This is a genomic window from Janthinobacterium sp. GW456P (assembly GCF_002127655.1).
Lineage (GTDB): Bacteria > Pseudomonadota > Gammaproteobacteria > Burkholderiales > Burkholderiaceae_D > Janthinobacterium.
This window is the reverse complement of the sequence record NZ_NEHB01000027.1, coordinates 1-93,234: the sequence shown is the minus strand read 5'-3', so window position 1 is coordinate 93,234 and position 93,234 is coordinate 1. Positions and strand designations below refer to the sequence as shown.

The following is a 93,234-nucleotide window of genomic DNA, read 5'->3' as shown; positions in this document are numbered from 1 at the left end:
GCCTGGCCTGGCCCGGCGGCGCCGGCGCGGCGGCGCCTTCCCGGCAAGCCGTCATGACACCCGTCGCGGCGCCGCCCATGTCGCTGGGCGCCGATATCGCCCGCCTGGGCGCGCCCGTGCGCATCGCCGTGGGCAAGTCCACCTTGCGCAGCCTGAGCCTGCCGGTGTCGCAGATCGCCGTCAACGATCCGCGCGTGGCCGGCGCCAGGATGCTGGGCTCGTCCAGCCAGCTGTTCGTCTGGGGCCTGGCCCCGGGCAGCACCAACTTGATCCTGTGGGACCGGCAGCAGCGCCCCGTGATCGTCGATATTGAAGTCGAGATCGATGTCCAGGGCTTGCAGGCGCAGCTGGCCTATGTCTTCCCCGGCGAACATGCCGTCAAGGCGGGCGCGGCCGGCGGCAGCATCGTGCTGTCCGGGCAGGTCAGCGACAGCGTCAAGGCCAGCCAGATTCTCGAGATGGCGCAAGCCTATGCCCAGCGCGGCGCGGGCGACGCGGCGGCCCAGGCCGACGGCGCCGCCGGTGCTGCAGCCAATGCCGCCGGCGGCGTCAAGGTCATCAATATGCTGACGGTCGCGGCGCCGCAGCAGGTCATGCTGGAAGTGAAAATCGCCGAAGTGTCGAAGACCCTGGTCGACCAGCTCGGCGCCAGCGTGGGCATCAGCGGCACGCGCGGCAACTGGACCTATGGCCTGCTGTCGAACCTGCTCAGCGGCCACCCCGGCCAGCTGGGTGCCGTCAACGGCAAGAATGGCAACGGTCTGACGCTCGACGCGCAAAAGCGCGACGGCCTGGTCAAGGTGCTGGCCGAACCGAACATCATGGCCATCAGTGGCCAGGAGGCCAGTTTCCTGGCGGGCGGCAAGATTTTCATTCCGGTCGCGCAAGACAGCACCACCAACAAGATCACGCTGGAGGAAAAGGAATTCGGCATTGCCGTCAAGTTCACGCCCACCGTGCTCGAAGGCGGACGCATCAACCTGAAGGTGGCGCCGGAAGTGTCGGAGCTGAACCGCGAAGGCATCGGCATCACCACCGGCGGGGGCGCCGCCGCCAACGCGGTGCTGCCGGCCTTTACCACGCGGCGCACCACCACCACGGTGCAGCTGTTCGACGGCCAGAGTTTTGCCGTTGGCGGTTTGATCAAGAACAATGTGACGACCAATATCAAGGCCTTGCCCTTCCTGGGCGAGATACCCGTGCTGGGCGCGCTGTTCCGCAGCAGCGATTTCCAGACGGACCGCACGGAGCTCGTCTTCATCATCACGCCGCACCTGGTCAAGCCGCTCGATAGTGAAATTGTGTTGCCCACCGACGCCTACGTGGCACCCAGCCGCGGCGAGTTTTTCCTGCAAGGAAAGATGGAAGGCGCTAGCGCGCCACGGCCACGGCAGGACGCGGCCACGCAGACAGCGCCAGCCGGCGCGGACATTCAATAGGAGCCCATCATGCAGCATGCCGTTTTCCTTCCCGTACTGCTGGCCGCCCTGGCCGCCAGCGGCTGCGCCGCCACGCCGAACCTGGACCGCCAGTTCGGCCACAGCGTCGCGCAGCTGCGCCTGCGGCAAGTGCTGTCGCCGCAGGCGGGCGCGAACCGCGACCCGGTGGCCGGCATGGACGGCAAGGCCGCCCAAGCGGCCTACGCGGCGTATCAGAAAAGCTTTGCCGCGCCCGCGCCGCAAGCGGACGCCTTCACCATCGGCGTCGGGGCACGCAAGTGAAGCTGGCACCGTCACCACAGAACCAGCAAGGCCTATCGTGAAAATCGCCATCAATTCCAGGGATGAAAAAACGCTGTCCGCACTGGGCCAGCTGCTGCGCGGCCGCCACCGGCTCGACGAGATCGATGCGGGCGGCGAATCGCTTGAACCGCTGCTGGCGGCGCAGTCGCCGCCCGACGTGCTGATCTTCGACCGCCCGTCGAACGACGGCGCCGACCTGGCCGCCATCGAGCGCCTCAGCAACCTGCATCCGCGCATGGCTTTCATCGTGCTGTGCCATCAGCAGCCGCCCGAATTCCTGCTGCAGGCCATGCGCGCGGGCGTGCGCGACGTGCTGCCGTTTCCCGCCGCGCCGGCCAGTCTGTATGCGGCGCTCGAACGCATCGAGGAAAAGCTGGAGCGGCGCGAGCATGGCAATGGCAAGGTGCTGGCCTTCATCTCGTGCAAGGGCGGCAGCGGCGCCACCTTCATCGCCAGCAATCTCGGTTATGCGCTGGCCGCCGGCGGCCAGCAGCGCGTTGCCCTGATCGACATGAACCTGCATTTTGGCGACGCCTCGCTGTTCGTCTCCGAGAACAAGCCGCTGGCCACCTTGTCCGACGTCACGCGCGACATCCACCGGCTCGATTCCTCGTTCCTGGGATCGAGCATGCTGCACATCCTGCCCAACTACAGCGTGCTGGCCGCGCCCGAAGACCCCGCCCACGCCAGCGAAGTGGCGCCCGAACACATCGACGCCATCATCCGGCAGGCCAGGCGCCAGTACGATTTCATCGTGCTCGACGTGGGCCGCAACCTCGACGCCGTCAGCGTGCGCGCGCTGGACCACGCCGACATGATCTTTCCCGTCCTGCAGGCGACCTTGCCCTACATCCGCGACGGCAAGCGCCTGCTGGGCATGTTCCGTTCGCTCGAATACGCCAATGACAAGGTGCATATCATTGTCAACCGCCACGACAAGGGCGGCGAGATCCGCCTGCGCGACCTGGAAGCGGCGTATGGCACGGCCGTCTACCGCACCGTGCCGAATCACTACGCCTCGGCGGCCGCCTCGGTCAACCAGGGCGTGCCGATTCTGCAGCTCGACAAAGCCAGCCCGATCACGCGCTCGCTGCAGGAATTCGCCGCCAGCCTGGCCGGCGGCACGGCCGGCACGGCGCGTCAGGGCTGGCTGGGCCGCGTCCTGCGGCGCGCCTGACCCACATGCTTGAACGACTGAGAACAGGAGCATTTCATGGCTAGTTCCCCCATCGCCGCCTTGTCCATCCGCGAACGGCTCGGCAGCGCCAAGATCGCCGCGCTCGCGCCGCAACGCATGGCGGCCATCGACAACCGCGGCTACCGCGACCTCAAGCTGCGCATCCATGGGCTGCTGCTCGAACGGGTCGACCTGGAAAGCATGCAGCGCCTGTCGCAGGAGCGCATCCGCGAAGAATTGCGCGGCCTGGTCGAGCGCTTGCTGGATGAAGAGGCGGTGGTCATCAACGAGGCCGAGCGCAGGAGCCTGACGCGCGATATCCAGCACGAGATGCTGGGCTTCGGCCCGCTGGAAACCCTGCTGTCGGACGCCAGCGTGTCGGACATTCTCGTCAACGGCCACCAGCAGATCTATGTGGAGCGCGGCGGCCGCCTTGAGCTGACCGACATCTGCTTCGACGACGACGCCCACCTGATGAAAATCATCGACAAGATCGTCTCGCGCGTGGGCCGGCGCATCGATGAATCGAGCCCCATGGTCGATGCGCGCCTGCCCGATGGTTCGCGCGTGAATGCCATCATCCCGCCGCTGGCCATCGACGGCCCCGTGATGTCGATCCGGCGCTTTTCCGTCGATCCCCTGCGCCTGGCCGACCTGGTCGCCTACCGCAGCATGACGGCGGAAATGGCCGAGGTGCTGCAGGGCCTGGGCAAGGCGAAGATGAATATCCTCATTTCCGGCGGCACGGGCAGCGGCAAGACCACCATGCTCAACGTGATTTCCGGCTTTATCGGCCATACCGAACGCATCGTCACGGTGGAAGACGCGGCCGAACTGCAGTTGCAGCAGCCGCACGTGGTACGGCTGGAAACGCGCCCGCCGAATATCGAAGGCAAGGGCGAAGTGAGCCAGCGCGCGCTGGTGCGCAACGCGCTGCGCATGCGCCCGGACCGCATCATCCTGGGCGAGGTGCGCGGCGCCGAGGCGCTCGACATGCTGGGGGCCATGAACACGGGCCATGAAGGCTCGATGGCGACCATCCACGCCAACACCCCGCGCGACGCCATCACGCGGCTGGAAAACATGATCAGCATGGCGGCGGCCAACCTGCCCAGCAAGGCCATCCGGCAGCAGATCAGCTCGGCCGTGTCGGTGGTGGTGCAAGTGTCGCGCCTGATCGACGGCAAGCGCAAGGTCACGTCGATCCAGGAAATCACGGGCATGGAAGGGGAGGTCATCACGATGCAGGAAATTTTCAGTTTCCGGCAGACGGGCGTGGCCGAGGGCGGCGCGGTGGTCGGGCATTTCTCGGCCAGCGGCATCCGCCCGCGCTTTCTCGAGCGCCTGAACAGCTTCGGCATCGGCGTGCCGGCCTCGCTGTTCGAACCCACCGCGGCGGGGCGCTGACCCGCCATGCTTTCCTACCTTGTGTATCTGTTTATTTTCCTGGCCGTCCTGCTGCTGGTGACTGGCGCCTGGCTGGCGTGGCAGGCGGTGCGGGGGCCGGGCGCGGCGCGCGTGGCGCGGCGCCTGCAAGCGATGTATACGGCCAGCGATGGCGAACAGGCGCTGTCGATCACCAAGCAGCGCCCGCTGAGCGTCTATCCGTTCCTGCAAGGCGTGCTGGAAGGCTTGCCCGGCGCGCGGCGCGTCGAGCAGCTATTGCTGCAGGCGGGCATGCGCTGGCTCGTGGCCGGGTTCCTCGGCTATTGCGCACTCGGCGCGCTGGCCGGCCTGCTGCTGGCCGGCGCGCTGCCCCTGCCATGGTATGTGCGCCTGGGCCTGGGCGCGGGCGGCGCCATGCTGCCGTACCTGCTGGTGCGCCGCGCCAGGAGCCGGCGGCTGGTGCGCATCGAGCAGCAGCTGCCGGATGCGCTCGACCTGATGGGCCGCGCCATGCGCGCCGGCCATGCGTTTCCCACCGCGCTGAAAATGGTGGGCGAGGAGATGACGGGGCCGCTGGCCGAGGAATTTCGCGCGGTGTTCGACGAAGTCAGTTTCGGCGTCGCGATGGCCGATGCGCTGGGCAACCTGGCCGCGCGCGTGCCCAGCACGGACTTGCGCTATTTCGTCATCGCCGTGCTGATCCAGCGCGAGACGGGCGGCAACCTGACTGAATTGCTGAGCAGCATCAGCGCCATCATCCGCGACCGCCTGAAATTGCTGGGACAGGTGCGCGTGCTGTCGGCCGAAGGGCGCATGTCGGCCTGGGTCCTGGGCCTGCTGCCGTTCGGCGCGGCGCTGATGATGCACGTGATGAATCCGCAGTTTATCGCCGTGCTGTACACGGATGGGGGCGGGCGCAAGATGGTCGGCGTGGCGCTGGGCCTGCTGATCGTTGGCGTGCTCTGCATTCGAAAAATTATCCATATCCGCGTGTGAAATGAAGGGAGGAGCACGATGAGCAACATGAATGCGGCGCAGTTGGCTTTGCTGGGTCTGCTGTTCCTGATCGTTTTCGCGCTGGCCGTGCTGGTGCTGCGCATGTTCGGCGGCAGCGCCGTGCAGGAGCGGCTGCAGGCGCTGGGCGATGCCGGCGCCGCTGGCGATAGCGGGCGCCATGCCAGGCGGCGCTGGCTGGCGCATGCCGTCAGCCTGACGCGCCCGCTTGCCAGGCTGTCGCTGCCGGACGAGGGCTGGGAAAGTTCGCCCATCCGCAGCCGCTTCGTGCATGCGGGCTGGCGCAGCCAGGCCGCGCCCGCGCTGTTCTACGCGGCCAAGACGGCCTTGTTCGTGGGCTTGCCGCTGCTGGCGTATTTCCTGCTGCGCCACGGCGGGCACAATATGCTGTTGTGGCTGGTCGCGGCGGCCGCCCTCGGCTATTACCTGCCCAATGTCTGGCTGTCGCATTGCCTGAAACAGCGCCAGCGCGACGTGTTCGAGACCTTTCCCGATGCGCTGGACCTGATGACGGTGTGCGTCGAAGCGGGGCTGGCCATGGATGCGGCGCTGGCGCGCGTGGCGCAGGAAATCGGCTTGAAAAGCAAGGTCCTGGCCGAAGAGCTGCAACTGGTGACGCTGGAACTGCGCGCCGGCAGCGCCAAGGACAAGGCCTTGCGCAACCTGGCCCTGCGCACCGGGGTGGAAGATGTCGATGCGCTGGTGACCTTGCTGATCCAGGCCGAGCGCTTCGGCACGAGCATCGCCGCGTCGCTGCGCGTGCAGTCCGACCAGCTGCGCACCAAGCGGCGCCAGCGCGCCGAGGAAACGGCGGCCAGGATCGCCCTCAAGCTCCTGTTTCCGCTGATCTTTTTTATCTTCCCGTCGCTGATGGTGGTGCTGATGGGGCCGGCGTTCCTGCAGATTTACCGTGTGCTGCTGCCGGCCATGCGGGGCGGCTGAGGGCTGGCCAGGGGCAAAAAAAAGCTGCCGGAGTTTCCTCCGGCAGCTTTTTTTGCATCAGCCTGCGCGTGGCAATCAGGCAAACGGCGCCAGCAGCGGCACCATCTGGCCAAATACCTTCGGGCTGGCGGCGATGACGTCGCCCTTGTACAGGTAGTCCGATTCGCCGGAGAATTCACCGACGATGCCGCCCGATTCCGTGATCATCAGGGCGCCAGCGGCGATATCCCATGGCTTCAAGCCTTTTTGATAGAAGCCGTCCAGGCGGCCGCAAGCGACGTAGGCCAGATCCAGCGCGGCCGAGCCGGCGCTGCGCACGCCCTGGCTGCGTTCGCCCATGATCGCGTACATTTTCAGGTAGTCGTCGAGCGCGCGCGGGCCGGCGCCGTGGCCGGTGCCCAGCACGGCGTTTGCAATGCGGTCGAGCTTGGTGACGCGGATGCGTTTTTCGTTCAGGTAGGCGCCGGCGCCCTTGGTGGCGGTAAACAGGTCATTGCGGACCGGATCGTAGATGACGGCTTGCGTGATCACGCCGCGCTGTGCCAGCGCGATCGAGATGCAGTATTGCGGGAAGCCGTGGATGAAGTTGGTGGTGCCATCGATCGGGTCGATGATCCACTGGTATTCATTCTCGTCGTGCGAGTTGGCGGAAGCTCCCGATTCCTCGCCCAGGAACGCATGGTCCGGGTAGGCTTTGGACAGCACCTCGATGATGGCTTGTTCGGCCGCCTGGTCGACATCGGTGACGAAATCGTTATGTTGTTTTTCCGTGACGACGACGCGGTCGAGGTCAAAAGAGGCGCGATTGATGACAGTGGCGGCGCGGCGGGCGGCTTTGATCGCCGTGTTGAGCATTGGGTGCATGTGAGCTTCCGTTAAAAGCACGCGAGCGCCCAGCGGTACTTTTCAGTGCCGGAGCGCAAGTGTGCAAGAATGAATTAAAGAGCAAAGCGGTGCCGAAGTGGTTAAAATCCCGGCCTGGCGTCAGCGTTTTGTGACGTCGTTTCCCGAAATTTCCTGTATCGATACCGCGCAATAGCGCTATTTTAAATGAATCTGCCCGAAATCAACACGTCTCTTTTCAAACGCCTGCGATTTATTCTTGTCGAAACTAGTCGCTCTGGCAACATTGGCGCCGTCGCGCGCGCCATGAAAACGATGGGTTTTTCCGATCTGGTGCTGGTCAACCCACGTTTCCCCGATGCCTTGACGGACGCGGAAGCGGTGGCCTTCGCCAGCGGCGCGCAGGATATCCTGGCCGGCGCGCGCATCGTCGGCTCGATCGCCGATGCGCTCGAAGGCTGCAATTACGCGGCCGCCGTGTCGGCCCGTTTGCGCGAATTCTCGCCGCCCGTCACGGCCCCGCGCGCCATCGCGGCGCAACTGGCGGCCAGCGAAGACTTGCACGCGGCCGTCATCTTCGGCAACGAGCGTTTCGGCTTGCCCAACGAGATCGTCGAGCAGTGCAACGTGCTGATCAACATCCCCGCCAATCCCGCGTATTCCTCGCTGAACCTGTCGCAGGCGGCGCAGGTCGTGGCCTATGAATGCCGCGTGGCGGCGCTCGATGCGGCAGGCGAGGCTCAGGCGGCCAGCCCCGTCGGCTTCCATGGCGACGCGGCCAGCCTGGCGCAGGTCGACGGCATGTACGCGCACCTGGAACAGGCGCTGGTCGCCATCGACTTCCTCGACGCCGACAATCCGAAAAAACTCATGCCGCGTCTGAAACGCCTGTTTTCGCGCACGGGGCTGGAAACGGAAGAGGTCAATATCCTGCGCGGCATCGCGCGGCATATCCTGGCGGTCGCCAAAAAAGGCCCATGATCGAGACGCGGCTGCTGCGCCAGTTCATCGCCGTCGCCGAGGAACGCAATTTCCGCCGCGCGGCCGAACGGCTGCACATGGCGCAGCCGCCGTTGTCGCAGGCGATATTGCGGCTGGAAGAAACGCTCGGCTATCCCGTATTCGAGCGCACCAACCGCAAGGTCAGCCTGACGCCGGCCGGGGATGCTTTCCTGGCCACCGCGCGCCAGGTGCTGGCCAGCCTGGAAGAGGGCGTGGCCGCCACGCGCCGCGTGGCGCAGGGCATCGAAGGGCATGTGCGCCTGAGCTTTATCCACATCACGCCCTACGCCCACGTATTGAATGCCTTGCGCGCGTTTCGCGCCGCCTCGCCTGCCGTGCAGTTCACCTTGCGCGAAGCATCGACGCAGCAGCAGGTCGAGTGGCTGGAAAAAGGCGAGGTCGATATCGCCCTGCTGCGCGCGCCGGGACGCAGCACGCCGGGCCTGCGCTTCGAGCGCCTGTCCGGCGAAGACATCGTCGTTGCGCTGCCGTTGGGCCACCGCTGCGCGGGCCAGGCGCGCGTGGACCTGCTTGACCTGGCCGGTGATGATTTCGTCGCCTCGCCGCGCGAGCTGGGCCAGGGTTTCCACGACCAGCTGGCCAGCCTGTGCCTGCACGCGGGTTTCGTGCCGCGCGTGGTGCAGCAGGCGCGCCGCCTGCACACGGTGCTGGGCCTGGTGGCGGCCGGTTTTGGCGTGGCCCTGCTGCCGGCCAGCCTGGCGGCGTCCAAGCCTGCCGGCGTCGTCATGCTGCCGCTGGCAAGCAGCGCGCCCGAAGCCTTGCGCCAGCTCGACCTGTACATGGCGTGGGACCCGCAACGCACGTCTCCCGTGCGCGAGCGGCTGCTGGCGCAGCTGCGGCAGTGTGCTGCGCAATGAGACGTTGAACGTCTCGTTTCAAGATAAATAAGATATTTTACAGATGGTGAGCGAGGGGCCAGCATGGCGTTTTGATTGTCAGGAACCGCCATGTCCACCATGTCCTCGCGCACAGTGCTGCCGTCCGCCACGCTGCCACTCTCCATTTACCTGCTCTCCCTGTGCAGCTTTGCCTTCGGCTTGTCTGAATTCATCGCCGCCGGCCTGTTGACCCCCATGGCGCGCGACTTGCACGCCAGCGTGGCGGCGGCCGGCGGCGCCATCGCCGCGTACGCGCTGGGGGCGGCCATCGGCGCGCCCATCCTGACGGCCATGCTGGCGCGCCGGCCCGTGCGCCAGGTGCTGTTGGCCACCATGCTCGTGCTGGCGGCCGGCAGCATGGCCATGGCGGCCGCGCCGGCGCTGGGCGCGCTGCTGGGGGTGCGTTTTGCCGTCGGCCTCGCGCATGGCGTGTTCATGGCGGTGGCCTCGCATGCGGCCACCAGCCTGGTCGACCCGTCCCGCGCGGGACGGGCGCTGTCCATCGTCTGGCTGGGCCTGACCCTGGCGCTGGCCGGCGGCGTGCCGCTGGGGACGTGGCTGGGCGCCGTCTCGTCGTGGCGCTGGGTGTTCGCCGCCATCGGCGTGCTGGCACTGTGCGGCGGCGCCGGCCTGCGCTTTGCCATGCCGGCCGCGCGCGGTCAGTTTGCCGCCGCATCGGCGCTGGCCAGCCTGCGCGCCATCCTGCAGCCGCCCCTGCTGCTGGCGGCCGGCGTGGCGGCGCTCGTCAGCGTGGCCACCTTCAGCTTTTTCACGTATGTCTCGCCTTTCCTGCTGCAGCTGGGCGGGCTCGATGCGGGCTGGCTCAGCGCCGCCATGCTGTGCTTTGGCGCGTGCGCCATCGGCGGCAACCTGCTGGGCGGCTGGTGTGCCGACCGCCCCGACCCCCTGCGCGCCACCGTGCTGGCCCTGGCCGCGCTGGCGCTCAACCTGCTGGGATTTTATGCGCTGCGCACGCATCCGTTTGCCATGCTGGCCCTGTGCGGCACCCTGGGCTTGCTGTTCTTTGCCCTCGTTACCCTGTCGACCATGCGGCTGCTACGCCTGGCGCAACGACATTGTCCAGGCAGCGACGCCGTGGCGGCGGGCCTGAATATCGCCGCCTTCAATGCCGGTACGGCCGCTGGCGGCGCGCTGGGCGGTGTGCTTATCGTCGCGTTTGGCTTGCCCGGCATCGCCATCGGCGGCGCGCTGGCGGCGCTGCTGGCCATGCTGATCCTGTGGTTACAGTCGCGCGAACTAGACGGCTCGCTCTAGTTTTTGCGCGCGGAAGCGCACTGCCTTTGGCGTACACTGGCCTGCAAAAGGCGGTACAAAACAAGGGGAGACATGGGAATGCGACGCAGATCGTTTTTGAAACTGGGCGTGCTTGGCGCCTGCGCGCTGGCGGCCGGCGGCGCCGCCTACCGCCTGGTGCGCGGACCGGCGCCTCCTGGCCGTTTCGTGCTCAACGGCGAAGCGCGCGCGGCGCTGGCGGCCATCGTGCCGGCCATGCTGGGCAGCGCGCTGCCGCAGGAAGCTCCCGCGCGCGCCGCGATGCTCGATGGCGCCATCGCCGGCGTGGACACGGCCATCCATGGCTTGCCGCTGGCGGCGCAGCAGGAAGTGCAGGATCTGTTCGGCTTGCTGGCGCTGGCGCCCGCGCGGCGCTTTGTCGCCGGTGTCACAGGTGGCTGGTCCGAAGCCGATCCGGCCCAGGTGGCCGCCTTTTTGCAGGCGTGGCGCACGCACCGCCTGGCCACCCTGCAGACGGCCTACCTGGCCCTGCACGACCTGATCCTCGGCGCCTGGTATGCCGATGCCGCCCACTGGGCCGCCATCGGTTATCCGGGACCGCTGCCCGAACTGAGCGCATAAGGCCACCATGAGCACATCCCCCATTCCTGATCCCATCGCCGCCGGCATTGCGGCAGGCTGGCACGTCACCGACGCCAGTACCCTGGGCGCCGACCGCAGCTTCGAGGCGGACGTCGTCGTCATCGGCAGCGGCGCCGGCGGCGGCGTGACGGCGGAAATACTCGCGCTGGCCGGCCTGAAGGTGCTGATCGTCGAAGAGGGCGGCTTGAAGTCCTCGCAAGACTTCAAGATGCGCGAAGCGGACGCCTATCCCGCGCTGTACCAGGAATCGGCGGCGCGCAAGACGCGCGACAAGGCCATCAACATTTTGCAGGGGCGCACGGTGGGCGGCTCGACCACCGTCAACTGGACCTCGAGTTTTCGCACGCCGCCCGGCACCCTCGAATACTGGCGCCGGCACTTTGGCTTGTCCGGCTATTCGGTGGACACCATGGCGCCGTGGTTCGCCATGATGGAGCAACGCCTGCACGTGAGCGACTGGGCCGCGCCGCCCAATGAAAACAACGATTTATTGCGCCGTGGCGCCGCGGCGCTGGGCATACCCACGGCCGCCATCCGGCGCAACGTGAACGGCTGCTGGAACCTCGGTTATTGCGGCATGGGCTGCCCGACGAATGCCAAGCAATCGATGCTGGTGACGACGATTCCGTCGGCGCTGGCGCTGGGCGCGGGCCTGCTCGTGCATGCGCGCGCCGAACGTTTCATCTTCAAGGGCGAGCGCGTCGACAGCCTGCAGGTGACGGCGCTGGACGCCGCCGGGCAGGCGCCGACGGGCGTGCGCCTCACCTTGCGCGCCAAACACTTTGTGCTGGCCGGCGGCGCCATCAATTCGCCGGCGCTGCTGCTGCGCTCGCAGGCGCCCGATCCGCACGGCTTGCTGGGCCGGCGCACCTTTTTGCATCCGACCGTGGTGTCGGCTGGCCTGTTCACGCAGCGCGTCGACGCCTATGCGGGTGCGCCGCAGACGATTTATTCCGACCATTTCCTGCACGTGGCACCGATCGACGGCCCCATCGGCTACAAGCTCGAAGCGCCGCCTTTGCACCCGCTGCTGATGGCCACCACCATGGGCGGTTTCGGCGACGAGCATGCGCGCACCATGCGCGAATTTCCCCATGCGCATGCCTTGCTGGCCTTGCTGCGCGACGGCTTTCACCATGATGCGGCGGGCGGCAGCGTGTCCATCGACAGCTTCGGCGCGCCCGTGCTCGACTATCCGCTCACGCCTTTCATCTGGGATGGCGTGCGGCGCGCGCTGCTGTCGATGGCGGAAATCCAGTTCGCCGCCGGCGCCAAGAGCGTGTATCCCGTGCATGAACTGGCCAGCCACTACACGAGCTGGACGCAGGCGAAGCGGGCCATCGGCGATTTGCCGATGAAGGCGCTGCTGACGCGCGTGGTATCGGCCCACGTGATGGGCGGCTGCGCCATGTCCGACGATGCGCGCCTGGGCGTGACGGGCGCCGACGGCCGCTACCACGGCGTGCGCAATCTGTCCGTGCACGACGGCTCGCTGTTCCCCACGTCGATAGGCGCCAACCCGCAATTGACGATCTATGCGCTGGCCGCGCGCCTGGCCAGCGGCCTGGCGCGGGAGTTGACCGGTAAGCTCGCCCCCGTTCCCGCCCCCGTTCCCGTTTCTGCTGCGACGACGGCATGATCGCGCGCATCCTCAAGTGGCTGATGCTGCTGCAAGTACTGGCCGTGCTGGGCCTGGCGTACCTGGCCATGCAGGCGTGGGGCGTCGCTTCGCCCGCCATGGCCCTGCTGCTGGCGGCCGCCATGCTGCTGGCTGTGCGGGCGTTGATCGTGGCGCGCAATTTCTGGGAAAGCCGGCGTGCCGGCAGCCCCGTGCCGACGGAACATCAGTTGGGTGCCGGGGGTGCCGCGCGCCTGTTTTTCGGCGAGCTGCGCGCCACCCTGTGGACCTCGTCATGGGGCATGCTGCGTCCGCGCCTGCATGCGGCCGACAACATTACTGGCCAGGGTCTGCCGGTGCTGCTGATCCACGGCTATGTGTGCAACCGCGGCTACTGGGCACAGCTGAGCCGGCAGCTGGCGCGGGCCGGCATCGCGCACGAGGGCATCGACCTGGAACCGATAGGCGCCGACATCGAGGACTTCGTGCCGCAGGTGGAGCAAGCGATCGGCGCGCTGTGCGCACGCACGGGCAGCGATCGCGTCATCATCGTTGCCCACAGCATGGGCGGCCTGGTGGCGCGCGCCTGGCTGCGCCAGTACGGCGCGGCCCGCGTGGCGCGCATCGTCACCATCGGCACGCCGCATCACGGCACGGCGCTGGCCAACCTGGCGGCGGGGACGAATGCGCGGCAGATGAGCCGCATCGACGATACGCCCAGCGGCTGGCTGGCGCAGCTGGCCGCCAGCGAGGCGCCGGCAACGCGTGCGCTGATCACGTCGATGTATTCGCATCACGACAATATCGTCGCGCCGCAAGCGTCCGCGTGGCTGCCCGGCGCACGCAATATCGCCTTCGGCGGCATCGGCCACGTGGCGCTGGCCAGCGACGCGCGCCTGCTGCGCCGGCTGCTGGCAGAAATCACTATCAAGAACGAAGTCACTCAGCCCCCTTCGGCCCCCCATTTCGCCTGAGTCCTGTTGTGTTTTGTCTGCATGGCAAGACTGTCTCTTTTGACTCTGCTGTTGCCCCTGTTTAACAACGCAAGGGCCAGATAATGCTGTTTTCCACTGGCGTACTGTATTAAGCTAACGTCGGAAGACAGGCGGTGGAAGTTTGTTCTTGAGGCCGCTTGCCCCGTTCCGCAGCCTTACGACGGCCACCTATTTCTCTGGATATATGGCAAGATGTTGTAGGATTGTTATGTGGCCGCGCAAGCGGAAAGTTGAACGCAGGCAGAAAATGAGTCCATGCAGTTTTTATTGGGGGCGCTAATTGTCCGCACGTATACTGATTATCGAAGATAACGCCACCAATATGGAATTGATGGTGTACTTGCTGCGTGCCTTCGGGTACACGCCGCTGGCCGCCTATGATGGTGAAGAGGGCGTGCGCATGGCGCGCAGCGAATTGCCCGACCTGATCATTTGCGACGTGCATTTGCCCAAGCTCGATGGCTATGGCGTGGTGGCGGAACTGAAAAAAGACCCGCTGCTGCGCAAGATTCCTGCCCTGGCCGTGACGGCGCTGGCCATGGTGGGCGACCGCGAACGCCTGCTCGAAGCGGGTTTCAATGGCTACATCGGCAAGCCCATCGAGCCCGACCTGTTCGTCGCGGAGCTGGAGTCTTTTTTACCCGGGGCGCCGTCGACGCCAGTTAAAAACGACATAGCCACCATCCTGATCGTCGATGATCATGTGCTGAACCGCGAGTTCCTCACCGCGCTGCTGGGCTACGGCGGCCACCGCCTGCTGGAGGCGGCCAATGGCGCCGATGCGCTGGAAATACTGCGCACCGAGCGGCCGGACCTGATCGTCTCGGACATCCTCATGCCGAACATGGACGGCTACGAATTCGTCACGCGCGTGCATGCCGATCCTGCGCTGGCCGACGTGCCCATCATCTTTTATACGGCCACCTACCGCGAGCAGGAAGCGATCCTGCTGGCGCAGGCCTGCGGCGTGCGCTGGGTGCTGCCGAAACCATCCGACCCGGAAGTCATCGTACGCACCGTCAACGAGGCGCTGGGACTGATGCCGCCGGCGGCCCAGGTGCCGGCCGCGCCGGGCGCCGGCGGCAGTGCCGCGCCTCCCGCCACGGGCAAGCTGGCCGGCATCGAGCACCAGGTCAGCGGCTACCTCGACGAACTCGAATCGAGCAGCCAGCAGATTTCGCAGCTGGCCAGCCAGCGCGAGGGCCAGGCCGCGCTTCCCGAAGACCTGGGCGTCATGACAGAGCGCTTGTCGCGTTCGCTGTCGAGCCTGCAGGCGGTGAGCCTGCGCCTGACGGCCCTGATCGAACTGGGCATCGAGCTGGGCGCCGAACGCGATCCGCGCGCCCTGATCGAGGCGGGCTGCAAGGTGGCGCAGAATATCTGCGTCTCCAAGTACGCCTGCATCGGCGTGCTGGAAGAGGGCGCCGAAAAGCTCAGCTATTTTTCCTCGTGCGGCGCCGAGAAAAACCTCGAGCGCATCGCCAGCGCGCCGCGCACGGGCATTTTGAACCGCTTGCTGGAACAGCGCCAGCCCTACCGGGTCAATGGCTTGAAGGGCGATCCCGGCGCGCTGGGCTTGCCCGACACGCACCCGCCCGTGCATTCCTTCCTGGGCGTGGCCATCGCTTCGCGCGAACGCAGCCACGGCTGGCTGTATCTGGTCGACAAGCTGGGGGCGAATGAATTTTCCGAAGTCGACGAGCGGGTCGCCGCGACGGTGGCGGCGCAGATCGCCGTCGCCTACGACAACCTGCTGCTGTACGACGAGATCAAGCGCCATCACGAGCAGCTGACCCTGGACATGGCGGCGCGCATCCGCCTCGATGAAGACCTGCGCCGCTTCCGCCTGGCGATGGATGCCACGGCCGACGCGATTTTCCTCGTCGACCGCGCCGGCATGTGCTTCGTCGACGTCAACCAGACCGCTTGCCGCATGCTCGGTTTCGAGCGCGAGGATTTCCTGCGCGTGGGGCCGGGCCGCGCGCACGAGGGAGAATCCCAGCTCGAAGAGCTGTACAACAAGCTGCTGGCTGGCGACCAGGGCGGCCCGATGACGGAGTTGCAGCTGCAGCGCAAGGACGGCTCGCCGCTGTCGGTGGAAGTGCAGCGGCGCACCCTGCGCTCGGGGCAGAGCTGGATCCTGGTGGCCGTGGCGCGCGACATCACCGAGCGCAAGGATGCCGAGCAGCGTCTGATGAAGCTGGCCCATTTCGATACCTTGACGGGCTTGCCGAACCGCAGCCAGTTTTATGCTTCGCTGACCCATTCGCTGTCCCAGGCGGCCGAACACCAGTGGGCCGTTGCCGTGCTGTTCATGGATATCGACCGCTTCAAGAATATCAACGATACCTTGGGTCATACCATCGGCGACGACCTGCTGCGGCAGTTTTCCAGCCGCCTCGTCGATTGCCTGCGCGTGCGCGACACCATCGGCCGCTTCGGCGGCGATGAATTTGCCACTATCCTGCTGCTGCCCGAAGGCGCCCAGCATGCCGTGGGCGTGGTCGACAAGATCCGCGAGGCGATGCGCAAGCCCTTCGATTTGCAGGGCCATGAGGTGACGGTGACGGTCAGCATCGGCATTTCCGTGTTCCCCGAGGATGCGCTCGACGCGGACACCCTGATTCAATACGCCGACACGGCCATGTACCGCGCCAAGGAAGCGGGGCGCGACGCCTTCCGCTTCTTCACGGCGGAAATGAATGCGCAATCGATGGCGCGGCTGGACATGGAAAATGCCTTGCGACGCGCCATCGACAACGAGGAATTCGTGCTGTTCTTCCAGCCCAAAGTGAATATCATCTCGGGGCGCATCAGCGGCGCCGAAGCGCTGATACGCTGGCGCCGTCCGGGCCACGGCATGGTCTCGCCGGCCCTGTTCATCCCCTTGCTGGAAGAAACGGGCCTCATCGTGCGCGTTGGTAACTGGGTGCTCGACGAGGCGTGCAAGAAGATCAGCGAGTGGGGCGCCAGCAGCATCGGCCCCGTGCACCTGTCGGTGAACGTGTCGGGCATCCAGTTCTTCGTCGGCGGCCTGGAAGAGGAGGTGCTCAAGGCCATCCGCAAGCACGATATCGCGCCCGACCTGCTGGAACTGGAGCTGACGGAAAGCTCGCTGATGTCGAATGCCGAGGAAACCATCTCCGTGTTGCGCAACCTGAAGGCGCTGGGCATCCAGATATCGATCGATGACTTCGGCACCGGCTATTCCAGCCTGGCCTACCTGAAGCGCTTCCCCATCGACAAGCTGAAGATCGACATCGCCTTCGTGCGCGAAGTGACGAGCAATCCGGACGACGCGGCCATCGTGCTGGCCATCATCAGCATGGCGCACAGCATGAAGCTGGACGTGATCGCCGAAGGCGTGGAAAACGATGCGCAGCTGGCCTATTTGCGGCGCCACGGCTGCGACGAGATGCAGGGCTATTATTTCAGCCGCCCCGTGCCGCAGGATGAATTCGAACAGATGTTGATGAAAGGCAAGCAGCTGCAGGCGCCCGAGGATGCTGGCAGCGAAGAGCAGCAAACCTTGCTGATCGTCGACGACGATGTCTTCATGCTCGACGTGCTCAGCGACTTCCTGGCGCAGGACGGCTACCGCATCCTGACGGCGCAGACGGCCGCCGAGGGCTTTGACATCCTGGCGCGCCACAAGGTGCAGGTGATCCTGTGCGACCAGTGCATGCCGCTCATGAGCGGCACCGAATTCATGGAGCGGGTCAAGCACCTGTGCCCCGACACCTTCCGCATCATGCTGTCCGCCTTTGCCGACCTGACGCCCATCATGGCGGCCATCAACCGCGGCGCCGTCGACCGCTTCTATACCAAGCCGTGGAAAGGCGCCGTGCTGCGCGAGAATATCCGCGAAGGCTTCCGCCTGCACAAGCTGCTGCATGGCCCGGTGAAAGCGGCGGCCTAGGCGCTTGCCGCGCGCAAGCGACCGGCCGCCGCGTGCGCTGGCGCACCTTGGGGCGCAGCTCGCTATCGAATTAGACTCCCGTCTCTAGTTTTGCTCTCTAGAATAAAAACATCCATGTAGTGGCATGGCCTTTCACATGACGGGAGCTGGCGATGGTAAAGAAATTGAAGGAACTGGCGGAAGACACGGAATTGGCGAGCGCCGTGCGCTCGTCCGCGCAGCAGATCTGGCAAGCGGGCCTGGGCGCCTTCGCCAAGGCACAGGAAGAGGGCGGACGCGTATTTTCCAAGCTGGTCAAGGAAGGCACGGAATTCCAGAAGCGCGCCGAAGACAAGGTGGCCGACGTCAGCGGCAGCGTCAGCAAGCTGGCCGATGGCGTGGGCAAGCAGGCCAGCGGTTCCTGGGACAAGCTGGAACAGGTGTTTGAGGAGCGCGTGGCGCGCGCGCTGGCCACCATCGGCGTGCCCACGCAGCAGGACATTGCCGCGCTGCACGCGCAGATCGATGCCTTGAGTCGGCAAGTGGCGGCGCTGTCGGCCAAGGCCGCGCCGGCGCCCAGGCCGAAGGCGGTGGCCAGGCCCGCCGTGAAGGCGGCGCCGAAAGCCGTACCGAAGACTGCGCCGAAAGCCGCGACGAAAGCCGTACCGAAGACTGCGCCGAAAGCCGCGACGAAAGCGGCCGCCGCCAAGACCCCGGCCAAGCCTGCCGCCAGGTCCGCGGCAAAACCTGCCGTCAAGTCCGCGACCAAGCCCGCCGCGAGACCGGCGGCGAAGAAAAAAGCGCCGGCCGCCTGAGCTGGCGCCGCATTCCTCCGGCCTGCTCGCGCAGGCTTTTTTTTTGCCCGGGCTTAGTCCTCTGCCGTGGGGCGGAGTGTTTCATTACGGCTATCTTAGGTGGTATGCTTGAGGCAGAACACAGAGAGATTGCCCGCCATGCTACAAAAAGCACCACGCCGTACCCGCGAACGCATCCTGGAGTTGTCGCTGCGCCTGTTCAATGAGTTTGGTGAGCCGAATATCACGACGACCGTGATTGCGGAAGAGATGAACATTTCGCCGGGAAACCTGTATTACCACTTCCGTAACAAGGATGACATCGTCAACTCGATCTTCGTCCAGTTCGAGGCGGAAATCGAACGCATCCTGACCGTGCCCGACGGGCGCCGCTCGAATATCGAGGATGTCTGGCTGTACCTGCACCTGATGTTCGAACTGATCTGGCGCTACCGCTTTTTCTATCGCGACCTCAACGATTTGTTGTCGCGCAACCGCAAGCTGGAATTGCACTTCAAACTGATCCTGGCGCACAAGATCAAGGTGGCCACGCAGCTGTGCGAAGATTTACGCAGCGAACAGTCGCTCGAGGCGTCGGACATGGAAGTGGCCGCCATGGCGACGAATATGGTGGTCGTCGCCACCTACTGGCTGTCGTACGAGTACGTGCGCAACCCGCGCAAGTACAGCGAGCAGCAATCGATGTCCGATGCGCTGGCGCGCGGCTGCTATCAGGTGCTGTCCCTGATCGGCCCCTATTTGCGCAACGAAACGCATTTGCTGTTTCGCAAGCTGTCGGAAGAGTATGTGACCAAACTCAAGAACGATTGACGCGGCTGCTGGCGCCGCGTCGTCATTTACAGGAGAGATATATGGCTTGGAAACAATTTCCTTATCGGGACGAAGCATATGTCTACACCCCGCAAACCCTGGAAGCGGCCTGGTCGCGCCTGCATGCGGGCGATGTGGAACCATTTCCCACCCACCCTGCGCTGGTGCAAGCCTGGCTGGCCTTCCATGCGGGCGACTTCGAGCGCGCCGTGAAGCTGGGCCTGGCCGTCGGCGTGCCCGGTTATGCGGTGGCGCACAAGGCCACTTGCATCTATGCCACGCACCTGGAAGTGCACGACAGCCAGAAACTCGACATGTACGAGGAAGTGGCCGAGCGCTGCGAGCGCCAGCAGAGCGAGCAGCCGGACAATCCGGCCGGCTACTACTGGCATGCCTACAGCCTGGGCCGCTACGCGCTCGGCACYTCCGTCGTCAAGGCCCTGGCGCAAGGCATGGGGGCGCGTGTGCGCAACAGTCTGGACCGCACGATGACGATCGCGCCCATGCATGCGGAAGCGCATATCGCGTTTGGGATTTATCATACGGAAATTATCGACAAGGTCGGCGCCATGATAGGGGGGCTGACCTATGGCGCCAACAAGGAGGACGGCTACCAGCACTTCAAGACGGCGCTGGCCTTGACGCCATATTCGGCGCTGGCGCACAGCGAATATGCGCGCGCATTGAATATGCTCGATGGAAAGAAAAAGCTGGCGGAAGCGCTGGCCCTGTATGAAAAGGCGGCCGAGTGCGTGGCACTGGACGCCAAGGAACGCCTCGAAGTCGAGGCGGCGATCGATGAATTGAAAGAATAAGGACTACTGTGATCAAGGCTTTATGTGTGTATTGCGGCGCCAACGCGGGCGTCTCGCCGGACTATGCCGTGGCGGCGCGCGAACTGGCGCGCGTGCTGGTGGCGGAAAATATTTCGCTTGTGTATGGCGGCGGAAAAGTGGGCCTGATGGGCGTGATCGCCGATGAAGTGCTGCGCCTGGGCGGCGAGGTAACGGGCGTGATTCCCACGCAGCTGGTGGAACGCGAAGTGGGCCACATGGGCTTGACGCGCCAGTTCATCGTGAAGGACATGCATGAGCGCAAGGCGATGATGGCCAGCCTGTCCGATGCCTTCATCGCCATGCCCGGCGGCTATGGCACGCTGGAAGAACTGTTCGAGATGCTCACATGGGCCCAGCTGGGTTTGCATGCCAAGCCCATCGGCCTGCTCAATGTCGACCGTTTCTATGATGGCTTAATTGCTTTCGTGCAAAACGGCAAGGAGCAGGGTTTCATCCGCCCGCAGCACGCGGCGTTCCTCAATGCCGACGCCGATCCTGAAGCGCTGGTGCAGCGCCTGAAGGATTGCGCGCCGTAATGCCGTTTTCGCCTGGCGGTGCGTATGCGGCCAGGCAACTATTTTCCCTGTCGCTTGCAAGGGCCATGCAGTACGCACTGCATGGCTTTTTTATTTCCGCATGGGAAAATTGATCGGGCCTGATGACTTAATTAATAAAAATATGGCCATAAAATTGCAGTGGTAGCATGTTTTTTTGAAAATGAAGATGCTTTTTAAGCATGGCTGTGGTCTACTGGCAGGGTTCAAATGTTAGGAATATCGGACACCGACGAGCGTTGTACAGACTCCCCAAAAAAGGTGCCGGTCCATTTCAAGTTGCCACAACCACGCTACTTCATCATCTCGAAAGGATGCCATTTTGAAACCTATGACCCTCTTGCGAGCGACCGCTGTCGCCGCCATTCTGGCCAGCGCTGGCGGCGCCCACGCACAAACCACCACCATCGGCTTCGATCCGCTGGAACAACCGGGCTACTTTGCTTCCGTGTTCAATTCCTACTCCGAAGGCGGCTACAACTTCGACAGCAGCTTCCTCGGGCTGCTGAGCTCGGCACACCAGGATAGCTTTGCCTATGCCGGCTCGGCCGGCCTCGGTGCGACGCCCCTGTCGACGACCACCCTGAGCCGTGCCGATGGCGCCGCCTTCTCGCTGAGCTCGATCAGCCTGGCCGACTTCGTGAGCTTGCCCGGTTCCTTTGATGTGACATTCGTCGGCCACCAGGTGGGCGGCGGCACGGTGAGCCAGACCTTCACCCTCGGTGGCGGCCACACCTTCGCCGATTACACGTTTACGGGTTTCAACAATCTCTTGTCGGCAACGTGGAAGGAAGGCGCCTTGCATACCTTCCAGGTCGACAATATCTCCGCCAGCGTGAGCGCCGTGCCGGAACCGGCCACCTACGGCATGCTGCTGGGTGGTTTAGGCCTGCTGGGCTTCATGCTTCGCCGTAAGAACGCCGCCTGAACCTGAATAGGGTGCCGGCCATGCCGGCGCGCCTGTAAAAAAGCCGCCCATTTTACCGGGCGGCCATGCTGACTAGCCAGCGCACTCGAACAATGCCGCCCAGTGTATGCCGCGCGGCATTTTCACGTGGACTTCATATGCACACCGTCATGACCGGCAGTTCATGACCACAGGCGCTGGCCTGACAGGTCGAGCTGGGTCAGGTACAGGCGCACATCGAATTCGTACTGGTGGTACTGCGGTTCCATATATGTGCACAGCTTGTAGAAGGCCTTGTCGTGCTGCTTTTCCTTGACGTGCGCCAGTTCGTGCACAGCGATCATGCGCAGGAATTCCAGCGGTACTTCCTTGAACATGGTAGCCACGCGGATTTCATGTTTGGCCTTGAGCTTGCCGCCCTGCACGCGCGAGATCGAGGTATGCAAGCCCAGCGCATGCTGGATCACATGGATCTTGCTGTCGAACGCCACTTTGTTGATGGGCTCGGCATTGCGCAGGAATTCATTCTTCAAGTTCTGCACATATTGGTACAGCGATTTGTCGTTGCGCACATCGTGTGCGTTCGGGTAGCGTTTTAATAACACTTCGCCCAACTTGTCTTGCGCGATCAGTTGCTGCACTTGCGCTTGCGTTTGTTCGGAATAGGCGCTCAGGTATTTCAGGGATGGCTGCATGCGGGGAAGGGCGGGACGTGGCGCGGAGATGTCGGTAAGGCGAGAATGTACCATACCGCCGCGCCCGGCGCTGCGCCAGCCCTTGCACGGAGTCGCCAGGGCCGCCCCGTGCCTTCCCGCGCCAAGGCGTGCGTTGCCGGGCTAAGCCGCTCGCTTAGCCCGGCAAGTCCTGCGCCCGGTCAGCCCTTGTCGTCTTCGTCCTTGCCGCCCTGGCGCCCGGTGCCGCCGCTGCGCCCCGCGGTGCTGCTGCGGTTTTCATTGGCGCGCTGGGCCGATTGCCGGCTTTCTCCGCCTTTCCTGCCGATTTCCGCCATGTGTTCGCGGTTGCGGCTGACGGCTTCACCGCCTTTCTGCCCGGCACGGCGTGCTTCTTCCGAGTCGAATTCATGCGCCGTGCCTTTTTGATGGGCTGCCTGGCCGCCCTTGCTGGCAATTTCGCGTTGCTGTTCCTCATTCATGGCGGCGAAACCGCGCTTGCTCGTGCCTTTGGCGCTGCCCGATTCGCTGGCTTTCTGGCTGCTGCCAGTGCCTTTGCCCTGTTCATTACCTTGATTGCTAGCCATGTCGCTCTCCTTGCTGTCGAGTGGGGGTCAAGTGGTCTGTGCAGGCGCTCAATGCGCCTGATCGGATTGCCTGCTGTTATCGTGGCTGCGGCCCGCGCCGTCGCGGTGGCCCGTGGCGTGCATTTTTTCGATCATTTCACGCTGACGCTGCGTGGCTTTTTCCGTTTCTTCGGCCGTCTTGCGCACCACTTCGTCAGCGAAGGCCACGGCCGTGCGGCTCGTTTCGGGCAGGTGGTTCTCTGCCGTGCGGTTCATCTCGACATTGGCGTTGGCGACGAGATTGCCGAGCTGCTGCTGGTATTGGTGCAGCTTGTTGCTGCTCGGCTGCAACTGGCCGGCGGCCAGCGACATGAACTCGCCCGTGTCGCGCGCGCCCAGCAGTTGCTGGCTGGCGTTGCTCCACTCCTGCAGCAAGTCTTGCGCCAGCCGCAGATGCAGCTCGCTCAATTGCTGCGCTGTATCGAACATCTTGCGCGATAGTTCCGTGGCGAAATTGCATTGGGCCTCGAGATGGGATTTCAGAGCCGGGCTGAGACTGGGGAAAATACTGTTTGTGAACATGTTCTACCTCAATGAAAAGCTGATCCAGAAAACATCCGGCGCACCGGATGCGGCGTATGGTGAAACAAGCAAAGAGATAGACGCCGGATGGCGTGCCAGGTTCCACGCCAGTGAGCGGTTTGGCGCGAGAATGGGACCTGGCAGGCGCAAAAACGCGATGCCTTTGTGTTAGATCAAATGAACGCCAGTTAGCTCGCTGCTGCTGGCAGCCATGCTGTTTGTGTGGAAAATGCGGGCTTACCGGCCCGGCCGTGCGACAATAGCCGGCTCGCGGCAGCGCAGCCGATGGCCGGCGCGCGTGGCTGAGCCGAGCATAGCCCACATTTTTTGCCTTATTCCGCGACCATGACGCATCCCGAATACATCCTGACCCTGTCCTGCCTGGACCAGCGCGGCATCGTGCACCGCGTGTCCGGCTTCCTGGCCGATCACGGCTGCAACATCCTCGATTCCGCCCAGTTCGGCGACCAGGAATCCCAGCTGTTCTTCATGCGCGTGCATTTCGCGCTGGAAGACGGCGCCGTCAGCGACGCCCAGTTGCGCAGCGACTTCGCCGACCTGTCGCAAGTCATGCAGCTCAATGGGCCCTTTCATGGCCAATTGCACGATGCGCGCGTCAAGCCGCGCGTCATGCTGATGGTGTCGAAGATCGGCCATTGCCTGAACGATTTGCTGTTCCGCTACAAGAGCGGCTTGCTGAACGTGGAAATTCCCGCCATCGTGTCGAACCACATGGAGTTCTACCAGCTGGCGGCCAGCTACAATATTCCCTTCCACCACTTGCCATTGGCGGCCGGTGTGCCGGAAGCGGCCAAGCTGGCGCAGGAAGCGAAGATCATCGAGCTGATGGAGTCGCACAAGATTGACCTGGTGGTACTGGCGCGCTACATGCAAATCCTGTCGCCCGGCCTGTGCCAGGCGCTCGACGGCCGCGCCATCAATATCCACCACTCCTTCCTGCCCAGCTTCAAGGGCGCCAAGCCGTATGCGCAGGCGCATCACCGCGGCGTCAAGCTGATCGGCGCTACGGCCCATTTCGTCACGGGCGACCTGGACGAAGGCCCGATCATCGAGCAGGACGTCGAGCGCGTCGACCATGCGATGGATGCGGAAACCCTGACGGCCATCGGCCGCGACGTCGAGTGCGTGGTGCTGGCGCGCGCCGTGAAATGGTTCGTGGAGCATCGCATTTTGAAAAATGGCGACAAGACCGTGGTTTTCCGCTGATACCGACTTCACTATTTACTTTACCGAGACAGAAACACGATGGCCCTCAAAGCAACAATTTTCAAAGCCGATCTGCAGATCGCCGACATGGACCGCAATTACTACCAGGATCATGCGCTGACCCTGGCGCGCCACCCGTCCGAAACGGACGAGCGCATGATGGTGCGCCTGCTGGCGTTTGCCATCCACGCGGACGAGGCGCTGACGTTCACCAAGGGCCTGTTCGATACGGAAGAGCCCGACCTGTGGCAGAAGGATCTGACGGGCGCCATCCAGCTGTGGATCGAAGTGGGCCAGCCGGACGAAAAGCGCATCCTGAAGGCCTGCGGCCGTTCGGAACAGGTGATCGTCTACAGCTATGGCGCAACCAGCCATATCTGGTGGAAACAGATCGCCAACAAGCTGGAGCGGGCTAAGAACCTGACCGTGATCAACCTGCCATCCGAGGCGGCGCAAGACATGAGCAAGCTGGCGCAGCGCACGATGCAGCTGCAATGCACGATCCAGGATGGCCAGATCTGGCTGACCGACAGCGTCGACACGGTGCTGATCGACCGCGAACCGGTGAAGCCGGCGCGCTGATTTTGACTGTTTGAAACACAAAAAGCCCGGAGCGCTCCGGGCTTTTTGCGTTGTGAAGGATTAATCCGGCGCGGCGCCCAGGCGCCTGATGCTGCTTGAGCGCTGCATGCTGCGGCTGATGCGCGGATCGCCGTAGTAGCTGACTTCGCCCGAACCGCCGATGCTGATAGTCAAGTCATCCTTGGCCCACACTTGTGCTTCGCCCGAGCCGCCGATGCTCACCTGGACCTCGCGCGCAGCCAGGCGGCCCGCCTGGATATTGCCCGAGCCGCCGATCGACGCCGTCAGCTGCTCCGTCTTGCCGCTGGCCTTGAAGTTGCCGCTGCCGCCGATGGCCACGGACACCTGGCGGCTGTCGAGCTCGCGCGCGTTGATGGAGCCGGAACCGCCCACGTCGAAGCGCAGATTCTCGGCCCGCAAGCCCGTTGCCGTGATGTTGCCCGAGCCGCCCACGCTGACGCGTTCCACCTGGCGCGCCTGGATGACGATGGTCAGGCGGCTCTGGCGGAAATTCGCGTTGCGCTTGGCGGGGCGGATGCGCAGGGTGCCGTTTTCCACGGCTGTCTCGATCAGCGGCAGGATATTGTCGTCGGCTTCGATGGTGACGCTGTCCGTGTTGCCGATACGCAGTTCGACGGTGCCCGGCACGTTCAGCGCCACGCCATGGAAACTGCCGACTTCGCGCGTCTGTTTTTGCAGCTTGCCGCTGCCCTGGATGCTGTTGCCCGAGATCCAGTCCAGCGGCGAGGCCAGCGCCGGCGCGGCCGGCATGGCCAGCGCGCAGGTGGCCAGCAGCAGGGCGGTTGCGGCGCCAGCGTGGCGGCGGTGGAAAAGTGTCGGTGTCATGCTTGCTCCCTGTGTTGAATTGGACTGCGAGCATGGTATGCCAGCCGGCCGCGCCTGCGTACCGCCCTGCGACAGACTGCGCCGGCAGCGGCATGGAATGCAGGAGGATGCGACAGGATGGCATGAGGTATCATGTCGGTGGGACATACGACGACCGGCACGCGCCGCTCACACTACTGGAATTACATGCTGATCATCACCATCAAACAGGGCAAGGAAAAGAGCTTGCTGGGCCAATCGTGGATTTACGCGTCCGCGATTGAAAAAGTCGAAGGCAAGCCGCAGGAAAAAATGAAGCCCGGCTCGACGGCCATCGTGCAGAGTTCTTCGAAACAATTTATCGCCCGCGCCGCCTACAATTCGAAGTCGCAGATCCGCGCGCGCATCTGGAGCTTCAAGGAAGACGAACCGGTCGACCACGCGCTGATCAAGCGCAGGGTCAAGGCCGCCATCGAGAAAAAACTTCCAGCCATCAAGAAGGCCGGCGAAAACCAGCTGCTGACCCTGATCAAGGGCGAAGATGAGGGCTTGCCGGGCCTGGTCGTGCAACTGTTTGGCGGCGTGCAAGGCTATCTGATCTGCGAATTCAACGCCGGCGGCGTCGACGCGTGGAAAGTGGCCATCGTGCAATCGCTGATGGCGTCCACCGGCTGCGTGAACGTGTACGAGCGCTGCGACGACCTGATGCGCAAGGGCGAAGGCCTGCCCCTGATCGACGGCGCCCTGGCCGGCGAGGAACCGCCCGAAGAAGTCATGCTGACGGACAATGGTGTGCGCTATGCGCTGGACCTCAAAACGGGTCACAAGAGCAAGTTTCGCTGAGCATGGCTGTTTGACGTAAAAAAACCGGCGCTTGCCGGTTTTTTACGGGGTTTTTATTTTCAGGCGCGCTACTCCAGCGGCACGCTGCGGTATTTATTGACTTCTAGAGCGCTCACCGCCGGCGCATCATTGCCCCACGAGGCCCGCAGATACGTGACCACGGCCGCCACTTCCGCATCATCCATGACGGGGCCGAACGGCGGCATGCCGTAGGGGCGCGGGTTGCCGTTCGTGCCGGGCGCGAAGCCGCCGTTCAGCACGAGGCGGATGGCGTTCACGGCCGACTGCGTCGTCAGCGCGCGGTTGCCGGCCAGCGGCGGGTAGCCGGGCGGTATGCCCTTGCCGTCAGCCTGGTGGCAGCTTGCGCATTGGGCCTCATACAGTTTCGCCCCCAGCGCCAGTTGCTGCCGGGCTTGCTCCGACGTCTCGCGCGGCGCCCGTTGCGCGGGCTGCGCCGGGCCGGGCAGGCTTTTCAGGTACACGGCCATCGCCTGCACGTCGGCCGTACCCATGTGCTGCAGGCTTTGCCGCACCACTTCGGCCATGGGGCCGAAGACGGTGGCGCGCGGCGAGACGCCCGTCTGCAGCAATTCCACGATATGCGCCGTGTCCCAGTCGCCCAGGCCCGCTTCCGCGTCCGACGTCAGCGACGGCGCGTACCAGCCCAGCACGGGGATCAGGCCGCCCGACAGGCCGTCGTCGCTGCCGCCCAGGGTGGTGCGGCTGCTATGGCAGGCGCTGCAATGGCCCAGGCCCTGCACCAGATAGGCGCCGCGGTTCCATTCCATGCTTTTTTCCGTGAGCGGCTGGTACACGCCCGGCTTGAAGTACAGCGCGCGCCAGGCCGCCAGGGCGATCTGCTGGTTGTAGGGAAAGCGCAGCGCATGCGGCGCGTTCGCCTGCCGGTGCGGCGGCACGCTCTGGAAATACGCGTACAGGGCGTCGCTGTCTTCGCGCTGTACCTTGGTGTAATTGGTGTACGGAAAGGCCGGATACAGCAGGCGGCCGTCCTTCGACTTGCCGTTGTGGATGGCGCGCCAGAAATCGTCGGCCGTCCAGCTGCCGATGCCCGTTTCCCTGTCGGCCGTGATGTTGGGCGAGAGCACCTTGCCGAACGGCGTTTGCAAGGCCCGTCCGCCCGCGTAGGGCACGCCGCCCCGTGTCGTGTGGCACGCCATGCAGTCGCCCGCCTTGGCCAGGTAGGCGCCGCGTGCCACCAGCTGTTGCTGGCTCAGGGTACTGGCGGCCGGGGGCGGGCCGATGTCGTCATCGGGCCACAGCAGGAACTTGGCGCTGCCGCCGGCGATCAGCACGAGGCCGGCTGTGATCATCCATTTTTTCATGGCGCCACCTGTGCGGTTGAGCCCGGCACGCCGCCGCAGTGCAGCGGCAAGGGCGCGGTGATGCCGCTGGCGGGGCGCGCGTCGGCGCCGGCCACCTGCGTGCCCAGCCAGGCCGACACGGCGCCCACGTCCGCGTCCGACAGGCGCTGCGCCACTTGTGCCATGCAGTCGGGCGCGTGGGCGCGGCGGATGCCGTTCTTCCACGCGCCCAGCTGGGCGTTGATGTAGTCGCGCGGCAAGCCCAGCAAGCCGGGGATGGCGGGCGCCACGCCGGCCAGCTGCTGGCCGTGGCAGGCGATGCAGGCGGGAATCTTCTTACTCGCGTCGCCATGCAGCACCAGTTGCTTGCCGCGTTCCAGGGCCATCGTACCGGCGCCGCTGGGCTGGGCCGGCGGCGGGGCAGGGTGCTGTGCCGCAAAATAATCGGCAATTTCGCGCAGGTAAGCGTCCGGCAAGTGCTCGACCATGTAGTTCATCATCGGATACTGGCGCCGTCCCTCGCGAAAGTTCAGCAGCTGGTTGTACAGGTAGCCTGAAGGCTTGCCGGCGATGCGGGGAAAAAAGGCGTCGTGGCGTTCTTTTGGCGCATGGCAGGCCGTGCACGCCTTGATGCGCTGTTCCAGGCTGTCGTGGCCAGTTGGCAGCGCGGCGGGCGCGGCCAGCGCCATGCCGGGCCAGGCGATAGCCAGGGCCAGCACCAGCACGCGGGGAGAATGCAGTAGCATGGGGAGTTGCATGGGGAAGCTGTCTCGTCTGTTGTTATCGTGTACCGGTGTTGCTGCCCGGATGTTGTTACCCTAGCATATACCGGGTGCTGTCACTGTGACAGGATCAGTTGTGCAATAAAACTACGGATCAGTTTGAGGAGCAGGGTTGAAACGATATGAGGAATTGGCGGAAGAAGTCGCCGCCATGATCAGTACGCAGTTGTTGCTGCCGGGCGACAAGTTACCCTCCGTGCGGCAGCAGCATGCGCGGCGCGGCGTGAGTCCGTCCACCGTGTTCCAGGCGTATTACCTGCTCGAAGCGCGCGGCATGATCGTCTCGCGCCCCCGCTCCGGCTATTACGTGGCGCCGCAGCGGGCCGCGCTGGCGCCCGAGCCGGACAGTTCGCGCCCGCTCGACGCCAGCACCACCGTCGACGTCAGCGACCTCGTGTTCGAGGTGCTGGGCGCCGTCGGCGCGCGCGATATCGTGCCCTTCGGCTCGGCCTTTCCCAGCCCGCATCTGTTCCCGATGGAGCGGCTGGCGCGGGCCGTCTCGGCCAGCATGCGCCGCCTCGATCCGTGGAGCACCGTCACCGATTTATCCTTGGGCAATGCCGAGCTGCGACGCCAGATCGCCCTGCGCTACCAGCTCGATGGCGTGCCCGTGTCCAGCGACGACATCGTCATCACGAACGGCGCGCTGGAAGCGCTGAACCTGTGCCTGCAAGCGGTCACGCGGCCCGGCGACACGGTGCTGATCGAGTCGCCCAGCTTCTATGCCTGCCTGCAGGCGCTGCAGCGGCTGGAACTGAAGGCCGTGGAAATCGCCACCAGCCCCCGTGACGGCGTCGACCTGGCCGCGCTTGAGGAATTGCTGCAACGCCACCGGCCCAAGGCGTGCTGGCTGATGACGAGTTTTCAGAATCCGCTGGGCAGCCTGATGCCGCCGGAAAAGAAGCGCGCGCTGGTCGAACTGCTGGCGCGCCATGGCGTGCCGCTGATCGAGGATGACGTGTATGGCGAGCTGTATTTCGGCAAGCAGCGTCCGGGTCTGACGAAAAGCCACGACAGCGCGGGCCTCGTCATGCATTGCAGCTCGTTTTCCAAGACCCTGGCGCCCGGTTTCCGGCTGGGCTGGGCCGTGGCGGGCCGCTATGCGCGCCAGGTCGAGCGCTTGAAACTGACGACGAGCCTGTCGGCGCCCATCCCGCTGCAGATGGCGCTGGCCGATTACCTGGCGCAGGGCGGCTACGACCGCCATTTGCGCCAGTTGCGCTTGACCCTGGCGGCGCAGCAAAACACCATGCTGCAAGCGATCGCCGTGCATTTTCCGCCCGGCACGCGGGTCACGCGGCCGCAGGGCGGCTATTTCGTCTGGGTTGAAATGCCGGCGGGCATCGATGCGCTGGCCCTGCACCGCAGCGCGCTGGCGGCCGGCATCAGCATCGCGCCCGGCCCCATCTTTTCCGCCACGCGCGCGTTTCGCCACTGCATCCGCCTCAATTATGGCCACCCGTGGAATCCGCGGCTGGAAGAGGCCATCGCCACCCTGGGGCGGCTGGCGCAGATGGCGGCAGGCGGCGCATGAAAAAAAGTCCTTGCGCCGGCAAGTGTTTCATTCCAAAAGGAAATATTGCTGTTATATTGAAGTATCTATAACTAATGATGGGAATGATAATGGATAACACGCAGCCGGAGCTGGGTCGTACGCAAGATACGACGCTGGCCATTCTGTCCCACGTTGGCGGCCTGTTCACCAGCTGGGTGGCGCCGCTGATCATTTATTTGATCAAGAAAGACGATGCGGATAAATTCTCGGCCGAGAACGCCCGCGAGGCGCTCAATTTCCAGATCACCCTGATCATCTGGTATTTCGCCTGCTTTATCCTGTCGTTCGTGCTGATCGGCCTGTTCCTGTTCTGGATCGTGGCGCTGGCCAATCTGGTGTGCTCGATCGTCGCTGCCGTCAAGGCCAGCAATGGCGTCACTTACCGCTATCCCCTGACCTTGCGTCTCGTCAAATAAGGCTGCGCCGGCCGCCGGGTGTCAGCCCGGGCGGCCGGGCAGTATCAGGAATGATGCAAAGTCGGGCGCCACCATGCTGGCAGCCCCTGTTTCGTGCGACCACAGCACGACCACAGGCTCGCCCGATGGCCCTGTTTGCGCATAGTCAAAACAATAGTAATCGCCCGTGCCGAACTGGGCGAAGGGCAGCAGGGCATCGCCGCCATCCACATTCTCGAGCCACTCTTGCCAGTCGGTGCGGTAATGGCGTTCTATTGATTCCCACGTCTTGCGCGCATTGGCCGCGTCGTAGACGGGGAACACGCTCAAGGCGCCCAGCGCGCGGCCATTGTTGACCAATAACCATTGCACGTAGGACGCGGGCAGCGCACGCCCCAGCGCTTGTTCGGCGGCGGCGATCGCATCAGGCGTGGTGCCGATGGATGTTTTTTTGCTCATGGTGCGGGAAGGCGCGCCGGCTCAGGCTGCTGCCGGCGGCGTGCTGGCGCGCGGCGCTTTTTGCGGCGCCACCTTGCCGCCGTCGGCGATCCAGCGGCGGTACACGCGCAGGGCCACTTGCGCATCGTCGGCCGCGTACAGGATCTGCTTTTCCGTCAGGCGCGTCGTGGCCCAGTTGGTGGTGGAGATCTTTTTCGATTTCTGCAGGTGCAGGCCGAAGAACTTGGCCACGGCCGTCTTCGCGCCCAGGTCGTTGCGCTGGCCGCCGCGCAGGGCGACGGACAGGTCGAGCACCTGGGCCGGCGCGATGCCGAGCTTGTTGCGCAGGCGCTTGACGTCGTCGGACAGGCCAAAACCCACTTTCAGGGTGGTGGTCGATTCGAGGATGGCTTTCAGTTCGGCCAGGGCCGGCGCCGGCGTGCTGCCCACCTGGAACAGGTAGGCGATATCGTCGGTGGCCAGCTGAATCAAATGCGGTCCGGTGGAGGACTCGCCCTTGACGAACGTCGGCTTCGATTCCGTATCGAAGCCGATGGCGTCCGCTGCCAGCAGGGCGGCCATGGCCGCCCGTGCATCATCGCCGGTACGTACCAGCTTGACGTGGTCGAGGGCGATGCCTTGATACGGGGGGAGTGGCGGTACGGCAGCTGTGTCCATGAAACCGGATCAGCCTTTGCGCGAGAATTTCGCGGTCAGCTGATTCAGTTTTTCCAGGCGCAAGCGGTTCGCTTCTTCGGCGGCGGCCGCGTCGCGCTCGGCTTTCTTGCGCTCGGCTTCCTTCTTGAAGCGCTGCTGCAAGACCTGCGTGGCGTGGTCGCGGTGCGTTTGCGTCACTTCCGCGCCGGCGGTGCCGTCGAGGTCGTAGCGGATTTTGGCTTTTTCCATCACGCGCAGGTAGCGCAACGAACCCGTGTGGATGCCCAGCGCCGTGCGCATCAGCTTGCGGTCCAGGTCCGGCAGGCGCGCCAGGATCTGCTTGTCGATACCGATCGACAAGGGCAGGCAATCGCGGAATGGCGGGAATTGCTCCTGGAACTGTTTCAGCAGGGCGCGCGCGGTCAGGCCGGCCGGCGCCGGCGTGGTCGCTGCGGCCGGTGCCGCCGCTGGGGCTGCATCGACTGGCGTGTCAGGAGTGGTGGCTTGCTGGTCTGGCGTGGAGCTGGTCATCGACATCATTGGTTGGGCTATAAAAGGGGAGCATAGCACGCGCCACAGGCAAGTGCATTGTCTTTTTTGGCAACTTGCGCTGCGACAAGCGGGTCCGCCCTACAGCGGACACAGCGCGAAATACGGGAAATGTGTATAATGTCGGCTTGCGCTGATGACTGGGCCCCGTTTTTGATGGTCTGGCTCAGGTGTGCAGGGGATAGGAGCAGTGCGGTGCAGGGCCATCATTATTGATATTTTTGATATCAGATATTTTGCTTATCAATTATCCGGATAACTGGCCTTCGTGCATAATCTTGCTCTCCGCTGTGTCTTCACTGAACAACAATAGATTCAAGCCCGTTCTGGTACGGGCTTTTTTTCATTCCGCAATGTACATCGCCTATTTATCTGACCCGGCTTCGGCCTCGCCGTACGGTCCGCCGCTCCGCATGCCGGATGCGCGGGCTTTGAACGTCCCGATAGACAGGCGCCGCTGCCGTTAACACGGCAGCCGCAACAATACGCTCCATCGAGTCCGGTTTCGCAGGCTTAGGTGGAATCATTCACTTCGCGCCGACACCATCTGGTCTCGCATTAAGAGATATCTCATGAAGAATACGCCAAAAACTTTAACGTTGTCCGCCAAGGCGCCACGCCCAGCCGCGGCGCCACTTGCCGTACCCAAAACGACTTTATCTTACTTCATCGATAATGCGCAAGCGAATCCGGAAGCGACCGTCACGACGGCGCCCACCGTCGTCACCGTGGTGAAGAAAAGCCGCTCGCGCCTGGCTGCCGTGCCGCCGGCCGATGCGGCTGTCGAAGCGCCAGTGGCGGCTGTCGAAGCCGTTGCCGAGGTGGCCGAGGTGGCCGACGCCGCACCGGCCAAAACGCCAAGCGTGAAGGTCGCCCCTGGCGCCAAGGCCCCGGCCGCGCCGCGCAAGGTCAGCGAAAGCGCCGCCACGAACAAGGTGGTGACGGCAGCCCGCTCGAAAGTCGTGCGCGCCAAGCCTGAGGCAGCGCCCGTGACCATCATCACCGGCGCGCAAGTGGTCAGCAAGACCACGGACGCCGATGCCCTGGCCGCCATCGACACCTCGAATTACTTCCTGCCGACCGTCAAGGTGCCAGGCCGCCGCGGCCGCAAGCCGAGCGAATTCACGCCGGAAAACGATGAAGTGGCGGCACTGAACGCCGTCGAGCGCGCCGAACTGAAGGCCGTGTCGAAAGCGCGCGACCGCAAGGCCAAGGGCGGCCTGGCGGACGCGCTGGGCGATCCGGAAGCCTCGGCAGCGGACCTGGAGCGCCGCCGCAAGCAGATCACGGGCTTGATCAACATGGGCAAGGAACGCGGTTTCCTCACCTATGCCGAGATCAATGACCAATTGCCGGAAAACATCATCGATCCGGAAGCGATCGAAGGCATCATCGCCACTTTCAACGACATGGGCATCGCCGTCTACGAGCGCGCCCCTGACGCGGAAAGCCTGTTGTTGACCGACAACGTCGCCACCGTCACCAGCGACGATGAAGTGGAAGCGGCAGCTGCCACCGCCCTGTCGACGGTCGATTCCGACTTCGGCCGCACCACCGACCCCGTGCGCATGTACATGCGTGAAATGGGCGCCGTGGCGCTGCTGACGCGCGAAGGCGAGATCGAGATCGCCAAACGCATCGAAGGCGGCCTGAAGGACATGATCCAGGCCATTTCCGCCTGCCCGACCACCATCGGCGAAATTGTTGCGCTGTCGCAAAAAATCGCGCGCGACGAAATCAAGGTCGATGAAGTGGTCGACGGCTTTGTCGATTTGAACGAAAGCAATGCCCCGGCACCCGCCGCCGCTCCCGCGCCCGCCGCCGCCAGCGGTGACGACGAGGAAGAGGAAGAAGAAGCCGAGGAAGAAGACGGCGACGCCAATGGCGGTGCTGCCGGTTTCTCCAGCGAGCAACTGGCCCAGCTGAAAAAGAATGCGTTGGAGAAATTCAACGTCATTTCGACGCAGTACGACAAGATGCGCAAGGCGCCCGAGGGTTACAACTCGAAAGCCTACATCAAGGCGCAGGAAGCCATTTCGCAGGAATTGCTGGGCATCCGCTTTACGGCCAAGGTCGTCGAAAAGCTGTGCGACACCCTGCGCGGCCAGATGGAAGAAGTGCGCCACATCGAGCGCGCCGTGCTGGAACTGTGCGTGAACAAATGCGGCATGCCGCGCGCCCACTTCATCAAGGTGTTCCCGGGCAATGAATGCGACCTGGAATGGGTCGACCGCGAAGTCGATTGCAAGTATCCGTACAGCGCCATCCTCAGCCGCAACGTGCCCGCCGTCAAGGAACTGCAAAAGAAGATGATCGACCTGCAGGCGCGCGTGGCGCTGCCGCTGGCTGACTTGCGCAAGATCAACAAGCAGATGGCGGCCGGCGAAAAGCGCGCGCGTCACGCGAAACGCGAAATGACGGTCGCCAACTTGCGCCTGGTGATTTCGATCGCCAAGAAATACATCAACCGCGGTTTGCAATTCCTCGACCTGATCCAGGAAGGCAACATCGGCCTGCTGAAGGCCGTCGACAAGTTCGAATACCGCCGCGGCTACAAGTTCTCGACCTACGCCACCTGGTGGATACGCCAGGCGATCACGCGTTCGATCGCCGACATGGCGCGCACCATCCGCGTGCCGGTGCACATGATCGAAACGATCAACAAGATGAACCGCATCTCGCGCCAGATCATGCAGGAAACGGGCAGCGAGCCGGACCTGGCGACCCTGGCCGTCAAGATGGAAATGCCGGAAAACAAGGTGCGCGAAATCATGAAGATCGCGAAAGAGCCGATTTCCATGGAAACGCCGATGGGCGAAGATGGCGATTCGCAACTGGGCGACTTCATCGAAGACAACACGACGTTGGCGCCGCTGGACGCCGCGCTGCACGCCTCGATGCGCAACGTGATCAAGGAAGTGCTGGACTCGCTGACGCCGCGCGAAGCGAAAGTGCTGCGCATGCGCTACGGCGTGGAAATGTCGAACGACCACACCTTGGAAGAAGTGGGCAAGCAGTTCGACGTGACGCGCGAGCGCATCCGCCAGATCGAGGCGAAAGCCATGAGCAAGCTGCGCCAGCCTTCGCGTTCGGACAAGCTGAAAACCTTCCTGACGCAAAACTAAGCAGTCAGCAGGCAATAAAAAAAGAGGCGCAAGCCTCTTTTTTTTCGTCCCGGCCTGTGCTGATTTACAGCAAATGCCGGCGCTGTCCCAGCAGGCCGGCGCGCATGTGCCGGCGCGCGCGGAACAGGGCCGCGCCGCAGGCGGCGGCGATGACGGTCAGAAAGAACCAGTCCAGCGGGTTGCGGCGCGGCGGCGGCGATGCTTGCGAGGGCACGGCGAAGGCCTGGAATTTATGCCCCGTGTAGACGGCGCCCACCACCAGGCCGGCGTCCGTGATCTTGTTGGTCAGGTACAGGCCGTCGTCGCGGCGGCGCACCGTCATCACGCCTTCCTTGTAGACAAAGGTCATCGGTTCAAAGCCGTTGATGTTGACGCTGCCGACGACGTGTCCGGCCGCATTGACGGCCGTGGCGTAGCTGTCGCCCTGGCCGATCATGGCGCCCAGGTCCAGCATGCGCTTGCCATCCCAGGCAAACGCGTGCCAGCGGCGTTTTTCCGTTTCCGAGGCGCCCACGATCAGGCCCGCGTCATTGATGGCGGTGGCCGAGCTGATACGCCCGCCGGGCAGGGTGCCGATTTCCCGCATGCCCGCGCCGGGGTGGTAGACGAAGGCACGGCGGTAGCCATCGCCGCGCTGGGCCGTGCCCACCACCACGCCATGGCTGTTCAGGCCGCTGGCATAGCTGCTGGCGCCGCCCAGGGTGCCCAGGTCTTGCAGGCTGTGGTCGGCTTTTGTCACAAAGGCGTGGAAATCGCCGCCGCTCGTGTCGGCATAGCCGGCCACCTGGCCGCCTTGTGCGATGGCCGTGGCATAGCTGCTGGTGCCGCCCAGGGTGCCCAGGTCGCGCATGCCGTCCGCCGCGTCGTAGCGGAAGGCGTGCCAGGCGCCGCTGGCCGTTTGCGCCGAACCGACCACCGCGCCATGGATATTGATGGCCTTGGTAAAACCTTCATCGCCGCCCAGGGTGCCCAGCTCGCGGAGGCGGCCATGCTGATACGTCACGGCACGGCGCCGTCCTTCTTCTTCCATGATGATGCCGGCCACCAGGCCTGCCGGGTTCAGGTCGGAAGCGATACTGCCGTTGCCATCCCTTTCACCAAAGCCCCGTTCGGCATAGATGGTGGCGCTGGCGATGGGGGCGGCGGCCAGCAGGAGCAGGCCCAGCACTGGGGCGGGAAGGTGGGAAAAGCGTGGCAGCATGATAGTTTCCTTAAGGAAAAAACTTACTATACTTTTGTTTGCCAAAAAAGCATACCTAATTTGCTACTATTTTTGGTAATTCTCGTGTTCGGACATGGCCGGCATGGCGCGCCTGGCGGCGTGGGGCAGGTAGATGGTCAGCACCGTGCCCCGACCCGCCTGGCTGTCGATGCGCAGTTCGCCGCCCAGCGCGTGGACACGTTCGCGTATGCTTTTCAGGCCGAAGGCGGCCCGCTTGCCGTCGTCGCCCGGCTGCATGCCGATGCCGTTGTCGCTGATGCGCAGGATGATGGAATCCGCATCTTGCTCCAGAGCCACTTCCACTTCGCTGGCCTGGGCGTGGCGCACGATGTTCGACAGTGATTCCTGCAGCACGCGGAAGATGGCCGAGGTCTGGCGTTGGTCCAGGCCCAGGTCCGGCGCCTCGCTGTCGAGCGTGAGCCGGTAGCGGATGGCGCCGCGGCCCTCCATCTGGCGGAGCAGCCATTCGGCCGCCGGACCCAGTCCCAGTTCGAGGGTGCTGGGATGCAGGTCATTGATGATGGTGCGCACCGAGCGGATGGTGGTGTCGATAGTGTCGAGCACGCGCTGCGCATGGCGGTGCAGGCGCGGGTGGGTCTTGGCCGTGCGCGCGTGCAGCAGCGACACATCGATGCGCAGCACCATCAGGTTCTGGCCCAGGTCGTCATGAATGTCGAGCGCGATACGCCGGCGTTCCTCTTCCTTGATCGTTTGCTGGTGGTCGCTCAGTTCGCGCAGCTGGGCCAGGGTGCGCTCCAGGTTTTCCTCGTTGCGCTTGCTGTCGGTGACGTCAATGGCCATGGCGATGATCATCTGCGGCCGCCCTTCGGGATCGAAGATGGGTTTCTTGTGCGTCTGCAGCAGGCGATTTTCCTGCAGCTGTGCGTTCCATACCAGTTCTTCGCGTATCACCACCTTGCGGCTGGCAAACGCTTCCTGGTCCGCCGCGTGGAAGCCCGCGTTCTGGTCGCTGGGGAAATGCTGCAAGTCGCGCCCTTCGGCAATGTCCTGCTGGCGCACGCCCCATTGCTGCTCGCAGGCCTGGTTCATCAGCACGATGCGGGAATCGGCATCCTTGAGGAACAGCGACAGGGGCATCATGGAGATGATGTCCTGCAGCCGTTCTTCGCTGCGCGCCAGGGCCGCTTCCGTTTGCGCGCGCATGGCGATTTCCGCCGACAGCTGGAGATTGACATCGAGCAACTGGGCCGTGCGCAGGGCCACGCGGCTTTCCAGCTCCGCATGGGCGACGCTCAAGGCATGTTCGGCCCGCTTTTGTTCGGTAATGTCGCTGGCCAGCACGAGCGCGCCCGTCAGCTTGCCCTGCTGGTCGTACAGGCGGCGGCCGCTGATCATCGCCCAGCGTTCCGAACCGTCGCTGTGCCGGTATTGCAGTTCTCCCATGCAGCTATCTGCGGCTGTCTGGCGCAGCGGGCACAGGCGCAGCAAGGTGGCCTCGTCGTGAAACTCATCCATGGAATGATTCAGCAGCAGTTCGGCGGGGAGGCCCAGCATGTCGCACAGGCGCTGGTTGATATGCAATATCGTGCCTTGCGCATCCGTTTGCCACATGCCGTCCTGCGCCGTCTCGCTCAGGTGGCGGTAGCGCATGGTGCTGGCATCGAGCTGCGAGCGCGTGCTGGCGAGGTGGGCGCGCAGCTTGTGCATCAGCCACATGGCCGTGCCGGCGGCTGCCGCCAGCAGCAGCAACAGCCAGACATGTTCCCAGTAGTCGAGTTTCTGCCAGGCCGCGCCGGCCAGCCAGCCCAGCATGACCAGGACGAGGGCGGCGCATGCCGTACTCAGCGTTTCAATCGACCATTTGCTCATACGCGTCCCTGGCGTCATCGTTGGCCGCTGCGGTGCACGTGGCGCCGGAGTGGGAAAAGTATTCGACGTTAGTGTAATACCAAATGTTGTTTTATTGAGAATATTTTTCCATTTGGAAAGCAAAAGGGCCGGCCCTTGCGGTGCCGGCCCCTGTGTACCGATGGCGATACGGCGCGATCAGCCCGTGTTACGCAAGCCTGCTGCCACGCCATTGATCGACAGCTGGATGCCGCGGTGCACCCTTTCATCGACTTTACTGGCGCTGGACAGGACGCGGTTGCGCTTGATCAATTCCACCTGCAAATGGTTCAGCGGGTCGAGATAGGCGAAGCGGTTCTGGATCGAGCGGGCCAGCAGCGGATTGCCCGCCAGGCGCTCGGTGTTGCCGGTGATTAGCTCCAGGCAGCGCAAGGTGTTGCCGTGCTCGTCCGTGATGCGCTTGTAGATGCGTTCGCGCAAGTTCTGGTCCGCCACCAGTTCCGCATAGCGCGAGGCAATGGCCAGGTCCGTCTTGGCCAGCACCATGTCCATGTTCGACAGCAGGGTGGCAAAGAACGGCCATTCGGCGTACATGGCGCGCAGGGTGGCGATCCTGTCATCCTTCGACGCCGGCTCGCCATCGTTGATCCACGCTTCGATGGCGCTGCCGAAGCCGAACCAGCCCGGCAGCAGCAAGCGGCATTGGCCCCAGGAAAAGCCCCAGGGAATGGCGCGCAAGTCTTCGATGCGCTGGTTGGCCTTGCGCGAGGCGGGACGCGAGCCGAGGTTCAGTTCGGCGATTTCCGCGATCGGCGTAGCCGAGAAGAAATACTCCGTAAAACCCGGCGTTTCATACACAAGGTGGCGGTAGGCGTGATAGGCGAGGTCCGACAGCTGCGCCATCACGGCTTCGAACTGCGCCAGCTGGCTGGTGCGGGCCGGATGGGCTTCCTGCGGCGCCAGGCTCGCTTCCAGGGTCGCGGCGACCAGCAATTCCAGGTTGCGCCGGCCGATTTCCGCGTTGGAAAACTTCGAGGCGATGATCTCGCCCTGTTCCGTCAGGCGGATCTGGCCGTTGACGGTGCCCGGCGGCTGGGCCAGGATGGCCTCGTAGCTGGGGCCGCCGCCCCGGCCCACCGTGCCGCCGCGGCCATGGAACAGGCGCAGCTTGACGCCTGCCTTCTGGAAATCCGCCACCAATGCCAGTTCCGCCTTGTACAGTTCCCAGTTCGAGGTGAGAAAACCGCCATCCTTGTTCGAATCGGAATAGCCGAGCATGACTTCCTGCAACTGTCCTTGCTTGGCGATCAATTGCTTGACCAGCGGCAAGGCCATGAGCTGGCTCATGATGCCGGCCGCGCGCTGCAGGTCGGGAATCGTTTCGAACAGGGGGATGACCATCAGCTCGCACGTGCTGTCGCCGTCGCCCCCGGCCTGCCAGTCGGTGCGCAGCAAGCCCGTTTCCTTTTGCAGCAGCAATACTTCCAGCAAGTCGGACACGGTTTCCGTGTGCGAAATGATGTAGTTGCGGATGGCCCGCGCGCCGTAGCGCTGGCGGATGTCGCGCGCCGCGCGCAGGATGGCCAGTTCGGAATCCGTTTCCGTGGCGTAGGCGATGTAGGGCGAGTACAGCAGGCGCGGCTGGGCCAGTTCGTTCAGCAGCAGCGCCTGCTTGTCCTCCTCGGACAGGGTCGTGTAGTCGGCGGCCACGCCGCTTTTCGCGAACAGGTCGGCCAGCACGCGCTCGTGCACGTCGGAAGTCTGGCGCATGTCGAGCGACGCGAGGTGGAAACCGAAGATGTCGGCCGCGCGCGCCAGGGTGGCCAGGCGCGGGCGCACGAGGGCCGCGCCGTGGTGCGACTCGAGCGAGGCGACGATGGTGCGCAGGTCGGCGACAAAGGCGGCCGCGTCGGGATAGGCGGCCGCCGCGCCCACTTCCTTGCGCAGGATGTTGGTGGCGCCCAGCGCGCGGGCCGTGGCCGCCAGGCGCGCATAGATGCCGATCAAGGCGCGGCGGTACGGTTCGTCGCTGCGGTGCGGCGAGGCGTCCGGCGACTGGTCGGCCAGTGCCTGCAGGTCGGGGCTCACGCCCACCATCAGGGTCGAGACGGACAGTTCTGCGCCCAGCGCGTGTACTTCGTCGAGGTAAAAGTCGAGGATGGTGGTGGCGTGGCGCGCCAGCGCGTGCTGCATGGTGCCGGCGTTGACGTTGGGGTTGCCGTCGCGGTCGCCGCCGATCCAGCTGCCCATCTGCACGTAGGCGGCATTGATCGGCTCGATCGTGCCGTTGCCGTTCGGGTACTCGCAAGCGATGTCTTCCTCGATGTCGTCGTACAGGCCCGGCAGTTCGCGCAGGAAGGTGATGCGGTAGTAGGACAGGGCGTTTTCGATTTCGTCGGCCACCGTCAGCTTCGAGTAGCGCAGCATGCGCGTCTGCCAGAGGGTGGCCACGCGCGAGCGCAGCAGCTGCATGTTGGCCTGCCGTTCCTTGGGCGTCTGCGGCAGGTCGCGCTCGGCCAGCAGGCGGGCGATGTCGTGCTCGGCGTCGAGGATGCTCTTGCGCTGCACTTCCGTCGGGTGGGCCGTCAGCACGGGGGCGATCAGGGCGTCCTGGAAGAAGGTGTCGACGGTCTTGCGCGGCACGCCGGCGGCGCGCAGTTTTTTCAGCGCGAAGCTGACGCTGCCCTTTTGCGCCGGCGAGCCGGCCAGCAGGTGGGCGCGGCGGCGGCGGATGTGGTGCTGGTCTTCCGCAATGTTGGCCAGGTGCGAAAAGTAGGAAAAGGCGCGCACGACGGAAATCGTCTGTTCGCGGCTCAGTTCCTTCAGCATGGCGTCGAGTTCCAGCGCGGCGTCGGCGTCCGCTTCGCGGCGGAAGCGCACGGACGTCTGGCGTATGGTTTCCACCACATTGAAGACAGCGTCGCCTTCCTGTTCGCGCAGCACGTCGCCCAGCAGGCGGCCCAGCAGGCGGATATCTTCTTTCAGCGGCGCGTCCTTGTCGGAGCCGGCCGCCGGGACTATTTCTGGTGCTACTGCGTCATTGAGCATAATAAAGAACCAAAGTAAGTGTAAAAGCAAGGGAATGTGGATCGCACCGGGCGTTTGGCCGCAGAGGGGAGGGGACGCATGATAAAATTTGTGGTCTTCAACATGGACGCTAGCCTGACTTGGCCTTCTAGGCTAAGGGATAACGATTATAGCGAGGCCGGGCGTCATTCCGATACAAATTGATATCGGACGGGCGAATTGGCAACGACAACGACAGCCACAGCGAAAGAACTTGTTTTGAAAGCATCCGAATTGACCCAAAATATTCCTTCCCGCCTGGTGATCGCCACGCGCGAAAGCCGTCTTGCCATGTGGCAAGCCGAACACGTGCGTGCGCGCCTGGCCGCCCTGTATCCGCAGTGTAGCGTTGAAATTCTCGGCATGACCACACGCGGCGACCAGATTCTGGACCGCGCCCTGTCCAAGGTAGGCGGCAAGGGCCTGTTCGTCAAGGAGCTGGAAGTGGCGATGGAAGAAGGCCGCGCGGACCTGGCCGTGCATTCGCTCAAAGACGTGCCGATGGAGTTGCCGGAAGGCTTTGCCCTGGCCGCCATCCTCGAGCGCGAAGACCCGCGCGACGCGTTCGTGTCCAACGATTACGCCAGCCTGGCCGAGCTGCCGCACGGCGCCGTCGTCGGCACCAGCAGCCTGCGCCGCCAGTCGCTGATCGCCGCGCGCTATCCGCACCTGACGATACTGCCCCTGCGCGGCAATCTCGACACGCGTTTGGGCAAGCTGGACCGTGGCGATTACGCCGCCATCATCCTGGCCGCCGCCGGCTTGAAACGCCTGGGCCTGGCGTCGCGCATCCGCGCCGTGCTGGCGCCGGAAGACAGCCTGCCGGCCGCCGGCCAGGGCGCGATGGCGATCGAGGTGCGCGCCGGGCGCGCCGACGGCGTCGACATGACGGCCCTGCTGGCGCCGCTGAACCACACGGACACGGCGCAAGCCGTCACGGCCGAGCGCAAGGTGTCGAAGATTTTCGGCGGCAGCTGCCAGATTCCGCTGGCAGCCTTCGCCACCGTCGAAGGTGAACAGATGCGTTTGCGCGCCATGGTCGCCACGCCGGACGGCGCGCGCATGGCCAGCGCCGAGCTCGAAGGCCCGGCCGGCGCGCCTGAACTGCTGGGCGAACAGGTGGCCGAACTGCTGCGCGGCCAGGACGCCGCCGGCATCCTCGCCTCGTGCGCCGTCACCCCGGACAACCATGAAGGCCTGGCGCCGCATGCCTGACAGCGTGGTGATCACGCGGCCCGCGGCGCAAGCGGGGCCGCTGGCCGCCCGGATCGCGGCGCTGGGCTGGCCCGTGACCCTGCTGCCGCTGCTGGAAATCCACGCGCTCGACGGCGCAGATGAATGCGCGCAGCTGCAAGCCGTGCTGGCGCGCCTGGCCGATTACGACCTGGTGGCGTTCGTCTCGCCGAACGCCATCGACTGCGTCTTTGCGCACTTGTCCGCCTGGCCGCCAGGCGTGCCGCTGGCCGTCGTGGGCGAGGGCAGCCGCCTGGCCTTGGCCGCGCATGGCGTCACGGACGCCAACGCGGCCATCACCAGCCCGCTCGACACGGCGCGCAGCGATTCCGAACATCTGCTGCTGGCGCTGGACTTGCCGGCCCTGCACGGCAAGCGCGTGCTGATCGTGCGCGGCGATGGTGGACGCGATTACCTGGCCGAGGGCTTGCGCGCCGCCGGCGCCGAAGTCGAGTTCGTCACGGCCTACCGCCGCAAGGTGCCAACGCTGACGGCGGCCTTGCGGGCGACCCTGGAAAACCTGTTGCAGCATAATAATGACTGGATCATCACCAGCTCGGAAGCGCTGCGCGGTTTGCTGGCGCTTCTTGAGGAATTGGATGCTGAAAAGACGGCTGTTGTGAAAATGCAACAGCAACATCTGATCGTGCCGCACGCGCGCATTGCACAAACGGCGGCGGCCCTGGGTTTTGCCCGTGTCACCCTGACAGGATCAGGCGACGCAGGAGTGCTCGCCGCGTTACAATCACGACCATGAACGAAATGCCTACACTCTCCGAACCGAATGCAACGCCTGGCAGCGCCGTGAAGACGGCGCCGCAGGCGGCCGACCAACCTGCCGGCCGCGCGCCGACCCTGCTGGAACAGCTGCAAAAGCCCATGAGCATCGCCGTCATCGTGCTGGCCGTGCTGCTGGCGGCGCAAAGCTGGTCGTCCAGCAAGCAGATCCGCAACCTGCGCGAAGAAGTGGCCAAGCGCCTGCAAAAGGGCGATGTCAGCAACGCCGAAACGGGCGTGCTGGCGCGCACCGTGCAAGAAGGCGCGAAAGAGCTGGAAATCAAGGTGGGTGCGCTGGAAAACCGCCAGAGCGAAACGCAAAGCCAGCAGCTGGCCCTGGAACAACTGTATAACGACTTGTCGAAGAACCGCGACGAGTGGGCGTTGACGGAAATCGAGCAAGTGCTGTCGACGGCCAGCCAGCAGCTGCAATTGGCCGGCAACGTGCCCGGCGCGCTGATCGCCCTGCAAAACGCGGACCGCAGCCTGTCGCGTTCCGACAAGCCGCAATTCATCACCATCCGCCGCGCCATCGGGCGCGACATGGAAAAACTCAAGGCTCTGCCCAGCGTCGATTCGACGGGCGTGGCCCTGCGCCTCGATGCCGTGATCGCCCAGGTCGATTCCTTGCCGATGCTGTCCGACGAAACGCCGGCCTTGCCGGCCGCGCCGGAAAAACCGGGCAAGGCCAAGGCCGTGCGCGATGCTAGCGGCAAGCTGGTGGGACCGCCGGCGCCGGAACCGCTGCTGCAAAAGGTGCGCGACGGCTTCAATACCTGGAGCGGCGACATGTGGGCCGACGTGCGTCAATTGATCCGCATCCGCCGCGTCGATACGCCGGAAGCGCTGATGCTGTCGCCGACGCAATCGTATTTCTTGCGCGAAAACGTCAAGCTGCGCTTGCTGAATGCCCGCATGGCCTTGTTGTCGCGCAATGAGACGGCGTTCCGCAACGACTTGATCGCCGCGCAGGATGCGCTGGCCAAGTATTTCGACACCCGCGCCAAGAGCACGCAGACGGCGCAAGCTCTGCTGCGCCAGGTGCAGGGCAGCAACCTGACCATCGAAATGCCAACCTTGTCCGACAGCCTGACTGCTGTGCGCAACTACAAAGCGAAGTCCTGAGCCCATGCGTCTATTTCTCTGGTTACTCGCCCTGATGGCCGCGGCGATCGGTATCGCCGTGACGGCCCGTTTCAACCCTGGCAACGTGGTGCTGTTCTATCCGCCTTACCGCATCGATTTGTCGCTGAACTTCTTCCTGCTGCTGCAGGTCGTGCTGTTCGTGCTGCTGTACCTGCTGGTGCGCGCCGTGCGCGCCACCGTGCGCATGCCGGCCCAGGTGGCGGCCTACCGCCAGCGCAAGCGTGAGCGCGATGGCAACAAGGGTTTGCGCGAAGCCTTGAAAGCCCTGTTCGAAGGCCGTTTCGGCCATGCCGAGAAGGCCGCCTTGCGCGCCGCCGAACTGGACGAAAACGCCGGCCTGGCCGCGCTGATCGGCGCGCGCGCCGCGCACCGCATGCGCCAGTCCGAACGCCGCGACAGCTGGCTGGCCCGCGTCGAAGGCGACGCCAGCCTGAAGACGGCCCGTCTGATGACGGTGACGGAATTGCTGGTCGACGACCACCAGCCGGAAGCGGCGCTGGCCGCCGTGCGCGAACTCAACGCCAGCGGCACGCGCCATATCCACGCGCTGCAATGGTCGCTGAAAGCCGAGCAGCAGGCGAAGAACTGGCCGGAAGTACTGCGCCTCGTGCGTTCGCTGGACAAGCACCGCGCCCTGCATCCGGCCTTGTCGTCACGCCTGCGCGAACTGGCTTACGACCATTTGCTGTCCGACCCTTCGCATGACGCCGAATCGCTGATGCGCGTGTGGTCGACCGTGCCAAGCGCCGACCGGGTCAAGCCGTATATCGCCTGCCGCGCCGCCACGGCCCTGAATGCGCGCGGCCTGCATGACGAAGCGCGCCTCGTGTGCGAAGAGTCGCTGGCCGCCGACTGGGACGAGCGCGTCGTGCGCGCCTACCGCGAAGCGGCGGCGCCCGCCGGCACGCCGGCCCTGCTGCTGCAGATCGAGCATTGCGAGCAATGGCTGAAACAGCGTCCGCTCGATGCGGAACTGGCGTTGACCCTGGGTACCTTGTGCCTCAAGCAAAAGCTGTGGGGCAAGGCCCACCGCCACCTGGAGCAGGCTTTGTCGGACGCGAACGAGCCGCAGATGGTGCGCGACGCCCACCTGAAGCTGGCGCAGATGCACGACGCCTTGCAGCAGACGGAACAGGCTGCCGCCCATTACCGGCAGTGCGCGCTGGCCACCATCCTGTAATGTGAGTATTCAGACGTAAAAAAGCCGTTCAGTGCAGACTGAACGGCTTTTTTTATGTGCGCTCCCCAAGGTGGAGTGCGTTGCTATTTACTTCTTCGGTACGGCAGTGTCTTCCGGCAAGGCATACGCGACCAGAGTGTCGCTCATCCTGGTGCCCAGCGAGCCGTGGCCGCCGGCCATGACGACGACGAACTGGCGTCCCGACTTGTTCGACACATAGCTCATCGGCGTAGCCTGGCCGCCGGCTGGCAAACGGGCTTTCCAGATGACTTTGCCGTTGCTGACGTCGTAGCCGCGGATATAGTAGTCGAGTGTGCTGCTGAGGAAGGTCACGCCGCCACCGGTGGTGACCATGCCGCCCAGGCTGGGCACGCCCAGTGGCAACGGGATCGGTACGGGACCGCTGTCGCGCGTGGTGCCGTTCTTGTGCATCCACACTTTTTTCATGGTGCGCAGGTCGACGGCGGCCACATAGCCCCACGGCGGCGCCTGGCATGGGAAGCCCAGCGGCGACAAAAAGGCCTTGATTTCCACGGCGAACGGGACGCCCGTCTGCGGCTGCAAGCCCATTTCGCCACCCGTGCCGCCCTTGGCCGTCGTTTCCGCGCGCGGCACGAGTTTTTCCAGGAAGCCCATGTAGTCAGGGTTGACGATCAACAACTGGCGCACGGGGTCGATGGCCGCGCCGCCCCATTCGAAGATGCCGAGCGGACCCGGGGAAATGACGGCACCCTTGCCGGCCGTTTGCGGCGTGAACGGGCCTTCATAGCGGCGTTCCTTGAAGATGATGCGGCAAGCGAGCTGGTCGAACGGCGTCGTGCCCCACATGTCCGCTTCGCTGATATTGCGCTCAGGCAGGAAGGTCAGGGCCGAGAACGGCTGCGTGGGCGACAGGGTGTCGCCGGCGGCAGGGTTGCTCGTCGGTACGGGTTTTTCCGGCGCCGGCACGACCAGGCTGCCGTCGCGGCGGTCGATCACGTAGATGTCGCCGCGTTTCGTCGTGGCGACCACGGACGGCACTTTGCCTTTCGGCGTGTCGATGTCGACCAGGCTAGGCTGGCCGCCGATATCCATGTCCCAGATATCGTGGTGCACGGTCTGGTAGACCCAGCGCACTTTACCGGTCGCCAGGTCCAGCGCGACGATGGCGCTGTTGAATTTCTCGCCGTTCTTGTTGCGGTTGCCGCCCCAGGTATCGGGGGTTTCATTGCCCATCGGAATGTAGACCATGCCCAGCTTTTCATCGATGCTGGCCACGCCCCACGAGTTGGGCGAGTTGTTGGTGTAGTTTTTGCCTTCAGGGAAAGGCTTGGTATCTTCCGGCGTGGCCGGATCCCAGTTCCACATCAGCTTGCCCGTGACGGGATCGTAGCCGCGGATCACGCCCGACGGCTCTTCCGTCGAATGGTTGTCCGTCACGCTGGCGGCGATCACGGCCATTTTCTGCGAGACGGCCGGCGGCGAAGTCGGCATCAGGAAGCCGCGCTTGATCATGGCCATGTTTTTATACAGGTTGACGACGCCGTTGTGGCCAAAGCTCTTGCACGACTCGCCCGTATCGGCATTCACGGCGATCATGGTGCCGTCCATGGTCGGCGCCAGGATGCGGCGCGGGCATTCCATGCCGGCCGCTTCGGGGGCCGGGTTGTTCTTGGCGCGGCCCGCGTTCACGTCCCAGTAGGCGACGCCGCGGCAGATCATGTGCTGGTAACTGGCCGCGTCGCGGTTGATCTTCGGATCGTGGCGCCAGATTTCCTTGCCCGTGTCCGGGTTCAGGGCGATGACGATATTGTGCGGCGTGCACAGATACAGCATGTCATTGACCTTCAGCGGCGTCACTTCATTGGCGATCTCGCCCGGATCGTTCGGCCCCTTGAAGTCGCCCGTGTGGTAAGTCCACGCTTCTTTTAGGCCGGAAATATTCGCGGGCGTGATCTGCGCGGCCGGGGCGTAGCGGTCGCCATAGCCGGAGCGGCCATACGCGGACCAGTCGTTGTGCTCGACGCCGGGCGCCAGGTCGCCGGCAGCGGTGGCGGCCATGTTTTCGGCCGGCACGTCGCCATGCAGGTCATGGTAGTCCTGGAACAGGGCGATGACGCCGGCGATGACGGTCAGGGCCACGGCGGCGGACAGGGCCGTCTTGCCCAATTGTCCCTGTTTCGCTGCGGCCGGTGGCGCCAGGCGGCGGCTGACGAAGGGCAGCAGCAGCCAGGCGGCGGCGGCGAACCAGATGTCGAGGCGCGGCAGCAATTGCCACCAGTCGAATTTCACTTCGATGACGGACCAGACGAGGGTGGCGAGCAGCAAGAAGGCGAGGAAAGCTTGCGCGCTGCGCTTGCCCTGGAACACCAGCACGCCGGCAACGAGCATGCCTATGCCGGCCAGCAAGTAGTACCAGGAGCCGCCGAGCGTGGCCAGCCAGATACCGCCGCCCAGCAGGGCGAGGCCAAACAGAATGAAAATAACGCCGGTGACCTTTAATAAAGGCCCGGGCCGGAAAGAGGGAATCATCATATTCCTTTTTGCAAGGATTTATCGGTGGCGCGTTGAAAGCGCCATATTGAATTCAGGGAAGGCGTCGATTGCAGAATATACAAAGTTTGGAATCACCAGAATATGACAGTTTATCAGAATCGATGATTGTCTTCTGGTCGCGCCATTTTTTGGCGAGGCCGTCATTTGAATCAAATAAATGCTTCAAATAAGCGCAAAGATTATGCTGGATGAGGGACTTGCGGGGCTGGGAGGCTTGATGACCATGGGTGTTGAGACGGCCGCGTCATCGCGCGCAGGCAATTCGGGAAGAATAAGACTGAAACAGTTGTTATAACTTGCTGCAATAAATACAATGCCGCTTATGATAACCATGTCTACTGTATGGTGATATTGAAATGAAAATATGACGATATTTCAGGTATTAACTCGGGGCTGACCGTAGTAATACTTAAGTGTTTCTGCTTATTATTCCCAATGGCTTGTTTATTCTCTCGGCAGCAACTTGCGCGTGCCGGACGGCCGTGCTGGCCACTGTTGCTGGCAGGACGCGCAAAACGCCGGCGGGCCGCTGCTGCATCGCACAAGCTGCCTGTACTTCGCTATAATTGCGCGGTTAAAACACCACCCGCTAATGAGGAACCCCATGAGTTTGAATAACGTCTCTTCCGGCCGCGACCTGCCGAACGATTTCAACGTCGTCATCGAAATCCCGATGAATGCCGATCCGATCAAGTACGAAGTCGACAAGGAAAGCGGCGCGATCTTCGTCGATCGCTTCATGGGTACCGCCATGCATTACCCGTGCAACTACGGCTACGTGCCGAACACCCTGTCGCCGGACGGCGACCCGGTGGACGTGCTGGTTATCACCCCATTCCCGCTGATCCCGGGCGTGGTCGTGCGCTGCCGTCCTATCGGCGTGCTGAAAATGACCGACGAGTCGGGCGAAGACGCGAAAGTGCTGGCCGTGCCAGTCGACAAGGTCCTGTCGATCTACAGCCACTGGCAAAAGCCGGAAGACTTGAACGAACTGCGTTTGCGCCAGATCCAGCATTTCTTTGAGCACTACAAAGATCTGGAAAAAGGCAAATGGGTCAAGATCGACGGCTGGTATGGCCCTGAAGTGGCCAAGGAAGAAATCCTGGGCGGCGTCGCCGCCTACAAGGCCGATGCCGCAAAAGCCTAACAGCAGCTGTTAAAAGAACGCTCCCCGCCAGGTATGGCCGGGAGCGTTTTTTTATGCGCGAAACGGACTGTGCTCGTTCAATTCATCGAGGTAGGCGTCGATGCCGCCCCGTTCGCGCTCGAGGAAGCGCTGCACGGCGTCGGCAAAGGCCGGGTGCGCCAGCCAGTGGGCGGACCAGGTCTTTTGCGGCAGGAAGCCGCGCGCCATCTTGTGCTCGCCCTGCGCGCCGCCTTCGAAGGTGGTGATGCCGTTGGCGATGCAAAATTCCAGCGGCTGGTAGTAGGCCGTCTCGAAGTGCAGACAGGGCACGTGCTCGAGCGCGCCCCAGTAGCGGCCATACAGGGTGTCGTTTGTGTGGATCAGCAGCGAGGCGGCGATAGCCCGGTCTTCGCGCTCGGCGATCACCAATAAAATGTTCTGCGGCATGCTGGCACCGATGCGGCGGAAGAAGTCCAGCGACAAATAGGGCGAGGAGCGGTGTTCCGCATAGGTATTGCTGTAGCAGCGGTGGAACAGTTTCCAGTCCGCGTCTGTCGCTTCCGTGCCGCGCACCTGGCGCAGGGTCACGCCCGCTTCCCGCACCTTGCGCCGCTCGGCGCGGATATTCTTGCGTTTCTTGTGTTCCAGGGTGGCGAGAAATTGCTCGAAATCGGTATAGCCGGGATTGAGCCAGTGAAACTGCACGCCGCTACGCATCAGGTAGCCGGCCTCGGCCAGCTGGCGCGCCTCGCTTTCCGGCGGGAACAGGATGTGGCAGGACGAGACCTCGCTGGCTTGCTGCTGCGCCTGCAGGAAGCCCAGCAGGGCGGCGCGCGCTTCGCCATCGCGGGCCAGCAGGCGCGTGCCGCTGACGGGCGTAAAGGGAATGGCGGACAACAGTTTCGGATAATATTCGAGGCCATGCTGCTGATAGGCATCAGCCCAGGCCCAGTCGAACACGTATTCGCCATACGAGTGCATTTTCAAGTACAGGGGCAGGGCGGCGGCCAGCGTCTTGCCTTGCCACAGCACCAGGTAATTCGGTTGCCAGCCCGTGTCCGCGCTGGCGCAGCCGGACTCATGCAGCGCGTGCAAAAAGGCATACGAGAGGAAGGGATTGCTATCCGCCTGGCGCGCCAGCAGTTCAGACCAGGCCGCTTCGCCAATTTCCGCCAGGGTAGTGACGATAGCCGTGCGATAATTCATTGTTGTAGTGTGCATTCATCACTCTCGGGGCGCCGCCGTCGGCCTGCGCGCCCCTGTCTTGTTTAATAGAACGAAAATATCCATCATCATGACAGTCAAAGTCGCAATTGCTCAAATGAATAGTACGGTCGGCGATCTGGCCGGCAACCGTGCCAAGATCTTCGACCTTTCCCGCCGCGCCTTTGAGGCGGGCGCCGATATCGTGCTGACGCCGGAACTGTCGCTGGTCGGCTATCCACCCGAGGACTTATTACTGCGCAATGCATTCTACGCAAAAACGCAGCAAGCGTTTGCCGAGCTGGCCCGCGACCTGGCCCAGTTCAAGGATATGCACGTGGTGGTGGGCGTACCGTTGCAGGACGAGAAGGGCGTGCGCCACAATGCCGCCTCCGTGCTGCTCAATGGCGAAGTGCTGGGCACCTACCGCAAGCATGACTTGCCGAACACTACCGTATTTGATGAAAAACGCTACTTTACGTCGTCGGACCAGGCGTTCGTGTTTGGCGTGAAAGGCGTGCGTTTCGGCATCAATATCTGTGAAGACACGTGGTTCGAGCACGCGCCCATGCGCGCCCGCGCGGCCGGCGCGCAAGTGCTGCTGGTGCCGAACGGCTCGCCCTACCACATGAACAAGCAGCACCTGCGCTATGAAACCATGCGCAAGAATGTCAGCGCGCAAGGCATGGCCCTGGTGTATGCCAACCTGGTCGGCGGCCAGGACGAGCTGATTTTCGACGGCGACTCGTTCGTCATGGATGCGGCCGGCACGATCTGCGCCCAGCTGCGCCACTTCGAGGAAGACTTGCAACTGGTCGAGTTCGACGGCGCCACGCCCGTGCCGCAGCCGCTGGCCGCGCCATTGACCACCGAGGCGCAGGTGTACCAGGCGCTGGTGCTGGGCGTGCGCGACTACATAGTCAAGAACGGTTTCCCTGGCGTGCTGATCGGCATGTCGGGCGGCGTCGATTCGGCCCTGACCCTGGCCATCGCCGTCGATGCGCTGGGCGCCGACAAGGTGCGCGCCGTCATGATGCCGTCGCAATTTACGGCCGATATCTCGTGGATCGATTCGCGCGACATGGTAAAACGCCTCAATGTGCGCTACGATGAAATTCCGATCAAGCAAACCTTCGATGCTTTCCGCGCCACCCTGGCTGACGAGTTCGCCGGACTGGCGGAAGACGCGACGGAAGAAAACATCCAGGCGCGCATCCGCGGCACCCTGCTGATGGCCTTGTCGAACAAGCATGGCAGCATCGTGCTGACGACGGGCAACAAGAGCGAGATGGCTGTCGGTTATTGCACCCTGTACGGCGACATGGCGGGCGGCTTTGCCGTGATCAAGGATATTGCCAAGACGCTCGTGTACCGCCTGTGCGCGTACCGCAACGGCGTGTCGGACGTGATTCCCGAGCGCATCCTGACGCGCGGGCCGTCGGCCGAACTGCGCGCCGACCAGCTGGACCAGGATTCCTTGCCGCCATATGACGTACTCGACGGCATCATGCAGCTGTACATGGAAGAAAACCGGCCGATCGCCGAAATTATCGAGGCTGGCTACCCGCCGGCCGATGTGGCCCGGGTCACGCGCCTGATCAAGATCAATGAATACAAGCGGCGCCAGTCGCCGGTGGGCATCCGCGTCACGCACCGTGGTTTTGGCCGCGACTGGCGCTATCCCATTACGTCGAAATTTTACGAATAAGCAGCCATCTGTCCACAATCCAACAATTTTAAGGAGTAGCCATGAAACAGATTACCGCCATCATCAAACCATTCAAGCTCGACGAAGTACGCGAGGCGCTGGCCGACGTGAACGTGACGGGCCTGACCGTGACGGAAGTGAAGGGCTTTGGCCGCCAGAAGGGGCATACCGAGCTGTACCGTGGCGCCGAGTACGTGGTCGACTTCTTGCCGAAAGTCAAAGTCGAAGTGGTGGTGGACGACAGCGTGTCGGAACTGGTGGTCGACGCCATCATCAAGGCGGCCCGCACGGGCAAGATCGGCGACGGCAAGATCTTCGTGCGCGACGTGGAGCAGGTCATCCGCATCCGCACGGGCGAGACGGGCCCGGACGCGGTGTAAGTCTGGGCCAGCAATGTCGTCGGATTACGGCTCTTCGAGCCTAATCCGACCTACGGCCTGGCGCACGTCGATATGCGTAGGTCGGGTTAGCGCGCCAGCGCGTAAGCCGACGCTGCTAAGCCAGCAAAGCTGCCGGATTGCGCATCAGCGCCCCAGCCGCATGTCGAACTTCCAGCAGATCAGGCGCAGGATCGTGATGCCGCTGGCGCTGGTCCATAGCGCGAAGTCGTGCTCGGCGCCGAAGTGCATCTGCAATAAATAAGCCCAGCAGCCGAAAAACGCGCAGATGGCGTAGGGTTTGCCGTCGCGAAACACCATTGGCACTTCGTTGCAGACGATGTCGCGCATCACGCCGCCGAAAATCCCCGTAATCACCCCCATCATCGACGCGATAAAGATCGGCATGCCGGCGCGCATGGCTTCGGCCACGCCGGCGATGGCGAACATGCCCAGGCCGATGGCGTCGGCGATGACGATCAGGCGTTCGGAGACGATCTGGCGCAGATGCTGGATCAGGGGGGCGGCCGTCAGGGCCAGCACGAAGATCAGGATCGCGTATTCCTGGTGCGACACCCAGAACAGGGGCCGCTTGTCGAGCAGGATGTCGCGCAATGTCCCCCCGCCGAATGCCGTGATGAAGGCCACGACGAACACGCCGACCAGGTCCATGCGCTTGCGGCGTGCTTCGATGAAGCCGGAAAACGCGCCCACCAGGATGGCGATGACCTCAATGATCTTGATCAGCGAGCCAGGCGGCAGTTGGGGTGGTATCATGGGTGGAGCGCTTGAGCAGGAAATAATTGTCACAGGTTAACATGACACGGCCCCGAATGGTGACAAACGGGGCCGTGTGCAGTGCGGAACCTGTTACTGGATTGTGTTCTTGCTGCCAGGACTAGCGGATGGGTTGCAGCGCTGCCGAAAGTAAAACAACCAGTGCGCCATCGCCCCCTTCGGAGCGGCGCGCCTGGCAAAAGGCGATGACTTCCTCCTTTTGCACGAGCCAGCTGTGCACCATCGATTTCAAGACCGGTTCCTGCCCTTTGGAGCCGAAACCCTGGCCGTGGATCACGCGCACGCAGCGCAGCTTGCGCCGCGTCGCCTGGTTCAGAAAGGCGCCGATGCCATCGCGCGCCTCGTCGCGGCGCAAGCCGTGCAAGTCCAGCTCGTCCTGGATGGGCCAGTGGCCCTTGCGCATCTTCTTGACCACGTCCGGCCCTACGCCGGGGCGGGCGTAGTTCAGGGCCGGATCGTTTTCCAGGTAATGGTCGACCTCGAACAAGTCCGACAGCGACTCGCGCAGCACGGCCGCATCGTCCTCTTCCGGCGTCAGCTTGCGCGCCGGCTGTTGAACGCTTGCCGCGCCCGTCTTGGGCAGGCTGGGCACGTAGCGGTCTGACTCGGGCAGGCGCTTGACGCCGCCGATGCTGGCCTTGAACAGATTGCTTTCCACGGCCTGCACCTTGGCCTGCCGCGTACGCTCGGCCTCAGCCTGGGCGCGCGCATCGGCCTGCTCCTTGAGTTGCTTGCTGACCACTTTCAGGTCGGCAAAGTCTTTCATCGACGCCATGCGACGCTTACTCCTGGCCTTCCAGGTAGCGCTGGGCGTCCAGTGCTGCCATGCAACCCGTGCCGGCGCTGGTGATGGCCTGGCGGTAGATATGGTCTTGCACATCGCCGGCGGCGAACACGCCCGGTGCGCTGGTGGCCGTGGCCATGCCTTCCAGGCCCGTCTTGGTCTTGATGTAGCCGTTGTGCATGTCCAGCTGGCCTTCGAAGATGCCCGTGTTCGGCTTGTGGCCGATGGCGATGAACACGCCGTGCACGTTCAATGCTTCGACCTTGCCGTCGATGGTGGACTTGATGTTCAAGCCCGTCACGCCGCCTTCGTTGCCCGTCACTTCGTCCAGAGTGTGGTTATATTTCAACACAATCTTGCCTTCGGCAACCTTGGCGTTCAGGCGGTCGATCAGGATCGCTTCGGCGCGGAACTTGTCGCGGCGGTGGATCAGCGTGACCTTGTTGGCGATGTTCGACAGGTACAGCGCTTCCTCGACGGCCGTATTGCCGCCGCCGACGACAGCCACTTCCTGGTTGCGGTAGAAGAAGCCATCGCAGGTGGCGCAGGCGGACACGCCCTTGCCCATGAATTCCGCTTCCGATGGCAGGCCCAGGTATTGCGCGGACGCGCCCGTGGCGATGATCAGGGTGTCGCACGTGTATTCGTGGCTGTCGCCCTTCAGGCGGATCGGTTTTTCATTCAGGAACGTGGTGTGGATGTGGTCAAACACGATTTCCGTATTGAAACGCTCGGCGTGCTGCAGCAAGCGCTGCATCAGGTCCGGGCCTTGCACGCCCATCGGGTCGCCAGGCCAGTTTTCCACGTCGGTGGTGGTCATCAGTTGACCGCCTTGTTCCACGCCGGTGACCAGCATCGGGTTCAGGTTGGCGCGGGCGGCGTAGACGGCGGCGCTGTAGCCGGCTGGGCCGGAGCCGAGGATCAAAACGCGGGCGTGTTTGGTAGTGGTCATGGGAGGCTTCTCTATGAGTAGGGTCTATCCGAATTGGGGGCATACGCGCGAAGAACAAGGGCGTATTGCGCTTGCGCAAGCAATCCTCGATTATAGACCAAGCCGCCTGTAGCGACGAATCGTGGGGCCGTCCGGGGCATATATGGCTTAGAATACTTCCTTATTATGGGAAATTCCCTTTCAGAAACATTTTTCACCTTGCAGCGCTTCCCAGAATGACTAAACCAGCCCAGGCCAATCAAAATAGCTACACCCGAAAACCGGTCGAACGCCGGCCCCTGCCCAACCGGCTGGTGCGGCTGCTGTCCGAGGCGCGCTGGTTCGCGCTGGCCGCGTTTGCCTTGTATTTCGTATTGATCCTGGCCAGCTTCAACAAGCTCGACCCCGGCTGGTCGCACGCCACCAACGTCGACAAGGTCGCCAATCTGGGCGGCAAGCTCGGTGCGACCTTTTCCGATCTGCTGCTGTATATCTTCGGCTTTTCCGCCTGGTGGTGGTGCGTGTGGCTGCTGCGCACCGTGTGGAATGGCTATCGCCGCCTGAGCAAGCGCTTCCTGCTGGAAGAGGAAGAGGTGGAGCGCGAGCACCATGTCGAGATGCTGATCCGCATCGTCGGCTTCTCCATCATGCTGATCGGCAGCATGGGGCTCGAATACCTGCGCATGGCGAAAAGCCTGCACGTGCAGCTGCCGCGCGATCCGGGCGGCGTGCTGGGCCAGCTGGTGGGGCATGCTAGTAAGGAGGCCTTCGGCTTTACCGGCGCGACTTTATTGCTGTTGCTGCTGTTCGGCCTGGGTTTCAGCCTGTTCTTCCACGTTTCTTGGTTGCAAGTGGCAGAACGTATCGGCGGCGCCATCGAAGATGCCGTCAACTGGTTCGTGCTGCGCTACCAGGACCGCGAAGACCGCCGCCAGGGCGAAGTGGCTGCCGTGCGTCGCGACGAAGTAGTGGTCATCGAGCGGGCCAAGCATGTGGAAAAGCACGTGGCCGCCCCGCCCGTGAAAATCGAGCCGCAGGTGGTGACTGTCGTGAAATCCGAGCGCGTGGAAAAGGAGCGCCAGGCCCATCTGTTCGAGAACCTGGGCGATGGCAAGCTGCCGCCGCTGTCCTTGCTCGACGAGGCGCCGCCCGTGGTGGAAACGGTCTCGGTGGAAACCCTGGAATTCACGAGCCGCCTGATCGAAAAGAAATTGTCCGACTTTGGCGTGGATGCCAAGGTAGTGGCCGCTTACCCCGGCCCTGTCGTGACGCGCTATGAAATCGAGCCGGCCACGGGCGTGAAGGGCAGCCAGATCGTGGGCCTGGCGCGCGACCTGGCCCGTTCGCTGTCGCTCACCTCGATCAGGGTGGTGGAAACCATTCCCGGCAAGAATTACATGGCTCTGGAATTGCCGAACACCAAGCGCCAGATCGTGCGCCTGACTGAAATTCTCGGCTCCAAGGTCTATAACGATGGCGTGTCCAGCCTGACAATCGCGCTGGGCAAGGATATCGCGGGCAAGCCCGTCGTGGCCGATCTGGCCAAGATGCCGCACTTGCTGGTGGCCGGTACGACCGGTTCCGGCAAGTCGGTCGGCATCAATGCGACGATTCTGTCGCTGTTGTATAAATCCGACCCGCTCGACGTGCGCCTGATTCTGATCGATCCGAAGATGCTGGAAATGTCCGTCTACGAAGGCATCCCGCACTTGCTGGCGCCCGTGGTGACCGATATGCGCCAGGCCGGCCACGCGCTGAACTGGGCCGTGAACGAGATGGAACGCCGCTACAAGCTGATGAGCAAGATGGGCGTGCGTAACCTGGCCGGCTACAACGCGAAGATTGCCGACGCGAAAAAGCGCGAAGAACTGATCCCGAACCCGTTCAGCCTGACCCCGGATGCGCCCGAACCGCTGGAAAAACTGCCGACCATCGTCATCATCATCGACGAGCTGGCCGACTTGATGATGGTGGTGGGCAAAAAAGTCGAGGAATTGATCGCGCGTATCGCGCAAAAGGCGCGCGCCGCCGGTCTGCACTTGATTCTGGCAACGCAGCGCCCATCTGTCGATGTGATCACGGGTTTGATCAAGGCGAACATTCCCACGCGTATCGCCTTCCAGGTCTCGTCGAAGATCGATTCGCGCACCATTCTGGACCAGATGGGCGCGGAAACCTTGCTGGGCATGGGCGACATGCTGTACATGCCGCCCGGCACCGGCTTGCCGATGCGCGTGCACGGCGCGTTCGTGTCCGATGATGAAGTCCACCGCGTTGTCAGCCATCTGAAGCTGCAGGGCGAACCGAATTACATCGAGGGCATCCTCGAAGGCGGCACCCTGGAAGGCGACGGCGCCGAAGGCGGCGTGCCGGGCGAGGGCGGCGGCGAAGCCGATGCCCTGTACGACCAGGCGGTGGCGGTGGTGCTGAAAAACCGCCGCGCCTCGATTTCGCTGGTGCAGCGTCATTTGCGTATCGGCTACAACCGCGCCGCCCGTCTGCTCGAGCAGATGGAGCAGAGCGGGGTGGTTTCAACCATGCAATCCAATGGCAACCGGGACATCCTGGTGCCGGCGGCGAGTAGTGAACAAGGGTAACGGAATGAAGAATACGACTTTCGCAGCAAAAATGATGATCGGCGCGGCCAGCGTCGCCTGCGGCCTGCTGTTCGCGGCCAGCGCCTCGGCCAGCGCCCTGGAGCAATTCAAGGCCTTTGCCGCCGGCACCAAGTCGGCCAAGGGCGAGTTCGTGCAGCGGCAAGTGAAGAAGGCGGACGCCGGCGGCAAAGCGAAAGTCTCGACGCCGGCCAGCGGTACGTTCGAATTCGCCCGTCCAGGCAAGTTCATCTGGACTTACCTGAAACCGTACGAGCAATTGCTGCAAGCCGATGGCGACAAGTTGTATATCTACGACAAGGACTTGAGCCAGGTGACGGTCAAGAAGCTGGGCGACGCGCTCGGTTCCTCGCCGGCAGCCATTCTGTTCGGCAGCAATGATTTGGAAAAGAATTTCACCCTGGCCGAAGCGGGCACGCGCGATGGGCTGGAATGGCTGAAGGCCACGCCGAAAGCCAAGGACACGACCTTCGACGAAATCACCATCGGCCTGCGCAACGGCGTGCCGGAAGCGATGGAATTGCGCGATTCGTTCGGGCAGACGTCGGTGCTGGCGTTCAAGAATTTCCAGAAAAATCCCGCGCTGGCCGCGAACCATTTCAAATTCGTGATGCCAAAAGGCGCGGACGTCATTAATAACTGATTGTTGACGTTTTGCTGTTGGCCGGCCTCGCAGCGATGCGGGGCCTTTGCATTCTTACTGGGTACATACTATGGCGGATCTCTTTTCCACCGCACCGCGCCAGCCGTTGGCCGAAGCCTTGCGGCCGGCCACGCTGAACGAAGTCATCGGCCAGACGCATCTGCTGGGCGCGGGCAAGCCGTTGCGCCTGGCGTTCGAGGCGGGCAAGGCCCACTCGATGATTTTATGGGGGCCGCCCGGCGTGGGCAAGACGACCTTGGCGCGCCTGATGGCAAACGCTTTTGACAGCGAATTCATCGCCCTGTCCGCCGTGTTTGCTGGCGTCAAGGATATCCGCGCAGCCATGGACCAGGCCCGCCATAGCCTGGATCAGTTCGGCAAGCACACCTTGCTGTTCGTCGATGAGATCCATCGCTTTAATAAATCGCAACAGGACGCCTTGCTGCCTTTCGTCGAATCGGGTCTGGTGACGTTCATCGGCGCCACCACCGAAAACCCCAGCTTTGAAGTGAACTCGGCGCTGCTGTCGCGCGCGCAAGTATATGTATTGAAATCGCTTAACGAAGATGAGATGAAGCAGCTGCTGGCCAAGGCGCAAAGCACGGCGCTGACGCACTTGAGCTTCGACGAGGCGGCGGCCGACACCCTGATCGGCTACGCGGATGGCGATGCGCGGCGCTTTTTGAATTTGCTGGAACAGGCCGAGACGGCCGCCAGCTCGACGGGCACGACCACCATCGACGCGGCCTTCGTCGACAATGCGCTGACCTTGAATTCGCGCCGCTTCGACAAGGGCGGCGACAATTTCTATGACCAGATTTCCGCCCTGCACAAGTCCGTGCGCGGCTCGAATCCCGATGCGGCCCTGTACTGGTTTTGCCGCATGATCGACGGCGGCGCCGATCCGCGCTACCTGTCGCGCCGCATCGTGCGCATGGCCTGGGAAGACATCGGCCTGGCCGACCCCCGCGCCTTGACCATGGTCAACGACGCGGCCGAAACGTATGAACGCCTCGGTTCGCCCGAAGGCGAGCTGGCGCTGGGCCAGGCAGTGATCTACCTGGCGATTGCGGCGAAAAGCAATGCCGGCTACAACGCGTTCAACACGGCCATGGCCTTCGTCAAGAAGGATAAATCAAAGGAAGTGCCCGTGCACTTGCGCAATGCGCCGACGAAATTGATGAAGGAACTCGGCTACGGCCACGCCTACCGCTATGCGCACGACGAACCCGATGCGTATGCGGCCGGCGAAACGTATTTCCCGGACGGCATGGCGGAACCGGGCTGGTACCAGCCCGTGCCGCGCGGCCTGGAAAGCAAGATCGCCGACAAGCTGGCCTGGCTGCGCGAGCTGGACAGGAAGGCGGGAAAAAGTTAAAGCGGGCTGAGACTACAGGCCCAGTAATGTAAAGCCGTCGTCTTGCGGCGCGTAGCCGACCAGCCGGCGCGTCGCTTCAATCGACAGCCGCTTGTAGCGGTTGTCCGACACCCCATGCACGACGTGGTAGCCGGGCGGCACGTCGGCCGCGATGCAGCGGGCCAGCAGCTGTACCACGTCGCGCTCGCTGATGAAGGCGGCCACGTCGCGCGCGCTGTGCTGCTGGCCTGGCGCAAAGTGGGCCACGTTGGCGATGCGCACGGCGATCGCCGTCATGCCATGCTGGTGCGCGAAGGCCGAGGCCACGCCTTCGCCAAAGGCCTTGCTGGCGCCATACATATTGGCGGGACGCGCCGGCATGCTTTCCTGCACCTGCATATCCAGCGGGTAGCCTTCCACGGCTTGCGCGCTGCTGGCAAACACCACTCTTTTGACACCCTGCGCCTGTGCCGCGCGGAAGAGGTTGTGCGTGCCGACGATGTTCGGCTGCAGCAATTGCGTATCGAAATCGGCGCCGGCGTGCGGCACGCCGGCCAGGTGCAGCACCACATCAATATCGGCGCAGGCGGCCAGGCAGGCGGCATGGTCGCGGACATCGAGTTGCATGGACGGGCAGGGCGCCGATGTCAGCCCTTGCGTGTGCAGGTCGGCCAGCCGCAGGGAGAATTCCCCGTGCCGGCGCTTCCAGAAAGCGGTGCCGATGATGCCGGCGGCGCCCGTGACGAGGACGCGCAGTGGTGGTGCTTGACGCAGTGATTCTTTAGTCATGTATTCCTTGTGCTGAGTGTGTGAGGCAGTGCCAGGCTCAGCCAACGCAGCAGGGCGGGGCGCGGTGCGGCCGTCCCATGCACGCGGATGCGTCCGCTGCCCACGGCTTCGACCAGCACCAGGCCGTCGTTCGGTATCGTATAGCGTTCGCCGCTGCGCAGCACGTAATCGTCGAACTGGGCATAGGCCGTGATCCAGGCCGTGCCGGACAGGCATTCGATGACCGTGGCGCGCGCTTTTTCCAGGCGCAAGGGCCGTTCGCTTCGTAATTCGTGGTCGGTATGCATGGCATCGCTCCTGTTGTGCTGACAGGAACAGCTTAGGCGCTTGCCTTGAACCATGACAGATGCAGGAAAACGAAATTGTCATGCATACAGTGTGCTTCGTCGTACACTGTGCTTGTCAAAAAAACGGGCAACTGTATCTGTGCGTGCCGCGCGCGCCAGCCGCATACTGAAGGGATGAACATGAGCGCGCAATTGAACCTGTACGAGCACCTGGCCAATGAGCTGGGCGCCCTGATCGACGCGCGCGTGTTCGCGCCCGGCGACCGCCTGCCGTCGATCCGCCACCTGGCGCAGCAAAAGCGCATTTCCGTCAGTACGGTGATGCAAGCCTTGCGCCTGATGGAAGACCGGGGGCAGGTCGATGCCCGGCCCCAGTCCGGCTATTTCGTGCGCCACCGCGCGCCGCGCCGGCCATGCAGCGCGGACGCGCAGCATCTGAAGGAGCCGGCCTTTGTCGGCATCAACAACCTGTTGATGCGCGTGCTGAAGGAAAACGAGGCACCCGCTATCGTGCAGCTGGGCACGGCCTGGCCTCCCGACGAAATATTGCCGATCAAGCGCATGCAGCGCACCATCAGCGCGGTGGCGCGGCGCGAGCCGGCGTTATTGAGCAAGGTCAGCTGCTACGACGTCAGCGAAGGCAATTTTTTGCGCCAGGTGGCGCGCCGCGCGCTGGACTGGGGCAAGCTGGACCCGCGCGAAATCGTCGTGACAAATTCCTGCACGGAAGCGATCAGCCTGTGCCTGCGCGCCGTCGCCAGACCGGGCGACACCATCGCCATCGAGTCGGCCACGTATTTCGTGCTGCTGCAGATGATCGAAAGCCTGGGCATGAAGGCGCTGGAAATTCCCACCGACGCGAAGACGGGGCCGTCGCTCGATGCGCTGGAGCTGGCCTTGCGCGCCGGCCTCGTGCAAGCGTGCCTGTTCGTGCCGAACGCGAATAATCCGCTCGGCTGCGTCATGCCGGAAGCGAACAAGAAGCGGCTGGCGGGGCTGCTGTCGGAATTCAATATTCCGCTGGTGGAAGACGATGTGTATGGCGATCTGTGCTTTGCACCGCAGCGCCCGTGGCCCGTGAAAGCCTACGATACGAGCGGCAACGTTTTATTGTGCTCCTCGTTTTCCAAGGCCATCACGCCCGCCTCGCGCGTCGGCTACGTGCTGGCCGGACGCTTCGCGCAGGAGGTGGCCTTGCTCAAAACCGTGTCGAGCGGCGCCACCAGCCATTTCTTCCAGGCCGTGCTGGCCGACTTTTTGGAGGGCAGCAGCTACGACCAGCAGCTGCGCAAGATGCGGCGCACGCTGGTGCAGCGCATCGCGCGCATGTCCGATGCCGTGGCGGCCAGCTTTCCGCTTGAGTGCATGCTGTCCGAGCCGCAGGGCGGTTTCGTGCTGTGGGTGCAGATGCCGCCGCAGATCGATGCGCTGGCCCTGCATGGGCAAGCCATCGCCGACGGCGTGGCGTATATGCCGGGCCAGCTGTTCTCGGCTTCGGGCAAGTTCGGCAATTATCTGCGCCTCAATTGCGGCAATGCCTGGACGCCGCGCATCGAGCAGGCCATCGGCCGCCTGGGCCGCCTGGTGCATGAGGCCTTGTAACTATTCTTTGCGTTTCAGTGCCCCATTTTCACCGTTCGCTCCCTGTTTTTCGCCGCTGGTCGCAAGCCAGTGGCCTTGTTTGCCGTCGTTGGCTAAAGTAGCACCATACCAGCAGCAGTCAACGACGCAAACTAACCAGGAGTCACATCATGAACGCACTGAAAAACATGGAAATCGCCTTTATCGCCGCCGCCGTCCTGGCCATCGGCAGCAGCTTCGCCACCGCCGGCGCCAATACGGTGGAAGTGAGCGCCACGTCGACCCTGATTGCCAAGGCCGCCGACAGCACCATGCCCGTCGTCACCGTCAGCGCCCGCCGCCTGACCGCTGCCGAAAAAGCCGCTTTCATTTAAGCATCCGCCGTAAAGCGGGCGCGAGTGCCCGGCCATGCTGCCATGACGATGGCGGGCCATGCGCAAAACTCATAGAGAACTGAACGGGTCTTGGTACAATGAGTGCTTTCGATACATCGGCACCGCCATCCACCCATGATAGATATCCAACTTCTCCGTAAAGACATCGCCACCGTCGCAGAACGCCTGGCGACGCGCAAATTCCAGCTCGATGTGGCAGGTTTTACCGCCCTCGAAGCCGAACGCAAGGCGATCCAGACGCGCACCGAAGAACTGCAGGGCAAGCGCAATGCGCTGTCCAAGCAAATCGGCATGTTGAAAGGCAAGGGGGAAGATACCTCGGCCGTGATGGCGCAAGTGGCCGGCCTGGGCGATGAACTGAAAGCCGATGAAGCGGCCCTGACCCTGGTGCAAGCCAAGCTGAGCGATTTCATCATGGCCGTGCCGAACCTGCCGCATGAATCGTCGCCCGTGGGCATGGACGAGGCGGGCAACGTGGAAGTGCGCAAGGTCGGCACGCCGCGCACGTTTGATTTCGAAGTCAAGGATCACGTCGACGTGGGCGGCCCGCTGGGCCTCGATTTCGAAGTGGCGACCAAGCTGACCGGTTCGCGCTTCTCCGTCATGAAGGGCGGCATCGCCCGCCTGCACCGCGCGCTGGCGCAATTCATGCTCAACACGCACGTGGACGAGCACGGCTACACGGAATGCTATACGCCGTACATGGTCAACGCCGATTCGCTGCGCGGCACGGGCCAGTTGCCGAAATTCGAAGCCGATCTGTTTTCGGTGAAAAAAGGCGGCGCGGAAGGCGAGGGCGAGACCTTCTACCTGATCCCGACGTCGGAAGTATCGCTGACCAACATCGCGCGCGAGGAAATCCTGGCGCTCGACCAGTTGCCCCTGAAAATGACGGCCCACACGCCATGCTTCCGCTCGGAAGCGGGTAGCTACGGCCGCGACACGCGCGGCATGATCCGTCAGCACCAGTTCGACAAGGTGGAAATGGTGCAGGTGGTGCATCCGGATACCTCGTACCAGGTGCTGGAAGAAATGGTGGGCCACGCGGAAACCATATTGCAACGCCTGGGCCTGCCGTACCGCGTGATGTCGCTGTGCACGGGCGACATGGGTTTCGGCGCCACCAAGACCTTCGACCTGGAAGTGTGGCTGCCGGCGCAAAACACCTACCGCGAGATTTCGTCCCTGTCGAACTGCGAAGCCTTCCAGGCCCGCCGCATGCAGGCACGTTTCCGCAACGCCGCCGGCAAGCCGGAACTGGCGCACACCCTGAACGGCTCCGGCCTGGCAGTGGGCCGCACCCTGGTGGCCGTGCTGGAAAACTACCAGCAGGCGGACGGCAGCGTCGATATCCCGGCAGTGCTGCGCCCGTACATGGGCGGACTGACGCATCTGAAGGCATAAAAGGCTCAGGTAGCCGCTGCAATGGAGGGCAAAAATAGTCCTTCCATTTTCTCAAACGGCTGCTATAATCTTGCCTTCTCGCAGCAATGCGGGAAAAGACCGCAGCAAATGGAGAGGTGGCAGAGTGGTCGAATGTACTTGACTCGAAATCAAGCGTACGTTAAATCGTACCGTGGGTTCGAATCCCACCCTCTCCGCCAGAACAAATAAAAAAAGCTCCCTTGCGGGAGCTTTTTTTATTTGTGCCGGCGAAGAGGAGTACGCCCCCTGCGGGGCGTACGCGTGGGATTCGAAGCCCCGCGCATACTTGCGCGGGGCTCTCCGAATCGCCCAACCGGTTTTACCCGTGCGCCAAGGCCCCAGCCTCAAAGCCAACTCGCGTCTCGCAAGAGGCTCCCCAAATCACCCATATAGTTTCTGCTTTTTCAAAGCAGGATTAGCAACAAACCCCTACCCAACCCAACAATCCCCATGCTAAAATAGCGCCTCGTTCAAACGGACACGTCAGTTTGAACGAATAGACCGCAGTAAACGGAGAGGTGGCAGAGTGGTCGAATGTACTTGACTCGAAATCAAGCGTACGTTAAATCGTACCGTGGGTTCGAATCCCACCCTCTCCGCCAGAATACATAAGAGAAGCTCCCGCAAGGGAGCTTTTTTTATGCATGGAACACCCGCAAGCCACCAGCGTCTCCAATGCAGGTAGAAAAACCGCCCAAAGCGCGCAGCGCAAGGCGTATTTTCCTCCATGTAGGCTTTAAACGGCGCGCCCCGCCACCACAAGCTAGTGCACGAGCTTGGCCACCGCAAACGCGACGCCCGACATGGCAATGATCGTCCCCACACACGACAGGATGACAGCCGACTTCGCCTCAGCCACATCTGACTTGGTCGCATAATTGGAGCGCACCACAGCGAGGTCCAGTTTCAGGCCGCCGACATCCGTCTTGAGAACGCCGACATCCCCCTTCAGACCAGCGACATCCGTCTTCAGGCCAGCCACATCCACCTTGAGGTCGGCAACATCGGTTTTCAGGCCAGTCACATCCACCTTGAGGTCAGCCACATCGGCCTTCAGTCCAGTCACATCCGCCTTTAAATCAGCAACGTCCAGTTTCACACCAGCCATATCTTTTGCCAGCGTGTTGACTTGCTCGTCCATGGCGCAATCCTCCGTGCTTGTCACTGCATGCTCCTCGCTTTTTTCACCGCTGTCAAACAGTGTCCCGAGGGTATCGCGCATGGCTTTGCTATTGATTGCCAGGCGTTGCGCCAGCGCCGTCACGCGCTGCAAGTCGGCCATTCCTTCGCCCTGTAGCTGGTCTGTGGCAGTCTGCAATTCGACGGTGATCTGCTCGCTGAGGCTGGCTGCGACCCGCAGTCACGCATCGATCTTGCGCTGGCGTGACTGTTGCGTCAGCGCGCCATGCTGCAAGCGCGTATCGCTCAGTTTGTGCATGCTGTTCATGCGGCGTCCTCTTTGCCCGGGGCCGATACCAATACCGATGCTGCCCACGCTACCCCTCACCCCGGATTCCACCTTGACCCCGCTCAGCCTATGTTAATCTACTCCCTCCCATCCCGCCCCCATCAATAAAAGCAATGAGCCGATTCTGGAGCAACATCGTCAGCGAGCTGACCCCCTACGTCCCCGGCGAGCAGCCGAAACTGCCCGACCTGGTGAAACTCAACACCAACGAAAACCCCTACGGCCCGTCGCCGCAGGTGCTGGCCGCGCTGCGCGAGGCAGGTAACGACAGCCTGCGCCTCTACCCCGACCCCACCGCCAGCGAACTGAAGCAAACCCTGGCCGATTACCACGGCCTCAACAGCGCGCAAGTGTTTGTCGGCAACGGTTCCGACGAAGTGCTGGCGCTGGCCTTCATGGCCTTGCTCAAGCACGACGCGCCGCTGCTGTTCCCGGACATCAGCTACAGCTTCTATCCCGTGTATTGCAAACTGTACGGCATCGATTACCGCACGGTCGCGCTCGACGACACCATGCGCATCCGCCCGCAAGACTACCGTGGGCCGTGCGGCGCCATCATCTTCCCGAATCCGAATGCGCCCACGGGCGTCGATTTGCCGCTGGCCGGCGTGGAAACCTTGCTGCGCGAGCATCCCGATGCCGTGGTGGTGGTCGATGAAGCGTATGTGGATTTCGGCGGCGAAAGCGCCGTGGCCTTGGTCGAGCGCTATCCGAACTTGCTGGTGGTGCAGACGTTCTCGAAATCGCGTTCGCTGGCCGGCTTGCGCGTCGGCTGCGCCTTCGGGCATGCGGACCTGATCGAAGCGCTGGAGCGGGTGAAGAACAGTTTCAATTCATATCCGCTGGACCGGCTGGCCTTGGCCGGCGCCGTGGCTTCGCTGCACGACGAGGAATATTTCCAGCAGACGCGCCAGGCCGTCATCGCCAGCCGCGAACAGCTGACGGCGGATTTGACGGGACTGGGATTCGAGGTGCTGCCGTCCGTGGCCAACTTTGTCTTCGCCCGCCATCCGCAGCATGACGCGGCGCAACTGGCGGCCGGCTTGCGCGCCCGCTCCGTGATCGTGCGCCATTTCAACGCACCGCGCATCAGCCAGTATTTGCGCATCAGCATCGGTAACGTGGGCGAGTGTGCAGCCTTGATGGCTGCCTTGCGCGAGATACTGTCGTGATGGCAGACCAGGTACGGCTGCCGGCAGCCGTACCAGGCACCAGTGTTTACTGCTGGCTGATCCGGCGGCGGCGCGCCATGAAGCCCAGCAAGCCCAGGCCGCCCAGCAGCATGCCGTAGGTGGCTGGTTCCGGTACGGCCGACACAGACAGGTTATTGATGGTTGGCCAGATGCCGACCTGTCCGGCCGTGCTGACGGACAAGTCGGAGAAGGCGCCTGTCGAGAGGAAGCCGACAAACGATGTCTGCGTCGGCAAGGCCAGCTCGTAGGTGAGCAGCTCGCCGAGCGCATTGCGCGCTGTCAGCGTGATACTCTGGGCGCTGGCATATCCACCGGAAAAGTTCGAACCGAAGAAGAATCCCCCCACGCCACGGACCGCATTGGAAAAGTTGGAGAACACCACGCTGTCGTTGCGGTTGTTCGTGCTCAGCCACTTGTCGCTGTTCGTGCCGGCGCCATACAGGACGGGCGAGGAGCCAACGGTGCCCACCGTGTAGGCGTAGCTGCCGGCGCTACGGTTCAGCGGGCCGTCAAGCGCATCGATCGGCAAATCATTAAAGGTATCGACGCCGGTATTGCCGACCGCCGCCAGATAGGCGGATTGGCTGGTAAAGAGCGTGATGTCTGCGTGCGCGGCACTGGCGGCGAGCAACAGGGCGGCGGCGCTCATGATTTTCAGGCGGGAGAATGAAGTTTGCAAGATCGACTCCTTAACAAGGTTGGGGAAAAGGACGCTGCACTGCGCATCGAGATGCAGGGATGCCAGGCCAATATAATATTTGCTAGAAAAAAATGCAACATAAAATTTCTTTATGATAATTTCTTTCATGCATAGTTGAAATACTGATATCGCCCGCCGTCGCCGCTGTCGCGCCCGTGCGGGCAGATGGCAGCGCGCTGCTGCCGGCGCGGGCCATTTGTGCAACAATAATCGGATTCACACATCGACAGGACGGACAATATGGCAAAAGTGGCATTCATCGGTTTGGGCGTCATGGGTTTCCCCATGGCAGGCCATTTGGCGGCGGGCGGGCACGACGTCACCGTGTACAACCGCAACCCGGCCCGCGCGGCCGCCTGGCTGGCGCAGCACAAGGGCAGCAGCGCTACCACGCCGGCCGCCGCCGCAGCGGGTGCCGAGTTTGTCTTCACCTGCATCGGCAACGATAACGATCTGTACCAAGTCATCCTGGAAGAGGGCGGCTTGTTGTCCGCCATGGCGCCGGGCAGCATCCTGATCGACCATACGACGGCCTCGGCCGAAGCGGCGCGCACCATCCATGCGGCGGCGAAAGAGCAGGGTGTGTTCTTCCTCGACGCGCCCGTGTCCGGCGGCCAGGCCGGCGCGGAAAACGGCAAGCTGACCGTGATGGTGGGCGGCGATGCGCAGGCGTACGCGCGCGCCGAGCCTGTCATCGCCCTGTTCTCGCGCGCTGTCACCTACATGGGAGAATCCGGTTCCGGCCAGCTGACAAAAATGGTCAACCAGATCTGCATCGCGGGCCTGGTGCAAGCCTTGAGCGAGGGTATTGCCTTTGCGGAAAACGCGGGCCTCGACGCGGCCCTGGTGGTCGACGTGATTTCCAAGGGCGCGGCGCAGTCGTGGCAGCTGGAGAACCGCGGCAAGACCATGATCGAGCGCAAGTTCGACTTCGGTTTCGCCGTTGACCTGATGCGCAAGGACCTGGGCATCTGCCTGGCCGAAGCCAAACGCAACGGCAGCGACTTGCCCGTGACGGCCTTGACGGACCAGTTCTATGGCGAAGTGCAGCAGGCGGGCGGCAACCGCTTTGACACATCCAGCCTGATCACGCGATTGAACAAAAAGTAACGGTTCAACGCATCAGTAAACAGCGGCGCGTCTCTGCAAAGGGCCGCGCCGCTTGTCATTTACGGGTGTGAAAAATAAAAAACGTCAGTTTCCGGAACATCCAGTTTCGATTTTCATGGAAAAGCATGGACTTCGCTAGCTCATCGTGTATTATTAAAAAACGAGATGAAATGTCCCAATTTTTAAAACATTATGAGTGGACCCGCATGAAAACCAACTCCTCAGCGATAACACGCGTTGTCGACAAGAACATTCCCTACCTGTCTTCCGCCGTCGCCATCTGGCGCCCCCGCGCCGTACTGCGCAGCTGGCCCGGCGTGGCCATCGCGCTGGTGATCGCCCTGTCGGCCACCTTTATTTCCAGCAATTACGGCGGCCCGCAACTGCTGTACGCGCTGTTCTTCGGCCTGGCCTTTCACTTTCTCGCCTCCGACCCCACCTGCAAGCCCGGCATCGAGTTTTGCAGCAAGATTCTGTTGCGCACGGGCGTGGCTCTGCTGGGCGCGCGCATCACCTTCAACCAGATCGCCTCGGTCGGCGTGACGCCGTTATTGATCGTCGTCGGCGGCCTGGTGGCGACTTTGGGCTTTGGCTATATGCTGGCCAAGTGGCTGAAACGCCCCATCACGGAAGGCATTTTGTCGGGCGGCTCGGTGGCCATTTGCGGCGCGTCGGCCGCGCTGGCCATCTCGGCCGTGCTGCCGCAAACCAAGGAGAACGAGAAATTCACCCTGCTGACGGTGGTGGGCGTGACCTCGCTGTCCACGCTGGCCATGATCGTCTACCCGCTGCTGGTCAAGCTGCTGGGTTTTGACCCGACGGAAGCGGGCGTGTTCATCGGCGGCACCATCCATGACGTGGCGCAGGTCGTGGGTGCGGGCTACCTGGTCAGCAACCATACGGGCGATGTCGCCACCTTCGTGAAACTGACGCGCGTGGCCTGCCTCGTGCCCGTCGTACTGGGCCTGTCGATCATGTTCAAGCGCAAGGACGGCAAGAGCGAAGTCGACGCGCCGCCGCTGGTACCGTTCTTCCTGATCGGCTTTGTCTGGCTGGTGATTACCAACAGCCTGGGCCTGATCCCGCAGGAAGTGAATGGCTGGATCAACAATGCCTCGCGCGCTTGCCTCGTCATCGCCATCGCCGCGCTGGGCGTGAAAACCTCGTTCCAGTCGCTCGCTTCGCTGGGCTGGCGTCCCGTGGTCATGCTGGTGATGGAAACGGTGTGGATCGCCGCCTTCGTTGCCATCGCCGTCCTGCTGACGCGCTGAGCGAGCCGGGTCCGCCATGAAGATCCTTGTCCTCGGCGCCGGCGTGGTCGGCACGGCATCGGCCTGGTACTTGCGACAGGCGGGCCACGACGTGCGCGTGCTCGAGCGCCAGGCGGGCGCCGCGCAGGAAACCAGTTTCGGCAATGGCGGACAGATTTCCGTCTCGCACGCGGAACCGTGGGCCAATCCCGCCACCCTGCGCAAGGTGCTCACGTGGCTGGGCAAGGACGACGCGCCGCTGCTGTTCCGTCCGCGCCTCGACCCGCTGCAATGGCAGTGGGCCTTGCACTACCTGCGCGAATGCCTGCCGTCCAGGGTGGCGCGCAATATGCGCCAGATCGTCGCCCTGGCCGAGTACAGCCGCCAGAGCCTGCAAGCCTTGCGCCGCGAGACGGGCATTGCCTACGACCACCTCGAACGGGGCATTTTGCATTTCTATACGGATCAGCAGGAGTTCGACAAATCGCAAGCGGGCGCCGCGCTCCTGCGCGAACTGGGCTGCCCGCGCAATACGGTCAGCGCCGACGAAGTGATACGCCTGGAGCCGGCCCTGCGCCACGCGCGCAGCCGTATCGTCGGCGGCGACTTCACGGCCAGCGACGAATCGGGCGACGTGCATCTGTTTAGCACGGCGCTGGCCGCGCGGGCCGCCAAGGCTGGCGTGGATTTTCGCTTTGGCACGACGGTGACGCGCCTGCTGGCGGACGGCGAGCGCGTCACCGGCGTGGAGTTGATTGACGCGCAGGGGTGCCATCGTGTCGAGCAAGCGGACGCCGTGGTGGTGGCCATGGGCAGCTTTTCCGCGCCGCTGCTGCAGCCGCTGGGCATCCGGCTGATGCTGTATCCGGGCAAAGGTTATTCCGCCACCTACCCGATTCTTGACGCCGCCGCCGCACCGAGCGTATCGCTGACGGACGATGGCCATAAGCTGGTGTTTTCGCGCCTGGGATCGCGCCTGCGCGTGGCGGGCACGTGCGAGCTGAACGGCTACACGCGCGAACTGAACCCGCTGCGCTGCGCCGCCATCACGCGCCGCGTGCAGGCGCTGTTCCCCCATGCCTGCGATTACAGCGACCCCGTCTACTGGGCCGGCCTGCGCCCCCTGACGCCCTCGAACGTGCCGTATATCGGCACGACGCGCTACCGCCAGCTCTTTCTCAACACGGGCCACGGCACGCTGGGCTGGACCATGGGCTGTGGCGCGGGCCGGGCGATTGCCGACTTGGTGTCGGGGCGGCGGCCCGAAGTCGATTTTGCGTTTTGCGGCGAAGCCCCCCGGCAAGAAGCCGCTTTGGTTCAACTTAGGAGAGCACCACGATGAGAGACGACGCCACCCCCAACCAGCCACCCGGCGGACTGACCCTGGCCGGCACCACCTACCAGTCGCGCCTGCTGGTGGGTACCGGCAAATACAAGGATTTCGAGGAAACGCGGCTGGCCATCGAAGAGAGCGGCGCCGAGATCGTCACCGTGACGATACGCCGGGTCAATATCGGCCAGGAAAAGGGCGAACCGAATCTGCTCGACTTCATTCCGCCATCGAAATACACGATCCTGCCCAACACGGGCGGCTGCTACAACGCGCGCGACGCCGTCTACACCTTGCAGCTGGCGCGCGAGCTGTTGGGCGGGCACCAGTTGTGCAAGCTGGAAGTGCTGGGCGATGAAAAGACCCTGTTCCCGAACATGCCGGAAACCTTGAAAGCGGCGCAGGAACTGGTACGCGACGGCTTTCAGGTGATGGTGTATTGCAGCGACGACCCCATCCAGGCGCGCATGCTGGAAGACATCGGCTGCATCGCCGTCATGCCGCTGGCGTCGCTGATCGGCTCGGGCATGGGCATTTTGAATCCATGGAACTTGTCCCTGATCATCGAGCAAGCGCGCGTGCCCGTGCTGGTCGATGCCGGTGTCGGCACGGCATCGGACGCGGCCATCGCCATGGAGCTTGGCTGCGATGGCATTTTGATGAATACCGCCATCGCGGCGGCGCGCGAGCCGGTCCGCATGGCGCGCGCCATGAAACTGGCAGTGCAGGGCGGACGCGAGGCCTATCTGGCCGGACGCATGCCCCGAAGTTTCACCCAGGCCGGCGCCATGAGCGCTTCGCCTTCGTCGCCGATGGCCGGGCTGATCGCCTGAACCGCCGCATTTACCGCAGTTTGCAGCACCGTTGTTGATTCCTGTTGATTCTTGCTTGAAGAACGTAGCCATAAAAACCACAATACCTGGAGATGACATGAAACACACACTCGTAGCGGCGGCCATCCTGGCCTCCTTCGTCGCCGGCGGCGCCAGCGCCCAATCGTCCGTCACCGTGTACGGCTTGCTTGACGCGGGCTTCACGTCCGAACACGGCGGCGCGGACGGTTCCGTCACCAAGCTGGCCACCGGCGTGCAGTCGGGCAGCCGCATCGGCTTCAAGGGCACGGAAGACCTGGGCAATAATCTGAAGGCCAATTTCCTGCTGGAAAATGGCCTCGACGTCGATACGGGCGCCAACCGCCAGGGCGCCCTGTTCGGGCGCAAGGCCTATGTGGGCCTGTCCGGCGGCTTCGGCGCCGTGAACCTGGGCTTGCAGCACAACCCGCTGTTCACCGCGCTGGACAATATCGACCCATTCGAGACGGGCATGACGGGCGCCTCGATCAACCTGATGAGCGTGGCCAGCCTGCGCACGAAAAACTCCATCATGTACGAGACGCCGAAAGTGAACGGCTTGTCGGCCGCCGTCATGTATGGCCTCGGCGAAAAGCCGGACAGCAACACGCTGGGCCGCACCATCGACTTTTCCATCGACTACGCCAACGGCCCGCTGGTGCTGACCCTGGCGCACGACAACCGCAAGGATACGCCGCTGAACACGGCGAAAGTCACCTTGCTGGGCGGCACCTACGACTTCGGCCCCGCCAAATTGCACGCCGCGTATGAAACGGACAAGGACGATGCGGGCACGGATTTCCGCGACTACATGCTGGGCGTGTCCGCCCCCGTGGGCGCGGCGGGCAGCGTGATGGCGTCCTACATCCGCAAGGACGACCGCACGAATGCGCGCCGCGGCGGGCGCCAGCTGGCCATCGGCTACACCTATGCCTTGTCCAAGCGCACCAACCTGTACACCTCGTACGGGCGCATCAGCAACGATGGCGCGGGCACCAATTTTGTCGGCGACGCATCGAGTGGCGGCAGCGTGCCCTTGCCTGGGCATAACTCGAGCGCCTTCACGGCCGGCATGCGCCTGAAGTTCTAAGCGCAGAGGGAAGGAAAACGATGGCGGCTTGTCTGTTGCGGATAAGCCGCCATTGTTGTTTCAGCAGCGGACCTTGCGAGCAAATTCCGGATTCAGGAATGAAACAGTCCGATTTTTCATGAATTTTCATTGACAGCGCATTTCGCAACCGTTAAATTGAACACGCATTTCAAATATCGGAACAAAATATACCGATTTTTTATAAAACCGTAAGGAGACTGAGCCATGACCGATTTGTCCGACCAAAAAGCCGCCGCCGCTGCCGTACCAGTTGGCCCGCAAAAGATGACGCCTTCCGAAGCGTTCGTGGAAACCCTGGCCGCCAATGGCGTGACCGACATGTTCGGCATCATGGGCTCGGCCTTCATGGACCCGATGGATATCTTCGCCCCGGCCGGCATCCGGCTGATTCCCGTCGTGCACGAGCAGGGCGCCGGCCACATGGCCGACGGCTATGCCCGCGTCTCGGGCCGCCACGGCGTCGTCATCGGCCAGAACGGCCCCGGCATCAGCAATTGCGTCACCGCGATTGCCGCCGCCTACTGGGCGCACACGCCCGTCGTCATCATCACGCCCGAGACGGGCACGATGAGCATGGGCCTGGGCGGCTTCCAGGAAGCGAACCAGCTGCCGATGTTCGAGGAATTCACCAAATACCAGGGCCACGTCACGCATCCGGCCCGCATGGCCGAATACACGGGCCGCTGCTTCGACCGCGCCATGTCGGAAATGGGTCCGACGCAATTGAACATTCCGCGCGACTATTTTTATGGCGAAATCAAGGCGGAAATCCCGAAACCGAGCCGTTTGGACCGCGGCGCCGGCGGCGAGCACAGCCTCAATGAAGCGGCCGAACTGCTGGCGCAAGCCAAGTTCCCCGTGATTATCTCGGGCGGCGGCGTCGTCATGGGCGACGCCATCGAGGAATGCAAGGCGCTGGCCGAACGCCTGGGCGCGCCCGTCGTCAACAGCTACCTGCACAACGACTCTTTCCCGGCCAGCCACCCGCTGTGGTGCGGCCCGCTCGGCTACCAGGGTTCCAAGGCGGCCATGAAACTGATCGCCCAGGCCGACGTCGTCGTCGCCCTCGGTTCGCGCCTGGGTCCGTTCGGCACCCTGCCGCAGCACGGCATGGATTACTGGCCGAAGAACGCCAAGATCATCCAGATCGACGCGGACAACAAGATGCTGGGCCTGGTCAAAAAGATTTCGGTGGGTATCTGCGGCGACGCCAAGGCGGCCGCGAAAGCCATCCTGGCGCGCCTGGACGGGAAAAAACTGGACTGCGACGCCACGCGCGACGAACGCTATGCCACCGTGCAAGCGGAGAAGGCGGCGTGGGAAGAGGAATTGACGAACTGGACGCACGAGAAGGATGCGTACAGCCTGGACATGATCGAAGAACAGAAGAAGGAGCCGGGCAACTATCTGCACCCGCGCCAGGTCTTGCGCGAGCTGGAAAAAGCCATGCCGGAAGACGTGATGGTGTCTACCGACATCGGCAACANACGCGCGACGAACGCTATGCCACCGTGCAAGCGGAGAAGGCGGCGTGGGAAGAGGAATTGACGAACTGGACGCACGAGAAGGATGCGTACAGCCTGGACATGATCGAAGAACAGAAGAAGGAGCCGGGCAACTATCTGCACCCGCGCCAGGTCTTGCGCGAGCTGGAAAAAGCCATGCCGGAAGACGTGATGGTGTCGACCGACATCGGCAACATCAACTCGGTGGCAAATAGTTACTTGCGTTTTGAAAAGCCGCGCAGCTTCTTTGCGGCGATGAGCTTTGGCAACTGCGGCTACGCGTTCCCGACCATCATCGGCGCGAAAGTGGCGGCACCCCACCGTCCGGCCGTGTCGTATGCGGGCGACGGCGCCTGGGGCATGAGCCTGATGGAAACGATGACCTGCGTGCGCCACAACATTCCCGTGACGGCCGTGGTGTTCCACAACCGGCAATGGGGCGCGRAAAARAAAAACCAGGTCGATTTCTACAACCGCCGTTTTGTTGCCGGTGAGCTCGACAACCAGAGTTTTGCCGAGATCGCGCGCGCCATGGGCGCCGAAGGCATCACGGTCGACAAGCTGGAAGACGTGGGTCCGGCCTTGAAGAAGGCGATAGCCATGCAGATGAATGAAGGCAAGACGACCATCATCGAAATCATGTGTACGCGCGAGCTGGGCGACCCGTTCCGCCGCGATGCGCTGAGTAAACCGATCCGTCANTCGACAAGCTGGAAGACGTGGGTCCGGCCTTGAAGAAGGCGATAGCCATGCAGATGAATGAAGGCAAGACGACCATCATCGAAATCATGTGTACGCGCGAGCTGGGCGACCCGTTCCGCCGCGATGCGCTGAGTAAACCGATCCGTCACCTGGACAAGTATAAAGATTACGTTTGATGTGTGTGGGGCGCGGGTGATGTTGGATTACGCCCTGCGGGCTAATCCAACCTACCCAACCTGCCCAACCTGCCCAGCTGCGTAGGTCGGATTAGCCGGGCAAAGCCCGGCGTAATCCGACGCCACCCAAGCAGCACAGTCAGCCCGATCCTTGTATGACCCCGGCTTGCCGGGTTTTATGTGCCGGAACCATTGCTTCATGTTCATACCTTATGCTTCCATGGTTCCGGCATTTTTTTACCGAATTGGAGTTCCCATGAAAGCCCTGCACCGCATCATCGCCCAAGCCCGCGCCGTGCCGAAACATATCGTCTTGTGCGAGGGCGGCGACGTGCGCGTGCTGCAGGCGGCCGCGCGGGCAGCCGCCGAAGGGCTGGCGCGCATCACCATCGTCGGCCAGCCGGCCGCCATCCTCTCGCTGGCGCGCGAACACGGGCTGGACCTGGACACCGTGCGCCTGGTCGACCCGGCGGCGTCCGGCGAGGCTGAGCACTATGCCCAGCAACTGTTTGTGCTGCGCCAGGCCAAGGGCATGACGGTGGAGCAGGCGCGCATCGCCGTGCAAGACCCGCTGTGCTACGCCAACCTGATGGTGCGCCTGGGCGACGCGGACGGCTGCGTGGCGGGCGCCGTGCACACGACGGCCGACGTGGTGCGCAGCGCCATCCAGATCATCGGCGTCGATCCCGCCTTCAAGCTGGTGTCGAGCTTTTTCCTGATGATGTTGTGCGAACCGTTTCACAGCCTTAAGGGCGGTTTCATCTTTTCCGACTGTGCCCTTGTCGTTGACCCGAAGGCCGAGGAACTGGCCGATATCGCCATGGCCGCCGCCGACAGCGCGCAAGCCTTGCTGATGGAAGAGCCCAGGGTCGCCATGCTGTCGTTTTCCACCAGCGGCAGCGCCCACCATGCGGCCGTCGACAAGGTGCATGCGGCAACAGACCGGGTCAAGGCCCAGCGCCCCAAGCTGGCCATCGATGGCGACGTGCAGCTCGATGCGGCCATCGTGGCCGAGATTTCCCAGCGCAAGGTCAAGGATTCCGTCGTCAACGGCCGCGCCAACGTGCTGGTGTTCCCGAACCTCGACGCGGGCAATATCGGCTACAAGCTGGCCGAGCGGATGGGCGGCGCCGTCGCCATCGGCCCCTTGCTGCAAGGCTTGAAGAAACCGGCCAACGATCTGTCGCGCGGCTGCAGCGCCGACGATGTCTATAACGTCATTGCCGTCACGTCCGTGCAGGCCCAGGGTGGGCGCTGAGTTGTTCAGCATGCCCGTGCTGGCGCTGCTGGGCGTGGTGGCGGCAGGCACGTATTTTCAGACGGTCACGGGTTTTGGCTTGGGCATGATCGTCATGGGCGTGGCCAGCGGCCTCGGCCTGGCGCCCGTGCCGGCGCTGGCGGCCCTCGTCAGCTTATTGTCCCTGGCCAATTGCCTCGTGGCCTTGCCTGGCGCCTTGCACCACCTGGACTGGCGCGCCATCCGCGCGGCCAGCATCGGCTTGCTGCCGGCCATGGCGGCCGGCGTCTTGCTGTTGGGCTACCTGGACCAGGCGTATGCGCCCGTCCTGAAACTGTTGCTGGGCGCGGCCATCGTGTATGGCGGCGTCAGCATTTTGCTGCAGGCGGCGCCGGGACCGGGCGCGGCCGACAAGCGCAGTTTCTTCATCAGCGGCGTCTGCGGCGGCCTGTTTTCGGGCCTGTTTTCGCTGGCCGGGCCGCCGCTCGTGTACCAGTTTTATCGCCAGGAAATGAGCCTGACCACCATCCGCTACAGCCTGATCTTTTTGTTCGCCATCAGCGCGGGCGGCCGTTCGCTGATGGCGGGCAGCCAGGGCCAGCTCGATGCGAAAGTGTTACTTTTGTGCATGCTGGCCCTGCCTGTCGGCGTGCTGGCCACCATGGCCGGCAAGCGCTATCCGCCGCCGATCGCCCAGCGCGGCATGCGCCGCATCGCGTTTGCCGTGCTGACCCTGATCGGCATCTCGCTGATGGCGGCGGCCGTGCCGCAATTGCTGGGCTGACGGACAGGCGTTTAGGGACGTACGGTGGCGCTGGCGAAAAAGCGGTAGCCGGCATTGCGCGCCGTATTGATCGGCAACGACAGGCCGCTGGCCAGCTCGGTCTTGCGGCGCAGGCGGCGGATCTGCGTATCGAGGCGGCGCTGGTCGTAGTCGAGAAAATCCTCACCCAGCGACTGCACGATCTGCTGGCGGCTGACGATGCGTTCCGGCTCGGCCATCAGCACTTGCAGCACGGTGGCGTCCTGCTGCGACAGGGCGATGGCGCCGCAGCCGGGCGGGAACAGGCGGCGCGGCGCCAGTTCGAGTACCCAGGCAGGCGCGGCGGCGGGTTCGCCGAGGCGCCGCCGCAGGCTGACCAGGGTGGCCGCCAGCTCGTCCAGATCCGTATGCTTGGGCAGGTAATAGTCGGCGCCGCCATTCAGTCCGCTGACCTTGTCCTGCGTGGCGCCGCGCGCGGTGAACACGACGATGCCGAGCTGTCTGCCTTGCGCGCGCAGCGTGCGCACCAGGGCCATGCCATCGCCGTCGGGCAAGCACAGGTCGATGATGGCAATACGGTGCAGGCTGGGGGCATAGCTGGCGTGGAAGCTGGCCAGGTCGGCGACGGCGCTGACCCGGTAGCCGCATTCGCCGAGAAATTCGGTCAGTTCCTGCCGCAGCACGGCTTCATCTTCAAGCAAAATAAGGTTCGGCATGGCGCAAGGATAACCGATCACTTGCGTGGCGTGAAGGCAGGCTGTCGCTTCCTTGATATGGCTGTGTTAAGCTGCCCCGCCATGCCTTTCCTGCTTGCCATTTTTCTCTTTTTTTTGCACCCGCTTGCCACGTACGCCGCGCCGCCGGCGCTGGCGCCGCTGGTCCTGCCAGATTCCGGCCAGCCCGTCTCGGCCAGCGGCCACATGCTGCTGTTGCGGGATCCCGGAGGCACGCTCGCGGCCGATGCGGCACTGGCCTCGCCCGGCTGGCGCGTCTTGCCGGGCGCCGTCAGTGCCGGCTACACGGATGACACCGTCTGGCTGCTGCTCGCTGTGCGGCGCGGCGCGCGCGCACCCGATGAGTGGGTGTTGCGTTTTAGCAACGCCGTGCTCGATCACGCCAGCCTGTACCGGTTCGATGCCAAGGGCCAGTGGCGCGTGCAGGAGGCGGGGGCCGCCATCGCGCGCGGCGACTGGCCCGTCGATGCGCGCCAGGTGGTCTTTCCGCTGCGCCTGGAGGAGGGCGAGACCGAACGCTGGCTGGTGCGCCTGAACAGCAAGAAGGCCATGTCTACCGAGCTGGGCTTTTGGCCGCGCGCGGCGTTCGATGAGTCGTCGCGCCGCGAGTACCTGTACTATGGCTTGCAGTTCGGCACGTATCTGTTGCTGATACTGTTCCACATTTTCTTCTGGCGCATGACGGGGGAATCCCAGAGCGGCTGGTATCTGCTGTATGTGTGCACGAGCGCGACGACCGAAGCCTTCACCATCGCCATTCCCCAGCAGATTTTCGCCATGCCGAACTGGCTGTCCGATCCCGTCCTGGGCGTGTCGCTGTGCATGTCGCTGGCCGTGGGCACGCGTTTTTCTTCCTTGCAGCTGGATTTGCCGGAGCTGTTTCCCCGCCTGACCCGCTGGCTGGCGGCGATCTCCTGCGCCATGGCGGCCGCGGGCGCTTGCCTGGTGCTAAGTGGAAAATATGGTCCCGGCGTGCTTGCCGTGCAGTACACGGCGCTGCCATTGATCGTGATTTTTATCGCCACGGCAGCGTGGCTGGCATGCTGCGGTCGTCGCAGCGCGCGTGCGTTCCTGCTGATTTTCGGTATTTTTTATGCGGGCGCCATCATCAGTTTCCTGCGCAATATGGCTATCCTGCCGCCGAATTTCCTGACCAACCATGCTGCCACCTTGGGCGCGTTCGTGCACATGATGTTGATGAGCTTGCGCCTGAACCGCCGCTACGCCGGCTTGCGCCGGGCCAAGGACCTGGCGCAGGCTCAGGCCGTCCAAGCCGTGCGCGCGCTCAATGAACGGCTGGAAGAGCAGGTGGCGCTGCGCACGGCCGCGTTGCAGCAGGAGATCGGCCGGCGCGCCGCGCTCGAAGGCGAGCTGCGCGCGGCGCTGGAAGTGGAGACGCGCACGCGTGAAGAACAACAGGATTTCGTTGCCATGGTGTCGCATGAGTTCCACACGCCTTTGGCCATCATTAATACGACGGCCCAGCAAATTGCCCGCAATCCCGGCGCCGCGTGGGAAAAGACGGCGCAGCGCTGCCAGAACCTGCGCGAGGCCAGCGGTCGCATGAGCGCCCTCGTCGACGAGTACCTGAGTGCCGACCGCATGGATACGAGCTCGGCAACGTTCCGTCCCCAGTGGTACGATCCGCGCATGCTGGTCGAGAGCGTGCTGGCCGAGTGGCCGGCCGGCAGGGTGACAGCCAGCCTGCCGGATTTGCCCGCGCGCCTGCAATGCGACCCCGGCTTGCTGCGCGTGGCGCTGCGCAACCTGCTCAGCAATGCTGACCGGCATGCGCCCCAGGCGCAGGCGATCCGCTTCGATGCCAGCGTGCCCGCCGATGGCGGCATCCAGTTTACCGTCAGCAATGACGGCGAAGCACTGCCCGCCGATGAAATTCCCCGCCTGTTCCAGAAATACTTCCGTGGCCGCATCGCCCAACACAAGCCTGGCGCCGGGCTGGGCTTGTACCTGGTGCAGCGCATTGCTGAACTGCACGGCGGCCGGGTCGCACTGGAACACACGGGCAGCGATGGCATCATCAGCTTTTCGCTGCGCTTGCCGGCCTGATGGAAGCCGCCATTCCCGACTGATTCACTCGGGAATTGCTCAGGTTTGCTCACTTATAAATCTGTAATCCTTGTTATATTTCCCCTAAGAAATTTCTGTAGCTTTTGGCTATAACTATGTAGCAGAAGGCAATAGAAATGGCGCCAGGAAAGAAGGGCAGGCTGCGTCGCCTTGCGCCGCGCCGCCCGGCTGTTTTCCTGTCCGTCAGCGCCTCCCCCCACATCGACAAGGATCAACAGCATGCACCGTCACGCATCACTCAACCATATTTACCGGCTCGTCTGGAGCCACGTCCTGAATGCCTGGGTCGCCGTCGCCGAAACGTTGCGCGGACGGGGCAAGGGAGGGCGCCGCCAGCTGGCTGCCGTCGTGGCCGCCATCGGTGCGCTGGCGCTGGGCGGGCCCGCCTGTGCCGGCCCCACCGGTGGCCAGGTGGTGGCAGGCACGGCCACCATCAGCCAGTCCGGCGGCACCACGACGGTGCAGCAAGCCAGCCAGCAGGCGACGCTGAACTGGTCCAGCTTCAATGTCGGCAGCAAGGAAACCGTCAACTTTATCCAGCCTTCGTCCGGCGCGCTGGCCGTCAACCGCATTCTTGACAGCAATGGCTCGCATATCCTTGGCCGCGTGAACGCGAATGGCCAGGTATACCTGATCAACCCGAACGGCATCCTGTTTGGCCGCACGGCCCAGGTCAGCGTGGGCGGCCTGGTGGCGTCGACCCTCGATGTGGACGGCGCGAGCCTGCGCAACGGCAAGCATGTCTTCAGCGGCAAGGGCAGCGCCAGCATCGTCAATGAAGGCACGCTGCGCGCGGCCGATGGCGGCTACGTGGCCCTGATCGCAGCCCGCATCGTCAACAGCGGCACGCTCGCCGCGCGCGCCGGCAGTGTGCTGATGGGCGCCGGCAGCCAGGTCACGCTGGACGTGGGCGGTCCCGTCAAGCTGCAAGTGACGCAGGGCGCGCTCGACACGCTGATCTACAATGGCGGCGCCATCCAGGCCGACGGGGGACGGGTGCTGCTGACGGCCAAGGCGGCCGGCGAGCTGGCCGCGAGCGCCATCAACCACACCGGGGTGATCGAGGCGCACACCCTGGCTACCGGCGCAAAAGGCCAGATCGTGCTGCTGGGCGACATGGACAGGGGCACGCTCAAGGTGGGCGGCAAGCTCGACGCCAGCGCGCCGCAGGGCGGCGACGGCGGTTTCATCGAAACGAGCGCGAACCACGTGGCGGTCGGCGCCGCGCAGGTCAGCACGGCCGCCCCGCGCGGCGCGACAGGCACGTGGCTGATCGATCCGCACGACTTCACGGTCGCCGCCAGCGGCGGCAACATGACGGGCGCCGAAGTGTCGCAAGCTTTGGCCAGCACGAATTTCTCCATCATGACCACCCGCATGGGCACGACGGGCGGCAATGGCGATATCCATGTGAACGACGCCATCGCCTGGTCGGCCAACAAGCTCAGCCTGATTGCCGAGCGCAATATCAACATCAACGCGGACTTGAACGCGACGGGCAGCGCCTCGCTGGCTTACCAGTATGGGCAGGGCACGGCCGATGGCGCGGGCAGCGGCTACAAGGTGGCGGCCGGCGTGGCCGTGAATATCCCCGCGTCCGGCGCCTTCACGTGGCAAAAAGGCAGCGCTGGCACGGTGAACAATCTGGTGCTGGACAATGGCAAGGTGCGCTTCGGCGATGGCAGCCAGGATTCGTTTACGGACGACGGCCTGCTGAAAACCCCGTTTTACTTTGACAATACGAGCGCCGGCCGCGATGGCTGGTTCCAGCTGACCCTGGGCCGGCCTTTCGAGTTCGCCGTGGCGGCGGGCGGCGATGGCGGCACGGCATGGAATGCGCATGGCGAACTGCTGGTCGCCAGCGGGAACAGCGGCGGCATGCCTGGCATGGGCGGCGGCAACTATGGTGCGGCGCTGAGCAGCCGCTCCCTGAATATCGCCGGCTACCAGGAGGGACAGGGCACGGTGGTGACGTCGGGCACGCTGACTTTCAGCAGCCTGAACCAGTCGACCCGCATCGCGCACACCTATACCTTGAAGAAGGGCGATTCCTTCGTCAACATGGATAGCCGCCTGACTAACCTGAGCAGCACTGCCTTGACGAATGTGCGTATGTGGCTGGGCACGGGCGATGATTTCATCGGCGCTTCCGATGCCAACTACAAGATCAAGGGGAATATTGTCGCGGGCGCGTTCGCGCCTTTGACCGAGGGCAAAAATGCTTCGAATGCCATCATGGTCACGGAAACGAACAGCACCACATCCGGCTCCGCCGTCCTGTTCTATTCCACGACGGCGGGCGTCGATACTGTGCATAGCCGGTGCTGCGCATTCACCAATGCCATCAACCAGGATCCCCGCACCGCCGCCGTCGCTTCTGGCCGTACCGATGGCAGCTATGCCATGTTCCTGCGCGCGGCCGACCTGGCTCCCGGCCAGTCCGGCGGCCTGTCGGTCTACTATGCTGCCGCGCCCGTGGCGCAGCTGAACGACGCCATTGCCTCGGTCGACAATGCGGCCGGCAATGCATCCAAGCCCGTCTACATCCGCCTGACCCCGGGCAGCAGCGTGTACGGCGACGTGCCTGTCTTCAGCTATGCGCTGTACGACGCGCTGAGCGGCGGCCTGCTCGTCACCGATGCCAGCGCGAGCGGCACCATCTCCTGGCTCGGCGCCCCTGGCGCGACTTCCTCGGCCGGCGTCTACACGATCACCTACGACACGGGCCTGGTCCTGGGCAAGACGGGCTATACGCTGACGCCGGGCGGCCCCGTGTACTGGACGGTGACGCCGCGCGTGCTCGATGCTGCCGTCAGCAAGACCTATGACGGCAGCGCCACCTTCAATGCGGGCTTTGTCCTGTCGGGACTGGTCAATGGTGACCGCGCGCCCACCGTCAGCGGTGTGGCCAGCGCCAGCGGCCGCAACGCGGGCCGCTACGGCGGTATCGACGCCAGCGGCTTGCGTCTGTCGGACAGCAACTATGTGCTGGGCAATGTCAGCGCCAGCATCGACCCGCGCGCCATCGCCGTGACGGCCGATACGAAAAGCAAGCGCTACGGCAATGCCGACCCCAGCCTGACCTACCGGGTGACGGACGGCAGCCTGGTGGCCGGCGACAGCCTGGATGGCGTGCTGCGCCGCGCGGCCGGCGACAACGTGGGCAGCTATGCCATCGACGCTTCCGGCCTGGCCAACGCCAACTATGCCATCACGGCGCACAATGGTAGCCTGACCATCGAGCGGGATCCCTCGCTGGAAAATGCGATCCGCCTGGCGCAGCGCGCAATGACGACGGGAACCAACGATGTCGCGGCGGGCACGACGGCCTACGCCGCCGGACCTGCCGTCGCCGCCACACGGGCGCAGGGCGCCACCGGTGCCGCGGCTAGCCAGGCCGGCGGCTTGCTGCTCGTTCCCGTGGCCGACGAGGCGCCGCCTGCCGGTGGCACCATGCTGGCGGCCGCCGGTAGCGGCGACGGTGCCGGTTTCACGCGTATCCGCGTTGTCAATGGCGGCATCCGCCTGGCGCCCGCCGCTCCCGCCGCCGAAGGCGCGGCGCAATGATGACACTGAATCAACCTGACAAAGCATCCATGAAAAAACATCAACATCCACAAGCGACGCGCCTTGCCGCGGCGCTTGGCCTGGTCTTCCTGCCGTTCGCTTCTCTTGCACAAGCGCAAGTTCCACCGGATGCGGGCCAGACCCTGCAGCAGCTGCAGCCGCCCATCGCGGCGCCGCGCGCCAGCCAGCCCCTGACGATACAGGCACCGCTCGATGCGGGCCCCGTGGCACCCGGCGGACCGGCCGTGACGCTGCGCGCGGTCAGCCTGGCGGGCAATTCCGTTTTCAGCCAGGAAGCGCTGCACGCGGCGCTGGGCGAGGTGACGGGCAAGACCTTCGACCTGGCCGGCCTGCGCGCCCTGGCCGGGCGCATCACCGCGCTGTATCACGCCAGCGGCTATCCGTTCGCCCGTGCCATCGTGCCGCCGCAAGGCCTCGAGCAGGGCGCGCTGCGCATCGATATCATCGAAGGGCGCTACGGGGTGGTGCGGGCGCAAGGCGATGACGCGGCACTGGCGCGCCAGGCGGACGCCTTCCTCGGCCGCCTGCAGCCTGGCGCGGTGATCGGCAGCGCACCGCTCGAACGCGCCGCCCTGCTGCTCGACGACTTGCCAGGCATCCAGGCCAGCGCCACCATGCGACCGGGCGAGCAGGCGGGTACGGGCGACCTGATCGTCCAGCTGGCGCGCGAGCAGCGCATCCGCGGCGACATCGGCCTGGACAATGCCGGCAGCCGCTATACGGGGAAAAACCGCGTGCGGGCGAACGTCGACATCAACAGTCCCTTCCTGCTGGGCGACCAGGTCAGCGTGCGGGCATTGCTCAGCGAGGAAGAGTTGTGGCTCGGTTCGCTGGCCTACAGCATGCCGCTGGGCGCCTCCGGCTTGCGCGGCAATGTCGGCTATTCGCATACCAGCTATGCGCTGGCGAAGGAGTTCGCCAGCCTGCAGGCGAATGGCACGGCCAAGGTGGCCAGTGCCGGCCTCAGCTATCCTATTCTGCGTTCGCAGCTGGCCAACCTGACCCTGAGCGCCACCTACCAGTCGAAGGACTTGCAGGATAACCGCGACAGCACGGCCACGCATGAAAGCAAGTCCAGCAAATCGCTGCCCGTGGCCCTGCAATTCGATTACCGCGACGGCTACGATGGCGTGACGTACGGTAGCGTGAGCTGGACCCCGGGCAAGCTGACGCTCGATGCGGGCCTGGCGGCCATCGATGCTTACGGCAGCAAGGGCAACTTCCACAAGTTCAACCTCGACATCGTGCGCCTGCAATCCCTGCCTGCCGGCTTCAGTCTGATGGCCCACCTGAGCTGGCAGCAGGCGAACAACAACCTCGATTCGTCCGAGAAGCTGAGCCTGGGCGGCGCCGGCGGCGTGCGCGCGTATCCGTCGGGCGAAACCACGGGCGACGAGGGCGGGCTGGCGCAGCTGGAGTTGCGCTACGGCGCCGGCGCCTGGATGCCGTATGTCTTCATGGATGCGGGGCGCATCAGCGTCAACGCCAAGCCCGTGGTGGCCGGCGACAACCGGCGCAGCCTGGGCGGCGGCGGCCTGGGCTTGCGCTATCAGTACCAGGCGTGGAGCGCGGATGCCGCCCTGGCCTGGCGCACGGTGGGCGGCCGGCCGCAATCGGAAGCGAACAGCGATCCCCAGCCGCGCGTGTGGCTGAATCTGGAGTACCGCTTCTAGCGTCACGCCCGCCAGAGAGCAAGGTGCGCGGTTGAGCACGATTGAACCGTGCGCCTTGCAAAATAATCAAACTGCCGTTATATTCCCCGTTCTTTCTCGAACCTCTTCTTTATTGGAGCCAAAAGTGCCTCGCTTCTTCGCCATCACCTGCTAACGCTGACGAAATGCTCTCTGCAGCATCGTTCGGCGCGTTGACGCCCCCGATTGCTGCGGCACTGTTTTTGCTCCCTCCGCACACGTATCCAAGACAACCGTCTTGATCGTCCACGCCCGAACACGTCGTCAGCACCCCTGACCCTGTATGGACACGCCCCGGTGAACGGTGCGTGGGACGCTATGTTTTTACAATCTTTACCCTTATTCAAATACCCGCGCACGCCGCACCTGGAAGGTTCGCGCCTGCAGGACGGCGACGACGGTTCCGACCAGATGCCGCTGAAAAAGCTGGCCGGCCAATACGTCGTCATCGAGGAAAAAATCGATGGCGCCAACTCCGCCGTGTCGTTCAGCGATGCGGGCGAGGTGCTGCTGCAGTCGCGCGGCCACTACCTGGCGGGCGGCGGCAGCGAACGCCAGTTCAACCTGTTGAAACCGTGGGCCCATGCGCACGAACAGGCCTTGCTGCATATGCTTGAAGATCAATTTGTGCTGTTTGGCGAATGGTCGTACAGCAAGCATTCCGTGTTTTACGACCGGCTGCCCCATTACTTCAACGAGTTCGACGTGTATTGCCGCCGCACGCAGATGTTCTTGTCGACGGCGCGCCGCCACGCCATGCTGGCCGGCTCGCCCGTACTGTCCGTGCCCGTGCTGTATGCGGGCACCATGCCCGCGTCGCCGAAACAGCTGTGGCAGCTGCTGCGCCATTCGCTGGCCAAGTCCCGCCTGTGGCGCGATGCTTTCGAGGACGTGGTGGCGCGCGAGCGCCTGCCGCTGGACCTGTGCTGGAAGCAGACGGACAAGTCCGACCACGCGGAAGGCCTGTACCTGAAAGTGGAAGACGACGAGCAAGTGCTGGCGCGCTACAAGCTGGTGCGCCATGACTTTACGCAAACCATCCTCGACAGCGGCTCGCACCACAGCACGCGGCCATTGATCCCGAACCTGCTGGCCGACGGCGTCGATCTGTACGCGCCGCAGCCGCTGGTCACCTGGGAGAGCCTGGGCTTGCATACCTGCCAGTCGCTCGACGAACTGGCAGCTTACTCAAGGAGTATGAAATGATGAATTGGAAAACCCTGCAGCAACTGGTGCCGCCAGCGGGCCGGTCGCCCGACTTTAGCGCCTGCCTGGCCGCCTTTCCCCAGCTGGAACTGGCGAAGACGACGCCGCAAAATCCCGTGTACCACGCGGAAGGCGATGTGTGGACGCATACGATGATGGTGGTGGAATCCCTGCTGGGCATGCTTGAGTATCAGCAAGCCACGCGGGCGGAACAGGAAATCGTGTTCCTGGCTGCCTTGCTGCACGACGTGGCCAAGTGCAGCACCACCGTGATTGATCCCGTGACGGGCGCCATCGGCCAGCCTGGCCACTCGCGCAAGGGCGCGCTCGATGCGCGCATCGCCTTGTGGGACTATGATGTGCCGTTTGCCGCGCGCGAGGAAATCTGCCGCTTGATCAACGTGCATCAAGTGCCGTTCTTCGCGCTGGAAACGTCGCGGCGCGGCGTCACGCCCGAGTTCACCGTGCGCGAACTGTCGTGGCAAGTCGATATCCGGCTGCTGGCCATGCTGGCCGAGGCCGATATCCGCGGGCGCATCTGCCCCGACCCGCAGCGCATCCTCGACGCCATCGAGCTGTTCCGCGAACTGGCGCGCGAGGAGGGCTGCTACGGCCAGCGCAGGGTCTTTGTCGACGACCACACGCGCGTCAAATACTTTCGCGGCGCCGAGGCGCATCCCGACTATCCGTTGTTCCAGGAACCGGGTTCGCAGGTGATCGTCATGTCGGGCTTGCCCGCGTCCGGCAAGAATACCTGGGTGGACAAGCACCATCCGCGCCTGCCCGTCGTGTCCTTCGACGATGCGCGTATCGCACTGGGCTTGAAGCATGGCAAGAACGAAGGCCAGGTGGGCGACTATGCGGAAGAGCGGGCGCGCGAGCTGCTGCGCAAGCACGAACCATTCGTGTGGAATGCCACGCATTTGTCCAAACTGATGCGTGAAAAGACGCTCAACCTGCTGTACAAATACCACGCGCAGGTGGAGCTGGTTTACCTGGAGCAGCCGCGCAAGGAGCTGCTGCGGCGCAACGGTCAGCGCGACACCTCGCTCAGCAACAAGAAGCTGCAAGCGATGTTGTGGAACTGGGAAATCCCGCTGCCGATGGAGGCGCACACGGTGCGCTACGAGGTGGCTTGACGTCCTATCGCCTCAAGCCGCCCAGCAATTGCGCGATCTCGCTGAACAGTTCATTGTTCAGCGAGGCGGGCAGGGTGGTGGCCAGGCTGCGGCTGTAGTAGGCGCCCAGGTCCAGTCCCAGTCCCAGCCCGCAAATTTCCACGGCGCCCTGCGCTTCGCGGCGCGCCACCACCTGTTTCAGATGCTGCGCCAGGTAAAACTCGTCGTTGGCCAGATTCGTGGCCGTATCCATCGGGCAACCATCTGACACGACGAGCAGGATGCGCCGCCGCTCGGGGCGCGCCAGCATGCGGCTGCACGCCCAGTCCACCGCTTCGCCATCGACGCCTTCGCGGTACAAATCCGCCTTCAGCAGTGCCGCGATGTCGGGCCGCGCGCGGCGCCAGCTGGTGTCGCCATCCTTGAAGACCATGTGCACGAGTTCATTCAAGCGGCCCGGATGGGCGGGCGAACGGGCGCGCATCCAGTCGCGTTTGACTCTTCCCCCGTTCCATGCGCCCGTCGTAAAGCCCAGCAATTCCGTGGTGATGCCCGCCTGGTCCAGCGCGCGCAGCAGAATATCGAGCAGCACGGCCACGGATTCCGCATGCGTTTTCATGGAGCCGGAGCAATCGACGAGGAAGGTGACGAGGCAATCGGCTTGCGGCAGGAATTGTTCCTTGCGGAACAGCCTGCGCTCGGACGGCGAGCTGATCAGCTGCGCCAGGCGCCGGCCGTCGATGTATCCCTCTTCCTCCCCGAACGACCAGCCGTCGCGCTGTGGCACGGCCAGCAATTGCGTGAAACGCCGCGCCAGGCGGGCCGTGTTGATGCCCAGGCTGGCGATGCGCGCATCCATGCGTTCGCGGTAGTCGAGCAGCAGGGCGCGGCGCACGAGGTCGCCCGCTTGCTCTTCGCGGTCATAGGCCGTGGAGTACACCTTGTAGCCGCCGTCGCCATCGCTGAAGGCGCGGCTCTCGCCCAGCGGGGCGGCATCGGGAAGGTGGTCGTTCTCGCTGTCGAAATCGAGCAGCAGCCTGAAGGCGGCCTGCGCTTTCGCGTCGCCGGCTGCGTCCTGCTCGCCATCCTGCGCCGCCTGCGCCTCTTTCAGCATGGCGTCGACGGCATGGGCGATGGCCAGCGCGTGGCGCGCATAGGCGGCCTGGTCGGCACGGTGGCGGCGCAAGCCCGCCAGGTCGCCGCCCAGTTGCGAAGTGAGCGACCAGCGCGTCGCCTCGATAAAATCTTCCGTCTTTTCCAGCACGGCCCGTGCCGTCAGGCGCGACCAGCACATCTGGAACACTGTATATAAGAGCAAGCCCGAGGCGCCCTCGGCCAGGCCGGAATCGTAAAACGCGTGCGACCAGGCCGTAAAACGGTGGCGCAGGTTGGCGATGACGCCGGCATGTCGCTCCGGCGCCAGGGTTTCAACTCTTAACTGTTCCAGCAGCTCGAAGACGAGGCGCGCCACGGGTTCAAGCGGGCACAGCGACTTGTGCAGGACCGCATCCGTGTGCAGCAGGCGCAGGGCCACGCTGTCGGCCGCGCCGCGCAGCGACGGCAAATCCTGCAGCGCAGCATCGGGCTGCAGATGGGCGGCGTGGATGGGCAGCGGGCGGTGGCCGTCGTGCAGGCGCCGTCCGCGGTAGCGTATCGAGGGGGAGCCGCTGAGTGCCCGGATGGCGCCCGCGCACAGCTCGTCCGTTTCCTGCTGCTCGCGCGTGTAGGCGGCAGGCGCGGTCGCTTCGGTACTCATGCCTGGCTCGCCAGCAATTCCTCGTTGAAACAGCGCTGGTAGTACTCGGCCACCATGGGCCGCTCAGCCTCGTCGCATTTGTTGAGGAAGGACAGGCGGAAGGCGAGGGCCGGATCGCGGAAGATCTGGCAATTCTCGGCCCAGGTAATCACCGTGCGCGGCGACATCAGGCAAGCCAGGTCGCCCGCCGCATAGCCGTGGCGCGTGAGGCTGGCCACGGCCACCATGCGGCTTGCCAGCTGGCGGCCCGCCGCGTCATTCATGGCGGGAACACGGGCCAGCACGATGTCCGTTTCCTCATCCTGCGGCAGATAGTTCAAGGTGGCAACGATATTCCAGCGGTCGATCTGCGCGTGATTGAGCACTTGCGTGCCGTGGTACATGCCGTTCAGGTTGCCCAGGCCCACCGTGTTCGAGGTGGCGAACAGGCGGAAGTGGGGGTGCGGCGTGATGACGCGGTTCTGGTCGAGCAGGGTGAACTTGCCGTCGCGCTCGAGGATACGCTGGATGACGAACATCACGTCGGGGCGGCCCGCGTCGTACTCGTCGAAGATCAGGGCCACGGGCCTTTGCAAGGACCAGGGCACGATGCCTTCCTGGAATTCGGTGACTTGCTGCTGCTCGCGCAGCACGATGGCGTCCTTGCCGACCAGGTCCAGGCGGCTGATGTGGCCATCGAGGTTGACCCGCACGCAAGGCCAGTTCAGGCGCGCCGCCACCTGCTCGATATGCGTGGACTTGCCGGTGCCGTGCAAGCCTTGCACCATCACGCGCCGATTGTGCGTGAAGCCGGCGAGTATCGCCAGGGTGACGTCCTTGTTGAAGCGGTAGGCGGGGTCGATGTCGGGCACGTGCGGGTCGCGCTCCGTAAAGACGGGCACGAGCAGGTCGCTGTCGATATGGAACAGGCTGCGCACGGATTGCATGGTTTGCGCTGCGGCGGCGGGGGGATGTTGGCGTGAATCTGGCACCTTGTTCTCCTGTGAAACCGCAGCGTGGGCGCTGCGGCGGTTATGTGTGAGTTGCGGAGTTACCGGCTTGCAATGCGTCGTCGTCCCCGCCCGTCGTCGGCATGGTTTCCGATTCGATGGCGGCCAGGGCTTGCGCGGCGCGTTGCAATGCTGGCAAGAAATGTAAAGCCTTGTCGTGCGTCAAACGGATGATGGGCGCCTGGATCGCCACGGCCAGGTTCGAGCGGCCGTTCGGGTTCGGTACCAGCACGGCCACGCACAGCAGGCCGGGCAGGAATTCCTCGTCGTCCAGCGCATAGCCGTTGCGGCGCACCAGTTCCAGTTCGCGTTCCAGCTTGACGGGATCCGTTTCCGTCTTGTCCGTAAAACGCGTCAATTCCATGTGGCCCAGCAGGCGGCGCCGCTGCACGGGCGTCATCTGCGCCAGGAACAGCTTGCCGCTCGACGAGCAGTGGGCCGGCACGCGCGAACCGGGATGCAGATAGAAGCGCAGCGGTGCCGCCGTTTCCACCCGGTCCAGGTACACCACTTCGCTGCCGCTGAAGGCCGTCAGGTTGCAGCTTTCGCCCACTTCCTCGACCAGCTGGCGCAAGACCATGCGGCGCGCGCCATGGAAAGTGTTGTTAATCAAGAGGTTCGACGCCAGGCGGCGCAGGCGTACGCCCGTGCTGTAGTGGCGGCCATCGCTTTCGCGCTGCAGCACGCCCACGCTTTCCAGCTGCTGCAGCATGCGGTGCAAGGTGGGCTTCGGCAGCCCCGTTTCTTCCACCAGCGCTTGCAGTGACAGCAACTGGTCTTTTTCGGCAATCACTTCCAGCAAGGCAAACAAACGCATCGTGGGCGTGTCGCCTTCCAGTTTTTCCGGCTCAAGTTTTGGGGATGAAATCATGTCCATGGTGGCCTCGGTTGGGTATCTGAGTGTGACGTCAGCTTATTTCATTTTCGAACTCAAATTGTACCGTTTCCTTGAAAATCTGTTTGACTTTTGCACGTCGAACGCTTAAATTGAATTGTATATCAAATTTCGGAACAAAATATACCGATTTTTGATAAATAAGTTGATACTACGCTGCAGTTCATTACCACAGACCAGGAGACACCCATGAATGACATGACCGAGCAAAAAGCCGCCGCAGCCGCAGCGATACCTGTAGGCCCGCAAAAGATGACGCCTTCCGAAGCGTTTGTGGAAACCCTGGCCGCCAATGGTGTGACCGACATGTTCGGCATCATGGGCTCGGCCTTCATGGACCCGATGGACATTTTTGCACCCGCCGGCATCCGCCTGATTCCTGTCGTGCACGAGCAGGGCGCCGGCCACATGGCCGACGGCTACGCCCGCGTGTCGGGCCGCCATGGCGTCGTCATCGGCCAGAACGGCCCCGGCATCAGCAATTGCGTCACGGCCATTGCCGCCGCCTACTGGGCGCACACGCCCGTTGTCATCATCACGCCCGAGACGGGCACGATGAGCATGGGCCTGGGCGGCTTCCAGGAAGCGAACCAATTGCCGATGTTCGAGGAATTCACCAAATACCAGGGCCACGTCACGCATCCGGCGCGCATGGCCGAATACACGGGCCGCTGCTTCGACCGCGCCATGTCGGAAATGGGCCCGACGCAATTGAACATTCCGCGCGACTATTTTTATGGCGAAATCAAGGCCGAGATCCCGAAACCGAGCCGTTTGGACCGTGGCGCCGGCGGCGAGCACAGCCTCAATGAAGCGGCCGAACTGCTGGCGCAAGCCAAGTTCCCCGTGATTATCTCGGGCGGCGGCGTCGTCATGGGCGACGCCATCGAGGAATGCAAGGCGCTGGCCGAGCGCCTGGGTGCGCCCGTCGTCAACAGCTACCTGCATAACGACTCGTTCCCGGCCAGCCACCCGCTGTGGTGCGGCCCGCTCGGCTACCAGGGTTCCAAGGCGGCCATGAAACTGATCGCCCAGGCCGACGTCGTCGTCGCCTTGGGTTCGCGCCTGGGACCGTTCGGCACCTTGCCGCAACACGGCATGGATTACTGGCCGAAGAACGCCAAGATCATCCAGATCGATGCCGACAACAAGATGCTGGGGCTGGTGAAAAAGATTTCGGTGGGTATCTGCGGCGACGCCAAGGCGGCCGCCAAGGCGATTATTGCCCGTCTGGATGGTAAAAAACTGGACTGCGACGCGACGCGCGACGAACGCTATGCCACCGTGCAAGCGGAGAAGGCGGCGTGGGAAGAGGAATTGACGAACTGGACGC

At 63.7% G+C, this 93,234-nt stretch carries 79 protein-coding genes, 2 tRNA genes and 2 pseudogenes; 56 read left to right on the top strand and 27 right to left on the bottom strand.

Annotated elements, in window-relative coordinates; translation table 11 throughout:
• The 6 genes from CBW66_RS21825 to CBW66_RS21800 all read left to right on the top strand — a co-directional run.
• Positions 1-1,439, top strand: a 1,439-nt coding sequence (locus CBW66_RS21825; protein WP_139843065.1) for a type II and III secretion system protein family protein, incomplete at its 5' end; no start/stop codon positions are given.
• 9 nt (positions 1,440-1,448) lie between these two features.
• Positions 1,449-1,721: a hypothetical protein gene (locus CBW66_RS21820; RefSeq protein ID WP_086140985.1), complete on the top strand. Its 273-nt coding sequence runs from the start codon at positions 1,449-1,451 to the stop codon at positions 1,719-1,721.
• A 37-nt stretch (positions 1,722-1,758) separates the two neighbouring features.
• Complete coding sequence (locus CBW66_RS21815; protein WP_086140984.1) at positions 1,759-2,919, top strand: AAA family ATPase; 1,161 nt, start codon at positions 1,759-1,761, stop codon at positions 2,917-2,919.
• Between the two features lie 117 nt (positions 2,920-3,036).
• Entirely contained in the window at positions 3,037-4,326 is a 1,290-nt protein-coding gene (locus CBW66_RS21810) for a CpaF family protein (RefSeq protein ID WP_086140988.1), read from the top strand.
• Between the two features lie 6 nt (positions 4,327-4,332).
• Complete coding sequence (locus CBW66_RS21805) at positions 4,333-5,301, top strand: type II secretion system F family protein (RefSeq protein WP_086140983.1); 969 nt, start codon at positions 4,333-4,335, stop codon at positions 5,299-5,301.
• An 18-nt stretch (positions 5,302-5,319) separates the two neighbouring features.
• Positions 5,320-6,261, top strand: coding sequence for a type II secretion system F family protein (locus CBW66_RS21800; RefSeq protein ID WP_230492151.1), 942 nt, complete (start codon positions 5,320-5,322; stop codon positions 6,259-6,261).
• Positions 6,262-6,336: 75 nt separating this feature from the next.
• On the opposite strand, the gene CBW66_RS21795 is transcribed toward CBW66_RS21800, so the two are convergent.
• Positions 6,337-7,116 (bottom strand): inositol monophosphatase family protein, encoded by a 780-nt coding sequence (locus CBW66_RS21795; protein WP_086140982.1) that lies wholly within the window; start codon positions 7,114-7,116, stop codon positions 6,337-6,339.
• 195 nt (positions 7,117-7,311) lie between these two features.
• Here CBW66_RS21795 and CBW66_RS21790 point away from each other — a divergent pair, with 195 nt between their 5' ends.
• The 12 genes from CBW66_RS21790 (at position 7,312) to CBW66_RS21735 (ending at position 21,355) form a co-directional block, all read left to right on the top strand.
• Positions 7,312-8,085: an RNA methyltransferase gene (locus CBW66_RS21790; RefSeq protein ID WP_086140981.1), complete on the top strand. Its 774-nt coding sequence runs from the start codon at positions 7,312-7,314 to the stop codon at positions 8,083-8,085.
• Positions 8,082-8,984 (top strand): LysR substrate-binding domain-containing protein, encoded by a 903-nt coding sequence (locus CBW66_RS21785; protein ID WP_086140980.1) that lies wholly within the window; start codon positions 8,082-8,084, stop codon positions 8,982-8,984. Before CBW66_RS21790 ends, CBW66_RS21785 begins: the two co-directional genes overlap by 4 nt.
• Positions 8,985-9,074: 90 nt before the next feature.
• The gene (locus CBW66_RS21780; protein ID WP_230492150.1) at positions 9,075-10,280 is read left to right on the top strand and encodes an MFS transporter; all 1,206 of its coding nucleotides are present in this window, start codon (positions 9,075-9,077) and stop codon (positions 10,278-10,280) included.
• Positions 10,281-10,352: 72 nt separating this feature from the next.
• Positions 10,353-10,880 (top strand): hypothetical protein, encoded by a 528-nt coding sequence (locus tag CBW66_RS21775; RefSeq protein WP_086139405.1) that lies wholly within the window; start codon positions 10,353-10,355, stop codon positions 10,878-10,880.
• A gap of 7 nt (positions 10,881-10,887) precedes the next feature.
• Positions 10,888-12,540: a GMC family oxidoreductase gene (locus CBW66_RS21770; RefSeq protein WP_086139406.1), complete on the top strand. Its 1,653-nt coding sequence runs from the start codon at positions 10,888-10,890 to the stop codon at positions 12,538-12,540.
• The gene (locus CBW66_RS21765; protein WP_086139407.1) at positions 12,537-13,493 is read left to right on the top strand and encodes a triacylglycerol lipase; all 957 of its coding nucleotides are present in this window, start codon (positions 12,537-12,539) and stop codon (positions 13,491-13,493) included. The genes CBW66_RS21770 and CBW66_RS21765 overlap by 4 nt, the downstream gene beginning before the upstream one ends.
• A 301-nt stretch (positions 13,494-13,794) precedes the next feature.
• Positions 13,795-17,433 (top strand): EAL domain-containing protein, encoded by a 3,639-nt coding sequence (locus CBW66_RS21760; protein ID WP_086139408.1) that lies wholly within the window; start codon positions 13,795-13,797, stop codon positions 17,431-17,433.
• 152 nt (positions 17,434-17,585) lie between these two features.
• Entirely contained in the window at positions 17,586-18,227 is a 642-nt protein-coding gene (locus CBW66_RS21755) for a phasin family protein (RefSeq protein WP_086139409.1), read from the top strand.
• Positions 18,228-18,365: 138 nt separating this feature from the next.
• Positions 18,366-19,037 carry a TetR/AcrR family transcriptional regulator gene (locus tag CBW66_RS21750; protein ID WP_034758777.1) on the top strand — a complete coding sequence of 224 codons (672 nt, stop codon included), beginning with the start codon at positions 18,366-18,368 and terminating at the stop codon, positions 19,035-19,037.
• Between the two features lie 41 nt (positions 19,038-19,078).
• Positions 19,079-19,852, top strand: a complete 774-nt coding sequence (locus CBW66_RS21745; protein ID WP_086139410.1) for a hypothetical protein — start codon at positions 19,079-19,081, stop codon at positions 19,850-19,852.
• 11 nt (positions 19,853-19,863) lie between these two features.
• The gene (locus CBW66_RS21740; protein ID WP_086139469.1) at positions 19,864-20,409 is read left to right on the top strand and encodes a TIGR00730 family Rossman fold protein; all 546 of its coding nucleotides are present in this window, start codon (positions 19,864-19,866) and stop codon (positions 20,407-20,409) included.
• Positions 20,410-20,758: 349 nt separating this feature from the next.
• Positions 20,759-21,355, top strand: a complete 597-nt coding sequence (locus CBW66_RS21735; protein WP_086139411.1) for a PEP-CTERM sorting domain-containing protein — start codon at positions 20,759-20,761, stop codon at positions 21,353-21,355.
• 161 nt (positions 21,356-21,516) lie between these two features.
• Here the strand turns inward: CBW66_RS21735 and CBW66_RS21730 are convergent, their stop codons facing one another.
• The 3 genes from CBW66_RS21730 to CBW66_RS21720 form a co-directional block, all read right to left on the bottom strand.
• Positions 21,517-22,029, bottom strand: coding sequence for a YgjP-like metallopeptidase domain-containing protein (locus CBW66_RS21730; RefSeq protein ID WP_086139412.1), 513 nt, complete (start codon positions 22,027-22,029; stop codon positions 21,517-21,519).
• Between the two features lie 179 nt (positions 22,030-22,208).
• Complete coding sequence (locus tag CBW66_RS21725; protein ID WP_070224979.1) at positions 22,209-22,592, bottom strand: KGG domain-containing protein; 384 nt, start codon at positions 22,590-22,592, stop codon at positions 22,209-22,211.
• A gap of 48 nt (positions 22,593-22,640) precedes the next feature.
• On the bottom strand, positions 22,641-23,153 hold the full coding sequence (locus CBW66_RS21720; protein ID WP_086139413.1) for a phasin family protein: 513 nt from the start codon (positions 23,151-23,153) through the stop codon (positions 22,641-22,643).
• Between the two features lie 345 nt (positions 23,154-23,498).
• On the opposite strand from CBW66_RS21720, the gene purU reads away from it, so the two are divergent.
• Both purU and CBW66_RS21710 read left to right on the top strand, forming a co-directional pair.
• Positions 23,499-24,380 carry a formyltetrahydrofolate deformylase gene (purU, locus tag CBW66_RS21715; protein WP_086139414.1) on the top strand — a complete coding sequence of 294 codons (882 nt, stop codon included), beginning with the start codon at positions 23,499-23,501 and terminating at the stop codon, positions 24,378-24,380.
• Positions 24,381-24,419: 39 nt separating this feature from the next.
• A complete protein-coding gene (locus CBW66_RS21710) occupies positions 24,420-24,962 on the top strand; it encodes a YaeQ family protein (protein ID WP_086139415.1) in 543 nt (180 codons plus the stop codon).
• A gap of 60 nt (positions 24,963-25,022) precedes the next feature.
• Here the strand turns inward: CBW66_RS21710 and CBW66_RS21705 are convergent, their stop codons facing one another.
• On the bottom strand, positions 25,023-25,808 hold the full coding sequence (locus tag CBW66_RS21705) for a head GIN domain-containing protein (protein ID WP_086139416.1): 786 nt from the start codon (positions 25,806-25,808) through the stop codon (positions 25,023-25,025).
• Between the two features lie 186 nt (positions 25,809-25,994).
• Here CBW66_RS21705 and CBW66_RS21700 point away from each other — a divergent pair, with 186 nt between their 5' ends.
• Complete coding sequence (locus tag CBW66_RS21700) at positions 25,995-26,630, top strand: SAM-dependent methyltransferase (RefSeq protein ID WP_086139470.1); 636 nt, start codon at positions 25,995-25,997, stop codon at positions 26,628-26,630.
• Positions 26,631-26,698: 68 nt separating this feature from the next.
• Here the strand turns inward: CBW66_RS21700 and CBW66_RS21695 are convergent, their stop codons facing one another.
• Both CBW66_RS21695 and CBW66_RS21690 read right to left on the bottom strand, forming a co-directional pair.
• Positions 26,699-27,973, bottom strand: a complete 1,275-nt coding sequence (locus CBW66_RS21695; protein WP_086139417.1) for a cytochrome c — start codon at positions 27,971-27,973, stop codon at positions 26,699-26,701.
• Positions 27,970-28,698 carry a c-type cytochrome gene (locus tag CBW66_RS21690; protein WP_086139418.1) on the bottom strand — a complete coding sequence of 243 codons (729 nt, stop codon included), beginning with the start codon at positions 28,696-28,698 and terminating at the stop codon, positions 27,970-27,972. The genes CBW66_RS21695 and CBW66_RS21690 overlap by 4 nt, the downstream gene beginning before the upstream one ends.
• 148 nt (positions 28,699-28,846) lie before the next feature.
• Here CBW66_RS21690 and CBW66_RS21685 point away from each other — a divergent pair, with 148 nt between their 5' ends.
• Together CBW66_RS21685 and CBW66_RS21680 are read left to right on the top strand one after the other, a co-directional pair.
• Positions 28,847-30,268: a PLP-dependent aminotransferase family protein gene (locus tag CBW66_RS21685; RefSeq protein WP_086139419.1), complete on the top strand. Its 1,422-nt coding sequence runs from the start codon at positions 28,847-28,849 to the stop codon at positions 30,266-30,268.
• Positions 30,269-30,357: 89 nt separating this feature from the next.
• Positions 30,358-30,705 (top strand): DUF4870 domain-containing protein, encoded by a 348-nt coding sequence (locus CBW66_RS21680; RefSeq protein ID WP_070291296.1) that lies wholly within the window; start codon positions 30,358-30,360, stop codon positions 30,703-30,705.
• A gap of 21 nt (positions 30,706-30,726) precedes the next feature.
• On the opposite strand, the gene CBW66_RS21675 is transcribed toward CBW66_RS21680, so the two are convergent.
• From CBW66_RS21675 to CBW66_RS21665, 3 genes are read right to left on the bottom strand one after another with little or no spacing between them, the layout of a single operon-like run.
• Entirely contained in the window at positions 30,727-31,143 is a 417-nt protein-coding gene (locus tag CBW66_RS21675) for an SMI1/KNR4 family protein (RefSeq protein ID WP_086139420.1), read from the bottom strand.
• 21 nt (positions 31,144-31,164) lie between these two features.
• Positions 31,165-31,800, bottom strand: coding sequence for a 3'-5' exonuclease (locus CBW66_RS21670; RefSeq protein ID WP_086139421.1), 636 nt, complete (start codon positions 31,798-31,800; stop codon positions 31,165-31,167).
• 9 nt (positions 31,801-31,809) lie between these two features.
• A complete protein-coding gene (locus tag CBW66_RS21665) occupies positions 31,810-32,319 on the bottom strand; it encodes a ProQ/FINO family protein (protein WP_070224995.1) in 510 nt (169 codons plus the stop codon).
• Between the two features lie 581 nt (positions 32,320-32,900).
• Here CBW66_RS21665 and rpoD point away from each other — a divergent pair.
• The gene (gene rpoD, locus CBW66_RS21660) at positions 32,901-35,453 is read left to right on the top strand and encodes an RNA polymerase sigma factor RpoD (protein WP_086139422.1); all 2,553 of its coding nucleotides are present in this window, start codon (positions 32,901-32,903) and stop codon (positions 35,451-35,453) included.
• A 64-nt stretch (positions 35,454-35,517) separates the two neighbouring features.
• On the opposite strand, the gene CBW66_RS21655 is transcribed toward rpoD, so the two are convergent.
• From CBW66_RS21655 to ppc, 3 genes are all read right to left on the bottom strand, one after another.
• A complete protein-coding gene (locus tag CBW66_RS21655; protein ID WP_086139423.1) occupies positions 35,518-36,654 on the bottom strand; it encodes a hypothetical protein in 1,137 nt (378 codons plus the stop codon).
• Between the two features lie 66 nt (positions 36,655-36,720).
• Positions 36,721-38,505: a PAS domain S-box protein gene (locus CBW66_RS21650; RefSeq protein WP_170933015.1), complete on the bottom strand. Its 1,785-nt coding sequence runs from the start codon at positions 38,503-38,505 to the stop codon at positions 36,721-36,723.
• A 177-nt stretch (positions 38,506-38,682) separates the two neighbouring features.
• Complete coding sequence (gene ppc / locus CBW66_RS21645) at positions 38,683-41,532, bottom strand: phosphoenolpyruvate carboxylase (protein ID WP_086139425.1); 2,850 nt, start codon at positions 41,530-41,532, stop codon at positions 38,683-38,685.
• Between the two features lie 252 nt (positions 41,533-41,784).
• On the opposite strand from ppc, the gene hemC reads away from it, so the two are divergent.
• The 4 genes from hemC to CBW66_RS21625 are packed head-to-tail and all read left to right on the top strand — an operon-like array spanning position 41,785 to position 45,886.
• Positions 41,785-42,765 (top strand): hydroxymethylbilane synthase, encoded by a 981-nt coding sequence (gene hemC / locus CBW66_RS21640; protein ID WP_086139471.1) that lies wholly within the window; start codon positions 41,785-41,787, stop codon positions 42,763-42,765.
• On the top strand, positions 42,758-43,540 hold the full coding sequence (locus CBW66_RS21635; protein WP_086139472.1) for a uroporphyrinogen-III synthase: 783 nt from the start codon (positions 42,758-42,760) through the stop codon (positions 43,538-43,540). Before hemC ends, CBW66_RS21635 begins: the two co-directional genes overlap by 8 nt.
• A complete protein-coding gene (locus CBW66_RS21630; protein ID WP_086139426.1) occupies positions 43,537-44,685 on the top strand; it encodes a uroporphyrinogen-III C-methyltransferase in 1,149 nt (382 codons plus the stop codon). The genes CBW66_RS21635 and CBW66_RS21630 overlap by 4 nt, the downstream gene beginning before the upstream one ends.
• Positions 44,686-44,689: 4 nt before the next feature.
• Positions 44,690-45,886 carry a heme biosynthesis protein HemY gene (locus CBW66_RS21625; RefSeq protein WP_086139427.1) on the top strand — a complete coding sequence of 399 codons (1,197 nt, stop codon included), beginning with the start codon at positions 44,690-44,692 and terminating at the stop codon, positions 45,884-45,886.
• Between the two features lie 87 nt (positions 45,887-45,973).
• On the opposite strand, the gene CBW66_RS21620 is transcribed toward CBW66_RS21625, so the two are convergent.
• Entirely contained in the window at positions 45,974-48,400 is a 2,427-nt protein-coding gene (locus tag CBW66_RS21620) for a membrane-bound PQQ-dependent dehydrogenase, glucose/quinate/shikimate family (RefSeq protein WP_230492148.1), read from the bottom strand.
• Between the two features lie 625 nt (positions 48,401-49,025).
• Here CBW66_RS21620 and ppa point away from each other — a divergent pair.
• Entirely contained in the window at positions 49,026-49,568 is a 543-nt protein-coding gene (gene ppa / locus CBW66_RS21615) for an inorganic diphosphatase (protein ID WP_086139428.1), read from the top strand.
• Between the two features lie 51 nt (positions 49,569-49,619).
• Here the strand turns inward: ppa and CBW66_RS21610 are convergent, their stop codons facing one another.
• Positions 49,620-50,753, bottom strand: coding sequence for a GNAT family N-acetyltransferase (locus CBW66_RS21610; RefSeq protein WP_086139429.1), 1,134 nt, complete (start codon positions 50,751-50,753; stop codon positions 49,620-49,622).
• A gap of 88 nt (positions 50,754-50,841) precedes the next feature.
• On the opposite strand from CBW66_RS21610, the gene CBW66_RS21605 reads away from it, so the two are divergent.
• Positions 50,842-52,458 carry an NAD+ synthase gene (locus CBW66_RS21605; RefSeq protein ID WP_086139430.1) on the top strand — a complete coding sequence of 539 codons (1,617 nt, stop codon included), beginning with the start codon at positions 50,842-50,844 and terminating at the stop codon, positions 52,456-52,458.
• Between the two features lie 41 nt (positions 52,459-52,499).
• Positions 52,500-52,838: a P-II family nitrogen regulator gene (locus tag CBW66_RS21600; RefSeq protein ID WP_034758685.1), complete on the top strand. Its 339-nt coding sequence runs from the start codon at positions 52,500-52,502 to the stop codon at positions 52,836-52,838.
• A gap of 144 nt (positions 52,839-52,982) precedes the next feature.
• Here CBW66_RS21600 and CBW66_RS21595 read toward each other — a convergent pair whose 3' ends face one another.
• The 3 genes from CBW66_RS21595 to trxB all read right to left on the bottom strand — a co-directional run bounded on the left by CBW66_RS21595 (position 52,983) and on the right by trxB (position 55,369).
• Complete coding sequence (locus CBW66_RS21595) at positions 52,983-53,612, bottom strand: trimeric intracellular cation channel family protein (protein WP_086139431.1); 630 nt, start codon at positions 53,610-53,612, stop codon at positions 52,983-52,985.
• Positions 53,613-53,733: 121 nt separating this feature from the next.
• A complete protein-coding gene (locus tag CBW66_RS21590; RefSeq protein ID WP_086139432.1) occupies positions 53,734-54,408 on the bottom strand; it encodes a Smr/MutS family protein in 675 nt (224 codons plus the stop codon).
• A gap of 7 nt (positions 54,409-54,415) precedes the next feature.
• Entirely contained in the window at positions 54,416-55,369 is a 954-nt protein-coding gene (gene trxB / locus CBW66_RS21585) for a thioredoxin-disulfide reductase (protein ID WP_086139433.1), read from the bottom strand.
• A gap of 215 nt (positions 55,370-55,584) precedes the next feature.
• On the opposite strand from trxB, the gene CBW66_RS21580 reads away from it, so the two are divergent.
• The 3 genes from CBW66_RS21580 to CBW66_RS21570 all read left to right on the top strand — a co-directional run bounded on the left by CBW66_RS21580 (position 55,585) and on the right by CBW66_RS21570 (position 59,984).
• Positions 55,585-57,945, top strand: a complete 2,361-nt coding sequence (locus tag CBW66_RS21580) for a DNA translocase FtsK (protein ID WP_086139434.1) — start codon at positions 55,585-55,587, stop codon at positions 57,943-57,945.
• A gap of 31 nt (positions 57,946-57,976) precedes the next feature.
• Positions 57,977-58,606, top strand: coding sequence for an outer membrane lipoprotein chaperone LolA (gene lolA / locus CBW66_RS21575; RefSeq protein ID WP_086139435.1), 630 nt, complete (start codon positions 57,977-57,979; stop codon positions 58,604-58,606).
• A 70-nt stretch (positions 58,607-58,676) separates the two neighbouring features.
• The gene (locus CBW66_RS21570) at positions 58,677-59,984 is read left to right on the top strand and encodes a replication-associated recombination protein A (protein WP_086139436.1); all 1,308 of its coding nucleotides are present in this window, start codon (positions 58,677-58,679) and stop codon (positions 59,982-59,984) included.
• 12 nt (positions 59,985-59,996) lie between these two features.
• Here CBW66_RS21570 and CBW66_RS21565 read toward each other — a convergent pair whose 3' ends face one another.
• Together CBW66_RS21565 and CBW66_RS21560 are read right to left on the bottom strand one after the other, a co-directional pair.
• Positions 59,997-60,752 (bottom strand): NAD(P)-dependent oxidoreductase, encoded by a 756-nt coding sequence (locus CBW66_RS21565; protein ID WP_086139437.1) that lies wholly within the window; start codon positions 60,750-60,752, stop codon positions 59,997-59,999.
• Positions 60,749-61,039, bottom strand: a complete 291-nt coding sequence (locus CBW66_RS21560) for a DUF2917 domain-containing protein (RefSeq protein WP_086139438.1) — start codon at positions 61,037-61,039, stop codon at positions 60,749-60,751. Before CBW66_RS21560 ends, CBW66_RS21565 begins: the two co-directional genes overlap by 4 nt.
• 180 nt (positions 61,040-61,219) lie before the next feature.
• Between CBW66_RS21560 and CBW66_RS21555 the strand changes: the two genes are divergently transcribed.
• The 5 genes from CBW66_RS21555 (at position 61,220) to CBW66_RS21535 (ending at position 65,042) form a co-directional block, all read left to right on the top strand.
• Positions 61,220-62,641 (top strand): PLP-dependent aminotransferase family protein, encoded by a 1,422-nt coding sequence (locus CBW66_RS21555; RefSeq protein WP_086139474.1) that lies wholly within the window; start codon positions 61,220-61,222, stop codon positions 62,639-62,641.
• 149 nt (positions 62,642-62,790) lie between these two features.
• Positions 62,791-62,994: a hypothetical protein gene (locus tag CBW66_RS21550; RefSeq protein WP_086139439.1), complete on the top strand. Its 204-nt coding sequence runs from the start codon at positions 62,791-62,793 to the stop codon at positions 62,992-62,994.
• 135 nt (positions 62,995-63,129) lie between these two features.
• Positions 63,130-64,419 (top strand): serine--tRNA ligase, encoded by a 1,290-nt coding sequence (gene serS / locus CBW66_RS21545; RefSeq protein ID WP_086139440.1) that lies wholly within the window; start codon positions 63,130-63,132, stop codon positions 64,417-64,419.
• A gap of 110 nt (positions 64,420-64,529) precedes the next feature.
• Positions 64,530-64,619: transfer RNA gene (locus CBW66_RS21540), tRNA-Ser, on the top strand.
• A gap of 333 nt (positions 64,620-64,952) precedes the next feature.
• A tRNA-Ser gene (locus tag CBW66_RS21535) sits at positions 64,953-65,042 on the top strand.
• Positions 65,043-65,203: 161 nt separating this feature from the next.
• Here the strand turns inward: CBW66_RS21535 and CBW66_RS21530 are convergent.
• Together CBW66_RS21530 and CBW66_RS29060 are read right to left on the bottom strand one after the other, a co-directional pair.
• A complete protein-coding gene (locus tag CBW66_RS21530; RefSeq protein ID WP_086142883.1) occupies positions 65,204-65,722 on the bottom strand; it encodes a hypothetical protein in 519 nt (172 codons plus the stop codon).
• Between the two features lie 78 nt (positions 65,723-65,800).
• On the bottom strand, positions 65,801-65,947 hold the full coding sequence (locus CBW66_RS29060) for a hypothetical protein (protein WP_170933016.1): 147 nt from the start codon (positions 65,945-65,947) through the stop codon (positions 65,801-65,803).
• A gap of 74 nt (positions 65,948-66,021) precedes the next feature.
• Here CBW66_RS29060 and hisC point away from each other — a divergent pair, with 74 nt between their 5' ends.
• Positions 66,022-67,080, top strand: a complete 1,059-nt coding sequence (gene hisC / locus CBW66_RS21525) for a histidinol-phosphate transaminase (protein ID WP_086139442.1) — start codon at positions 66,022-66,024, stop codon at positions 67,078-67,080.
• A 46-nt stretch (positions 67,081-67,126) separates the two neighbouring features.
• Here the strand turns inward: hisC and CBW66_RS21520 are convergent, their stop codons facing one another.
• Complete coding sequence (locus CBW66_RS21520; RefSeq protein WP_086139443.1) at positions 67,127-67,909, bottom strand: PEP-CTERM sorting domain-containing protein; 783 nt, start codon at positions 67,907-67,909, stop codon at positions 67,127-67,129.
• Between the two features lie 132 nt (positions 67,910-68,041).
• Between CBW66_RS21520 and CBW66_RS21515 the strand changes: the two genes are divergently transcribed.
• The 10 genes and pseudogenes from CBW66_RS21515 (at position 68,042) to CBW66_RS21475 (ending at position 77,857) form a co-directional block, all read left to right on the top strand.
• Positions 68,042-68,911 (top strand): NAD(P)-dependent oxidoreductase, encoded by an 870-nt coding sequence (locus CBW66_RS21515; protein WP_086139444.1) that lies wholly within the window; start codon positions 68,042-68,044, stop codon positions 68,909-68,911.
• Between the two features lie 206 nt (positions 68,912-69,117).
• The gene (locus tag CBW66_RS21510) at positions 69,118-70,182 is read left to right on the top strand and encodes a YeiH family protein (RefSeq protein ID WP_086139445.1); all 1,065 of its coding nucleotides are present in this window, start codon (positions 69,118-69,120) and stop codon (positions 70,180-70,182) included.
• A gap of 16 nt (positions 70,183-70,198) precedes the next feature.
• A complete protein-coding gene (locus tag CBW66_RS21505; RefSeq protein WP_086139446.1) occupies positions 70,199-71,503 on the top strand; it encodes a D-amino acid dehydrogenase in 1,305 nt (434 codons plus the stop codon).
• A complete protein-coding gene (locus tag CBW66_RS21500; RefSeq protein WP_086139447.1) occupies positions 71,500-72,324 on the top strand; it encodes a thiazole synthase in 825 nt (274 codons plus the stop codon). Before CBW66_RS21505 ends, CBW66_RS21500 begins: the two co-directional genes overlap by 4 nt.
• Positions 72,325-72,421: 97 nt before the next feature.
• Positions 72,422-73,432: a porin gene (locus tag CBW66_RS21495; RefSeq protein ID WP_086139448.1), complete on the top strand. Its 1,011-nt coding sequence runs from the start codon at positions 72,422-72,424 to the stop codon at positions 73,430-73,432.
• Between the two features lie 225 nt (positions 73,433-73,657).
• Positions 73,658-74,938: pseudogene (gene xsc / locus CBW66_RS21490) on the top strand (sulfoacetaldehyde acetyltransferase); the annotation flags it as partial.
• 2 nt (positions 74,939-74,940) lie between these two features.
• Positions 74,941-75,693 (top strand): annotated as a pseudogene (locus CBW66_RS21485) (thiamine pyrophosphate-dependent enzyme); the annotation flags it as partial.
• A gap of 14 nt (positions 75,694-75,707) precedes the next feature.
• Positions 75,708-75,836 (top strand): hypothetical protein, encoded by a 129-nt coding sequence (locus CBW66_RS29715; RefSeq protein WP_301178772.1) that lies wholly within the window; start codon positions 75,708-75,710, stop codon positions 75,834-75,836.
• 256 nt (positions 75,837-76,092) lie between these two features.
• The gene (pta, locus tag CBW66_RS21480; protein WP_086139450.1) at positions 76,093-77,094 is read left to right on the top strand and encodes a phosphate acetyltransferase; all 1,002 of its coding nucleotides are present in this window, start codon (positions 76,093-76,095) and stop codon (positions 77,092-77,094) included.
• A gap of 10 nt (positions 77,095-77,104) precedes the next feature.
• Positions 77,105-77,857, top strand: a complete 753-nt coding sequence (locus CBW66_RS21475; protein WP_086139475.1) for a TSUP family transporter — start codon at positions 77,105-77,107, stop codon at positions 77,855-77,857.
• 11 nt (positions 77,858-77,868) lie between these two features.
• On the opposite strand, the gene CBW66_RS21470 is transcribed toward CBW66_RS21475, so the two are convergent.
• Positions 77,869-78,552 carry a response regulator transcription factor gene (locus CBW66_RS21470; RefSeq protein WP_086139476.1) on the bottom strand — a complete coding sequence of 228 codons (684 nt, stop codon included), beginning with the start codon at positions 78,550-78,552 and terminating at the stop codon, positions 77,869-77,871.
• An 81-nt stretch (positions 78,553-78,633) separates the two neighbouring features.
• On the opposite strand from CBW66_RS21470, the gene CBW66_RS21465 reads away from it, so the two are divergent.
• The 5 genes from CBW66_RS21465 (at position 78,634) to CBW66_RS21445 (ending at position 88,282) form a co-directional block, all read left to right on the top strand.
• Positions 78,634-80,637, top strand: coding sequence for a sensor histidine kinase (locus CBW66_RS21465; RefSeq protein ID WP_170933077.1), 2,004 nt, complete (start codon positions 78,634-78,636; stop codon positions 80,635-80,637).
• Between the two features lie 240 nt (positions 80,638-80,877).
• A complete protein-coding gene (locus tag CBW66_RS21460) occupies positions 80,878-84,225 on the top strand; it encodes an MBG domain-containing protein (protein ID WP_086139477.1) in 3,348 nt (1,115 codons plus the stop codon).
• A 29-nt stretch (positions 84,226-84,254) separates the two neighbouring features.
• Positions 84,255-85,919, top strand: a complete 1,665-nt coding sequence (locus CBW66_RS21455) for a ShlB/FhaC/HecB family hemolysin secretion/activation protein (RefSeq protein ID WP_086139452.1) — start codon at positions 84,255-84,257, stop codon at positions 85,917-85,919.
• Between the two features lie 336 nt (positions 85,920-86,255).
• The gene (locus CBW66_RS21450) at positions 86,256-87,143 is read left to right on the top strand and encodes an RNA ligase family protein (RefSeq protein WP_086139453.1); all 888 of its coding nucleotides are present in this window, start codon (positions 86,256-86,258) and stop codon (positions 87,141-87,143) included.
• On the top strand, positions 87,143-88,282 hold the full coding sequence (locus CBW66_RS21445; RefSeq protein WP_086139454.1) for an AAA family ATPase: 1,140 nt from the start codon (positions 87,143-87,145) through the stop codon (positions 88,280-88,282). The genes CBW66_RS21450 and CBW66_RS21445 overlap by 1 nt, the downstream gene beginning before the upstream one ends.
• A 4-nt stretch (positions 88,283-88,286) precedes the next feature.
• Here CBW66_RS21445 and CBW66_RS21440 read toward each other — a convergent pair whose 3' ends face one another.
• The 3 genes from CBW66_RS21440 to CBW66_RS21430 form a co-directional block, all read right to left on the bottom strand.
• The gene (locus CBW66_RS21440) at positions 88,287-90,017 is read right to left on the bottom strand and encodes a cobalt chelatase (RefSeq protein WP_086139455.1); all 1,731 of its coding nucleotides are present in this window, start codon (positions 90,015-90,017) and stop codon (positions 88,287-88,289) included.
• The gene (locus tag CBW66_RS21435; protein ID WP_086139456.1) at positions 90,014-90,943 is read right to left on the bottom strand and encodes an AAA family ATPase; all 930 of its coding nucleotides are present in this window, start codon (positions 90,941-90,943) and stop codon (positions 90,014-90,016) included. Before CBW66_RS21435 ends, CBW66_RS21440 begins: the two co-directional genes overlap by 4 nt.
• Before the next feature lie 85 nt (positions 90,944-91,028).
• Positions 91,029-91,883 carry an IclR family transcriptional regulator gene (locus CBW66_RS21430; RefSeq protein ID WP_086139457.1) on the bottom strand — a complete coding sequence of 285 codons (855 nt, stop codon included), beginning with the start codon at positions 91,881-91,883 and terminating at the stop codon, positions 91,029-91,031.
• A gap of 207 nt (positions 91,884-92,090) precedes the next feature.
• On the opposite strand from CBW66_RS21430, the gene CBW66_RS21425 reads away from it, so the two are divergent.
• On the top strand, positions 92,091-93,234 hold a 1,144-nt coding region (locus tag CBW66_RS21425; protein ID WP_139843064.1), incomplete at its 3' end, for a sulfoacetaldehyde acetyltransferase.

Excerpts from the sequence above, each read along its gene's own strand:
- CBW66_RS21605 (WP_086139430.1), top strand. The coding sequence starts at position 50,842 with ATGACAGTCAAAGTCGCAATTGCTCAAATGAATAGTACGGTCGGCGAT.
- CBW66_RS21730 (WP_086139412.1), bottom strand. The coding sequence starts at position 22,029 with ATGCAGCCATCCCTGAAATACCTGAGCGCCTATTCCGAACAAACGCAA.
- CBW66_RS21650 (WP_170933015.1), bottom strand. The coding sequence starts at position 38,505 with ATGAGCAAATGGTCGATTGAAACGCTGAGTACGGCATGCGCCGCCCTC.
- CBW66_RS21700 (WP_086139470.1), top strand. The coding sequence starts at position 25,995 with ATGCTGATCATCACCATCAAACAGGGCAAGGAAAAGAGCTTGCTGGGC.
- lolA (WP_086139435.1), top strand. The coding sequence starts at position 57,977 with ATGATGATCGGCGCGGCCAGCGTCGCCTGCGGCCTGCTGTTCGCGGCC.
- CBW66_RS21735 (WP_086139411.1), top strand. The coding sequence starts at position 20,759 with ATGACCCTCTTGCGAGCGACCGCTGTCGCCGCCATTCTGGCCAGCGCT.
- CBW66_RS21635 (WP_086139472.1), top strand. The coding sequence starts at position 42,758 with ATGCCTGACAGCGTGGTGATCACGCGGCCCGCGGCGCAAGCGGGGCCG.
- CBW66_RS21690 (WP_086139418.1), bottom strand. The coding sequence starts at position 28,698 with ATGCTACTGCATTCTCCCCGCGTGCTGGTGCTGGCCCTGGCTATCGCC.
- CBW66_RS21670 (WP_086139421.1), bottom strand. The coding sequence starts at position 31,800 with ATGGACACAGCTGCCGTACCGCCACTCCCCCCGTATCAAGGCATCGCC.
- CBW66_RS21580 (WP_086139434.1), top strand. The coding sequence starts at position 55,585 with ATGACTAAACCAGCCCAGGCCAATCAAAATAGCTACACCCGAAAACCG.
- CBW66_RS21590 (WP_086139432.1), bottom strand. The coding sequence starts at position 54,408 with ATGGCGTCGATGAAAGACTTTGCCGACCTGAAAGTGGTCAGCAAGCAA.
- CBW66_RS21705 (WP_086139416.1), bottom strand. The coding sequence starts at position 25,808 with ATGACACCGACACTTTTCCACCGCCGCCACGCTGGCGCCGCAACCGCC.
- CBW66_RS21595 (WP_086139431.1), bottom strand. The coding sequence starts at position 53,612 with ATGATACCACCCCAACTGCCGCCTGGCTCGCTGATCAAGATCATTGAG.
- CBW66_RS21530 (WP_086142883.1), bottom strand. The coding sequence starts at position 65,722 with ATGGCCGACTTGCAGCGCGTGACGGCGCTGGCGCAACGCCTGGCAATC.
- CBW66_RS21495 (WP_086139448.1), top strand. The coding sequence starts at position 72,422 with ATGAAACACACACTCGTAGCGGCGGCCATCCTGGCCTCCTTCGTCGCC.
- purU (WP_086139414.1), top strand. The coding sequence starts at position 23,499 with ATGACGCATCCCGAATACATCCTGACCCTGTCCTGCCTGGACCAGCGC.
- CBW66_RS21555 (WP_086139474.1), top strand. The coding sequence starts at position 61,220 with ATGAGCGCGCAATTGAACCTGTACGAGCACCTGGCCAATGAGCTGGGC.
- CBW66_RS21510 (WP_086139445.1), top strand. The coding sequence starts at position 69,118 with ATGAAAACCAACTCCTCAGCGATAACACGCGTTGTCGACAAGAACATT.
- serS (WP_086139440.1), top strand. The coding sequence starts at position 63,130 with ATGATAGATATCCAACTTCTCCGTAAAGACATCGCCACCGTCGCAGAA.
- ppa (WP_086139428.1), top strand. The coding sequence starts at position 49,026 with ATGAGTTTGAATAACGTCTCTTCCGGCCGCGACCTGCCGAACGATTTC.
- CBW66_RS21470 (WP_086139476.1), bottom strand. The coding sequence starts at position 78,552 with ATGCCGAACCTTATTTTGCTTGAAGATGAAGCCGTGCTGCGGCAGGAA.
- CBW66_RS21780 (WP_230492150.1), top strand. The coding sequence starts at position 9,075 with ATGTCCACCATGTCCTCGCGCACAGTGCTGCCGTCCGCCACGCTGCCA.
- CBW66_RS21460 (WP_086139477.1), top strand. The coding sequence starts at position 80,878 with ATGCACCGTCACGCATCACTCAACCATATTTACCGGCTCGTCTGGAGC.
- CBW66_RS21795 (WP_086140982.1), bottom strand. The coding sequence starts at position 7,116 with ATGCTCAACACGGCGATCAAAGCCGCCCGCCGCGCCGCCACTGTCATC.
- CBW66_RS21675 (WP_086139420.1), bottom strand. The coding sequence starts at position 31,143 with ATGAGCAAAAAAACATCCATCGGCACCACGCCTGATGCGATCGCCGCC.
- CBW66_RS21655 (WP_086139423.1), bottom strand. The coding sequence starts at position 36,654 with ATGCTGCCACGCTTTTCCCACCTTCCCGCCCCAGTGCTGGGCCTGCTC.
- CBW66_RS21570 (WP_086139436.1), top strand. The coding sequence starts at position 58,677 with ATGGCGGATCTCTTTTCCACCGCACCGCGCCAGCCGTTGGCCGAAGCC.
- rpoD (WP_086139422.1), top strand. The coding sequence starts at position 32,901 with ATGAAGAATACGCCAAAAACTTTAACGTTGTCCGCCAAGGCGCCACGC.
- CBW66_RS21805 (WP_086140983.1), top strand. The coding sequence starts at position 4,333 with ATGCTTTCCTACCTTGTGTATCTGTTTATTTTCCTGGCCGTCCTGCTG.
- CBW66_RS21770 (WP_086139406.1), top strand. The coding sequence starts at position 10,888 with ATGAGCACATCCCCCATTCCTGATCCCATCGCCGCCGGCATTGCGGCA.
- CBW66_RS21785 (WP_086140980.1), top strand. The coding sequence starts at position 8,082 with ATGATCGAGACGCGGCTGCTGCGCCAGTTCATCGCCGTCGCCGAGGAA.
- CBW66_RS21765 (WP_086139407.1), top strand. The coding sequence starts at position 12,537 with ATGATCGCGCGCATCCTCAAGTGGCTGATGCTGCTGCAAGTACTGGCC.
- CBW66_RS21600 (WP_034758685.1), top strand. The coding sequence starts at position 52,500 with ATGAAACAGATTACCGCCATCATCAAACCATTCAAGCTCGACGAAGTA.
- CBW66_RS21505 (WP_086139446.1), top strand. The coding sequence starts at position 70,199 with ATGAAGATCCTTGTCCTCGGCGCCGGCGTGGTCGGCACGGCATCGGCC.
- CBW66_RS21435 (WP_086139456.1), bottom strand. The coding sequence starts at position 90,943 with ATGCAATCCGTGCGCAGCCTGTTCCATATCGACAGCGACCTGCTCGTG.
- CBW66_RS21625 (WP_086139427.1), top strand. The coding sequence starts at position 44,690 with ATGCGTCTATTTCTCTGGTTACTCGCCCTGATGGCCGCGGCGATCGGT.
- CBW66_RS21465 (WP_170933077.1), top strand. The coding sequence starts at position 78,634 with ATGCCTTTCCTGCTTGCCATTTTTCTCTTTTTTTTGCACCCGCTTGCC.
- CBW66_RS21520 (WP_086139443.1), bottom strand. The coding sequence starts at position 67,909 with ATGAAAGAAATTATCATAAAGAAATTTTATGTTGCATTTTTTTCTAGC.
- hisC (WP_086139442.1), top strand. The coding sequence starts at position 66,022 with ATGAGCCGATTCTGGAGCAACATCGTCAGCGAGCTGACCCCCTACGTC.
- CBW66_RS21790 (WP_086140981.1), top strand. The coding sequence starts at position 7,312 with ATGAATCTGCCCGAAATCAACACGTCTCTTTTCAAACGCCTGCGATTT.
- CBW66_RS21695 (WP_086139417.1), bottom strand. The coding sequence starts at position 27,973 with ATGAAAAAATGGATGATCACAGCCGGCCTCGTGCTGATCGCCGGCGGC.
- CBW66_RS21565 (WP_086139437.1), bottom strand. The coding sequence starts at position 60,752 with ATGACTAAAGAATCACTGCGTCAAGCACCACCACTGCGCGTCCTCGTC.
- CBW66_RS21820 (WP_086140985.1), top strand. The coding sequence starts at position 1,449 with ATGCAGCATGCCGTTTTCCTTCCCGTACTGCTGGCCGCCCTGGCCGCC.
- CBW66_RS21455 (WP_086139452.1), top strand. The coding sequence starts at position 84,255 with ATGAAAAAACATCAACATCCACAAGCGACGCGCCTTGCCGCGGCGCTT.
- CBW66_RS21445 (WP_086139454.1), top strand. The coding sequence starts at position 87,143 with ATGAATTGGAAAACCCTGCAGCAACTGGTGCCGCCAGCGGGCCGGTCG.
- CBW66_RS21620 (WP_230492148.1), bottom strand. The coding sequence starts at position 48,400 with ATGATGATTCCCTCTTTCCGGCCCGGGCCTTTATTAAAGGTCACCGGC.
- CBW66_RS21800 (WP_230492151.1), top strand. The coding sequence starts at position 5,320 with ATGAGCAACATGAATGCGGCGCAGTTGGCTTTGCTGGGTCTGCTGTTC.
- CBW66_RS21775 (WP_086139405.1), top strand. The coding sequence starts at position 10,353 with ATGGGAATGCGACGCAGATCGTTTTTGAAACTGGGCGTGCTTGGCGCC.
- trxB (WP_086139433.1), bottom strand. The coding sequence starts at position 55,369 with ATGACCACTACCAAACACGCCCGCGTTTTGATCCTCGGCTCCGGCCCA.
- CBW66_RS21475 (WP_086139475.1), top strand. The coding sequence starts at position 77,105 with ATGCCCGTGCTGGCGCTGCTGGGCGTGGTGGCGGCAGGCACGTATTTT.
- CBW66_RS21550 (WP_086139439.1), top strand. The coding sequence starts at position 62,791 with ATGAACGCACTGAAAAACATGGAAATCGCCTTTATCGCCGCCGCCGTC.
- CBW66_RS21560 (WP_086139438.1), bottom strand. The coding sequence starts at position 61,039 with ATGCATACCGACCACGAATTACGAAGCGAACGGCCCTTGCGCCTGGAA.
- pta (WP_086139450.1), top strand. The coding sequence starts at position 76,093 with ATGAAAGCCCTGCACCGCATCATCGCCCAAGCCCGCGCCGTGCCGAAA.
- ppc (WP_086139425.1), bottom strand. The coding sequence starts at position 41,532 with ATGCTCAATGACGCAGTAGCACCAGAAATAGTCCCGGCGGCCGGCTCC.
- CBW66_RS21810 (WP_086140988.1), top strand. The coding sequence starts at position 3,037 with ATGGCGGCCATCGACAACCGCGGCTACCGCGACCTCAAGCTGCGCATC.
- CBW66_RS21440 (WP_086139455.1), bottom strand. The coding sequence starts at position 90,017 with ATGAGTACCGAAGCGACCGCGCCTGCCGCCTACACGCGCGAGCAGCAG.
- CBW66_RS21450 (WP_086139453.1), top strand. The coding sequence starts at position 86,256 with ATGTTTTTACAATCTTTACCCTTATTCAAATACCCGCGCACGCCGCAC.
- CBW66_RS21750 (WP_034758777.1), top strand. The coding sequence starts at position 18,366 with ATGCTACAAAAAGCACCACGCCGTACCCGCGAACGCATCCTGGAGTTG.
- CBW66_RS21755 (WP_086139409.1), top strand. The coding sequence starts at position 17,586 with ATGGTAAAGAAATTGAAGGAACTGGCGGAAGACACGGAATTGGCGAGC.
- CBW66_RS21720 (WP_086139413.1), bottom strand. The coding sequence starts at position 23,153 with ATGTTCACAAACAGTATTTTCCCCAGTCTCAGCCCGGCTCTGAAATCC.
- CBW66_RS21500 (WP_086139447.1), top strand. The coding sequence starts at position 71,500 with ATGAGAGACGACGCCACCCCCAACCAGCCACCCGGCGGACTGACCCTG.
- CBW66_RS21725 (WP_070224979.1), bottom strand. The coding sequence starts at position 22,592 with ATGGCTAGCAATCAAGGTAATGAACAGGGCAAAGGCACTGGCAGCAGC.
- CBW66_RS21630 (WP_086139426.1), top strand. The coding sequence starts at position 43,537 with ATGAACGAAATGCCTACACTCTCCGAACCGAATGCAACGCCTGGCAGC.
- CBW66_RS21610 (WP_086139429.1), bottom strand. The coding sequence starts at position 50,753 with ATGAATTATCGCACGGCTATCGTCACTACCCTGGCGGAAATTGGCGAA.
- CBW66_RS29715 (WP_301178772.1), top strand. The coding sequence starts at position 75,708 with ATGCAGATGAATGAAGGCAAGACGACCATCATCGAAATCATGTGTACG.
- CBW66_RS21665 (WP_070224995.1), bottom strand. The coding sequence starts at position 32,319 with ATGATGTCGATGACCAGCTCCACGCCAGACCAGCAAGCCACCACTCCT.
- CBW66_RS21680 (WP_070291296.1), top strand. The coding sequence starts at position 30,358 with ATGGATAACACGCAGCCGGAGCTGGGTCGTACGCAAGATACGACGCTG.
- CBW66_RS21515 (WP_086139444.1), top strand. The coding sequence starts at position 68,042 with ATGGCAAAAGTGGCATTCATCGGTTTGGGCGTCATGGGTTTCCCCATG.
- CBW66_RS21430 (WP_086139457.1), bottom strand. The coding sequence starts at position 91,883 with ATGGACATGATTTCATCCCCAAAACTTGAGCCGGAAAAACTGGAAGGC.
- CBW66_RS21710 (WP_086139415.1), top strand. The coding sequence starts at position 24,420 with ATGGCCCTCAAAGCAACAATTTTCAAAGCCGATCTGCAGATCGCCGAC.